The organism is Nostoc mirabile CHAB5784, assembly GCF_020829645.1.
Taxonomy (GTDB): Bacteria; Cyanobacteriota; Cyanobacteriia; order Cyanobacteriales; family Nostocaceae; genus Nostoc; species Nostoc mirabile.
The window spans coordinates 1-110,892 of sequence record NZ_JAIVFS010000022.1 but is presented as its reverse complement, the minus strand read 5'-3'; the positions used below and the strand labels follow the sequence as shown (position 1 = coordinate 110,892).

Here is a 110,892-nt window from a genome sequence, read left to right as displayed (position 1 = left end):
GAGTTCACTGGCTTCGCTTTTCTTCAATCCATCTAACTCGATGGATTGGATCACCATAAGAGCGGAAATCGTAACTGTAAGGTTTAGCCATAGTAAATCAGGCGAGAGTCGGTCATGATAATACTTATAGTCTATGTCCTAATGGGCTAGACGGTTGCTATACTACTCAAAAATCACTCAAAATGGCTCACCACAGCGATTACTGTACTTGCGTGGGGAAAGCACCAGGTTGCACAGCTATGTTAAGACTTTGCCCATTGCGACGTAATTCCATGCGTAAATCGCCCCCGACTTGGCTATTTTCTACTGCCTTTTGAACACTGCTAGCATCTGTGACTGCTTGTCCGCCAAGCTTTTGGATCACATCCCCAGCACGTATCCCTGCTTTAGCAGCTGGTGAATTTGGCACAACTTTCACAACTAATACACCTTTATCTTCATTCACACTCAAACCGCTATTGGGATCTGAGTTGATATTTTGTTTTAGCTGAGGCGTTAACCCTACCATCTGAATTCCCAGATAAGGATGTTCTACTTTGCCTGTAGCTATTAGTTGATTGGAAATACGTTGTGCTGTGTTGATAGGAATAGCAAAGCCTAATCCTTGTGCCCCTTGGATAATTGCTGTATTCATGGCAATCACCTCGCCACGGGAATTTAGCAGGGGGCCGCCGGAGTTACCAGGATTAATGGCTGCGTCAGTTTGAATATACTCTACTCGCTTATCGGGAGCGCCGATTTGATTGCTGCTGCGTCCGGTAGCACTGATGATTCCGGTAGTTACTGTATTATCTAGTCCAAGGGGGTTGCCGATCGCGATCGCCCATTCTCCCGGTTGCAGTTGATCTGAGTTACCCAAAGCTACTGAAGGTAGATTCTCTGCCTGAACCTTGATAACAGCAACATCGGTTAATTCATCTTTTCCTAACACCTTACCTTGCAAGGTGCGCCCATCCTTGAGTGTCACTGTCACTGTATCAGCACCATCTACCACATGGGCATTAGTGAGAATCCGACCATCGGCACTAATGATAAAACCTGAACCAGTACCCCGTTCTACCCTTTCTCCTGATTGTGGCAGTTGGGAACCAAAAAAGCGGCGAAAAAACGGATCGTTAAATTCATCTGGTATCTGAGTTCTTACCGTTCGGGAAGAGTTAATCCGCACTACTGCTGGCCCGACCTTTTGTACCACCCGTGTTACAAAGTTAGGATCTGTGGCAGCTGGTAATGGAGGAGCAGCATTTACTCGATTAACTGCCAAATTAGATGCACTCTCAGACACCTGCCGAGAATGTCCAGCCATATAGCCGCCTGCTAATGTCATACCTGATCCCAGAAGCACCAGCGATAGAGAGGCGGCAGCCTTTTTCCAGGGCGCTCGATTACGGTATTTGGCTTCAGCAGTGTTATGTGAAATGCTATTTGATGGGTGTTCTCTGTCGCGAGATTCGTTTTGCATTGCTGTCTGGAAGGATATTTAGATGTATTACTAATGTAGATATGATTTGTGACAGTTTTGTTGCGGAGGTATTGCGTTGTTGTGAAAGCTTTAGTATTTTACTGAACCGTATTGGAATATAGTCATTCGTAGAGGCGCACAGCACTGCGTGTTCTATACTATGCCTGAAGGAATAAAAATGGCACAGGGGAAAATTTTACTTAAACCTGGCACTTTATGGACAAGTGTTAAAGAACGAACTGAACATGCTTTGCAATGCGGGGCGCTACTGTCGATTCCGACAGAATTTGAATTTGTAGAACAGGAGGGCGTGCGGTTTTTAGTGCGGATTTTGTCTAACCTGAGTCGCAAAAATGCAGCCAAGGAGAAACAGGAAAAACAATCTGCTACTTCTGGTCAAGAGTTTAATCCTTTTTTGCCTTACGAAGAGGATTTATTTGTGGCGGATATCTCCGAGACTCATGTATGTATTTTAAATAAATTCAATGTTGTTGATTATCACTTGCTAATCATCACCCGTGCCTTCGAGGAACAGGAAAGCTTACTCACCCTGGAAGATTTTACAGGTATGTGGGCATGTTTAGCTGATTTCGATGGTTTAGCATTTTACAACAGTGGTAAAACCGCAGGTGCTAGTCAGCGACATAAACATTTGCAATTAGTGCCGCTACCACTTGCACCTTCGGGGCCGCAGATACCTATTGAACCTCTGCTAACAGCAGCACAATTTCAAGAATCGATACCTTCTGGTGCATCCGCTACGCCAACGGTAGGCTTTACCAACGCAATACCAAAACTTCCTTTTGTACACGCTTTCGCACCATTAAATCCCCATTGGGTGCGATCGCCATTCGCAGGAGCACAAGCAACTTTGGAAGTTTATCATACATTGCTACATTCTGTGGGATCTGGTGCTTACAATCTGCTAGCAACACGAGAATGGATGTTGATTGTACCGCGATCGCAGGAGCATTTCCAATCTATCTCTGTGAATTCATTAGGATTCGCTGGTGCTTTACTAGTGCGAAATCCAGTAGAAATGGAGATTCTCAAAGCCCAAGGCCCGATGACTATCCTCAAGAGTGTTGCTGTATGCTAACTTGGTGCGATGTCTACAAGGGGCAAACGCAGATTTATCCACAACAACTCGTGATTCTTCTCTTTGCGTCCTTTGCGTCCTTGGCGGTAGCCTGCGGCAAGCCGATGCAGCGTCTACGTTAAAAAAATTGACTTTGACAAAGAGTTTTAGGCTTAACTATGGTAGGACTTACGCAAAGGCAACGTATTTTCGTCATTGCAAGCGTTGCGAACGCGAGTGCGTCTCTTAGAGTTGCAATCTCGTCAAGAGCAGGATTGCAACGCTTGACTGCGTTCCGCTCGCAATGACTAATTATCGCTGCGTAAGTCCTATATGGCTTCGGCATCGGATCAGTGCAAAAAGCTAATCTGCGTAACCGTTTGAGCAACATCAAAACATTTATAGGACGGACGACAAAATCATCAGTATCACTGAAGTTGCTTAGATTTGCCTAAGTATAGATGAAAAAGCGGCTGGGAACAACGAGGAGAATAATAACTCAGTACTTTTAACTCAGCACTGCCCCAATTATAGCTATCCAGTAACAGCACTTAGCACTTATGAATGCGGTTATGATTAATAAAGCTAGTATCTAGGCTGGGAGAATAACTTTTTAGCCAAGATACCTTTTGGATTGTAAGCTACTTTTTCAAACCACTTTTCTAATGGAAATTACTGAATTCTTTGAATTTTCAATTGGACGATCGCGATCGCACCATAGCGATCATTATCTAGCATTCGCTCACCTTGAACAAGTGCTTTCTAACACTGACATTGAGCCTCTATCCGTCGATGAGTCGGCGGTGGTAGTAGAAATCTATTTGGATAAATCTAGATAAAGGTATGGATATTGAAAGCCACAAGCAAATATTGGGGCCAACCTTTGGCCCTTTGCAGTTTGAAAAACGAGAAAGTTTTGCTGATGATTTATGTGCGGTGAGCGCTTTATGTCGATTCAGCTTGAATCTGTTAAATCTAAAATGTTACCTCTACAAGCTGAAAAAAAGATGCGCTGCTGGATTCGCAGTCGCCACTTGATTTGTTCGGGCAACTTTTTTATTTTCGAGACAGTAGAATATACCACCATTGAAAGATTCTCTCAATGTGTCGCTTCTTTAGGAGGAACAGTAATATCCGTTGAACCGATTAATAAAATTTGGATGGGTGATCATCGCCAAGTAATTTTATATCAGGCAAAAGCTAGTTTGCATACGCCTCATCATACTTTGAAACAATACTGGATAAAATCTGGTAGTGCATACACTAAATTTGATGAGCGTGTTTGAGAGTTACTATCCTGCGGAAATATTTCTGACAGGCGTCTACACTCCAATTCAAAATTAAGTTTTGAATTTTAAATACTCCCTAAGGGGGTTGACGGCTAATTGTTAATGTTTAATTGCTAATTGTTTACTATAATTAGCTATTACTTATTAACAGTTAGCCGTCTAAGTTTGTTAGAAAATGTAACTAAAAAACTCCCCAAAACTTGATAAATTAATCCTGACTGTAAAGGGAATTAAAATTTGTTAGTGCTTATATCGATTACCTATGAGGTTGCTCCAGAACAATTTGCTCAAGCCCCAAGTCTTATCAAACTTGGTTTTGTGCAGTTTCACAAAGAATTGGTATTAGCTGTACCACATAACCACTAACAAATATTTAGCTCCCATTACCTTTAAAAATATAGATTTTTAGCAAACGTCCTCAAAGCCATTAGTCACTCCTACCCACACTAACCAAGTATGCAAATCTTCTTAGACGAAGAAACCAGACGACGCCAATATCAAGCATTTCCCCAAACAGAACCCATTGAACTGTGGACTAATGCTTCAGTTGAAGAGATTGAAATTGTAATTCGGGCAGTTTATCGGCAAGTATTGGGTAATGCTTACATTATGGAAAGTGAGCGGCTCATCGTTCCAGAATCCCAACTCAAGCAAGGTATAATTGATGTCCGTGAGTTTGTGCGTCAGGTTGCCAAATCAGAGTTGTATCGCTCCAGATTTTTTGATAAAGTTTACCGCTACCGGGCGATTGAACTGAACTTCAAGCACCTGCTAGGTCGCGCTCCCGATGACTACTCCGAGACGAAATATCACAGCAACATTCTAGATGAGAAGGGTTTTGAGGCGGATATTGATTCTTATCTTGATAGCGACGAGTATCTAGATGCCTTTGGGGATAACATAGTACCATATTACCGGGGTTATAAAACTCAAACGGGCAAAAAGATATTGGAATTTACCAATATGCTGCAACTGCTGCGGAGCAATTCTAGCAGTGACAAGAACGTAGCAACGAATAATGAACCTCAGCTGGTGCGATCGCTAATTAACAACACTCCTTATGGTAGAGTGAAACTCACAGATGTTAGTGCAATACTTGCTGAAGTATTCAAGCCAAAGCCAGAAACTGCTGCTCCAGTTAATCCGTTTATTGCAGCTCAGACAGCAGCTCAAGAAGGCTTGCAGCAAAAGATTAAAGAGCAAGAAAGCCAGATTGCAACTTTGCAACAACAACTAGCAGACTTACAACCCTTTGCCAGCATCGGGACAACAAAATTCAGTAGTAGTTTGCAGTCTTCCAGTTCCGTTAGCAGCACTAAGGAATATACATCTTTGCAACAGCAAGCTGACGCGCAAGCAAAACAGATTGCAGCTTTGCAAGAGCAAATTGCTGATGCTCAACGGTATGCCACAATTGGAGAAGCCCGGTTGAATAAGTGGCGCAGTCGTGTTTTTAATGGCTAATTTCTCTACTGTTTAGTTTTGTAGTGGCGTGGCAAGGCTAAAATGTTGCAAAAATAATGTAGGTTGGGTGGAGGCTTTGCGTAACCCAACATCCTGATATATGTTGGGTTGCGCTCCGCTCCACCCAACCTACGTCTACGTTTAATGCACTATTTTAAGCTTGCCACGCTAGTAGTAGCGTGACAAGCCTTAAATAGTGCATACAATTTAACTCTTGTGGGGTGGGCATCTTGCCCGCCCGGACGGGCTTCTAGCCCGTCCCACAAGAAAACCATAATGCAACATTTTAGCCTTGTCACGCCAGTAGTAGCGTGTCAAGGCTAAAATGTTGCAATAAATTAGCGCTAAAAACATTGAATTTAAAAGTTCAAAGCCCATTTTATAATGCACAACTTTAGCCTTGACACGCTAGTAGTAGCGTGTCAAGGCTAAAATGTTGCAATAAATTAGCGCTAAAAACATTGAATTTAAAAGTTCAAAGCCCATTTTATAATGCACAACTTTAGCCTTGACACGCTAGTAGGGTGCGTTACGCCAAAGACTAACGCACCGCTTTTGCAAAAATTAAAGAGGTAGCGTAGTTTACCGCCGTAGGCATCGCATGAAATAATTCTAGAAAGTCCGTAGAGGCTGACTCGGCTTGTGTAAGACCTTGCCTCAAAGTTTCACTAGACCAAGGCTGATTTGAATAGCTCTATCTACCTGTGCGATCGCTTCTGGACGCAGAATTCCCAAACGTTTAATCAGCCTTTGCTTGTCAATTGAGCGAATCTGATTGAGAAGTACAACCGAATCATCTTTCAAACCACCTTCTGGTAGTCTAATCAGCACTTCAGTAGGATACAAAGGTTCTGTAAACTTTGAAGTGATGGCAGCTACAACTGTGATTGGACTATGTTCGTTAGAAACATCATTTTGCAAGATTAAAGCTGGGCGTGTTTTTTTTATCTCTGCACCAATAGTTGGATCGAAATTGACTAAGTATAATTCACCGCATTTGGGGTAGTTTACTTTTCGTTTTTGTGCCACAATTCTTCTTCCAAGTCAAACCATTCTTCTACTAACCCCAAATCGCGTTCTGCCCGTTGGATGGCTCCCTCTTTTAACTGTTCTCTAAGATTGACTAAGGCTTTTTGAGCAATATAGTATTGCACAGCTTCGTTAATGAATCGACTGCGATCGCCTTTTTCAATGACTTGATCAATTAGTTCAATTGTCTCATCTGGCAAAGTGATGTTAATCTGGCGATGCATGATTTATTACTTTATCTTGCACGGTAATTTTATTGTACACATCTAAAAGTATTGGGCAAGTAGAATTCGCTACTAAGCTAAACCACATCTAGTTTGCATATCCAAAATTCATATAACTCTTGTGGGGTGGGCATCTTGCCCGCCCTAATTATGCAAGTTAAATGCGGAACAACTTACACAAACTTAGTCTGTCAAGGAATAATTGCCGAGAACATTCTCTGTAGAGACGGCGATTTATCGCGTCTCTCTAACGTGCCAATCTTTCAGATGCGATAAATCGCGTCTCTACATGAGGGCTTTTGCCAACCATCTACTTAATGTCATCGCACAGACGCTTGTCGCTCTCATTCAAATTTGGGTTATTCTGCAAATAATCATGCAGCCAATTGCAACCCCGCACCAGCAATTGGTCTAAATTCTCCACAGGCCACAACCGCGCTGTGTTGTCATAAGAAGCCGTGGCGATAGTTTTGCCGTCCGGGCTGAAACTCACACTCCTCACCCAATCTTGATGCCCTTTGAATTCTTGCAGCAGTTGCCCGTTGAGCGTCCACAACCGTGCTGTGTTGTCAGCTGATGCCGTGGCGATAGTTTTGCCGTCCGGGCTGAAACTCACACTCCTCACCCAATCTTGATGCCCTTTGAATTCTTGCAGCAGTTGCCCGTTGAGCGTCCACAACCGTGCTGTGTTGTCAGCTGATGCTGTGGCGATGGTTTTGCCGTCCGGGCTGAAACTCACACTATTGACTTCGCCTTGATGCCCTTTAAATTCTTGTCGCAGTTGCCCGTTGAGCGTCCACAACCGCGCTGTCCTGTCTTCTGATGCCGTGGCGATAGTTTTGCCGTCCGGGCTGAAACTCACACTCCTCACCCAATCTTGATGCCCTTTGAATTCTTGCAGCAGTTGCCCGTTGAGCGTCCACAACCGTACTGTGTTGTCAGCTGATGCCGTGGCGATGGTTTTGCCGTCCGGGCTGAAACTCACACTATGGACATTGCTATGATGCCCTTTGAATTCTTGCAGCAGTTGCCCGTTGAGCCTCCACAACCGCGCTGTCCTGTCTTGTGATGCCGTGGCGATGGTTTTGCCGTCCGGGCTGAAACTCACACTTGAGACTGTGCTTTGATGCCCTTGGAATTCTTGCAGCAGTTGCCCGTTGAGCGTCCACAACCGTGCTGTGTTGTCAGCTGATGCCGTGGCGATGGTTTTGCCGTCCGGGCTGAAACTCACACTTGAGACTGTGCTTTGATGCCCTTGGAATTCTTGTCGCAGTTGCCCGTTGAGCTTCCACAACCGCGCTGTCCTGTCTTGTGATGCCGTGGCGATGGTTTTGCCGTCCGGGCTGAAATTCACACCCCAGACAGCGGCTTGATGCCCTTGGAATTCTTGTCGCAGTTGCCCGTTGAGCGTCCACAACCGTGCTGTGTTGTCAGCTGATGCCGTGGCGATGGTTTTGCCGTCCGAGCTGAAACTCACACTTAAGACTTCGCCCTGATGCCCTTGGAATTCTTGTCGCAGTTGCCCGTTGAGCGTCCACAACCGCGCTGTCCCGTCTTTTGATGCCGTGGCGATGGTTTTGCCATCCGGGCTGAAACTCACACCCCAGACAGAGGCTTGATGCCCTTTGAATTCTTGTCGCAGTTGCCCGTTGAGCGTCCACAACCGTGCTGTCCTGTCTTCTGATGCCGTGGCGATGGTTTTGCCGTCCGAGCTGAAACTCACACTTAAGACATAGCCATGATGCCCTTTGAATTCTTGCAGCAGTTGCCCGTTGAGCGTCCACAACCGTGCTGTGTTGTCAGCTGATGCCGTGGCGATGGTTTTGCCGTCCGGGCTGAAACTCACACTTAAGACACTGCCTTGACGCCCTTTGAATTCTTGCAGCAGTTGCCCGTTGAGCGTCCACAACCGCGCTGTCCCGTCTAATGATGCCGTGGCGATGGTTTTGCCGTCCGGGCTGAAACTCACACTTAAGACACTGCCTTGATGCCCTTTGAATTCTTGTAGCAGTTGCCCGTTGAGCGTCCACAACCGCGCTGTCTTGTCATCTGATGCTGTGGCGATAGTTTTGCCGTCCGGGCTGAAACTCACACTATGGACATTGCTATGATGCCCTTGAAACTGGTTACGTTCTTTAATTTTATCGAGAATACTATCCAAAGCAAAAATAGGACTGATAGCTGGATATTTTTCTAAAGGGCGACCATCTTTTACCAAAGTTTTTAACTCTTTCCCACTCTGCACTGTTGCCACCAGCGATTCTAACTCGGCATACTCAAATTGTCTTAAGGCATTAACACCTGCCCGTTCTAATTCCGTTCCTTGTTGTGCTTCTTGACGTGCTGCTTCTGCTGCTTCTGTTGCTTTCTGTGCTTGTGCAAGTCGTGCTTGCGCTTGGTTGAGCGTGGTTTCGGCTTGTTTAGCTTGAGATTCTGCTTGCTGTTGTTTTGTCGCTGCTTGTTGTAATTTTACTTCAGCAGTTTTTATTTTTTCGCTTGCCGTTTTAATGCTTTCCTGTGCTTGGGCATTTTTCTCTTGTAATTCTGAGGCTTTCTGGTTTACCTCTTCCAAGTCTGCTTTAGCAGCCAGTAAGTTTTGGTTTGCCTGTTGAGTTTTCTGTTTTGCTAATTTTGATTCTCTTTCTGCGGCTTGCTGATTCTTCTGCGCTTCTTGAAACTTTTGCTCTGCATCTTTCTTTTTAGTTTCTAATTCCTGCGCTTTATTCTGTATTGCTGCCTGTTCTTTTTGCGTAGCTTGCAAGCTTTGAGTTACTAATTGGTATTTATCTTCAGCCGTTTTAACTTTATTTTCTGCCTCTTGCTTTTTACCATCAGCATCCTTAGCAAATTGAATTTGATTCAATGCATATAAAGATGATATACCTGCAAATAATAATAGACATCCCGCTAAACCAGAACTCACTCTTAACTGCATCCGCCCTTGGCGAATTTGCCGCTTGGCTTCTTTTTGAGCATCAACTAATATCTGCTTTGCATCTTGTTCAAGCTTCAACTTCTCTTCTACTTGCAGCCGTTGTTCTCGCTCTCTAGCTAGTTCTGCTAATATTTCATTACCCTGTTGCTCACGAATGAACGACACAAGATAATCATGCACCAGTTGATAACGGTCAGCAGGGGATTCTGGTAAGAGCAATACTAACCTTGATGCCACAAAAATCTCTAAGACCAAATCTAGTTTATCAACTTCTGCTGGCAAATCTGCGGCTAACTCAGCACGAGTCTTGAGGGGACGAGTACCATTTTCATCTGTGAGTAAATATAAAACCAGTCGTGCAACTTGTTCATTCTCCGCACCACAATCTGTAATTACTTCTTCTAAAAATCGCTCAACCAGTTTTTCTTTAGTACCAAACTGACGATACTTGTCTAAAGTTGTAATTTTATCAGTTTGTAATTGCGTCCCCACAATTTGTAACTCAATTGGGCGAACCTCCCCCAATTCGCCTGCTAAATCCCGCACTAATTCATCAATCAGTGCAGGCTCTAGATAAAAGTGAGAGCGTTCTGTTAAACTTTGCACAACTGCCATAGCATCGGCTGGCGAAAAGTTCCCCAAATAATAGCGAATATTTTTATCGAGAATATTATTATTAATTGCAGTCAAATTAAACAGACGGTCTAACTCTAATAAATAATGTAAATAATCTTCCCGCAAAGACAGAATTACCTTGATAAAAGGAATATCTAGACAAACTCGCAAAAACTCATAAAATGCTCGTCGTTGACTTTGGTCTGGATAAACGAAGAAAAACTCCTCAAACTGGTCAAACATTAAAACCGTCAATAAATTTCTGTCAGCATTTTTCCGCAATTGTCCTAAAATAGCGGCTGAAGAATCAAGATTAACAGATAATGGATTACCTCTGACTTCCTCAAAAGCCTTAGCCAAAGACCGCCCCAACATTCCCACCCAATCTGTATACACTCGCAACAAAACAGGTAAAGCATCTCGCTCACCAATTGCTTGCTGTTGCAATGCTGGGATTAATCCACCCTGCAAAATCGAGCTTTTACCCACTCCTGACTGACCATGAATTACAGTCAATTTATGCTCAGTGCCGCCAATTCTTTCTCGCAACCGCTTCACATCTTGTCCCCGACCAGAAGCGGCAATTTCTTGAGCAATGGTTTCAGGATTTTCAACTTGCAACTGTGCAGAATTAATTGCTTGTCGCTGCGGGTTGAGATAAGATGCACCAACAAAAGCGCGGAAACCATACTGCTGTTCAATTTGTAATTGCTCTTGTTTAATATAAAAAGCCTTAAGATATTCACCTTGCTCAAAGTAGAGTAAGCTTAACCTTTCTAATATAGATATATATAATTGTGGGTTGTACTGATGATTACTTTCAATTTTCGCAGTTTCTAAATTACTAATTGCTGCTTGAACTTGACCTAAACCCTGTTGCGATTTAGCTAAAAGAAACCGATATGATCCAAATTCATCTGGTTGTAAATTAGGTAAATGGGCTAATATTTGCAATGCTTGCCCTGCGAGTTGATTAGCTTCATCCCAGCGTGACTGCTCTAAAGCTACTTCTGCCAAAAAACCATAATCTTTAGCCAATTGCAACGGTGTGCCATAATTTTGATGTAGCGACAGAGATTTTTCCACAAGGCTTTGCAACTCTGACCATGCTTGTAAATGTCGCAGCACTTCACCCAGTTTAGTAATATGTTTTGCAACTAAATCTGAACGTTGTGCTTGTTCAAAAATCTCAATAGCTTGCTGAAGAGAATTTTTAGCTTCTTGCCAATATCTGATATTCTCTGCTTGATTTTTTTCAGCTTGGCGCTCATCCGCTAAAGCAATATTAACAAGTAATATACCTTGTCGTTCTAAATCATTACTTTGTTGCCAAAAACTCAAACTCTGTTGATAGTGTTCTGTAGCAGCATCTATCCGGTCATGTAGATAATCATTGAAGCCAAGCACAAATTCTAAACTTGCTTGAAGTGCTGGTTCTAATACTTCTCCTCGATTTTGCAAATCTTGACGAGCGGTTTCTAGTTCCCGGCACATTTGGGGATTGGGCGTGATATCACCTGCAAAAATTTCATCAGTTTTTTGCTGAAAGAAGTTGATTAACTCATCGGTAGGGTTTTCAAACTCAATGATAGTTGCCCAATTTTCTAAATCAGTTGCTAATCGAATAAATTTTTGCAGAACTGAATCATTAACCCACAACAATATCGGCAACAGGAAGTTCTTTCTAAACTCCTCCCGTACTTGGTTAGCTGAAGTCAGAACTGTATCAATATCTTTAACCGACTCCAAACCAAAAATCATCAATGCAGGTGGCTGTTCATCTAAGAGTTGTTCGCGTATATTTGTGTAAAGCGTTTTGACTGATGCAGGTAAGGTAATTTGGCAAATCTGTACAGCAGATAATTGGTGCAGACGTTCTACCATACACTGACGTAAAGCAGCATAGTTACAACGCAGCAAAATCAGCGAAAATCCTCCCTGAGAAAGGGTAATTGTTCGCACCAGAGTTTGCAATGATAGCTCATTGTCAGGGGCTAAATTCTCTGGCTCTTGCTGATTACTCATAACATAAATAATTTATTTTATACTACAATCCGCTTGGGTTAAGAAAAATAGAAACCCAACAAATGGTTAATAATGTTGGGTTTCACTTCGTTCAACCCAACCTACACCTAGAACCGCTTCCATTAAAGTTGGAACCGCTCCCGTTAGAGTTGGAACCGCTCCCGTTAGAGTTGGAACCGCTCTCGTTAAAGTTGGAACCGCTCCCGTTAGAGTTGGAACCGCTCCCGTTAGAGTTGGAACCGCTCCCGTTAAAGCTGGAACCGCTCCCGTTAAAGCTGGAACCGCTCCCGTTAGAGTTGGAACCGCTCCCGTTAGAGTTGGAACCGCTCCCGTTAAAGCTGGAACCGCTCCCGTTAGAGTTGGAACCGCTCCCGTTAGAGTTGGAACCGCTCCATTTTAATAATGATACAAATACGTTGGTAGAGGCACAGCAATGCTATGTCTTAACGTTAAAAGGGCGGTTAGAAACCAATACGCTTGGGTTAAGGATAATCGTAGGTTGGGTGGAACGTAGTGAAACCCAACAAACCCGCGAAAATGTTGGGTTTCGTTCCTCCACCCAACCTACGCAGTTTATGGTTTTTGCGCTAACTGAACTGTATTGGGTTAGATAATCGTAGGTTGGGTGGAACGTAGTGAAACCCAACAAACCCGCGAAAATGTTGGGTTTCGTTCCTCCACCCAACCTACGCAGTTTATGGTTTTTGGCGCTAACTGAACTGTATTGGGTTAGAAACCGCACGCCAGTTGCTTCAAGTCGGCAGAGCCGCCCAACACACTGGCTCGTCTACACAAGCAAAACCCACCTCCGTGGGTTTCAAACCCTCAATTTTTCTTTAGTCCGCGGAGGCGGACTTTGTTTGTGTAGCCGCGAATTCCATTCGCTCTGGCTCTAAGTTGACAAGCATAAGCATTACTACGTCTCTACATTGATTCATAACCTAAATTCTTTGGCTTCAGCCAAAATCGGATTGATATCAAACCAAGAACCATCTTCATTCCGGTATTCAAATACAAACATACTGCGGAGCAAAAGTTCGTATCTTTCATGACCTCTTAAGCTTTTCTCTTGCGCCACCTCACGCAGTAATTCCCATTCATCGGGCGTAATTGCCAAAGTTAGCTCATTGCGGCGTTGTTTAATCACTCTATTTACGCACTCTTGTGACAAAGGTGGGTCTTCTTGCTGAAGACAGCGAAATAATAACATTAACAAGTTACGCAAATGACCGCCGCTAACTAAGCACAGCCTTTCTAAACTATCAGGACTATCAAAAACTTCAGTAATTAAATTCTGACTTTGTTCCCAACTAACACCAGGAAAAGCCCTGGTCATAACCATCTGTTGCAGCAGCGTGATTCCTTGTGAAAATTGCGAACCATCTTGTAGTTGCACCGGAACCATTGGTAAAACCTTGGGGTCTGCGCCAAAGCGATTTGTTAACCTGCCTAAAGCGTTGGAAAAAATCAACACTAACGGAATTGTATAAACAACATGACAATTTAGCTGGTTTAACTGTTCACCCCGTTCAACAAAGAGATATTCTGGCTGGTAATGACCGGAAGGCTTTAAAGAATTATCCACTCGGTCGAGATTATCTATAATTACCACCAGTCCTTTTTTACCTTGCTGCTTCAGTTTTTCTCTAGCAGGCTTGAGCAATTCTTTGTTGATTGATTCTAAAATGCCATTGGTACGCGGTTCTAGATATTGCCGTAACTGTCCGCGAAGTTTAGGACTGTCTTTAGTTTTGGCGGTAATCTTGGCAATACCTACAGATAATTCAGCCTCAACCCCAATGTCTAGCGGCGTTTGCAAAAACTCTGAAATTTCCGTAAATAGATTTTTAAAGTATCCTGGTTTAAGATTAATTTTTATTGCTTCTAGACTTTGACTCACCTCACGAGCTACCGCCAGTAAAATATCTGTAACATCAATATCAGCCATATCTAGGCTTTGGCTAGACTCGAAATAAACCACATGAAATCCCTGCTGCTCTAACTCTGCCTTTAACCGCAGTAATTCAGTGGATTTGCCACAACCGATATGTCCGGTAAATAATTGACAAGTAGGTTGCTCTGGTGCAAGGCGGGTGATAGTTCGCCCAAGTTCTTCAATAATCTTGGCACCACGCACTTTAGAAAAATCAATATAATATTGTCTATCCTCCGGTTTGCTGACAACCAGAGTTTTACTGGGGTTGCAAGCTTGAAAAAACCTGACTAAATCTAGTTTCATCACAAATCACCCGAAATTAGGCTGACACTCTTGCTCATTTCAGTGATTATACAGACGATAAAGCCGCTATTTCGGAAAGACCTTTTTTAGATTGACTGATTATTTATGTCTGCTCAATTAACCAGAATTAAGAAGAACCCAACCCCGCAAGCGAGGCTACGGTGTACACACAAGTCGAAAAATTCTCTACCCACATTTTTGTCAGAGTGAAACTGTCACACTTACCGACATCCCGCCCAGAACTGAAGTTCAGGGCTGATAACTGAAGTCCACTCAAGTGGACTGAATTAATCATTTAGTCCACTTGAGTGGACTTTAGCTATGAGACTCGGAATTCATTCCGAGGCGGGATAGAAACGCAGTGCCAGATTTATTAATAAAGATATAACTGCGGCAAGACTTGTGTGTACACCGTAGCCAAGCGAGGAGGGGAGCAAAAACGTAGCTTCGACTCTTTGCTTTAAAATCAATGATAAGATGTCTACCCGACAAAAAATGTCTACAATTTCAACTTTTCACCGCGAATCGAATAATCTAACAACTCCATCGGGTGAATAACTGAAATCTTCTTACCTTGCAACTGCAAATGCTTCGTAATTTGCAAAGTACACCCCGGATTAGCAGAAGCAATTAACTCAGCACCAGTATTCAACAAATTCTGCACTTTTTGCCGACCTAATTCTTCAGAAACTTCTGGTTGCAGCATATTATAAACCCCAGCACTGCCACAACATAAAGCCGCATCTATTGGTTCTCTCAACTTCACCCCTGGAATTTGCCGCAATACCTGACGCGGTTGCACACTAATCTTTTGTCCATGCAATAAATGACAAGCATCTTGATAAACTAAATTCAAGGGTTTATCAGTCAGTGGGGAAAGTTTAGCTGTTAACCCAATAGTTGCCAAAAACTCTTGAGCATCTTTAACTTTAGCTGCAAAATCCTTTGCTTTTTCCCGATATTCTGGGTCACTTTCTAAAATGTGACCGTATTCTTTCAAAGTATGACCGCAACCAGCAGCATTGATAATTACAAAATCGACATCAGTCTTAGCAAAACTATCAATCATCTGCCTTGCTAAAGCTTTTGCTTGTTCTGTTTGTCCTTGGTGTTCGGGAAGCGCTGCACAACAACCTTGAGATTTCGGAATCACAACTTCACAACCATTCGCTGTTAAAACCCGCACTGTTGCTTCATTCACTGGGGAGAAAAACAGCCGTTGCACGCAACCCAAAATCATCCCAACTCGGTAGCGCTTCTCACCTTGGGCGCGAATAACAGTAGGCAAATTATCCTGAAAAGATTTGAGAGTAATTTCTGGCAGAATTGATTCCATTGCTGCCAAACGGGGCGATATTCTATTGAGTAAACCCGTAGCACGAAAGAATTTAGCAAATCCCAACTTTTGATAAACCAACAACGGAACTAATAAAACCCGTAAAAGGTTAGGATAAGGAAACAAAGAAAATATCAGTTGACGAAATAACTTGTCTGGTAAACTGCGAGGATAATTTCGTTCAACTTGATGACGAGTTGCAGAAATTAACTTGTCATACTGCACACCAGAAGGACAAGTACTCACACAAGCAAGACACCCCAAACAAGAATCAAAATGTTCTACAGTTGCCGTATTTAGAGCAATCTCACCCTCATTAATTGCATCCATTAAATAGATGCGTCCTCTAGGAGAATCCATCTCCTTACCCAGCACCCGATAACTCGGACAAGTCGAGAGACAAAATCCACAATGTACACAACTATCAATCAACTTTGGGTCAGGCGGATGATTAACATCAAACCCCTTCAAATTCTTTAAACTAGCCGTATTATTAACAGAATTTTCTGAAACTTGCATATTTCTTCCTTTCCCCTCTCTATCTCAGCGTTCTCTGTGTCTCTGCGGTTCGTTTTCTTAAAACTAAATTCCACCCACAAACCGCCCAGGACTTAAAATATTCTTACTATCAAACTGTTCCTTAATACGGCGCATCAACGGCAAAGCATTGCCCGTATAACCCCAAACATCTATTTGTTCTTTAACCGCCACTGGTGCTGACAGAATTGTTAAAAAACCACTACTCGCTTGAGTGCGTAGGCGCAGCCCGCCGTAGGCATCGCTCCCAGCAAAGCGTAGCTCATCGCGCACTTTCAAAACTTGATTTTTATCCTTTAATTGTAACAAACCCAAACCACTACTTATATGAATTAAACCCAACTCCACCTGATTTAAAATCTCCACGGCAGCAGTAGGTAACACTCCTATTTTGCAAGTAATTACAGATTCTGTGGCACTAGTATGGATTCGTTCTTGCAATCTCTGCCATAGATTAGCCTCATCACCCTCGGCAAAAATTGCCCCATCTAAACCTAACTTTTGCCCAACTTCCAAAACTCGGTTTGACTGTTCCTTAACACTCTCACTAATACTTTGAAAGCGGGCAATTAATCCCAGTCCTTGGCCCAAACCTAAGCTGGAAACCAGTTTAGTTGATAGCAAATCAGCCTGAACTGGTGTTAACGCCGAACCTCGAAGGATATCAGCCGCTTGAGATACAGCCTCTGCATTACCCGTTAGTACCACCGTCCCCGATGCCTCTGGTAGCGGATACACGCGGAAAGTTAGTTGACTAATAAAGGCTAATGTGCCATAAGACCCAGTAAGCAACTTCATCAAGTCATATCCGGCAACATTTTTGACTACTCTTCCCCCAGCTTTAGCGACTTGGCCATCAGCACGTACAAAGGTAATACCTAGTAGCTGGTCGCGCACACTACCATAACGTTGCCGCAGAGAACCTGTATCACCTGTGGCAACAATACCGCCAATGGTTGCTGACTCTGGTGTTGTGGGGTCAAGAGCGAGAAATTGCCGCGATTTTGCCAAAAGTGCTTGCAAATTAGAGAACTTCATCCCAGCTTCTACCGTGACAGTCAAATCACCAACAGCGTGTTCAATCAGTTGGTTCATGCGTTCTGTACTAACTACAACATCAACGCCCTTAGCTAAACCGCCCCAGCTAAGTTTACTGCCACTACCACAGGGGAGGACACGCCAGTTGTTAGTGTGAGCTGTAGCGATGACTGCGGCTAACTGTTGTTGAGTGCGGGGATAGACGATACAACTGGGAGAATTTCCAGAAGCGTAGACGCCTTGCGGTGAGCCAGCGCGGTCTTGGGGGTTTCCCCCATGAGCGACTGCGAACCCGAAGGGCTTCTCCTTAGAGATCGCCTGTTGGATAAGTTTTTGCTGCCCTAGTTCGATATTTTCCCAAAGGCAAACAGCATTTTCTTCACCGACAATAGATGCAAAATAAGAAGCGTAGACGCCTTGCGGCAAGTCGTTAGACATCGCTTTGATTCAGTTTATTTTTTTACGCCTTATATCTAAAATACTTGCTAAATTGACCAAAAAAGCGGATTGCCATCAATACACAATGGCTAATTCAGTAGCGGGTTCCGCTTCCATAGGTCTTTTTGATCGGTAGTTGGAAGTTTTACTACGCAAAACCTGTCCCTCTTTGACGGGCCAGAGAAACTTGAATGTAGGGAATCCCGTACTAGAGTTGATTGCCCACTTAACCGGAAAATAGAAAATAATAGATATATGGACAAACGGTATTTTTTACAGGCTAGTGCGGTAATAGTCGGCACAGCATTGTTATCAAGGTATATCAAATGGGGGCCAGAAGAGATGACAACTTCTAAAAGTGGATTTGAAATTACTAAACCTGAAGAGGAATGGCGCACGATTTTAACGCCAGAACAGTTTAATGTATTGCGTAAACACGGGACTGAACGCCCTCACACCAGCCCATTGGATAAAGAATACGACAATGGTACTTATTATTGTGCTGCGTGTGAACAGCCACTGTTTACCTCTGATACTAAATTTAACAGTGGTACTGGCTGGCCTAGCTTCTTTAACCCGATTGAAGGTGCGATCGCGGTTACTGTAGATCGGTCGTTGTTTATGACCAGAACTGAAGTGCATTGTAGTCGCTGTGGTGGTCATCTGGGTCATGTTTTTGATGACGGCCCTGCACCCACAGGCAAGCGCTACTGCATGAACGGTGTTTCGTTAAAGTTTACGCCTGCCTAATTAAGTTGCAATCGCACGCACTAACCTAAATTATTAGATTTTGAGGCTTGACCAAGGGTGAATAAATTTTTGACAATAACTTCTCCTATTCAATGCTAGTAGGCTAAGTATTGTCAATTTAAAGAAATGCAACTCTTGGTCTTAGCTAGAGCTATTTACCTAAATCGTCCTATTTATTTGGGTCGTTTTTCTCCTTTTTGTCTTTGGGATCTTTTTTAGGTTTTTTAACTTCTTTATTACTTTTTCTTTCTTTCGACATCAGCGTTCTCCAACTAGGTTAATCAGTCAAAGCTTCCATATTCTGCCGTCAGGAAATCAGAAGATGATTTACCTGATATTTTTTTAAGGCAAAAAAGAAAGCATCAGACATAGATGCTACTAACTACCATGATACGGTGTTGTTTGATTGAATGTAGCTTGAATCCATATTGCCAGAGATTGGCCAAATTCTATAAAGATGTAGGTTACAGCGTAGAGACGATAATTTCATTTACTCTCACCTGTAACCTATCCCCTTCCTAACTTCTAGCTCCCTTTCCTATTGTTCCAGCAATTTCATCCCCTGCCACCAACGATTTAGCGGATAATACACCACAGGTGCCCACAGACTACTAAGAATGGCAGAGGCTAAGGCGACACGCTGGTAATATGTCCAAATATCTGTTACCTTGCGCTCATTTCCCATCAAAGTTAATTGCAACCCAAAAATAGTTTCTGCCAAAACTGCCATAACAAAGACAATTACAGCAATCGAAATAAAATCTTCTTCGATAAAACGCTGCTTCTGGAGGAGACTAGTTAAAATTCCCACTATACCTAAACTAAGAGCATGAGTAGGGTTAGGTGATGTCATTGAATCTTGAAGTAGCCCCAGAACTATACCTGCCAATGCTCCGGCAAACACCGTGCGCTTCACACTCCAAGCTACTACCCAAATTAACAGCCAGTTAGGGGCAATTCCTAATAATTCCATACCCGGCAGGCGCGTTGGCAATAACAGTAAACATAACAGTACAGAACTAGCCGTCACTATCCAACTCAACAACTGACGTACACCGGGATGCCAACGAGAAAGTGGCTGGATTCGGAATTTCGATTTTCGCTCTGACAATTTTGGCTTTTTCGGCCTGCTACCACCAAATGCAGGAATCTTCATTTTTCTATGGATTTTTTTGAAGAATTTACTTAGACTTTTGGGTTTCCGACTCTTGGTTTTCTAGCTTTGGATAAACAGCTACCCAATCGAGAGAGCGAATTGGCGGAAAAAGCTCAATTTTCGCTACTGATGCGGGAAGTTTTTTTAAATCCAGCGACTTGATTCGTCCTACTGCCAAACCAGATGGAAATTTCTGACTATAAGTAGATGTGGAAACTAAATCTCCTACTTTGACATTTGGGACTTTTTCGTAAAATTCCAGCACAGCTTCTGCTGAAGAATCCCCACGCAAAACGCCTTTAGCTGCTGTGCGGCTAACTGATACACCCACTTGACTCTTAAGATCACTGATTAACAACACGCGGCTAGTATTGGGAGTTACACTTTCCACCAAACCCACCAATCCGCCTTCTGCTTTGACTATGAAGCCTTCCTGAATCCCTGCATTCGCACCGCGATTCAGGGTAACTTGTTGCCACCACTGGTCAGCACTACGTCCTACTACCCGTGCTGGAATTGGCCGTGATGCCAATGGCTCTTTTTCCACATAGCCTAATAAATCTTGTAGCTTTGTCTTTTGACTTTCCAAATCTACTATACGGGTTTGCAATTCTAATATCCGAGCATCTCTAAGACGTTCTTCTGGAGTTGGCCCTGACTGCAACATCTCTAACGGACGGGTAATTGCCTGGTATGTCTCAAGCACCAGTGCACCTTGAGTTTGTCGCAATATCCAAGCACTACCAACTACTAGAGCTATCAACCCGATTTGTAACCCTTTATGATCCCACCAACGTTGTATCGTAACCATATATACCTTTATATACTTAAACAATTAAGTTCTACTTGGATTCTATTTATATAAAACCCAAATAGAACTCAGATAGAACTCAAATCTGATATTTTTGCTACATATTGCGAGAGCTTTCGGTGACAACTCGTTCCAACTGTTTAAAGTTTTCTAACACACGACCTGTTCCCAGCACAACACAGCAGAGAGGATCGGCGGCAATGTGGGTCACAATCCCCGTTTCATGGCTAATTAAGCTATCTATGCCTTTGAGCAAAGCACCACCACCAGCTAACATAATACCTCTGTCAATAATGTCTGCTGCCAGTTCTGGAGGTGTACGTTCTAGTGTCCGCTTCACAGCTTCTATAATTACTGATAGCGGTTCCAACATACTTTCACGGATTTCTGCGCCTTTGATTGTTACAGTTCGCGGAAGACCAGAAAGCAGGTGTAAACCTCGGACTTCCATAATCGCGTCATTATCATCATTAGTAGGATAGGCAGAACCAATCCGAATCTTGATGTCCTCGGCAGTACGTTCACCAATGACTAAGTTATGAACTTTTTTAATATACTGAATGATCGATTCAGTCAGTTCATCCCCAGCAATGCGTACTGATTCGCTAATCACTGTACCCTGAAGACTCAGCACCGCAACTTCTGTTGTACCACCACCAATATCAATAATCATGTTGCCAGTGGGTTCGGCAACAGGTAATCCTGCACCAATGGCCGCAGCTACAGGTTCATCGATTAAATAAACTTTTCTTGCTCCTGCTTGATGAGCTGCATCCATTACAGCTCGCCTTTCTACTCCTGTGACACCACTGGGAATACCAATGACAATCCGGGGTAAAATCAAAGACCTACCTTCATTTACACGCCCAATAAAGCTTTTCAGCATCAGCTCGGCGATATCAAAGTCAGCAATTACACCATCCCGCAAAGGGCGGAGGGCAATCACATTTCCAGGTGTGCGACCGAGCATTTTTTTGGCTTCTTCTCCTACTGCTAGTGCAACCTTTTCGTTGACATCGATAGCAACTACAGAAGGCTCTTGCAGTACAATACCTTTACCAGATACATAAACTAGGGTGTTAGCGGTACCGAGGTCGATACCCATGTCCCATGATGTGCGAAAGTTCCTAAAAATACCCACGCGTCTCTAAGCCCCCTATGTGCGATACTTCTTGACTACAACGGTAAGAGTTGATTCGATTATGTTTATATCCTGAGTTCAATAAACTAGACTATATTTTTATATGATTCCCAGGAATATTTACTATGTCTCACGTCTCTATTTATTGATATTTTATGGTTAGCTTAAGTATATTCCTATACTTTTATGTGTTTCTCCAAGTAGTATGTATACTTTTTCAAGTCAACTATATTGTTAACTGTTTAACACATTATTTTCAAGTGTTTCACAATTCGCTATGATGAAAGTCTAAATTACTAAGTACGCATGTACTAAAAGGTAACGCACATGAGTATCAATATTGTCACTCTTGTTGGTCGTGTAGGTAGCGACCCTGATATAAAATATTTTGAATCTGGTAGTGTTAAGTGTAGATTGACACTAGCTGTAAAAAGACGATCGCGCAACAGCGATGAACCCGACTGGTTCACGCTGGAATTATGGGATAAGACGGCTGAGGTAGCAGGTAATTATGTGCGTAAGGGAAGCCTAATTGGCATAAAAGGTTCCTTAAAGTTTGACACATGGAGCGATCGCCAAACGGGGGCAAACCGTTCTACACCCATTATTAGAGTAGATCAACTGGATTTATTAGGCTCTAAGCGCGATGGAGAAGGCGGTACAGGAGATATGTCTTCAGAGCATTTTTAATTAGGCATTGAACATTGATTATTAGTCCTTTGCCCTCACAAATGACAAAGGACTAATGACTAATGACTAATGACTAATAACTAATTTGCAATGTCACCGATGCTTCTACTTGCTGTTCACCACCAACGATAGGGGTGGAAGCATCGGCGTTGGCTAACTTTGAAGCCTCAGCCCTTAAAAACATTGGTGGTGGAGGCGCACTGGCATTATTAACTTGAATGCTCACTACTTCTTTGGATTTGAAACCCAAGGCACTGAAAACAGCATCAGCTTGCTGCTGGGCATCTTGGGTAGCTTCTTTTAATGCTTGTTTTTGAGCAGCCGCGATCGCTTCATCATTAGCAACAAAACTAATACCGTTAATTTGTGTCGCACCCGCTTTCACTGCATTATCCAATAATGTACCAGCTTTTTCGGTAGGAATCCTAAAACTTACGGTGTTATTGGCAGCATAGCCTGTAATTCGCTGCACATTATTGGTGTAGCTGTAAACTGGATTAAGCTGGATACCAGTAGTTTGTAATTTTTCGACATTTTGGCTCTTGAGAAACGCAACTACAGCCGATGACCTCCGGGCGGCTTCTTGCTGTACCTCCTGAGCTGTTTTCCCCTGAATCTCCACTCCTAAACTTACTTGCGCCAGGGTTGTAGGAATTGTTTCAACTCCACGACCACTGACACTAAGGGTTCGCCACAATTTCTCTTTTTCTTGTGCCAAGGCAGGCAGTGTAATATTTAAACATAATAGCAAAGCTAAAGGCAGTATTTTCCACAATTTAGTATTGGGAAACTGAGAACCAGATAAAGCGGCTCTAGTCATAAGATTTGCACTCCTCAAAGTATCCACAGATGTTTTTAATCAACGTATGTAGCAATCTTCTGGTGGCTGTTAAGAGTCAACAGTAACCACAAGTTTTTCACAACTCAAGTGCGATGGCTAGATACGATTTGTATGTTCTTACTTTGACACTGCCATAGTCAAAAGCTGAAATGGTTACATTTTTGGAAACTAAAAAAATTACACTAACCTTTTTGGAGATTAGGAAGAGTACAGCAAACCGTCACACTAGCCCAAATAAAACATCCTCTTAACAATTCAAAAATAAATTCATAGACTATGACTTCCTAGACTTTCTGTAGTCCCGGTTTGAGAAGTTTTCTGGCAGCGCTTGATTGAGTTGACAAATGGCACAAATTAAGTTTTAGAAGTTGCCAATAACGTCTCCATAGATAGACGTTTTTCAGAAACGCGTCAAAATCAAAGAGAAGGATTTTCAGAGAACCCATGCATTTGTTAGATCCAATCAACTTCTCTTTTCCTCTGCTGGCTACCGCAACAGAAGCCGCAGACAGTTCAATGGTAGTAGCAGCAGTGTTACTAAGCTTAGTAGTCGTTTATCTCGCCAGCAAAGTTGGTGGAGAGTTGTCAAACCAAGTGGGTTTACCGCCTGTCTTAGGCGAACTCGTAGGTGGTGTGGTAGTTGGCATCTCTGTTTTTCACCTTTTGGTATTTCCAGAAGGCGGCACAGGCAGTTCTAACTCTTTGATCATGTCCTTCCTTCAAATCACTGCTGGTTTAACGCCTGAAGCTACTCCAGCCGTGTTTGCAGCGCAGTCTGAGGTCATTTCGGTTTTGGCAGAATTGGGTGTGATCATCCTACTGTTTGAAATCGGCTTGGAATCGAACTTAAAAGACTTAATGGCAGTTGGTATCCAAGCCACCGTCGTAGCAGTAGTGGGGGTAGTAGTACCCTTTGCAGCTGGTACTGTCGGACTGATGACTTTGTTTGGTATTGCTGCTATACCCGCAATTTTTGCAGGGGCGGCTTTGACTGCCACTAGTATTGGGATTACTTCTAAGGTGCTGTCAGAATTGGGGCGACTCAATTCTAAAGAAGGGCAAATTATTTTGGGTGCTGCCGTAATTGACGACGTTTTGGGAATCATCGTTTTAGCAGTAGTTGCTAGCCTAGCTAAAGATGGCGTGGTGGATGTAAGCAAAGTCATTTATTTGATTATCAGCGCCACTGGTTTTATTTTGGGAGCAATCCTACTAGGCAATGTTTTCAACAAGTCCTTTGTAGCGATCGCTGATAGACTCAAAACACGCGGTGGATTGGTAATACCAGCATTCATCTTCGCTTTTGCTATGGCATACCTTGCGGCCGTCATCCACTTAGAAGCAATTCTAGGAGCTTTTGCGGCGGGTTTAGTTCTAGAAGAGACAGAGAAGCGCAAAGAACTGCAAACGCAAGTCTGTCCGATTGCCGATATGTTAGTGCCAATTTTCTTTGTGACTGTTGGGGCAAAAACCGATTTGGGAGTTTTAAACCCAGCAATTCCCGATAATCGGGAAGGTCTAATTATGGCAACTTTCCTGATCACAGTAGCCATTCTCGGTAAAGTAATCACAGGCTTAAGCGTGTTTGGTCAACCGGAAATCAACCGTTTAGCGATCGGTGTGGGGATGATTCCCAGAGGGGAAGTTGGATTAGTGTTTGCTGGTGTCGGCGCAGCCAGTGGCGCTCTCTCGAAACCGTTAGGGGCAGCAATCATCATGATGGTTATCTTGACAACCTTTTTAGCTCCTCCTTTGTTACGATTTGTATTTCCAGATCCAAAAACTGTGGATTCAGGCTCAGACCAACTGATTTTAGATGGTTCCTCTGGAACTTCGTTGGTAATTGAACCACCTCAGTCAAGAGTGCCAGCATCAAATGACAGTGGCAATTTGGAAGTAACCCCAGAATCTAGCGATCGCTAATCTTTGGGAATGGGGAATGGGGAATGGGAAGAAACTTGTTCAATAACTCTCCCTCATCTCCCTCATCCCCCTCATCTCCCAATTATGCAGTGGAAACTTCTCTCCTTAAATTTCCGTCCCGTGTGATTGTAGAATAATCCTCTGTTTATAATTTCTACCAGCATTCGGAATGTTATTTATTTCCAATCTTCCTTGGCTTGTGAGCCTTTATTTGAATATTTTCCAAGTAATTGGGGAGCAACACCCATAAATTTTGCTAGATCATCTGACAGGAATGGGAACTATCTATTTAGTACATTGATGGCGAAAAACAAAAAACAGTTATCAGTGAACGGTTATCAGTTATTAGTTTTCTAGCTTCCTTGGGAGTCAAAGTTCCTACCTCTAAAGGTGGAAAACTTCACATGGGGATTTAGTCCCAATATGAAACCTGATAACTGATCTAAGCACGTCTTTATACCAGCTTAAAAAATCAAAAAAGGCATCAGAGGTCAAGTTTAGGTGGTGACGGTGTGATGATTTACCAATGAGTTGAGATATTGAACAAGAGGCAAGGGAGCAGGGAGCAGGGAGCAAGGGAGATGGAAAAGAAGAATTGGGGCAGGGTACAGCTTTGCTGGGGGAAGAGGAATTGGGGACAAGGGGGAAGACTTGTTGCAAGTTCTCACCTCTTGTCACCTTGTCACCTTGTCTCCCCTGCTCCCTGCCCCCTTCCCCCTGCCTCTTCGTTGACGGCTCCCATGAACCTGAATTAGGAGAAACGACTGTGAAATTACACTGGTTACTACCCAGCACTATTGGAACTATCTTCATGCTATCGTCGCCGGCAATGGCCGCGAGACTTGAATCTTGGCGCTTTGATGCCAATCAAAATAGGTTGGAAATTAATACTCTGGGAGCAGTTCAGCCCCAAGCACAACTAATTTTCAACCCGACTCGGCTGGTAATTGATTTGCCAGGAACTACATTTGGGCGTCCGCAGCTAACCCAACAGGTGGGCGGTGGAATTCGCTCGATCCGGGTTGGGCAGTTTGATACAGAAACAACTCGTATAGTTGTCGAACTGACTCCTGGCTATACTTTAGACCCCAAACGAGTGCAATTTGTTGGTACAACTGGCGATCGCTGGACGGTGCAATTACCTAGACCAGAAGTGGATAGAGTAGCCTCATCTCCTACTTTATCTCCCAGAAGTGCCTACACTGTTGTTACCCCAGACTCTGAGCCACAACCTAGTATTTCAAGGGTTGCCACTACTACACGAGGGGCGACTCAAATTGAGAGCTTACAAGTAACAGGCGATGGGTTGTTCATTCGCACCAGTGGTGGTAATCCTCCGATTCAGGTAATTCGGAGCCGCGATCGCGCTACCATCTTCATGGACATCTCTGACGCATCTTTATCACCACGTCTGACGCAACAGAATAATATCCCCGTTAACAAACATGGTATTAGCCGCGTCGAATTCATCCGGCTACAAACCCAACCTCCTGGCGTTCGCCTGACTTTACGGGTAGACAAAAATAGCCCCGACTGGGGAGCAAGTAATAGTAACGGTGCTGGATTAGTAGTTCTTCCAAGTCGTATTGTCAGATTGCCTGGAAATAATAATTCTGACAATCAGTCACAACCACCCTCCTTTCCCAGCAGACCATCTGCTAACAACTCCCCAGCAACAATAGAGTCTGTACAACTGGCTGATAATGGCACACAACTGCTAATTAGAGGCGACCAAACTTTATCTGCCACCGGAACCTGGGATAGATCCTCAGGTCTGTTCCGTGTCACAATTACCAATGCCAAGTTAGCTCCCAGAGTCACAGGCCCTACTTTTGTTGCCAATAGCCCCATTCTCCGGGTACGTCTGCAACCCCAAGAACCCAACACAGTCGTTGTTTTAGTTCAACCAGCAGCCGGAGTCCAACTTGGGCAACCCAGACAAATTGGTGACCAGCTTTTGGTACCAATACAAGGCTCTCGGCGAATTGTCGCCCTCCCCGGAAGACCCGCCTTTGCTTTACCTGGGCTACCACCGCCAAACCGGGGGTCATTCCCAGACCCAAACAATCCCAATCCCCAGCCCCTAATACAACCACAACGCCCGCTTACCAATGGACGAGTAGTAGTCCTCATTGACCCAGGACATGGCGGTAAAGACCCTGGAGCAGTAGGTCTTGGGGGATTACGCGAAAAGGATATTATTTTGTCTATTGGCAAAAGAATAGCTCAGGTTTTGCAGCAAAATGGCGTACAAGTAGTTATGACGCGGGATTCTGACTATTTCGTTACCCTTCCGGGACGGGTGCAATTAGCAGAACGAGCGAATGCTGATGTCTTTGTTAGCATTCATGCTAATGCAGTTGGGCCAGGTCGTTCCGATGTCAGTGGCTTAGAAACGTATTATTACGGCAGTGGTTTGGGTCTAGCTCGCACTGTCCATAACAGTATTCTTCAAAATGTAAATGTCAGAGATAGGGGAGTGCGGCGAGCCAGATTTTTTGTCCTCAGAAAAAGTTCCATGCCTTCTATTCTTGTAGAAACAGGTTATTTGACTGGTCGAGATGATAACGCTAAACTCAGAACCTCAGCTTATCAAAATCAAATGGCAGATGCGATCGCTCGTGGCATCCTTCAGTATCTAAAGAGACAATAAGTAATTTAGTCGAAATTATTGAGTAAATATATCTAATCTTTACCATTTTTATCCAAATTTAGTAGTAAAACAATTTAAGTATTCTTGCGGCGCGACAGGAGTAGCTTCTTTGTTATTGTCATCTGATGCTTTCCCAGTCAAATTTATATGGACTAATGGATGGCATGGCAAAATCAGAGGAGCATGCTATATTTTACGCCATTAGCTGTGTCTTAATACCAGCGCAAAACTCAAGTGTGCGCGGTGACGGTGTGAGGATTTGCCAATATGTTGAGATGTTGACGGCTCCCATGAATGTGAATTAGGAGAAACGACTGTGAAATTACACTGGTTACTATCCAGTACTATTGGAACTATCTTCATGCTGTCGTCGCCGGCAATGGCCGCGAGACTCCAATCTTGGCGTTTTGATACCAACCAAAATCGTCTGGAAATTAATACTTTGGGGGATGTGCAACCCCAAGCACAATTAATTTTTAACCCCACTCGTTTAGTAATTGATTTGCCAGGAACCACATTTGGGCGTCCGCAGTTAACCCAACAGGTGGGCGGAGGAATTCGTGCTATCCGTGTTGGGCAGTTTGACGAACAAACAACGCGCATAGTCGTGGAATTGACTCCTGGTTATACTCTTGACCCCAAGGCAGTACAATTTGTTGGCAGAACTGGCGAATCCCCTGCGGGGACACTTCGTGAACGCTGGATGGTGCAATTACCTACGCCAGTAGCTGAAAATGTACCCTCAAATACTGGGGGGCAACAAGAACAAGCTATAGCAACAGAGACTTCACCGAGAACATCTCCAACAGTGTTCCCCCCAAGAAATATTTACAACGTGGTGACGGCAAGCCCTGTCAATCCGCCTAAAAACGGAATGCTTGCCGCCAGAGTTACTCAAATTGAGAATTTACAAGTCACAGGCGATGGTTTTTTCATCCGTACCAATGGTGGTAATCCTCAGATTCAGGTAAATCGTAGTAACGATCAGAGGGCAATTAACATTGATATTGCTGGCGCTACTTTATCACCAAATCTAGGGCAGCGCGATTTACCGATTAATCGCTATGGTGTCAGCCGCATTCAGTTCAGCCAACTACAAACAAGCCCATCTGTTGTTCGCATGACTTTAGAGGTGGATGAAAATAGTCAAAATTGGCGAACAACCACTAGCAGTGTTGGTGGTTTTGTGGTTCTGCCCAGTCGTGGCGTTGCCCAATTGCCTGGAGGTAATAGTCCACCCCCTATACCATCTACTAACACCTCACCTGCTACAATTGAGTCTGTGCAATTGGCTGGTAATGGTACACAACTACTGATTAGAGGCGACCAAGCTTTATCTGCTACAGGAGGCTGGGATAGAACTTCTGGTCTGTTCCGCATCACCATCAACAATGCTCGGTTAGCTCCCAAGGTTACAGGCCCGACTTTTGATGCTAATAGTCCTATCCTGCGAATCCGCCTGCAACCACAAGAATCCAATACTGTCGTCGTCTTGGTTCAACCAGCAGCCGGAGTACAAATTGGGGAACTCAATCAAGTTGGCGACCAGCTTTTGGCTTTAGAATTACAACGTTCTGGTAGCGTCACACCCCCTATTACTTTACCTCCTCTGCCATCGCCAAACCAAAGTCAATTCCCAAACCCCACAGATAATCCCCGTCCTATCTCCCAGCCACAGCCGCGCCCCTCGGTCAAGAAAGGGAAATTACTAGTAGTGATTGACCCAGGACATGGTGGAAAAGACTCAGGTGCCCCAGGTCTGGGCGGACTTTTAGAAAAGGATGTAATACTGCCTATTGGTAAAAGGGTAGCAGCAATTTTAGAGCAAAATGGTGTACAAGCGGTGCTAACGCGGGATGCTGACTTTTTCGTAGAACTTCAGGGACGGGTAGAAATTGCCGAGCGAGTTAATGCGACTGCGTTTGTCAGCATTCACGCTAATTCGGTTGATAATCGTCCTAATGTCAATGGGTTAGAAGTATATTATTATGATAGTGGTTATGCTTTAGCTGAAGTAGTTCGCAATTCCATTCTCCAAAACATCCCTACCATTAAAGACCGAGGAACCCGCAAAGCTAGATTCTACGTTCTCAGGAAAAGCTCTATGCCCTCGATTTTAGTGGAAACAGGCTATATGACTGGTTACGAAGATAACCCTAGATTGGGAACACCAGAGTATCAAAATCAGATGGCAGAAGCGATCGCTCAAGGCATCCTAAAATACTTACAGCGCTAATTGATATAGTACAAATTACTCATTAAAAGGTGGTATTTAGACTTTTTTGGCATCCAGAATTTAGTAGTCAAATTGTAGATTGTCTGCTAAATTCTGTATTTTAAATCCCAAAACCTAAATTAATATCTGCCTGTGTATTCATCTTCGATCTTTGAAGCGAATCTTGACAATTTTTCTGCTCAAGAACCCCAACGTGCCCCAATTGGCATCTTTGACAGTGGTGTAGGTGGACTGACGGTACTGCGACAACTATATCGGCAACTCCCCAATGAATCAATTATTTACTTTGGGGATACAGCTCGACTTCCTTACGGAATTCGTTCACAAGCAGAAATTTTACAATTTACGCGCGAAATTCTTACCTGGCTACAACAGCAACAGGTAAAAATGGTAATTATGGCTTGCAACACCAGTTCTGCCCTGGCCCTTGAAACTGTGCGTCAAGAATTCAACATACCCATTTTGGGAGTAATTCTACCAGGTGCAAAAGCTGCCGTGCAGCAAGGAAAGCGGATTGGTGTAATTGCCACTCCAGCTACGGCTAAAAGTAATGCTTATAAGCACGCCATACTCGAAATTGCCCCCGATGTCCAAGTCTGGCAAGTTGGATGTCCAGAGTTTGTGCCACTCATCGAGCAAAACCGGATTCACGACCCCTACACTGCTGAAGTAGCACGAGCCTACCTAGAGCCTTTATTAGAGCAGGAAATTGACACCTTAGTTCACGGCTGTACCCACTATCCCCACCTTACACCAGTATTGCGATCGCTCCTCCCCGCTCAAGTCCAACTGGTTGACCCAGCTGTTCATGTTGTGGCAGCTTGTGCCCAAGAGCTAGACTTACTAGGCTTAAAAAATACCCACCTACCACTGCCAACTCGCTTCGCCGTTAGCGGTTGTCCGAAACAGTTTTCCCAGTCAGGAGTGCAGTGGCTAGGCTATACCCCAATGGTTGAAGAGGTTTGCTTCACTGATACCGCTATTTCCCAACTCCAATAAAGCTAATTTGTCCTTAGTCATTGGTCATTGGTCATTTGCCAATGCCCAATGCCTATTGACTATTGACTGCTTCAGTCACCTTTGCCCTTACTGATATCTCCTGCTTGTGTTTTCCTTCGGTAGATGAAGGGAAACTTGTCGGAACAGTCTTTGTACCCGTTCGCTTCGCTAGTGCTAATAACAGGTAGACTGTGAACAAATATCCAGACGCTAAAATAAAAATCATCATAGGTATACTTCCGTAAATCATTGTTCTACTAGCACTTTTCTAAACGAATATAAAATTCCATAAAATTAGTAGAACCTCAGCCAAGCAAGTACTTTCTTGATGGCTGTAGTTTCCTATGGTAAAATTACCTATAGATATAAAACTCTCTACAGACAAATAATTTATTGTCTAATACCACTTCTTGCAGACCATAGATCCCACAGCAGTTAGGTTGCTAAAAGGCAATCTAAAACTATGATTCTTTGCGGTCTACTTGATCTGCTTTATTTTGGCTCACATTGCTGTGAAAGGAGCAATGCTTGCGCTCAACGTGCGCTGAAGACGTGTAGCGGCTTCCCATAGGGATATCGCATAGCTCCAAACCAGCAGTTTCGCGGATCGTAGGAAAAATAAAAGGAATTATTTCCTTAATTTTAAGCTACGACTAATTATTTGAGACTTACATCACCGATCCAGTAAAATCAACTACTAGGTGACTTACTTTTGGGGTGTAAATATCTGAAAAATTTAAAATTCCTATATTTTAGCGTAACACAACGACCTGAAATTTTGAGCTTACTCGACTACTAAATTTCAAATTTTTTGAATAGCTACACTCCCAATACTGCTCGGTTAAGAGTCGATCCCCCCAACCCCCCGATAAATTGGGGGGCTTATTTTCCCCCTTTTTAAGGGGGACTAAGGGGGATCTTCAATGACTATGCACCAAAACCCGAGCAGTATTGGCTACACTCCAGTCCTGAAGAAATTTAGTCTTACTCGTTGGCGACCTATTTAAATCACATCTATTATGTCAATAGGCAATATTGCTTAAATTATCCTTGGAACTGTGGCGGGAAACGTGTACAGGAAACTACTTAATATAATTTTATCTGAGATTCATTGTCATATACTTATAACTCAGGTTTTAAAGTAACTTAAAACATGAGTTACCAGCAATTAAGTATAATTATCTATTGACAAACACATCAGTAACTTTAATTATCTCCGATAGACTCATGAAAATGGGATTACCTTATGAAAACTTTGCGCCGGCACAGGGTTATCTTAAAATGAGTGTAGGATATGTAAACTTTCGTAACCTAAGTCAGAGTCCGCCCATCCATGACCCCAGCCACCTCCCTGTTTACCCCTGTGGAAGCAGACCTGCGACTACTAGCAGATAACCTAAAACAGCTAGTTGGAAATCGCCACCCCATTCTGTTTGCAGCAGCCGAACATTTATTCGGTGCTGGGGGAAAGCGTATCAGACCAGCAATTGTCCTGCTAATATCGCGGGCAACAATGTTAGATCAAGACATTACACCGCGTCATCGCCGCCTAGCTGAGATTACAGAAATGATTCACACAGCTAGCTTGGTACATGACGATGTGGTTGATGAATCAGACGTGCGGCGAGGCGTTCCTACCGTTCATAGTTTGTTCGGTAATCGCATTGCCATATTAGCAGGAGATTTTCTTTTTGCCCAATCGTCCTGGTATTTAGCAAACTTGGACAATTTGGAGGTGGTGAAACTCCTCTCAGAAGTCATTATGGATCTGGCTACTGGGGAGATCCAGCAGGGACTGAATCGTTTTGATGCTGGTATCTCTATTGAAACTTACCTCCAGAAGAGTTATTACAAAACAGCTTCGTTAATCGCCAACAGTTCTAAAGCTGCTGGGTTACTCAGTCAAGTTTCGCGAGAAACTGTTGAGCATCTATATAGCTACGGTCGTCATTTTGGTATAGCATTTCAAATTGTTGACGACATTCTAGATTTCACCAGTACAACAGATACCTTGGGTAAACCAGTGGGGTCGGATCTTAAAAGTGGTAATCTGACTGCACCTGTTTTATTTGCTTTAGCCCAAAAACCATCCTTAGAAGTGCTGATTGAGCGAGAGTTTGCTCAAGAAGGGGATTTAGAGCAAGCACTAGCACTAATTCAAGATAGTCAAGGCATACAGCAGGCGCGAGAGTTAGCTGCTCACCATGCTAAGTTAGCAATTGAACATCTTGAAGTTCTCCCACCCTCAGAATCCCACCAGGCATTGATTAACATAGCTGAGTACACACTGAGCCGCCTTTATTAAATCATTTACCAGTTAACAGGTACTTTAGGGGACTTTAGACCCCAAGCGAAGCCTTCCACCTGTTCTTAGGTGGGGAAATTTTGCTTAATGGTCAGCTAAATTTGGAAAAATGTTCACTGAAAACTGTTTGTTAACCAATTTTAGATTAGGCGGAAAATTAAGCGATCGCTTGGTTCTTTAAAGAACTAGAAGGTTAGTAACTGGCATTAATTTATTTTCATCAAAAACTTTTTCAAACAAATTTGAGATTTAAAATTTTGGATGTGGGATTGTATCTAAAAAATCCCACATCCAAGTTTTTTCTATGCAATATCAGGGGGTATCTGTTTAGGCGATCGCTGTTGTCGTAGCTGTTTCTGCATGAGTTTTTCTAGATCAGTTCGTCTAACTTCAACGGTATGAGTGGTCTTACCCGGCGTCTCCAAAAAAATGATGCTATCTACGGGTTCTAATGCCACCAATTGGAACAAAATATGGGTGACAGGGATAATTTTAGCTAGCATTTGAGGGTCAAGCCCAGCAGGGGAAATTAGAGAGACATCCTGTATGGTAGGGAAAGCGTAAACAACACGCTTTTCCAATCCTGGATTAGTAAGATTGCTCAATGTAGTTAAAACCCAGCTTTCTTCCGAATTTTGGAGAATATAGTATTGGGAGTAACGTAATTTTTGAGCGATCGCTCTAAGGGCAGGAGCAATTGCTGCAATCAGATTTGGTGTCATACCATCGCGGGGTGCATTGTTAATCAGCAATTGAATTTGTGCTTCTAAATCCATAATGACTTGTATACGGCTCCTGGGTAATGGCAATAACATCTATCAAAGTGTGAACAATCCCATCGAAGTTGGGAATAATAAAATCAGCCACATTCTGAATGTAGGATTGGTCTGCGTTTAGCTTATACGTAAAATCAAAAAAGCCAATACCCACAGTCGTACAGGTTGTATTTAAATACTTAGGGTCTTTTGAAAACTGAGACTATGAATTCAGCCGCAACCGCAACTATTCCATCTGTAAATATTCTGGGAGAAAATTCTAAAGGCGTGGAGGTGATCTTTCAACTCCTGTCCAGGGAGTTTCAACAATCAACCAAAGCTTCGGAGCAGAATTGCCACGATGTAGCAAGACGTATTACCACCGAAGTATATCGGATTTGCCATGAAAGCAAACGTATTCAAGCTTCTGGGTCTGTAGAAAGCTCGGCGATGACCCTAGCTCGGCATCGGCTACAACAATGTCTCAGGTACTATCAGTTGGGTTCAAATCGGGGCAGGGTAGAATTACACAGTACTCTGAGTGCAATTATTTATCGATACATTAATCCGCCTCAGAAGCAATTGAGTTATCAAGGGCGACTGACTATAATTGAAGATTTTTTACAGAGTTTTTATCTAGAGGCATTAAACGCTTTCCGACGAGAAAATCAACTTGGTGCTACTTATCGGCCTCAGACGCTTCTAGAATTGTCCGAGTACATGGCATTTACCGAGCGCTACGGCAAGCGACGCATTCCCTTACCAGGCCGTCAGCAGCAGCTAATTATTTTGCGGGCGCAAACTTTTTCTCAACAGCAGCCCCCAGAAACCAGTGTAGATATAGAACAAGCCGCAGAAGGCAGCAATAGTGAAGCCGATGGTTGTTGGGAAGAACCAGCAGTGCATCAATTACGCTCCACAATGGCAACGCAAGCCGAACCTGAACCCGAAGAAGATACTTTGCGTTCCGTTGTGGTTACAGAATTAATGAATTATCTCGAAGAACGGCAACAATCTGACTGTGCTGATTACTTTTCCCTCCGCCTCCAGGATTTATCAGCACAAGAAATTGAGTCGATTTTAGGTTTAACCCCTCGTCAGAGAGATTACTTACAGCAGCGCTTCAAGTATCATTTGATTCGGTTTGCCTTGTTACATCGTTGGGAATTAGTTCACGAATGGCTGGAAGCTTCTTTGCACACCAATTTGGGCTTAACTCCCCAGCAATGGCAAGTATACACAGCACAACTGGACAATAAGCAACGGTCTTTACTAGAGTTGAAGCAACAAGGACAACCCGATGAAAAAATCGCAAAAACTTTAGGGCTGTCAATGGCACAACTTCAAAAACGATGGTTTAAGATTCTTGAGCAAGCTTGGGAAATTCGTAACTCATTAGTGTCCGGATCAGGTGCATCTACTCATGAATAGTGACTCAGAATCCTTACAATCTCAGTGTCTCGGTTGGTTATTGACAGATGATGTCAAAAATAACGACCAATCTGTAGAATGTAAGGAAAATGACGGGGTAAAAAACCTCTACAATGAAGCCACTGCTTCAAAAAGCAGTGAGCCAAAATTGGGAGGAACGCCCCAGACCTTTCAATTGGGAGAAATTCCTACTGTGCTAGATCGTTTCCAATCCGTCCTTAAGCATCGCTTACAAATCGAAGCCCAAGACCACCCACCTTTATTTCCTTGGGAAACACAATTAATCGACTATCCCGATTTTGTTGATGAGCCGTCAATGACGCTCGTTCCTACCTGGGGGTGGATGGTACAACAGTCGAAGCTGAACCTGCCGCGTCCCTTACCAGAGAGAGTTTTCCAGCAATTGCTGGAACAATGTCAGGCGTTGGTGACATCTTCAATGCCTCTGGGAGCAAAATTAGTTCAAGTGGTGGAGAACTTTTTTCCCAACGAGTCTCAAGCACTAAACGATATTGCAGGATTGGTGCTAAGAAGCACCTATCGGTCTGTAAGTACTCTGGATACAATGCCCAATATTCAGAGCGATTATTCAGATTTACAACCGCGTCAACAAATGGCTTTGTCATTGCTGGCGGCTAAACAACTGCTGGAAAATCTGACTCTACCACTTTCAGCAACTAGTCCAGTGGTAGAAAGACAATGGCTAACCACTGTTGGTAATTTGAACATCAGAGTAGAGTATCAGTCTGTAGGTATTACGAAGTTACTTGTTCAGGCTGAGTTACCCGTTAAAGGAACTTTGACACTTCGCGGAAGTGGAACTTTAGCAATGGCAACATCTTCGACTCCGGGATACTTAAGTGTAGAGTTAGGTTGCGAGCAACTTAACCCAACTTATACTCTGGAAGTTGAGTTTCCAGAAATAGACGAACAGCCGCTTTTGTTTGTCATTAATCCCACTGTGTAACCTTAATTGCCACCGCTAGTACGTAATGCCGAATATCTTAAGGTAACTATTGCCTTGGGGCTTTTTCTGTCTCTAGATACTACTAGCAACAGGGTGCTTACTTATACGTAAAGCGTGGTTACAGTTAACCAGTGGGTGTAGAGTCAGCCTCCACCCCATAATTGATTTTTTGTAGGTACTCGTCAGTCTACTGGGTTATTAGTAAAGCCTGGGGAACGAGTTAGTTTGTTGTGTTGTGCTGATTTCGCCTTTATTTTACCAAGCCACCAATTTTTCACAACGAATTTATTAGGTTGTGTTGCTTTTTTTATACAAAATTATGTTCACGCTTGGCGTTACAGTTCGCGGTAACGTTATATCATTGCTTGATTACTTATTAAATCCTAAGAACCCCACCCCCAACCCCCTCCCCGCAAGCGAGGAGGGGGCTATGATGGTATCTTATGAACCTATCCCACTAATAATATTTGTGCTATAAAGCTTAAGCTTATTGAGAACTGAAAACGAAAAATTAAGGTTTTCAAGCACATTTTACGAAAAGAAGTAGGGATTTTGAGAATAGTGGGATAGGTTCATGTAATTAGGAAACGCTATAAAGTCAATTTTTTTAACATTTGAAACTCCTGCCAGGATTGGATTTTAACTTTTAAAATACGCGCTAAACGTTCATAGATGCGTGAAGGCAGGATAAGAAAGCTTCTTCTAAGGGGAATACTTTAAAGTAGGGCGAACAGTTTTGTCCTCAGCATTGTTTCCGTGGAATTTTCACTTAGACTCGAAATGCTTAACTTATCCAGGATGAATCGGTTTTGGCGTGTAGGTAATTTCTGGCGGCAAAATCCGCAGCGATCGCCTTTGATAGAGGTGGAAGATTCAATTTCCTTGCGGGTGCTGGTGCTAGCGTTGGTTGTTTTGGGAATTGTGGCGACGGATATCGCTGCCGAAACTTCATTCAGTTTTTGGGCGTTACCCTTGAGTGTATTAGGTGCGATTTGGAGTTACTATCGTCGCCGCGATCGCAATGTTGCAGTTAAGTTTTGTATCGCTATCGGAATGTTAGTGGCACTGGGTGCTTTCTTTGGGCGGTTAGTGGGAGAGTTGAATGATACACGGTTGGGTTTGGCGGAGTTATTAATTCAACTCCAGGTGTTGCATAGCTTTGATACACCCCGCCGGAAAAATTTGGGCTATTCGATTGTTATAGGACTGATTTTATTGGGTGTGGCGGCAACGTTAAGTCAGACTTTAGCATTTGCACCTGTGTTGCTGTTATTTTTAGCGATCGCTCTCCCAACTTTAGTATTAGATTATCGTTCACGCTTGGGTTTGCAGCCATTAAAAATAAAAAATGAAAAATTAAATCAGAAGAATTCCTCAACTCTTAATTTTAAATTTTTAATTCTGAATTTTTTCTTAATTGTCGGTCTGGGACTGGCAATTTTTGCTGTTTTACCCAGATTTCCTGGCTATCAATTACGCAATTTTCCTGTAAGTTCTGCTATTCCAGTAAAAGGTAATTTCACCGGACGTAGTATCATTAATCCCGGTTATGTCCGCCAAGGTAAAGGTGATAATCAAGGCAGTGGTACGGGACAAAATCAAACTGGTCAACCAGGTAAAGTAGATAATAACTTTTATTACGGTTTTAATAGCCAAATTAACCAAAATCTGCGGGGCGAGATGAAACCGAAAGTTGTGATGCGGGTGCGATCGCAAGCTGAGGGTTTTTGGCGAGTTCTAGGATTTGACCGTTATACGGGTAAGGGATGGGAAGTTTCCCGTAATGAAGATGTTACAACCATCAAGCGATCGCCTTGGTCTTACCAAATCTTCTTAAACCGACCTCTGATTACTGGTAAAACTCAAGAGATAGTACAAACTTATACAGTGTTGGCGGATTTGCCTAACCTAATTCCGGCGATGGCTTATCCCAAAGAGATTTACTTTCCAACACCAATGATCGCGGTTGATAAAGAAAATGGATTGCGATCGCCTGTGGAATTATCAGAAGGACTCACCTACACAGTAATTTCTGAAGTGCCATACCGCGATCGCACTAAATTAGGTGAAGCTTCTACTAAATATCCACGAGATATTAAACAGCATTATCTGCAAATTCCTCCCGAAATTGCCGAAAAAGTCCGGCAACGTACCGAAGAAATTCTTGCTAACTACAATCAAGAACGAGTTGCAAAGTCTTCTAAAAGTCTAGATTCACCCTATGAAAAAGCTCTCTACTTAGCTCAATATTTAAAACAACGTTACTCTCTTCCCCAAAATCCCTTAGATTTGCCTTATTTGGGAGAAAAAGATGACTTAGTAGAAGCTTTTTTATTCAAATATAAAGGCGGTTATCCAGACCACTTCTCAACAGTTCTCACGGTAATGCTACGTTCCATTGGTATCCCAGCCCGGTTGGTAGCAGGGTTTAGTGCAGGAGAATTTAATCCCTTTACAGGGCTATATGTTGTCCGTAATACTGATGCTTATGCGATGACGGAAGTATATTTTCCTAAATATGGCTGGTTTGCCTTTGACCCGATTCCCAATCATCCCCTCATACCTCCATCAGTGGAAGATACTCAGACTTTTAGTGTGTTGCGCCAGTTGTGGCATTGGGTTGCTGGATGGCTACCATCTCCAGTGACAGGTTTGTTGAATAATGTATTTGAGACAATATTTAAGTGGGTGATTAGAGCGATCGCTTGGTTTTTAGCTTTATTCTCTCAAGGTTGGTTTGGCGTATTGACTGGCTTAATCTTGGCAACTACAGCAGCTTTCTTTGGTTGGCTGGGTTGGGGACAATGGCGAGAGTGGCGCAATCGTCGATGGTTAAAGAAATTGCCAGCAATGGAGAGCCTTTATCAACAAATGCTGCAATGGACAACTCAAAAAGGTTTAGGTAAGCATCCAGCACAAACACCTTTAGAGTATGCCAGAGGATCATACCAGCATCATGCCCCGGCAACTGCTGAGGTAATAGATGAGATTAGCCAAGCTTATGTTAGTTGGCGTTATGGTGGTCATGCTCCTAACTTGAAGCGACTGCGAGAAAGCTGGCAAGGTATCAAAAAGACTGCTAGGTAGATTAGACTTCGCATAAATTACTGGCGTTGCTGAATCTAGGAATGAATCTTGTGGGGTGGGTATCTTACCTGCCCCAAAATACAAAGGACGGACGAGACGCCCATCCCATAAAACCATTAAAATCATTCGGCAAATATGCAACGCAAAATTACTTACTACATCCGTTATGAGGTAAGAATACCTAAATTTTTTACCTCTATATTTTCTGGACTTTTGCGTGAGTGACACTTTGAGGCTCTTTAGAACATTCAATTTATTGGTGCTTTACCTGCCAATGTATTTAGACGAACAGTAGGAGTATTCAACAGGTAAAATACTAGTTGAGGATCATCTACAATAAGGGCACATAACTCTTTATCATATAGCAAGTATTTACTACTCTCAGGACACCTTTGATACAATATTTTAATGTAATCATTCGCTATAAATTGATTAATTCCTTGGCTTATTTCAGGTCTAGAATCTCTTATGTGTTTAAGCGATAGAAATCCGTCTGAACTACGAGCTAGCTCTTTTAAAAGCTCAATGCAAGTTCTTTCATTGTAGTCATCTAAAGAGGCAAAGCATCTTACAGCATCTTCAAACTTTAAAGATAGCTCATTACTCATAATTTCCGAAATTACAATTTCAAGGTTGTTAGTGATGATCTCAGTACTGTGTTGAGTCTCAGCAATACCTTTTCCTGCTGCTAGGTGATAACACAAAAATTGAGCTATATTCAGACTTCCATTTGCGGAACGAGCAATATCCGTTCTATGGTCAAAAACTATATTTAAGGCTGCTTCTCCTCTTCTGATCATTTTAAGGATCATTTCATCTGCCACTCTTCCAAGTTTAAAGAATTTGACTCTTGTTGCGACATCAAAAGACAAATTTACAAGACGCTTACCCGTACTTGGTATGCCAACAATAACCAATTTTTTAGGAAGTTCATTGTCAGCAAGATACTTGAGATAGTCAACTAATTTCTCTTGCAAGCTCGCTTCTAATCGATGAAAGTCATCTATAATAGCTATTCCGTTGTGCCACTGTTGTATTGTTCCAATATTAGATAAATCTTGCGGTTTACGGGCGTTCAAAGTTCTAACCTGAAGTCCTTTATCTTCTGGATTAACTTCTTCAAGAGCTTTTCTCAGAGCTGTTGTCTTTCCAATACCAGAAGGTCCTTCAATAACAACACCAACTCCAGGCTGCATCAAGGCAAGTTTAATCAAATGAAAGTTCTGGGGTTCCACAAAAGTTACTGTTGGAACTCCAGAAGTTTTAAATACTTCAAATATTTGGAATGACTTTTTGAGAAATTCAGAGTTTTGTACAGTTAATTCCGGAGCGACCATTCCTGTTTCTCGAATGGCTTCTATAACTTGTTTTTCTCTGAGTAGTTCCTCGCAAACTAAACGGATACCTTTAACAACATTTGCAAATGCTAAATCCCGGTTTTCCCAAATAGTTATAGGTTTTGCATTATTAGGTAATGCTTGTAACTTTCCAAATGGCGCATCAAGCCAATCAACTGGTCGTAAAATAACTGGAATAACACGAGCTTCCCCTGATTCATGTCGTTCCATTGCTCGTGACAACTCAATGTCATAACAATAGTCAGAGGCGATAAAATCAGGGCTGATTAGCAGCAGAATTACCTTAGCTGTTTCAAAGTGTTTACTGATTTGACCAGCCCATTCTGTGCCTGCACTAATATCTCGGTCATGCCAAGCAGAAATTACTTGCTGTTTTTCTAGCAACTTGAGATGTTTAGCTAGTTCATCTCTCAATATTTCATCTCTGTGTGAATATGAGATAAAAAGTTCTATTTTCTGATTTCTACGTTGCTGTTCCGATTGAGGTGTTGTATTAGACATAAAAGGCTTTATGCTATTAGTCTTTTGTATCAAAACTGGTGTTAAATTTTTCGGAATTCCTGCCAATGCGATTGCGCTACAGCCAAGTTTATAAGCAAAATCAACTGGACGACCTGCTCCTAAAGCATCATAAAAGCCTACTGAAAATTCAATTGAAGCTTCATCTCCAATTGCTTGTGTCATACCGATGACACTTTTAATGTATTGAGCAATTGATCGTGCTTGCACCTCGGAATAGCAACCATTCAGGACAACACACTCTACTCTGTCAGAAAACAGATCAAATAGCCTAGCCAAAGCTTGCCCTTCAACCAATTTTGGTTGTCCAGTTTCATCCTCGAATACTAAACCTTCGTCTCCGGCACCATGTCCAGAAAAATGCACGATGTGCGGACTAATATCCAACATCGCTCGTTGAATATCTCTTGGTCGTACCGCCCACTTTTGAGTCAATACAAACTGATCACGATTTTTGGAGCGTTGCAGCCCTGCCTCAATATCTCGAACTTCTTCATCCAATCGCAATCTTGAAGTGTCTTTTGGATTCGCTGCTAAAACCAAAATTCTTTTGACCGAACTTGTATCGTTCATAATGAATCTGCAACAGAAGTATTCTCAGCCATTAGTATAACTTTGCTCTTACTGTCGCTGAAAAATACAAACCAATTTATTTTACCAACGACAACTTCTTGGAATGTTGAAGGTTTGCCAACATTCAACCTAACCTCACATCTGCATCAAATTTTCTGAGGAGTAGCGACGCAAACCGTGGTAGAACACACCTGCACCAACCAATAGCACGGTAGTTGACCCAGCCACTGCTAGCACAGCATGAATCAAAGATAGTGATCGCAATTAGTGGACTGAAATTTTCTCTTTCACAGAATCTAGTCGTCTACATCGCTTAAAATCTTGTATTTAGTCCTCTTGAGAGGACTTTAGCTATTAACTTTGGAATTTCTTCCCAAGCGGCATAGGAACGAAGCAAGTAATTGAAAAGATGTTCGCAATAACAACCCTTAAAAAGAGGGAATTAAGGATTAGCTATTATTTTGGATTTCGTCTAACTTGGCACGCACTGCTTGGATATCCTGCCACATCAACCATTTAGGCGCACCTCTTTCTTTAGAAGGGTTACGCAGCAAGTAGGAAGGATGAAAAATTGGCATACATAAACGCCCTTCCCACTCTAGCCACTGTCCGCGAATTTTCGTAATCCCCCGCTTATCGCCTGTGATGCCTTTGACAGCAGTTGCACCTGTTAACAGAATTATTTTAGGGTCAACTAGGCGAATTTGTTCCAATAAGTAGGGTAGACAAGCCGCCACTTCTACAGGTGTAGGAACTCTATTATCTGGTGGACGACATTTATTTATATTGGCAATATATACATCTTGCTCTGTAGTGAGATTTACGGATGCCAAAATTTTCTCTAGCAACTGCCCTGATCTGCCTACAAATGGTAAGCCGGTTTCGTCTTCATTTTGACCAGGCGCTTCTCCTATAACCATAATTGGGGCTTTGAGATTACCGCGTCCGACAACAGCATGAGTTCGAGTGTCTCCCAATGGACAACGATGGCAGCGATCGCAATGCTGTGCCAACTCCGTCATGTCAGAATAAGTTCCCGGAGCGATCGCAATTTTAGCGTCTGTGGGAATCAGTTCTCGTTGGTTAAGGGTTGAGTCGTCGAAGAGGCTGAGTTGGGTTTCGCTGCTCATGAAAATTAGGATTTTGGCATCAGCACCATCTGTCTTATCTGAGTTAAATACTGCTTTGGTTGGAGATTTATCAGAATAAATAGACTTTTGCTGAATACTTAATTATTTATACAAATCTTATTGTATCAGTTAATTTGAGACAAAATTCAGTCATCATAAAAGCAGTACCGTCCTAAAATGCTGGGGGAAACCATGTCACATACCCCGCTTTTCGCCGATCGCACCCATGCGGGTGAGTTATTGGCGCGAGTGATTCATGATGTTTTGACTCAGCAAACTATTGATTCTGGGGTTAAGCCTGTACCAATTGTTTATGCTTTGCCAAGAGGAGGTGTACCAGTAGCAGCACCAATAGCACGTCTTTTGGATTGTCCGTTGACAATTGTTGTGGCGAAAAAGATTAGCCATCCAGAAAACCCAGAGTTAGCAATTGGTGCAGTCACGACTTTTGGAAATGTTCTTTGGACGGATCAAAAGCTATTTCGCCTTAAACATGATGCGCGGTGGCGGGAAGTAGTTTTAAATAAAGCGATAAACCTTGCTAAGTCTCTTGAGGCTTTATTAATTCCTGCTTGTGGGCAGGTGAATGCAGAGGATGCGACGCTCATCTTAGTTGATGATGGCATTGCTACAGGTATGACAATAGCGGTAGCAGCAACTGCTCTGAAAACGCTTTCTCCAGCAGCAGTTTGGCTATGTACTCCAGTAGCACCACCAAAATTGCTATCTTGGTTAGAACAGTGGGGCGATCGCACCATTGTCTTGGAAACACCGGAACCCTTTCGGAGTGTGAGTAATTTTTATGCCCAATTTCCCCAAGTAGATACATTAGAAGTTCTCGCATATCTCCAGCAACAAAAGACAATGGAAGAAATTGACCTATGCGAGTAATTTTAAATTATTAACTAATTATTAACTCTTAATTATTCCTTTCCCTCTCTTGCTTTTTAACGATTTTTGGGCGTTTTTGTCAAGAGAGCTAATGGCATCAGCAAGTTTTGTGACTCTTGTCTTTATCCCCATTACAAAACTGAATTACGAATTACGAATTACGAATTACGAATTATTTGAAGATGTTCCTTGCTGGTATTGCATAGCTTTGGCATAATCACCCAAGGCGTAGCAAGCAGCTTTGAGACGATCAAGAGCTTCTTCTTCACTGCGCCGATCTTTGATACTTCTAGCTAACAGCAAACGTTCTTCATAATACTTAATGGCTTTGTTATAGTCACCCAAAGCTTCACAAGCAACTCCTAAATTACCTAAAGACTGTTCCTCGCTACGCTTGTCTTGAATTTCTCTAGCTAATTGCAGGCGTTCTTCATAATACTTAATGGCTTTAGCATAATCACCTAAGGCATAACAAGCATTCCCTAGATTCTTTAGCACCTGAGAGGCACTGCGAACATGTTTTAAGGAGCGTGCTAGTACTACACACTGCTCATAATAGGCGATCGCTTTTGGGTAATTGTCCAAAGCATACCAAGCATTACCCAAATTTTTGAGTACCTGTTCCTCGCCCCAGTTATCTTTGAGTTCCCGGACAATTTCTAGGCTTTGCTGCTGATACTCGATTGCCTGCGTAAAGTTTCCCGAAGCTTTATACACCAATCCCAAATTATTCAGTGCTGCTACTTGACTACGTTTGTCTTGCAGCTGTTGCGTTATTTTTAAGCATTTTTCCAAAAATTCAATAGCCTTGTTATGGTCATTTAGATGACGGTATGCATTCCCTACATGGGAAAGTGCTTGCATCTGCAATGCTAAATCTGAGTTCTTATTCAGCAAAGACAAACACTGTTGGGAGTAAGAGATAGCACCTTTGTAGTCTCCAGCGCTGTAAGTTACCAATCCTAAAAAAGAAAGTGCCTGTGCCTGTTTTTGCAAATCCCCAACGGACTGAAACAACCCCAAGGATTGTTGTAAGGACTTCAAAGCCGCTATTAATTCACCAGCTTGCTGCTGTTGAATTCCTTGCTTTAGTAGCTTGGATGCTTCCGATAAATTGTTGTCACTTTCCTGTATAGGTAGTATTTCTGCTTGTGAACCAGAGTCAAATTCATGGGTAATTGTATTACGCTTCACTGATTTTAAGTATGTTATGGGTAATTGTAGGGGAACTGTATTTTTCGATCTGTTATTCCATTCGCCTTTAGACATCAGCCCTTTCCTGTTCAGTCTGGTGCTAAATCTAGTGTTCCCAAAACCACAAGGTATCTTTCATCAGGTTGGTTTGGTTTAGCACAGCGTAGGTTAAGTAGGCGTGATACCATTTCACTTTAATAATAAAATGATACAAATACGCTGGTAGGGGCTTGTCTTTGCCATGCCCTACGAGAAATCTATATGTATCAAGATTTTTGCGAATTGGTATGAGAGTCTATCAATGAAGCGATCGCTTCGCTATTGAATCGTTGATCGAGGCTTTCAGATTACCACTCATGAAGAGTAATAACTATAGTTGTTACTTAGGCAATAGGAAACTTTAAAATATAAATACGTTTTTAGAGCGTAGAGTGTCAATCCTGTGAAGAATTGCTGCTTTTAAGCTACTCAACAAGAATGTAAATTTCAGAAGTTTAGGCGAGTGTGTCTTTAGTGTCTGTAAAACTATAAAATATAAAAATATTTTTTCAAGGTAATGTATTACTAGAAGTTTGAGTCTAGTAATCTTAGTTTCACGCCTTTAATTGCCTATCTGTCCTTCAATTTCGATTATAAAAGTTCATATTGGAGCAAACATTCATAGCAAGAATGTTATTTAACATTTCTATTATCAACATCTGCGCTGTATGTATGTTGCAGGATCTCTCGCACCTGCATTAAAATTTTTCCTAGCATGTTTTTACCACTACCATCGGCTCCGCAGCCCCAGTAAAAATCGATGGGCGAGTTTTCAACAATTTCTGCATTGCCTGTGGAAAGTAAGATATTCCTGATATCTGTATGAGTTTGAAATTTAGATAGCACACCTTGCCGCATGATGTGGGAGCATCCCAAATGTGTAAAAACATATTTTGTCATTGCGAGCGTAATGAAATGAAGCGTTCGCGGAGCGTCTCTTAGAGTTGCAATCGTAAAGTCTAGATGCTGCGATTGCTTCATTCCGCTTCGCTCCATTCGCAATGACTACCTGCTAACTTGAAAGTAGTGTTCGCTAGTTGACCAATAGAATCCATCTAATTCAAAGCCGTAGGGCGAAAAGTTAGAGAAACAGCCATATTCTTCACGAGTGTTATAAAAGTAGATTGTCATAGATGTCACACAGAATTAAATTCTGAATTCTGGCTCCTGACTCCTGAATTCTGTTTTGTTAATAATAAATCCCCCCTTTCCTCGTGAAAATGCGGGGCTATGTCCGCTATTTCTAAGAGTACTTGGGAGGAGATTCAAGAAATAAATGTCACTAATCTACAAATATTAATTATTGGCTCAATTTAAACGCACCTGGTAAAAGTTAGGTGTTGATTCAACCAACAGCTACAGACATATTTGCCACAGAGCCATTATTTAGGATAGGCTGGCGGGTTTTTAAGTCAAATTTGAAGCCATGTGGCAAAATATGAAGCTTTGCTCCGCAAATCGCCAAAGACTCATCCTTCAAAATTTCGTCCATATTGTTGTACGTAGCCTCTGATTCATCAACAATCGTAACCGCACCTGCACCAATAATTTCAATTTGGTTATCTGTCACGACCATAGCGGTATTCTCGTCAATACCGAATCCCAAAACAGCAGGCTGTAGTATCAAAGCTGAAATTAAGCGTCCCAAGCGTCCGCGTTGGGAAAAATGCTGGTCAATTACCACTCCTGGTAGAAAACCAAGACCGGGGCCCATTTCAACAGTTTCAATCCGAGGATGTGTTTCTGAGTCGCCTTCTACAATCATTACGTCTGGCATCACGGCAGCTCCGGCACTTGTGCCTGCGATAACTACACCTTCAGAGAACCGTTGATGAATCGCCGTATCTATTTCGGTGCCCTTGAGAATGTTAGTTATGCGAGCTTGATCTCCTCCGGTAAAAAAGACCCCAGTTGCTTTATGAATTGCTTCTAATGCAGTAGATGAAGATGCATCTTCGCGGGTTTCTGTATCAATAATGCGAGCATTTTCGGCTCCCAGTCGCTCAAATACTCTAATATAGTTTTCTCCCACTTCTCTTGGTAATTCTGTCGCCGCTGTCAGAATTACAATATACGCCTTCGTACCCCCAGCGCGTCGCACAAAGTCCCGCAGAATTTGGCAATCTCCTTCCTTGTCTTCGGCTCCCCCTATAATTACCAACTGCCGTTTGGGATTACTTTCTACCATGATGCCCCCTGATTTGAGTTAATAAATTTTACTAAACCATGACAATTCCAACTATCAAATCATCCCTTTGGTAGATCACTTGATAGAAGGTAGTATTACAGTTTGCGTAGACGCATTCGCAAAGCGTTTCCAAGAGTTGCCGTTTGTCGTTAGACATCGCAGCGAAACCAAAAGATTTTTCCAAAAAATAAAATTACATAAAAAATAACTATCCTTATTAACGTTTGTTGACTTAATAAAACCCACAGCAGCAACTGCCTCTAGAGTGATTTTCTAGAGGCATTGCTAATTGCCGATTGAAAATTTCTTGGGCAATTATTAAATAATTGGTATTAACTCTCGCTGGGTGCAATTAGATATCTGATGGTAAGTCCTAATGAATGCGACTTCTGTAAAGCAAGTTAGTTAAGAAAAAACGTGCTTGTTCTAGTGGGAGATGCCTGGGTTTGCCTTGGTAGACAATTTGATACTCATTCATATCCGGGCCATCACCATGCCCAGAGATCAGCTTTTGGTGAAAAGCTTCCTCAGCAAGTTCTCGAATTTCGTCTCTTAGAGCAGCTTGTGTGCTATTCATACTTTGCTGTCTTTTGAATACCGCATACTTATTTATACAAGTTATTGGCTGGGTTTGCACCTTTCAAAGGTTATATATTTGACTATTCATGAGGATGAATTGACTGTACTTTTTTCTTTACTGAGGTTGGGAGGTTTAATTATGCCTTGAGATAGTTGAAAATGCTTACTAATAGGTTTAATGTGGGTTCTGATTAGATCAATGGCTTTGCCATCACTCTCCACAATTAATGTGAATCAATTTACAATCAATAAGTCTGAGTAACCAGAACTCAGCATCTAAATTTCAGGGTGTTTAGCCAAAGGTTCGTAATCAATGGTTCTACAAAAAAGCAGTGATTTAGTCCGCATTAATGCTAGAAGAACGGATGTATTCGATATTTTCAACTTCAAGCATTATATTGGGCCCAACCTCTATTTAGATATAGGGGCGCTAGTATTTGACTTTGCTCTAGTTGAGTCTAGAGAGCCTTTGCCCATTGAAGATTATATTGCAAAGATTGGCGATCGCTATCCAAATCTGGGCAGCCAAAGCTACGAATCTTATGCTCATCTATTTGCCCAAGTTGTGTCCGAAGTCGGAAAACTGGACATGGATTTGCACCTTAACCGTTGGAGTGTCAAGCCATATCCAGGTTTCGTGCGGATTAGCATTCAATCATTACATGAACGCACAACTAGAGAGGTAGCTTATTTTGTTTGGGATTGGTTTGAAGCTATTACCCAAGACGAAGACTTTACCTTTGACGAACAATTGGTGAGGCTGCAAAATAAATTCCGCGCCTCTGTCTATGGTGGCCCCACGGTTTACGCCTTATTGCGAACAGCCTACGAAAAAGGTATTCCCGCCTTTTATTTGTGGGAAGAAGGATTAATGCAATACGGCTTTGGAAAAAAACATGTCCGGGGGGTAGCAACAACATTTAACTGTGATAGCCATCTAGATTCGGAATTCACCACCCGCAAAGATGACTGTAAGGCATTTTTAAAAACGTTAGGTTTCCCAGTCCCTGAAGGCGATATTGTCTTTACTGAAAAGGAAGCCTTAGCGGCAGCAAGACAAATTGGTTACCCAGTGGCAGTTAAGCCAGTGGTAGGCCACAAAGGAATTGGCGTTACGGCTGACGTGCAGGACTCAAAAGAACTTGCAGCTGCTTATAATAGGGCACTGGCAGCGATTCCCGAAGATCAGCTAACTCGGATAATTGTTGAGAAAAGTATTTCCGGCTCAGATTTTCGTTTGTTGTGTGTCAATGGCAGATTTGTCGCCGCCACAGAACGCCGTCCAGCATCGGTTGTTGGTGATGGCTATTTAACGCTTGCAGAGTTAATTCGCCAAGAGAACCGCAAACCTGCACGTTTAGACTCACCCACCTCGCCGATGAGTAAAATTCAGATAGATGAAGCGATGGAACTCTACCTAGAGGAACAGCGCTTATCATTGGACAGTGTTATTGAGAAGGGACGCACTGTTTACCTGCGTAAAGTCGCCAATCTTTCAGCTGGAGGTATGAGCATCGATGCAACCCAGACAGTTCATGATGACAATATTATCTTGGCGCAAGATATTGCCCAACACTTCCAGTTGACTTGCCTTGGTATTGATGTCATTACCAAAAGTCTCTCGGAATCTTGGAAATCTAGTAACTTTGCTATCTTGGAAATCAACGCTGCACCAGGTGTTTTAATGCATCTTAAACCTTCTGTTGGTGAAAGCGTTGATGTGCCTTCTCATATCTTAGAAACCTTTTTTGAGTCGGGTACAGATTCTAGGATACCGATTATTACCTTTAATAAAATCTCAGTTGAAGAACTGCAAGCAACGATTGACCATATCCTTTTGCAAAATCCCAACTGGACAATAGGCGCTGTTTGTCGTGATGCAGTTTTTGTGAATCGCTCCAAAAAAGTATTAAGCAAAAATTACAACAGCAACGTCCAAACTTTGCTGCGTCATCCAAAACTTGATTTGCTGATTGCCGAGTATGCCGAAGACATTCTAGATGAAGAGGGGATGTTTTACCCCAGTAGTAATATGGTCGTTTTGGATAATCCCACCGAAACTGAGATGATATTAGTGCGGGATGTATTCGATGGTTCGACTGTGGTGATTAGAAAAGGCAACGATATTTCTATTCGTCGCAAAGGGTTGATTGAAGATTATTCTTTGGGTGAAGATGAACCATTTACGCGGGTTTATTTGAAAGAGACTGGAGCAATTTTGTGAGCTAAGTAAATAGGCGCTTAACCCAATTTTGCTTAATCCAACGGTAAATTGGGGTATAGCAGTTTTAAATCATTCGTGAAAGGTTATAGCGGTTCTCGGTTGAGTAGGTACAGAACCCCACCCCCAACCCCCTCCTCGCTTGCGGGGAGGGGGCTATGATGTACCTGATCTGATTAGGAAACGGTATATATCCCGGATAACTTTTACGAAGTGGGGGATGTGGACAGAGAGAATTTTCATAAATGAGATAGGATACTATATGAGTTGAGGGTAGCTGAAAGTTGCTATTTATCCGAAATCATCGATTTTCTAGAAGTTTAAAATATCTAATGATTCTTCTATTTCTAAATCTAATATTCTTTCTCGTGTATCTTTGAGTGCTTCTAGCTTACCTTCTTGACGATAGATATCTGCCGCTTTTTGAAAATCTTCAATTGCTGCTTGTTTCTCTGCTATTTCTAAACGGATATTGCCACGATTGTAATAAGCATCTGCATAATTTGAATTAATCTGGATTGCTTGAGTATAATCTTCAATTGCTCTTTCAAAATCTCCTAAATCTGAACGAGCATTACCACGGTTGTAATAAGCATCTGCATAATTAGGATTAATCTGTATTGCGTGAGTATAATCTTCAATCGCTCCTTCAAAATCTCCTAAATCTGAACGAGCATTACCACGTTTTTTATAAGCTATGGCATCTTTAGGATTAATTTTAATTGCTTGGGGAAATCCCGGTTGAGAGCCTAATAAATAACGAGCAATTCCACGGTTTTTATAAGCATCAGCATAATGGGGGTTAATTTTAATAGCCTGTGTATAATCCTCAATTGCTCCTTGGTTATCTCCTACATGAGAACGAGCTTCAGCCCGGTTTTTATAAGCTACGGCAACATTAGGATTAATTCTGATAGCTTGGGTATAATCATTAATTGCTTCTTCTAATCTTCCTAGTTGAGACAGAGCTAGACCTCGTTTATTATAAGATTTAGCATCATGAAGATTTATCTGAATTGCCTGAGAATAATCTGCGATCGCAGCTTCATAATCTCCTATTTGATAATAAGCTAAACCTCGTTTATAATATAAATCAACATCACTAGATTTAACTTGTAAGGCTTGATTATAGTTGGCGATCGCATTTGAATATTCTCCTTTCTCAAAACATTCATCACCTAATCTTACATAAAGTATATTTAAATCTTCATCACTATATTCTGGGTGAAAATAAGATTTGCTCAACTGATTAATAGTTGGCTTAGATGCAATTTCTTGCTTCGGGATATATTTGTAAATTGGTGGCTTTTGCCTAGAATTATTTATAGAAGATTCTAACTGTTCTAGATAACACCATAAACCACCGCCATACAGTAATTGTTCTATCCCAAATGAAATTTTACCAGTTTTCAACTTAATCATCCGGGTTGGGAGAAAGCCAGCTAAGAAAAGGTGATACTCAGATTGTGCTTCACTTACATCTTCTTGAATCAAAATGCAAACTACAACTGCATTTTTTTCAACCTCTTCAGAACTAATCGACCATCTAACTCTATCAATACTACCGTGACGAGATTTAACCTCAATACCAATAGATGGGTCAGAAGTCAAGGTAAAATCTATATTGCCATCGCCGCCAAATCGCTTTTCATAATCGACTTCGGTAATAAAATCAGCTAAACGTTCTTTGACAACTTCCTCACCCAACTTTCCTTTGAGATAGCTAATAAAAACGTCACGAACTGGCGAAACACGTTTATATTTCTCAGCCATCAACCAGCAAAATTCCCGTAATGCCCTTAACCTTTCTCCAGAGATTATAGTTAATTCACTATATTGACCTTCTGTTTCACAATGAAGCAGAGAACCAGATGTTAACCTTTTAATAAAATCAGACTGTAGCGATCGCAGTAGTGTAATCCAGTCCATTTATATTTCTGCGAATCTTTTGATGAGATTATTCTATTAAAATATCCAGTTGGCGTAAAGCTTTAAATTAGCCTGGGTGATATTACCAAAAATTGTTTACTATTTTGCAAGCATTCTTAACTTAAATTAATATATTAAAAATAGCAGAGGGTGAGATAGGGTTAAAGGGAGTGTATTAAGACATAGCAGGCTGTCTCAGACATTGCTGTTTGTTACAGTCGAGTATGAGTGGTGATTTATTGATAGATTTGCCGGAGTTCTTCTAGAGTATTCACAGTTTTGATACTGGTGAGAATAGCCCTTAATATCTCTACGTTCTGTATTTGGACAATCTCTGGTAATATTGTTAACCCTTCGCTGCCAAATTTTAGTTCCAAAGCAATTTCAATACCTTGAAGTAACCCTTCCCTTATACCCCTTTTTTCTACGCTGGTAATATACGGCATTTTCTTTTCCTCCTCATATTGAGTTACTTCTTGCCAAAAACTGTTCTCTAATTCTTCAGGTAATCTCATCACCCAATCGATAAATCCCTAGTTCCGCATCTCGAACGACTTGCTGTAACTCTTTGTCCAAAAAAGTATAGCCTCGCTTCCAGTCTATTCCTTCCGCAGCTACAGGAAAGAAAAATTCAATGCACTCTTGAAAGTAGGTTTCTATAGCTTCTTTCCACGGACTGTCATATTCATCGTTAGACATTGACGTGATTTACATTACTTTTTTAGGTGCGGCCATGTTTGATTATGCCAGAGTTTTGAGGAGTTTGGAGAGTGCGATCGCTGGGAATAATACATGAAATATTAGCTAACCACCAACATCGCAAATGACCGAAAATCACAACCCCAACCCAAAGCCTCTCACCAACTCCAGTCCCCCCTCCTCGATTGCGGGGAGGGGGTTAGGGGGTGGGGTTCCGGGATACCCTTGGCAAACACCATACGAACTTTGGAAAAAACTTAAGCCATTGGCGCGACAGATGCGGCGTGAACCAACTCCAGCAGAAAAGCTACTTTGGGAGAAGTTGAGACACAAGCAACTTTTGGGTTTCAAGTTCCGCCGTCAGCAAACAATTGACCGTTTTATCGTCGATTTTTACTGTAATGAAGCGCGGTTAGTGGTGGAAGTGGATGGCGAAATTCACGACTATACCCAACAGGAAGATGCGATACGTCAAGAATTTTTGGAGAGTTTGGGGTTGCAGGTTGTGCGATTTAGAAATGAGGATGTTCTGGAGAGGATGGAGGGTGTGTTAGAGGATATTGCTAGTTGGTTGCAGAGATAGAACCCCACCCCCAACCCCCTCCCCGCAAGCGAGGAGGGGGCTAATTATGTGGGTTTTGGTGGTGTGTGCGATCGCTTTTGCTAAGGAAGTGCGATCTTATCATAGTAGTACAGATGTTTTATAGCTTTCTAACTTTGGCTTTTGAATGTAGTCAATAACTAAGATCATGGTGTCCTAGTTAGCGGTAGTGACTTCCTAGGAGTAAATTACTACCTTTAGTAATTAAAGAAATCAAGGTTATGCAGTTTTATTTTTATTGAATAGTTTTACTGACAAAATTTAGCTTCAAAATAAAACATATGTCAACCACCAACCCGCGAAAAAACAAAGACGGATTTTTAGATTTCTTGCGTACTCTTTCAACCAAATTGGAAGAAATTATGTCTCAACTGAGTAAGGCTCAATCAGATAATCGACCTATTCAACAAGCTATGGAAAATATCACCAGTCTCAAATCTCAGATAGATTTAAAAATAAAAGAACGTCAAGACCAAAAAGCAGGAAAACCAGATTTTGATATAGATAGACCTTGGTGGCGTAAGTGGTAACGTCAGTAAAGTGATGTATTAACTCAAAAGGTTATCAAGTCTCAAGACAACTTAAAAATAATAATTTGATAATTATATGAGGTAAATTTCAAAAAGATATGAATGAGGTTTTTTCAAAGCTAATTTTATTGATTCAAACCAGAATCATATAGATTTTTTAAAATATCAATAAATTCTTCAACAACTCCTGTGCCATTGTCCAATTCTTTTAATTTGTCTTTCTGTTTAATCAAGTCGAGAGCTTGTTTATATAACTCTAATCCATCCTGAATATCTTCGTTCATCGCTGAAGTGTGTTTCTCTTTAATCCACTCAGCACTTTTCAAATCATCTTCAAAACTTTTCTGCAACCAGTTTAAGCAACTACGAATATCCCAGTAAAAAGCATCTCTCTGCTTTTTAGTCAAATTCTGTTTTGGTAATACATTTTCAACAACACTCTTTGCTAGATATCTTCTATTTTTTTCCACATTTAACCATTTTAGAACTTCTTTAGCTGCATTATACTGTTCCATCCATCCGTTATAATTTGTCTTGATTTCATTTATTCTTCTTAGACAGTCGGTAAGAACATCGCCCCTGATATTTAGGCCTTTTAATTGAATTTCAATGTTATCTAACTCTTTAGAGAATTTATTTGCATAGTTACTTATTCTCTGCTTTGCTTCTTCCTTAGCTGTTTTATTTGCTTTATCGTCTGCTTGTACCTCAACTGAAGCATTAATAACTGCCGAAATCACACTCCAAGAAATCACACCCAACAAAGTAGTATAAAGAAACTTTTCTTGATCTGTTTGTGGCTTATGCTGGTTATTCAAACCATAACCAAAGAAGAAAGCCAAAACAACAAAACCAAAAGCAATAGCTGAACTAATTGTTGGCTTAATAAGTATATTCAAAGTCATTTAGCCACCTCCGTATATATTATATTTATGCAAATTATACTCGAAGCAAAATTGTATTAATCTTGACATTGTAAAAACTTACAGAGTTACAAAAACATAAGTATATCAGCAGTATTGTAACTCTGCTAAATTGATATCACTGCTCCAAAATCTTAGTTACCATTTAAAACTCATTAGTATTTATAAGCTTTTCTAGTATTTCTCTTTCCTCCTTAATTGCTTTATGGATACGCTCAATCATATAACTAGCAGTATTCTTATTAACCTCAATCTCTTTGGCAAGCTGACGCACACTAATACCCCCTGGTAAATTTAGCACAAGGTGAATCGCTACAAACCACTTTTGTAATTCTACATGAGTCTTGTGAAAAAGTGTACCTACTGTAACACTGTATGAAGTAAAGCATTCATTACAGTGATATCTATGCTCATTCTTGTATGCAGTAGCGTTGGTTGATTCACAGTATGGACACTTTGGCTTTCCACCCCAGCGAATTTGCTCAAGTAGGGCAAGGCATTCTTCGTGATTTCGTGACATGGTTATTCTCAGAACTCTGAGAATAACCATGTCAAAAATTACTCTTTAATTTTCTAGCAATATGTATCAATCGTTAAGGAAAAACCAAGTTAATATTGCGATCGCATAAGTATATACTTAGAATTCACAGTATTTTGAGTTACCGTAAACCCTTGTGCTGCAACAGTGCATCCGCCCAAGCTGCATCTGCTTCTGACAACGCTGGTACTGGCTGTTGACTATAATCTACTACCAAATCATAGCCGTAGATATCATATACCTCATTTAATAATGTCTGCAAATCTATAACTGGTTCCGTATCTCCAGAACGCAAAGGCAGGGGAAAAGGTGGAATTATATGTGGTAAATTAAAAGCATATAAGTCAGCATAAGGACGGCGATCGCCACGACAAACTAAAATTCTATAATGACTCTGAATATCATTACCCATCATTGGCATTGGTTCACCTTTACGCAGTAAATCAATTTCAACTAAATTACTACGACTGGCTAATACTTGTTCGCGTTTCTCTTGATATGTCTGCCGTCCTCTCCCTGTACGTTTATTTGTAGGAGATAAAATTTCAATAGTAGTAACTAATGCCTCTGTTCCTACTTCTCGTACTTCTAAATATCCTTCCCTGATGGAAACAGGCATAGGAATCTTTACTTTTATAGGTTCAGGCGTTGGTGCGGCTACTGCTACATTTGTATTTGTAGAATCATTTACAGTCTGCCGATTTTTCACAATTACATCAGGAATGCCAACAAGTAGTGAATTTTCATCAGTGGTTTCATACATCCGCACCTGTAGAGCAACTCGATATTTAGGACGCAGTTGGGGAGATAAAAACCTGGCAATTTCACTAATTAGCAAGTGATATAATCCTGGAAATAATTCAGGATGTTCTAAATAGGGATTCATTCCAGGAAATATGGAAGGCATTGATTTAACTCCTATTTTCTTCTTTAACTAGTTCCGTGGGTTAAAGTCCCCGGGTTCAATAAAAATTTTGTTTTGTGTTGGGGTTAAATCCCCATTACAAAACAAAATTTACGAATTACGTTAGCGCAGCGGGGCGTAGCCCATTACGAATGACGAATTATTTAACGCAGTCCTTTCTCCCGTAACAATGCGTTTGGTCAAACTGCATTCTCTTATGAAAATTTGGACACTGGCTCTTTGCTGTAATCTATTACTAAGTCATAACTTGCGCGGTCATAAATCCCAGCTAATAAACTCTGCAAATCTACCAAAGGTTCATTATCACCAGTTCGCAAAGGCAAGGGAAATGAAGGAATTACATCTTGCAAATTAAAGGCATATAAATCAGATTGGGGACGATTTTCTGCCCGACTTACCAAAATCCGATAATCATTTTGCGTACCATCCCCAAAAACTAACATTGGTTCCCCAATACGTAATAAATCAATTTCCAGCAAATGTGTTGAACTTCCCAATACTCGCTGTCGCTTAATTTCGTATGCGTTGCGTCCTTCTCCTGTACGTTTATTTTTAGGTGATAAAATTTCAATTACTGTTACTACTTCTTTTGTTCCTACCTTTCGCACCTCTAAATATCTTTCCTTTACTATCTCAGGTACGGGAACAGTCACCGTTTTAGGTTGAACGGCAGGTGTAGCTACAGCTATATTCGGTATTTTAGGATTTATTGCTGTCTGTGAATTTTGTACTATTACATCAGGAATACCAACCAAAAGTTTGTCATCGCCAGTGGTTTGATAAATTCGTTCTTCAATGGCGACAAAATATTTAGGACGTAGTTGAGGAGATAGATAATCTGCGATCGCAACTATTAGTCTCCCATGTACTCCTGGCCATAATTCAGGATCTTCTAAATACGGATTCATCCCTGGAAATGGATAAGCCATAACAAATATCCCAAAACCAAAATTCTAGAAATAATTCTCATAGCCCCTCCTCGCTTGCGGGGAGGGGTTGGGGGTGGGGTTCTAAGAACAACTAGTAAGGGCTGCACCACATTGATCTTCCCTTGTCAACCAACCCTTAACACCTTGATATTCCACCTGCGCCCAATCTCCCTGACAGCCTAACAATTTGACAGCCGTATTAGCAGGAATTCTCCCCACTTTCTGGCTTTCTTGACTGTTACTAGTATATAAATCCACGCCATTAGTACCGTAGCCCTGAGTTGATAAACCTAACTTTGTCACAAACACCCATCCAGTTCTTTTAAAACCATCACTAGCATTAGTAATCTGCACCCAATCTTTAGCAGCAGCAACAACTTGAACTGTTTCATTAATGGGTATTTGCCCTAAAATTCTCTTTTTCGTACTTCTACCACTCCGTACATTTAAAGCTTGCGGATCTGTATCAGTAACATAGGCAAAAATATCACACTTTTGTATTTTTCTTGATTCCGCTAAAGCTATTTGATTAGCTATACCACTATTGAGCATTACACTAATACAACTGAATACCAATCCAATCGCTAACTTGTTCGCCGAATTTTTGACTTTTTTGGTCATAATTTCTTCAATGTGCTGCCATCATTACTCTTGCTTTTCTCACTCGTAAACCAGCTTTTGCGACATTGAAACCAGCTTTTGCGACATTGAAACCAGCTTTTGCGACATTGAAACCAGCTTTTGCAACATTAAAACCAGCTTTTGCGACATTGAAACCAGCTTTTGCGACATTGAAACCAGCTTTTGCGACATTGAAACCAGCTTTTGCAACATTGAAACCAGCTTTTGCGACTCTGCTGATTGCCTATCAAGTACGATAGCAACGAAGCGGGAAATTTACCAGTTAAAAATAGGACTTACGCAAAAGTACACGCTGTAGGGGCAATTCATGAATTGCCCCTACGTCAAATAAGGGTTTCGGCTATTGTTTGCGTAAGTCCTGAAAAAATTCAAATGTTACGACTTACGCACTTCCCCCAACCCCCTTAAAAAAGGGGCTTTAAAAGTTCCCCCCAATTTATCGGGCGGCTAGGGGAGATTTAGGTTTCAGGATTGAGTGCGTAAGTCACAGCGTAACGCACGGCGATACAAAATACTACTTCATATCGTAGCCAAATAAATTCGGGTCTACTTCTCCTAACTGCAACTCTGCCAAACCATACTCCGCCCATCGTCTCTCTACCATCGCCGCCACATCTGGATCTGATTCTAAAGGCGAACCCCATTCATGGTCTGTTTCCGGCGGAATTTTAGTAGTCGCATCAATTCCCATGCGTCCACCTAAGCCAATCTTCTCACTAGCAAAATCCAACGTATCAAAAGGTGTATTCGGCAAAATAAAGACATCCCGCACTGGGTCAACTTTGGAACTAATCGCCCACACAACTTGACGCGGATCGCGAATATTTATATCTTTATCCACAACAATTACAAATTTTGTGTATGTAAATTGTGGTAAAGCACTCCAAAACGCTAAAGCTGCTCGTCGCGCTTGTCCCGGATATGCCTTATCAATGGAAATAATCGCCGCTTTGTAACTCAAAGCTTCCATTGGTAGGAAGAAATCGACAATTTCTGATACTTGTTGCCGCAGTATGGGAGTATAAATGCGATTTAGTGCGATCGCCATCATCGCTTCTTCTTTAGGTGGACGACCGCTAAATGTTGTTAAGTAAATCGGATTTTTCCGGTGCGTCATACACTCAAAGCGGATTAACGGCGAATCCTCTACACCGCCGTAATAACCCATGTGGTCGCCAAAAGGCCCATCTGGTAAAACTTCCCCTGGTGTAATCGTCCCTTCCAAGACAAATTCGGAATCTGCGGGAACTTCCAAATCGACAGTTTTACACTTCGCCAACTGCACACCAGAACCGCCGTAAAGCCCTGCAAACAGCCATTCTGATAAATCTACAGGGATGGGTGTAGCTGCTGCCATAATAATTAGAGGATCTACACCAAGTGCGATCGCAACTTCTAATTTTTTCCCACGTTCGGCTGCTTTTCGCAAATGTCTCGCCCCACCCCGCACCGATAACCAGTGAACCGTCATCGTATTCTTGGATTGCAGTTGCAAGCGATACACGCCCACATTTGGAGTACCAGTCTCACAATCCTTGGTAATTACTAGTCCCAGCGTGATAATCTTGCCAGCATCACCAATATAAGGACGTATCAAGGGCAACTTATTTAAATCTAAATCATTACCTTGAACCACAACTTGCTGACAAGCAGGGAAAAAATCCCGTCCTGGTTTTGCCTTCACCACATCAAACAGTACTTTCCCAAAATCTATCGCTTGGGAAATCTTCTTCGGCGGTTTTGGCTGTTGCAGCATACTTAGTTTTTTCCCCAGAGTTTCCAACTCCTCTGGATACTGCATATTCATCGCCCAGCAAATCCTTTCCACAGTTCCCATCAAATTCACCGCCACAGGGAAGGAAGCGCCTTTGACGTTTTCAAACAACAACCCTGGGCCACCTTTTTGCAGCATCCGGTTGGAAATCTCGGCAATTTCTAAATCTGGGTCAACTAAAGCTGAAATTCGCCGTAATTGTCCCTTATCTTCCAAAATTTTAATGAATCCCCGCAAGTCTCTTGCCATTGTTCTAATAAAGCTGATTATTTAAGAAGTGTGAAGCGCTTTCTTATATTATGGAGCATGGGGCACTTGTACTGAGCGGAGCCGTAAAGCCTGCGGCATAGCTACGCTTAGGGCGCAGCCTAAGAAGAGAAGTATTGGGCACTGGAGATTGGGAAATATTTTTCTGTGTCCCCGTATTCCCATCTCCCCATGTGGGGAATTGTTGATTTTAATTAGAAATTAACCTATTTAGTAACTTTTCTTAACTGTGTTTTCCAAAGGATTTAGTTATTGTATCTAGGGATACGCAATTATTTTTTATAAATAAGCGCTAACCTGATCAAACATGGCCAGAATATACTATACCTTCCTGGCGGGCGGCCTTGTTATATGGCCCCTGCCGGGTTTATTTGTTACAAGCTTCGACTGTGCCTTGCTTTTGAGTTTTTCTGAATTTTTGTGAGTTTGCGTTAGCGTAGACCAACCCAGGTATCGCCGCCCCTACCAATTTACGCAAACTCTACGATTCTAGGACTTACGCACTGTACAAATGCGTCGTGATGTGCATTACCTATCTTGAGGAAGTTTTCAGGCTTTTCTTAATTATCCTGCGATCGTAAATAGACCATGCTGTAGGGGCTAAGCTTTGCTCATTGGTGTCAACTTAACGTAAAAGTCATGTCTCGCAAGGAACTGAAGTTCCTTGCTAATAGCGAAAGTCTTCTGTTGATGACTAAAATATACCCAAAAATCTGTAGTCTACTTCAGTAGACTTTAGCTAAAAGCCAAAGAAATTTATTTCTGGGCGGGTGAGGAAGCTAACAGTTAAGCTATTTCTAGCTTAAGTTGACACGTATGAGCAATGCTGTGCCCTTACGAAAGATATGGTTTTTAACCTTAATCCATATTTGGTATTTCTTGTCAATGCGTAAGTCCTAGATTCTTCTCTACGAGACGCTACGCGTTGGCGTTCTTCTCTAACTAGACGTTGCGCGTTGGCGGAAGCCTCTCGTAGAGATGGCGGTTCGATAAATTAAGCTTTTTAGCACTTTTTGCGTAAGTCCTATATGTAACAAATACTTTGTTAAATGGTATAAGGAATATTTTTTGAAGTTGAGCAATGAATTTGATTAATTTTCAAGATTATCAATAAAAAATCTTTTATAACTAAGAATTTTTTGCAACATCATTAAACTAAAAATCTTACACCTTTTAGGCATAGAATTTTCAAGTAATAATGTTGACTTTACCAGTGTCAATATCGTAACAAGCGCCGACAATTTTTAGTTTGCCTTCACGGATCAATTTGTCTAAAATTGTTGAGCTTTCCTGCAATTTTTCAGCCTGGTACTGGATATTGGCTATAACTGCATTCTGCATATTATCACCCGTTCTTAACTTTACCCTTTCTACAGATGGTTTGATACCCTCAATAATCAAACCAATTCTGCCAGGAAGTGGTTCGTTTTTGATTGCTTCTGCTACTGCACCGCATCTTTTATGACCCAAAATCACAATCAACTGCGAACCTAATACTGCTGTAGAATATTCCAAACTACCTATAACCGTGTCACTGACGACATTACCAGCAACTCGAACGACAAATAAATCTCCAACTCCTTGATCGAACACGATTTCTGCAGGGACTCTGGAATCTGCACAGCCCAATATGGCGGCAAAAGGATACTGAGCTTTAGCAACTAATCGCAGGCGTTCTAGTGATTGATCGGGATATTTACGTTTTTGATGGATAAATCTTTGATTACCATCCAGTAAGCGTCTGATAGCTTCATTAGGGCTAACTGGATTAGGGTTGTCTGGATGAATATCAGCAACAGCAGTTTGCTCTGTATTCCAAAAACTATCACCAAAAGCACTAGCTGCAAGACCTAGTACACTGGCAAATTTTAATAAATCACGTCGCCCTACAAATCCATTAATTCGACTCATCAATCTACCTGAAAACAACAAAGCTGTTCTCAGGAATATATCAGACTTAAGCAAGATACAAGAGTACGTTTTTACACGATTTAAGAGTCATTTAATCTTTAGATTACACTATGATTTAGAACTTAAGTAGGTAGGCATAATCAAATAATTCGTAATTCGTAATTCGTAATGACGCTCTCTACGAGACGCTGCGCGAACGCGGACTCGCTAACGCTGCGCTAACGTAATTAAGTTTTGTAATGGAGATTTAACCCCAACACAAAACTTGCTGTTTATAGAACCGGGGAACTTAAACCCACGGAAGTAGTTAAACATACAAGAAAATCTTAGTTTGTAGTAAGCTATTCATCGCACATAGCAAGTTTCATTATGTATGTATTTGCTATATTTTTGGGAATATTTAACACAGGACTAACTATATTTATGGCTTTTTTAGACAAAATAAACTGGAATTTTCTAGGTAAAAATTCTCAAAATAGTTCTGGAATAGATCCGTCTGCCCCTGTCCAACAATCTATAACACCATCAACCCCTAAAAACCTTGCTGAATTGCATATTACAAGCTACATATAATCTAATCATTAGCTCTATGGTAAGCGATCGCCAGAAAGCATCTGCCAGATAAAATGCTGGGACGTTAGTGCTTGGTCAGGGTAGCAATAAAGAGAATGCCCTTTTTTCGCTATCCTAAATAAAGTGAATCATTAAGAGATCGCGCCGATGGTTGCTTTACCCGATCGCATTTTGATGAGTGCAGAGGAATATCTGGTTTGGGAACCCACCCAAGAGGAACGCTACGAGTATTGGGATGGCGAAGTTGTGATGATGAGTGGTGCTACACGCAACCATAATCGGATTTCTGCAAATTTCTTTAAGCTTCTAGATGATGCCCTAGCCGATCGCTCCTGTGAAGTATACATTGTAGATGTGAAGGTGCAGGTAGAACCTGGGCAAAAGTATTTTTATCCAGATGTGGTCGTAACTTGCGATGAGCGCGATGATGATCCACAATTGGTACAATTTCCCTGCTTAATTATCGAAGTGCTATCACCTTCAACAGAAGCAGCCGATAGGGGGAAAAAGTTTGCCAAATATCGCCAATCTCCAACCTTGCAAGAATATGTGTTAGTACAAGTAGCTCAACCAGGTGTGGAAGTGTTTCGGCGCAACGAACAGGGAAAATGGGTGCTGTCGGAGTATAATTTGCATGAAATATTGCGACTGGAATCAGTGGATGTGGAAATAGCGATCGCCCATGTGTACCGACAAGTGCAGTTTGAAACCGAAGCAACTGAAAATTGAATAGATGATCGATGAGGATTTTATACGTAAAAAGTCTGTATAAATATGTATGGCAATTCGGTTGGAGCGGACTGCCGAAAACCTTTGGTGTGGATGCCCAGGTTATTTGTAGCCGCTTAACCGCACATAGGTTGGACTTGAGGGGGCGATCGCCAGAAAGCGCGAGATAAAATGCTAGAGCATTAGTGCTTGGTTAGGATAGAATTTCGATGGATATGGAAAGTTTCAGTATAATGATAGTCCGTAAAAATACGATTAGTAATGTACTGAATTACAAAAGGCGCTCTCTTTTCATAGAATAGAGTCTTTTGTTACTATGAGTTGCATAAGTAGTCAGACAGAATTAATTACAAAATGTCATTGCGAATGGAGTGAAGCGGAGTGAAGCAATTCGCTTGCGGCTGGGATTGCTTTGCTCCGCTCGCAATGACTGTAAATATTTTTGTCCGACTACTTAGCAGATGGCATCCCAACGAGAAGCTGTTATTTTTGTTCATGGTTTTTATCTTGGCAGAGATAGAAATCAGCAAATCAAAACCATCCTCGCAGAGTTTTATGTACCTGCGCCAGATACCACATATAATCATCAATTTTGTAATTATCAGCAGCTTTAACTATATATTCCTGAGCTAAATCAAGATTAGTTTGAGCTTCGTAATATAATCCCAAGTAAAGATGACTGTAAAAATTTCCCTTTATTCCTTCTGATTGACCAACAGTTAAAACATCATCTGGTGTACAATCTCCCGCATACAAATCATATACGCGCTGCATAACACGTCGAGGGTCATTTTTCACAGTTAATAAAGAATTACGCGCCTCTTCAACACCTAACGAACGAGCTATGCAGAGATATCGCCATACTGTTTCTTCTACATCTTGAGCATTCACTGTCAAATCTATTTCAAATTGTTCAGCGCCCTCAGCAAATCTTTCTGCATAATAATACGATAATCCCCGTTGCCAGAGGTAAGGTTTAATACTGGCATCTAATTGCTCTGCCATGTCAAAATCTTCAATAGATTTATCAATCTTGGCTAGTTGAAAGTTAACCATGCCTCGGCGAATGTAAGCATTAGGATTTTTCGGCTGATTGCGAATGGTTTCGTTCCAACGCTGGAGTTGGTTTTCCAGAGAATTTGAAAAAAACATGAGTTTGCCTAGCTAATATGCATTAAATAGAATATTTTCAGGCTTGGGGAGAACTCGTCAACCCCTAAAATGAGTCAAGTTTTGTCATACTAAATTCTTGACGTTATATTTCCACTTTTCCATGACCAGCGTGATAGAGTTTCCTTGGCAGCAAGAGGCAATTATTCTCCATAGTCAATATCTAATAAATAGTTTTCAGCATTGGACGGGAAATTCTTTGCTGGATACCAATGGTTCACCACTTGAAACAGCACAGGCGCTATTTGAAGCACCATTTGCTTTAGTTTCTCACGGCACGGAGTCAGACCCAATTTTTAACTATGGTAATTGCAAAGCGTTGGAACTATGGGAGCTTTCTTGGGAGGAATTTACTATAATGCCTTCGCGGAAATCGGCTGAAGAAGTAGTGCACGAAGAACGCGATCGCCTCTTAGCAGAAGCAACAACGAAAGGCTTTATCACCAACTATTCCGGTATCCGCACTTCTAGTAATGGTAAACGTTTTTACATAGAAGATACTATTTTATGGAACGTTTTAGATGAGCAAAATCATCACTACGGTCAAGCTGCTTTCTTCTCTAGGTGGAAATTTATTACATAACTACTGCTTGACAGACTTTTTGGATTAATTGCTCTTGCTTGCAATTTTGCTAATCAATCTTGATATCGCTATTCAAGGAGTGCAGTTTCCTTCGCCTAAGTCCTACTATCAATCTTAAGTCTCAAAGCGAGATCCATCCACGAGGTAGAAGAAACTACTTGCATTATTCAGTATTGTGTAACTGGTGTCTTAAAATCAGGAAAAAACGCCCGTGGTACCCATTAGAGATAATAATCCGACAACAATCACGCCTTATGTAACTTATGGACTGATTGCTGCTAATGTCCTCGCTTTTCTTTATGAAGCAAATCTTCCCCCTCAAGCATTAAATGGGTTTCTACACCTTGCGGCTGTAGTTCCACGAGAACTGACTTTAAGCTTTGGTGGTGTCTCTTTACATCAACCAGTGCCAGAGTGGGCAACTTTAATTACCTCACAATTTTTACACGGTGGTTTTTTGCACTTAGCAGGTAATATGTTGTTTCTCTGGATTTTTGGTAACAACGTTGAAGATAAGTTAGGTCATGCCAAATATTTACTGTTTTATTTATCTTGTGGTGTTTTGGCATCCTTGACACAGTGGTTCTTCGCTCAAGATTCTAGCATTCCTTCTTTGGGTGCAAGTGGTGCGATCGCAGGCGTTTTGGGAGCGTATATTCTCCGCTTTCCCAACGCCGAAGTTCTTGGCATAGTGCCTTTAGGGTTTTTCTTCCCGACTTTCCGCGTCCCGGCATATTTCTTTTTGGGATTTTGGTTTCTCGAACAAGCCTTCTACGGGCTTGCTAGTCTGCAAACACGTACCAACATCGGCATGGAAAGCGGCGGTATTGCCTACTGGGCCCACGCAGGCGGTTTTATTTTTGGGGCAATTCTCGGCCCACTGTTGGGTTTGTTTAACGATAAATCACAGGAAGAATCTTGGTACAAGTAATTCTTCAGGTTATCATCAGGGCTTTGAATCAAGCTAATTAATTAAATAGGTGAAATTGTTTAAGCTTCGCAACTGCTAGCCTTACAAGCTATATTGCAGTTAGTGAATAAATTAGGAAAAACATTTGTGTTTCCCCTCTACGACGAAAATCCGACGCGAACCACCCCGTATTTCACCTACGGGTTAATTGGCATGAATATTTTAGTTTTTCTTCACGAGGTGAGGCTGTTAAATGCATCGTCAAATGTACAATTGAATCAGTTTTTAAGTCAGTATGCAGTAATCCCTCAAGAGTTAACCACCAATTGGAGTGGAGAGTGGATAACATTATTTACATCGCAATTTTTACACGGTGGTTGGTGGCACTTAATCTCGAATATGGTGTTTCTCTGGATTTTTGGCAACAATATTGAAGATCGATTGGGTCATGTCAAATATCTGATTTTTTATTTGGCGTGTGGCGCTTTAGCTGCCTTGTGTCAATGGTTTATTGGCATGAATTCGGAGATTCCTTCTTTGGGAGCAAGTGGTGCAATTTCTGGGGTTTTAGGTGCGTACATTATCCGCTTTCCCCAGACTAGAGTCAGAACTCTAGTATTTTTGGGGTTTTTCGTCACCACAATCAGAGTGCCAGCACTAGTAATAATTGGACTTTTCTTTGTGCAGAATGTAATCTCCGGTCTTGCTACCCTGCAAACAGCCGCTAACATGACCGTGCAAACTGGTGGAGTTGCGTATTGGGCGCACATCGGTGGTTTTGTTTTTGGGGTAATTCTCGCTCCCTTATTTGGATTGTTTAGGCAGGACTAAGTACAAAATTTCCGAAACTCCTAACGAAATAATTGCTACCTCTCAATCCTCTGCGTTGAAATCTCCCCCTCAATTGATCACAGTTTTACCCAAAGCTGTACTAAGCAATTCAAAATTAGGAGATGCTATCTTAGCAATCCCCTATTTGGGAAACTATTAGTTTTTGCTGGCACCTGCTGAAAGTTCTTCTGATTCTTCTGCCCTAGATATAAATGTTGATGATTCTACAACTTGTTCAGGTAGAGAAACAATGATGTCAGCGCCATTGATAATTGCTCCCAATAATCCCAGTTCCGATTCAACTAATTGATCAATAGCTTCACCTAACATGTTCTCTTGTGTATAGTGTGGTCGCGCCACAAGTACCATGCCATCGCTGTAGGGTTGAATTAACAAAGGGTCATTGGATATGCTGAGTGGGCTAGTATCTAAAATAACTAAATCAAAACGTTCGCGGACATCCTCCATCAGCCGTCGCATTTCGCTAGATTCAAGAATAGCAGCTGATTGCCGCACAGGGCCAGGGCTGGGTAGGATGTATAAATTTTCTACATCAGGAACTAAACGAATACATTCACTTAAGTTAGCGTAATAACGCAAGGGTTCAATAGTGGCGTCGGGGTCAGGAATTACATTCAGGGATGTACAACGAGAAGGCGATCGCAAATCTGTTTCGATAATCAAAGTTCTTTTACCAGCACGGGCTGAAGCTATACCCAAGTTATAAGCACTTGCCGTTTTACCCTCTAGGCTACTGGTGCTAGTAATCAACACCACCTTTAAGGCTTTACCACCAACCCGGCGCAGATTACTACGGAATTTCTCATAAAATTCTAAATAAGGAGAATCCGCAGAAAGTACCACTGGCACTGCTTCTTGAGGCAAATCATCAACTGGCATTAAAGGCAATTCTCCCAACAGTGCCACTTCCCGTTGCTTGAGGCTCTCGCGGATATCCTCCCTGGTTTTGAAAGTACCTTCCAGCGCTCCCAACAAAAATACCACTCCGCCACCAATCAAGACACCTAAGAAACCACCCACAGCGAGGGTAATAGGTACACTCTTGGGGGGTTTGAGGTCCGCAGCCGCTGTGGGGCGTCTGGCAACGCTGAGGCTGCTGGTAGTTTCTGCCTCTGCGGTTTTAGCATCGGTTAGCTTCACCTGCATTTGGTCATAGATGGCTTTTTTAAGTCCAACCTCTTGTTCTAAACGCGATCGCTCTAATTGCTTATTGGGTATCAGAGAATACTCTCGCCGTAGTCGCGCTTCTTGTTGGATCTCTTGAGTTAGTTGTTGTTCCAGCGTCTCCCGTTGAGTTTGCAAAGACACCATTTGGTTTGCCAACTGCTGGCGGGCTGGATCTAAGCTACTTTGGGCGCGAATCCCGGCAACGCTACCCTGAAGCGGAGCCGCCGTTCCATCGCCACCTAATACCTCCGCAGCCCGTTGTTGCAGCAATTCCTCAGCAGATTCTTTCTGACGCTGCAACTGAACCATCGTTGGGTGTTCCGGTCGCAAATCTTTTCTGAGTAAGGCGATTTGCGACTCACTTTGATAAATTTGCGATCGCAAGTTACCAATAATTGGATCGGCACTCAAAGCAGAAGAAATATAAGCCTGCCCGACTGTTAAGCCTAACTTATTTTGTAAACTGCGAACTTGACCATCAACCCCAGAAATAGTCAATTGCATTTGCCGTTGTAGATTTTGGCTGGCAGTAATAGCGCTTAACAAGCTGCCATTCTCCGCTGCTAATATTGCCGTTCGCTCTATGCGATCGTACTGTTCCAGCTTCTTTTCGGCAATTTGCAATTCCCGTTTAGCTTGTGGTAAGCGCTCGTTAATCTTTTGAATAATTGCTTGTAATCGCCCAGTATTAATGTCACTGCTCAACTTAATCATTGATTGCATCAATGCCGTCAAAACCTCTATGGCTCGTTTGGGGTCTGTATCTACATATTTAAGTTCAAAAGTACTCGTTTCTAAATCTCCAGTCCTGGGATTTTTTTTAGGTAAAGAAAGGACAATACTTGAACCGAGTTGTTTCGGTTTGATATTTACTTTCTCTGCCACAGTCGCAATTATCTGGTTTGATAATAAAACATCCTCATTTAGTTCCTTTCCTTGCTGTTGGATTTGACTACCAGTGGCTGAGAAAGAAACTGGTGGGCCAGCATAGGTAAGTGCCGCAGATGCTATGTAGTTAGTAGGTGGCTCTGGCTGCATAGCCACTACCGTTGACCCCACTACAACTAAACCAAAACTAGCTAGTCCAATCCACTTATATTTTTCAAAAGCAATAAGATAGCGTTTAACAATTGGTGGAGTCATGGCAGGGGCAGATAGAATCAGTTATCAGTTATCAGTTATCAGTTATCAGTTATCAGCTTTATATTTGTCACCCTCATCTCCCCCTCTCTCACATCTGGTAACAATCGGTGAAGAGGTGAGAGTCACTAATTTCACCTACCACCGAAGTCGTCAAAAAATCGGAGAAAGGACTGGACATTGAAGAAGGGTTGGGTAATGGTAGTCAAGAAATTAGTAATTCTACCGATGAGGTTCCGACCAACAACAAGAACATCATTATCTTGAAGGGCCACATTTTGAGATGCATCGCCACCTAGAGCTTTTTTAGCATCAAGTTTCTGGGTAACAGCTTGACCTCGTTCAGGATCAAAGCGAACCAGAGCGATATCTCGGAGATTAGCAGTGTCGAGATTTACTCCTCCCAAAGCATCTACAAATGTACTCCCGTTAGGTAGTGCTTGAATGGCAAGACCTCCGGCAGCGTAGTTTAAAACCCGGACTCTAATCTGTGGTGTGGACAAGGATGAACGTGCTACCAAATTGCGGTCATAACCGTCATTATTACCAACTTCACGACGGGGGACGAGTATCGCATCTCCGTCTTGTAAGCGTAAATTAGGGATTGAACCACCATTTTGCAGTGTTGCATATAAATCAATAGTTTGTGAAATCACAGAACCATCGATTAACTTCCGGCGTACTTGCACTTGTCGCAGGTCTGCATTTAAAGTTGAACCACCAGATATTAGCAAGGCATCAGCAACACGGGGTGTTGGTGAATTAATCGGGTAAATTCCTGGTCGAAAAATTTCCCCGCTAACGGTAACTTGAACTGGTCGCGTCCCTGCCAACGATACTACTACGATTGGATCTGGGAAAATGCTGCTTAAACCCAAGCGAATTTTTTCTTGAGCTTCTTCCAAAGTTAAGCCTTGTAATGACACCGTTCCCACTTGTGGCACTACGATGTTGCCTTCTGGACTAATTACAGCTTGAAAACTTAAGTCTTGACGCTGCGTTGCTAAGGCTAAAACTATTACTGGATCAACTACATAACGATTTAAACCCAAGCGAATTTTTTCTTGAGCTTCTTCCAAAGTCAAACCTTGTAAGGAAACTTTTCCCAGTAGCGGCACCACAATGTTACCTTCTGGGTTGATTAAAGCTTGAAAGCTCAAATCTGGAAAGCGTTGCACCGAAACGCTAATTCCATCTCCTATTCCTAAGCGGTACGGCCCAGGAGGACGCTGAAGCACAACACCAATTGCATCTCCTGGCCCCAAGAGATAGCGGCTGAGTTGGGGAGAAATTTCCTCATTTGCACCTAGAGGTACAACCTCAGTACCTGGCACAGGCGCAGGGGGTTGCCTTGGTGATTGTCCTTTATGTGGAAAAGGCTGGGCAACAACAAGCTGGATAGGTGTTGTTAAGAAAACTCCTATTTGAAGACTGACAAAACACAGGGCGCTGAATGCACGCATATAAGAACTTGTATCTATGAACATCGGTGCAGGAAAACTGAGATAAAAATTAGTCGCGCCGAGTGGTGATTATACTCTAAAAATGTCCTAAATGTATCTTTTATCTGCAAGTATTTTACCAACAAAAAGTAGAAAAATTTTGCCAATTTTAATTTATAACATCATATTTTTAACCTGAACGCGATTATAGAGATACAACTGAAGAATCTCTGCACAAATGCATCTGTAACAGACTCTATAAAGAGTCTGCCATCAATTTAGCTTGTACTGTTTCTCCAATAGACTGTGCTAAAGGCCAAGATGTTTCTACCTGCCCCAAAGGTTCCATTGGAATCAGAATACTCACCCCTACCCAAGGAGTGCGTTGCTTACGCCACTGGGCCAATTGATCCGCCAAGAACCAGTGGAAAGGTGATGGATTTCCGCCGTCTGGCATAGCGTACCATTGCAAGACAGCGAAGGTTTGCTGTGGTGTGGCGGCGCGAAAGAACCTAGCTTCTATTTTAGTTTCAACCTTAGATGTCAACTTTGCAGGCGGTTTCACAGTAAATTCAGCAGAACGATATTGAGCTATATCCCACTTTCCCCAGCGTGACTTTCCCCAGCCGTTAACGTCTGTCCACTCTACTTCTGGTTGATCCATAGGCCCATTTTGCGGCAGCAAAAGCAGGATTGCCTGGGATTCGGAACCTTCTTTTTTAATTACCTGCAAAGACCATTTATGTTCGCCAATTTGCTGTTCTGCTTGTTCAATAGTTTGCCAACCAGGAAGGGCTAACCCAGTCTTGCGGATCTGTCTTAACTCCTTGAGGGTGGTAACAGGTGGCGGCTGTTTCCATTGCCAGTGTCCTGTCAGGTATCCGGGAACCCCGCCTATTGCCAACAAGAGTAGCAATAACAAAAGTGCTGCCACCTGACTCAATTGGTTTTCCTTAAAAAACTTGGAGAAAGAAATCATCAGTAAAATTTATAATACTTAGGCAAAATTTTACTTCATAAAATCACACCATGAGTTCAGTAATATTTATCAGTACAGAAAAAGCAGGGGAAGCAAGAATGACTAATGACTAATGACAAATGACTAATGACTAATGACTTTCCCCTTCTTGCTGAGTTTCTGATGCTGAAAAATAGCTATTAATCCAATTCAGTAAGGGCACTAATGACACCAGCATACAAGCTGAATAGAGATCACCACCCCAACCCTCATGCAGCCATTTAAAAGCCGCTTCTTGACCTGTGCCGTGAAAGAAAGTCAGTAATGTATTACGAATGATATTGGCACAAATACTAATGATCACAGCAAAAGATAAAAACGATATAACTGTACGGCGTGAAGACAAAGCGTCTGTCCAAAAAAGCAGCATCAAGCCGACGTAGAGAGTAGTAAACAACATTTTCAGCCCTGCACAATAGGGGGCAACTTCTACAATCCGTCCTCCCACGTAGAGATTGATTTCATCTACGGTTACGTCCATACCAAATTGATTCAGTATAAAGCCTGCTGTGCCAGCGATGAAGCTTTGAAGAGGTAGTGTATAGGGAGCAATGAGATAGGGTACTGCCGTTGGGGTTGCCAAAAATACTAGTAGCAGGGGGAATCCTTGCGATCGCAAACCTGCTATTCCCTTAAACCACAAGCATAATCCTGCTAGTATAACGGGCAAGGAAAGGTTAACCCACTCTGTAACACCGCTAAGATAAAACACTGTCCCGAATAACAACAAAACAGGGCCCAAAGGATGGATGGTATCTGGTAAACGTTTCCACTTTTTCCGGTTCATCCAGCCCAGATAAGCCGCAAATGGTAAGCCAATAATCCCGTGGCTGAAATATTCGTGTTCTGTACTGATATTTTTGTTCAGCCAACCATCTAACCAGTGAAGCAATATAGGTGCATAAAGCAGCAGCAAAACGCCTAAAATAGCTAGATTTAATAAGTCTGATGCGTTTCTGTTTTTAACCTGTTGCTGGAGTGCCATGATTTTCAGTAATTCAAAAACTCTCAGTATTTAAGGGGAGTGGGGAGTGGGGAATGGGGAATGGGGAACCCCATGAATAAATTCAGTTGCTCTGTATTAAGTCAGAATATTCCTCATTCCCGTATTACCCTACTCCCCACTCCCTACTACCCACTCCCTCTTTGAGTTTATCTGTTTTAGAAGTTGAGACTGCATGAGCGATCGCTGCTACAACTTCTTTAACTTGGCTACTACTCAAACCAGGATACATCGGTAATGATAATATTTCTTTTGAGAGTTTTTCTGCTTGGGGAAAATCTCCAGGCTGATAGCCTAAGTTGGTGAATGCCGGCTGGAGATGACAAGGAATTGGGTAGTGAATGCCAGTTTGAATTCCTACTGCTGTAAGTTTTTCCTGGAGTTGCTGGCGTTCTATGGGGCAAGAATCATCAACTCTAATGACGTAAAGATGATACACATGACCTGTATCACTTTGGTTTTCCATAGGAATAATACCAGCAGTTGCCAAGGGTGCTAGTTCATTATCATACTGCTGGGCAATAGTCAAGCGATCGCGATTCCACTGTGACAAATATGGTAGTTTTTGGTGTAAGACTGCTGCTTGTAAAGTATCCAAACGGCTATTTGTACCTGGTTCAGTATGAAAATACTTTTGCGATGCACCATAATTTCGCAAGCGCATCATCTTCTGGGCTACATCTGAATCTTGTGTCAGCAGCATTCCTCCATCCCCAAATGCTCCCAAATTTTTGCTGGGATAGAAACTAAAAGCTGCTGCTATTCCGACTGAACCAGCGTGATATCCGTCTCTTTCGGCGAGGTGTGCTTGTGCGGCATCTTCAAAAATTAGTAGTTTGTATGTATCGGCAAAATTCAATAGTTCATGTGGTGATACCATTTGACCATAGAGATGCACAGGAATAATTGCTTTGGTATGAGGCGTAATTGCATTTGCTGCTTTTCTTAAGTCAATTAAAGCTGTTTGGCGATCGCAATCTACCAGAATTGGCTTCGCGCCAGCCCGTTCTACCCCAATCAAGGTTGCTATAAAAGTGTTTGCTGGTAAAATCACTTCATCACCAGCCCCAATATTACACGCTTGCAAACCGAGAGCGATCGCATCTGTTCCTGATGCAACACCAACTCCATAAGTTGCCCCAGACGCTGCCGCAAATGCTGCTTCAAAATCTGAGACTGCTTGCCCTAAAATAAAATCTCCCTGTTCCAATACAGATTGGATTGCATGTTGCAATTGCATTTGAATTGGTTCATGTTGTAACTTAAGGTCTACAAAAGGAACTCTAATGGTCATTTTATTCATTACCAATTGTCCTCAAAAAAATATTTCCTCGGATGGGAAAAATAAAAAAGCCTGTACAATTTTCAGCATGAAATTGTAATAAGTTTAATCTATTGGATCGAGACTTATATAAACTATCTAGGATTGTCAGTCATTAATGCTAGCTGTTCTAAGTAATAATTACATTACAATAATTACATTGTAATACTTATTGTAAGTAAATTTACTTTGAATATGGAAGTAAGAATTTTTGCTTCTGTACATAAATAATTACAGCCCTTTTGTATTGTATCCTTAGCATTAGCTTACCCTGGCTGAATCCAAATCTAACGCAGTCTGCCTGTAAAATCCCAAGCAATAAAGGCTACACCAGCGCTAACTAAAGAAGATTCAGCAGCAGTAAATAGTAACTTGTGGATACCGCGTGGCCGACTTAATGTAAGCGATAAAAAATTTTTGCCCCAAATTTGTTTGTCAGAGGCAAAATTAGGGAATGCTTAAAATAGCAATTGATAACCCAGAAATAGGGATTATATCAATTACAGTATCGAGAAATTATTAAGGTAGCAGTGGCAATGATGGAGCCTGAAAATAAATTATTTGCCCTAAAGGATGGTTGGGACTCTCATGAATCAAGAGAACAACAACGCCTCAAAGCTTTGTCAGATTTAGGTTTGCGGCAACCAGAGACGATTCCAGTTTTTGAAGAGGCTACACAAACTGCTGCCCACTTTTTGGAAGCACCAATTTCCATATTGGGATTTGTGGATCAAGAACGCCACTGGTTCAAGTCGGCGGTGGGCTTATCTAGGCTGGGACTAATGAATCATTTGGCACAAAGCCGCCAACTGTCACGCCGGGAATCCTTTTGCACTCAAGTAGTAGAGACTTTTCAAGTATTTGTAATTAATGATACACATAACCTTACAGACCCAGTACTTGTTAACAGCAAGTTGGTGCAGGATTATGGGATTCGTGCTTACTTAGGAGCGCCACTGATTGATGCTGAGGGACATTGTTTGGGTGCATTGGCGGTGATGGATTTAGTACCGCGCAATTTTACAAACCGAGACATTGAGTTTTTACAAATAATAGCTCGTTGGAGCATGAGTGAATTTGAACGTAACCGACTCCTGCAACGGAGACTCGAATCAAGCACTCCTGCGATCGCTCCAATATTTTCACTCAATGACGAACGTAATACTGAGATTAAAATCACCCCAGCCATTAAAGATAGCGGCTCTGTTTCTACCAAGCAACTGAAACTGGAACTTTTGGATCAGCTAACTCAGGAGTTACGCACGCCCTTAACATCTGTACTCGGTATGGCTAGTGTTTTAGGACGTGAGATTTATGGGCCTTTGACGACTAAGCAGAGAGAATATTTGGAAATTATCCAACACAGTGGTCGGTACTTACTTTCCTTAGTAAACGAAATTACCGAACTAGGAGCTATGGATGAAAATTCAACTGTGCTAAATATAGCTCCTGTGGATATCGAAATGCTGTGTCAACAAGCTATCAATACCCTTGAAGAAGCAGCTAATCGCCGTGAACAAGATATTCGCCTCTCTATAGAACCAGGACGCAATCGCATTTGGCCTTTAGATAAAGACAAGGTGCGGCAAATCCTCTATCACCTGGTTTTCAGTGTGATTCAACTTTCGGCTACAGGTAGCATTGTTCGTATTCATGTTTCTTACAAGGAAGATACGCTCAACATTACTATTTGGGTTTCCCATCCTTGGCTAGGGGACGGTATTACTGAAGTTGATCCCTACTTCCGTCTCAATTCTTTGTCGCTGCTGGAGCTAACAGGTGAAATAGCAAGTTACAATACTCATGCACAAAGCCAGGAGCAAAGAGATATTTCCTCAGTAGCAGTGGACAATTCAAAAAACTTGAGTGGGAATCACTCAAATTTCTTTGCTGCTAGTTCAGGTATAAATTTAGCTAAATCACATGGAAATATCTCTCGTGAAAGTTTGGGTCTGTTGCTAAGTTGTCAACTGGCAGAATTGCATAGTGGACAAATTTTGATTCAAGGTTCACCAGAATCAGGATATCGTTATGTGCTTTCTTTGCCACTGCAATTAGCAACTCCTTCGCAAGCAATTAGCGATGTTTGATTACAGCTAGTAGGGAACATACAGGTTACAGATAATAGGGAAATACAAATTAATGCTTTCTTATGTACTAACTAGGTGAAGGGTTAATCTACGGCTATCTTCACTTAGTATTAGCTGAAGTGCTTTAGATTACAGGTGGTGCCTGATCGTTATGAGTCAGAGCATTATCACTAAACTGCAATTTACGTTATTACCTTTTTATAGCCATAGGCATTATGATCAATTCCAAGTTCTGCGTCGGCAGGCTAATTGATTGCAATGTTTTTTATGAATTTAGTCTGGCAACGATTTACTTTATCATCTTTACCGCTCAAAGAATACCTTGCTACCAGTTACGTACATAGTTCTCTGGTGGGACTGTTAAGTTCTTGGCGGCAAACCAGCGTCTTGATTCAGTGGGGAGATGCGACAGCAGCTGCTTTACTCTGTTTATTATATGCGCTTGCACCTTTTGCTTCGAGTACATTGGTGGGCTTGTTGCTGGTGGCTTGTGTAGCGTTTTGGCTGTTGTTGACTTTATCTGATGAAGTAACACCAGCAAATGTCTCCTCAGTCACTCCCATTCACCTGCTGGTATTGCTCTACTGGGTAATTGCCGCAGTCGCAACGGCATTGTCACCGGTGAAAAAGGCGGCACTTAACGACTTGGGAACGTTAACCTTGTATTTGCTGCTATTTGCCCTTTGTGCCAGGATACTGAGGTCGCCTCGCCTCCGATCTTGGATTATCATCCTTTACCTGCACGTATCGTTAATTGTCAGTGTATATGGGTTGCGACAATGGTTTTTTGGAGCCACAGCACTAGCAACTTGGGTTGATCCAGAATCCCCTCTGTCTAAAACTACCAGAGTCTACAGTTATTTAGGCAATCCCAACTTATTGGCTGGATACCTCTTACCAGCAGTAATTTTTAGCTTAGTGGCAATTTTTGCATGGCAAGGCTGGATCAAAAAAGTATTAGCATTAACGATGTTAATTGTCAATACTGCCTGCCTGATCCTCACTTTTAGTCGTGGGGGTTGGATTGGATTAGTGGTGGCAATTTTGGCTGTGATGGCATTGCTAGTTTATTGGAAAAGCGTAGAAATGTCTCGTTTTTGGCAAACTTGGTCGCTACCGATTGTCTTAGGAGGTTTGATCGGCATATTGGTGCTAGCAGTGATATTTGTAGAGCCAGTGCGCCTACGAGTATTCAGTATTTTTGCTGACCGTCAGGATAGCAGTAATAATTTTCGCCGAAATGTGTGGGATGCTGTTTTCGAGATGATTCGCGATCGCCCGATTTTCGGCATTGGCCCTGGTCACAACTCTTTTAATAAAGTTTATCCTCTCTACCAACGCCCTCGTTATACTGCTTTGAGTGCCTATTCGATTTTGTTTGAAGTGACTGTAGAAACTGGCTTTGTTGGTTTAGCCTGCTTTCTCTGGCTAATAATTGTCACATTTAATACGGCATTTCTACAAATGCGACGACTGCGACAATTCCGAAGTGTAGAGGGATTTTGGTTAATTGGAGCGATCGCTATTTTGTTGGGGATGCTAGCTCATGGAACCGTAGATACTGTCTGGTATCGTCCTGAAGTTAATACCCTGTGGTGGCTCATAGTTGCCTTAATTGCTAGCTATTGGACACCTTTAGCTCAAAATCAGACAAATTCATCTAACTTAGAACCAACAGTAAATTAATATAATTAAGTTGTCAGTTGTTTTTCTACTGAACAACTGACAATTTTTAAATTTTGAATCGTCTAGTAACAGGTCGGCGGAAATAAACCTACCATTTCATTACAGTCAGAAAGCGCAAAATTAAAGCCTTTTAACTTTTGACTTTTGAGAGCCAGTTGCTAAAGAGCGGGAACGCTAAGAGCGTAGCAAGATCCCCGTAGGGGTACAAGTCGGCACCGACGCCTGTCGGTCATGGGGAAAACTCCCTTCTCTACGAGACGCTCCCAATGTGAGAAGACCGCGCTGGCTCCCCAACGCACTGGCCCCTTTTGACTTCCGCCTTGCGGTACTAGTCCCTATAGGTAGTGGTTCCTGGAGCATTAGGGTCGCGGTAAGCGCTGGATTGGTTCTCACTCTTTTTACCACCCAAACCAGCCAAACCAGCTAGACCAATTAATCCTAGCCAACCCCAATCAAAACCGTTGCGATCGTCGGAAGTGGTTGTTGTGGTCGTTCCTGAAGTAGTATTTGCTCCGGGGTCAGTTGTTGTCTGAGCTTGTGCGGATAGAGTTAAGGGTAAAACTCCTATACTCAAGCTGAGAACGCTAGCACTAACAGCTGTAATGAAATTACTTTTCATAAGTTGTGACAATTCCTTATGCCATCCGAAGTTACTCACCACTTTATCGATTCCCAACTTTAAGAAAATCAATCTGCGGCTATAAACTAGGAATTTTCACAACTCACGCTGTGGACATACAACATACTTCTTACACCAATGGGTTTCTCACTCTTGTGTGGTAGTTTAGCGGCACTGACGCTCAATAGTTTTTCATTGCCCGTTGAATGTCACGCTGGTCTTGGCGTCGTTTCAGGTCTTCTCGCTTATCGTGGAGCTTTTTACCTTTGCCAAGGGCTATACTCACTTTTACCCAGCCGCGTTTGAGATACATTTTCAAAGGGATTAAAGTTAAACCCTGCTGTTCTACTGTGCCAATTAGCTTGCGAAGTTCTTTGCGATGCAACAGCAGCTTGCGTGTACGCCGTGGTTCATGATTAAAATATTGTCCACTAGCGTTATAAGGCGAGATATGCACATTGATCAACCATGCTTCACCATTGCGAAGCAAAGCATAGCCATCTTGGAGATTGACTTTACCCGCACGAATCGACTTAACCTCGGTTCCTGTCAACTCAATTCCAGCTTCGTAAGTTTCTAGAATTTCATACAAATAACGGGCTTGGCGGTTGTCGCTAATAACTTTGTAACTGTCGCTCTTGTCGCTCTTGTCGCTCATTGATAATTTTGTGTGCTTTAAATGTACCTAAAAAATTATTTGGATTGGCTTGTTAATTATAGGCTGTATCTTAGAACCGCTATAAATTATGAACTGTATATCACTAATTTAGCTTTTATCAGTTCACAATTAAGAGTTTTCTAGCAACTTTAAGTTATATGATACCGATTACCTGTGAGCTAGGTAAGACTTGAGGCTTAAGCCCCAAGTCTTACCTAGTTTGATTTTGTGTAGTTTCACAAAGTATTGATATGATGCCAATAATCATTAGTGATTAGCTAAAAATTAATTACAAAGGGCAAAAAATAAAAGATATTTATCCCTACTTAGCTTTTAGTAAATTATTTATTAAGTTAATATTAATTTACACTATGGTAGTAATTACTGTGTTTTGATTGATGAGTTGTTACAAACTACAAAGCTCTCTATGCCTCCCAAAGAGAGCGAGTCAAAGGTGAGTTACACTTCTTTAACCTTTTCTAAGGATTTAAGATTTTCTTTATAAATCATCCCTAAAGACATCATTAGCTGGTAATCCTGTCATAGTATGAAACATAAGAACATTATTCTTGCCTGTGTTCACTGATCAAGCGCGTAGAAGCAAATTTCTGAGTAAAAAAATGCTAGGGGTGTATTGTCCATGCCCTTGACGATCCTTGTAGTGGATGATGATTTGGGAACTCGCCTGTCTGTAAGTGACTATCTTGAACTGTCTGGCTACTCGGTGATCACAGCCAATGACGGTCAAGAGGCTTTGGTTATGGTGGATGAGCATCATCCAGATTTGATTGTCACGGATATCGTGATGCCGCAGATGAATGGCTACGAACTAGTGCGCCGGGTGCGTCAACAACCAGTGTTTCGGTTATTACCTGTAATTTTATTAACAGCCCGAACTAAGACCCAGGAAAGAATTTTGGGCTACCAGTCAGGGTGCGATTTATTCTTACCCAAGCCTTTTGAACTGGAAGAGTTAGCAGCAGCAATCCGCAATCTTTTGGAGCGATCGCAAATTATTCAATCGGAGTATCGGTTTTCTCATAAAGAGAGTTTGGGCATTTCCGCCTCGACAAAAGCGGTGGATGCTTATAATTCTTTGTCCACTCAAATTCAGAAATCCCACTTGCACTCATCCCTAACTCATAGAGAACAGGAAGTCTTAGAGTTATTGACTCATGGTCTTTCTAATGCCGAAATGGGTCATCAGCTACACCTGAGTCCTCGCACAGTGGAAAAGTACGTTAGCAGTTTATTGAGAAAAACCTCAACCAGCAACCGAGCGGAATTGGTGCGTTTTGCGATGAAGCATGGTTTGGTGGAATAAAAAAAGTTATGAGGAGAGACGCGATTAATCGCGTCTGTACAGGAGTGAGGAATTAAAACTCCTTACTCCTAACTTTTGTCAGCAGACCTTCACAAGCATCGATCAGTAAATCAATAACCCGATTAAATCCTTCTTGACCACCGTAATAGGGATCTGGAACTTCCTTCAGGGTGTGTCGAGAGCAAAACTCGCACATCAAATGCACTTTATGCTGATACTGCTTAGTTTGATCAAGAGTGAGGATGTTCTCATAATTTTCTTGATCCATCGCTAAAATTAAATCAAAGTCTTGAAAGTCTGACTTTTGAAACTGGCGTGCTCGACCACGCAGTTTAATTCCCAACTTTGTGGCAGCCGCAGCACTCATGCGTCTGTCAGGTGGGCTACCAACGTGATAACTAGATGTACCAGCAGAGTCACAGAGTATGTGTTCGCTCAAGCCAGCCTGCTCAATTAGATGATTCATAATGTTTTCTGCCGATGGCGATCGGCAGATGTTACCTAAGCAGACAAATAGCAACTTGTAAGGCATAGATATTATTTGTCAATAGTCAATAGTCATTTGTCTTTTGTCCAATGACTAATGACCAATGACCCTTACGGGTGACGCTCCTTCGTCGCTAACGCTGCGCTAACGCCAGTCACTCATGGGGGAAACCCCCAAGACCGCGCTGGCTTACTAATGACCAATGACTAAAATCCAGGTAACTCCAACCCACTAGTCAATTCTTCCATACGTTCCCGCATTGTTGCTGTGGATTTGTTGTAGGCTTCTTTCATTGCCACTGTCACCAGATCAGAAAGTACTTCTGCACCTTCCCCTAGAGCATCTGGAGAAATTTCTACTCGCTTGGGTTCTTGGTTCCCACTGACAATCACCTTCACCAGACCACCGCCAGATTCTCCTAGAATCTCCATTTGCTCCAATTCTTCTTGGAGTCGCTTTGCGCCTTCTTGAACTTGCTGCGCTTTCTTAAAAGCGTCAGCCAATTCTTTCATTTTTCCTAAGCCAAAGCCAAATCCCTGTCCTTTTCCTGTCATAATTATTTGTACGCCTGTGCGCTGAATAACAAATCAAATTCAATTATAGATGCGGTAAGTAATTTGCCTGCTACACAAAACTTGACTAAACTTTTTAAAAGCTAGTTATTCAACTAAAGTTTCCAATAGATGGGTCTGCTTCTTGCTTCAACCAAGGGAGTCGGCTCCAACAGTCCACAAGCGTAAATTTGGGTGTAGCCCACCCTATCTTTGTTTTACTAAGCAACTTGTTGAAACTTTTAGCCATTGGACACCCATTATTTTTAGCAAATTTAACCTCCGGGGTACTCCCGTTTGACCTTTTTACAGGCTCGCTAGTTTTGACTCGACCGTGGTTTACAAACCAGATATTTAAAGCCTTGGTTTTCAGCTTTAATTATATTTAACCACTAATTTTACCAATAATTAATGTGTCACAGAATGGGGAGTAGGGAGTAGGGAGTAGGGAGTAGGGAATAGGGCATTGGGCATTGGGCATTGCACATTGGTTATTAATTCTTCTTCCTCATCTTCCTCATCTCCCTCATCTTTCCCACTCCCCACTCCCCACTACTTCGGCTTCGCTCAGTACAAGTCCCCACTCCCCATTTTTTATCCACAAGCACCTTGAAACTCTCCAAGCATTTTGACTTCTGGCTCTAAATTAATAGACCAACGTTCTTGTACTTGATGTTGGATGTGGCGAATGAGACAGAAGATATCACTAGCTTTTGCTCCACCACGGTTAACGATGAAATTAGCATGGAGTTGTGCTACTTGCGCTCCACCAATTTGGTAGCCTTTCAGACCAGTTTGTTCAATTAACCAGCCAGCGCTGTAAGGTTTGGGATTGCGGAAAACACTCCCACAACTGGGAAAGTTGTATGGTTGAGTGCTTAACCGATGCTTTTTGTGTTCTCTGGTAATTGCCACAACTTTTGCTGGGTCTGCACCTGGCGCGAGTTGTAAGGTGGCTTGGGTGACTATGCGATCGCCACCTTGCAATAATGAAGTTCGGTAACTATAACCTAACTGATCGGGGGTAAGAGTTTCCAATGTGCCATCGGGTGAAAGTACCTGGGCACTAACTAACATATCTGCGATACAGCTATTATGTGCCCCTGCATTCATCACCACGGCACCTCCGGCTGTTCCAGGGATACCAACAGCCCACTCCAATCCTTGCCATCCTAATTCTGCTGCCGCCAATGCCAAGCTAGGAATTGATTCTCCAGCAGCAACGGTTAATTGACCTGTGTGGTGGTCAAAGTTGCTGAAGCGGAGATGACGAGTAGCAATGACTAAACCTGATATACCCTCATCGCTCACCAGCAAGTTAGAACCTGCTCCTAGTGTTGTCACGTTTAAATTACGTTCTTTTGCGTATTTAAGACTTGCTTGCAGTGCTTCTAAGTTTTGGGGGGCAACGTACAAATCAGCTGCTCCCCCAACTCTATAGGAAGTGAATGCTGACAAAGAAGCCTGGGACTTAATCGCACAATCAGTATTGGGTAAGTAAATTACTTCACCGTCCACCGAATTAGTTGTTTGGGGTTTCTTTGTATTCAAAGCAGAAACTGTGCAGACGTTTCCAGCTGCCTGGGAAATGGTCATTTTTACTTTTTTTGGTAAAATTTTTACATTTATTTACCGTAAAAAATACGGTAATAGAGTTAACCTATGGAACCGTTGCTAGACGGGTGCTTTGCTCAGAAATAAAACTTCGCAAAGTTTCCACTTAAGATGTGGCTTTAGCAGGCTCACAAAGTGTCGTAATTATTTCAGGAATCACCTGATTCAAGTTCCCAGCCCCCAAAAACAGCGCCAAGTCTCCTGGGCGTAGTGTTTGTAGCAAGTATTCACACACTGAGGGTAAAGTTGGTTGATAAACTACAGGAGAATGCTGTTTAGCAATTTCCGCCGCTAGATGTTCACCACTAATTTGCCCTAAATTGGGTTCGCCTGCACTGTAAATATCAGTCAGCACAACCAAATCAGCATGGGTAAAGGAATCGGCAAATTCTTCTAAAAAGGTGAGTGTACGGCTATAGCGATGGGGTTGGAAGATGGCAACCACTCTTTGTCCTGGTCTTGCTTGTAAGCGTGCTGCGGCAAGAGTAGCGCGAATCTCGCTAGGATGATGAGCATAGTCATCGATGAAGGTAATACCATCGACTTCACCCCGGAACTCAAAGCGGCGTCTTGCTCCCTCAAAGGTGGCGATACCTTTGGCAATTTCTCCAAATTCTAAGCCCAAGAGACGACCAACAGCTACTGCTGCTAAGGCATTACTGAGATTGTGCCGACTGAGCAGGCGTAACTTCAACACGCCCAAAGCTTTGCCTCTTTCCCAAACTAGAGCCGTGGTGCCATCAGCACGATAATCAATATTAGTAACGCTGTAATCAGCGTCGGTATCTGAGTATAAGCTGTAGCTGATTGTGGGTTGCAAGCGATCGCGCACTGTGGCACAGTCAATGCTACCTATTAATGTTTTACAACCCTTAGCAAATGTCTGGAAGATGTCAATGACTTCTTCTAATGTATCGTAATGGTCTGGATGATCGAGTTCAATATTGGTGATGATGCCAATCTCTGGAGCGTGTTTTACCAAGGAACCATCAGATTCATCTGCTTCGGCTACCAAATATTGGCTTTGTCCCAATCGAGCATTACCTTCCCAAGCATTGACTTCGCCACCTACTAAAATCGTTGGGTCTAGACCTGCTTCTAGAAGCATATAGCCAATCATGCTACTGGTTGTAGTTTTGCCGTGTGTTCCTGCAACTGCAATACTGTGGTAATCGGCAATTAAAGCTGCTAGTACATCTGAACGATGTAAAATTGGGCAACCTAATTTTAGCGCTGCTTTGTATTCTAAATTATTCGTGTTAATTGCTGTTGAACAAATGACTTGAGGCAGTATTGAGTTAGTAGCAGTAGGTAATTCTTCTTGTGAATTTAATACTACTGCATTCGCTAATACCTGAGGGCGAAAGAATTCGAGATTGCTTGCCTCTTGTCTACCAAAAATATGAGCGCCGATAGATTCCAACTTGTGCGTAATGTGGTTAGCACGAAGATCCGAACCTGATACTGGAAATTGGCGCTTGGCGAGAACGTATGCCAGAGCAGACATACCTATACCACCAATGCCAATGAAATGAAATGGTCTACCACTAAAATCTACAGAATTAGTCATTTCTTGCTCCTTTTACACCACACCACACCATAATCACAAATGACACGCGTATCATAACAGGAATTTGATTTTTACCGTAACTGTCCCTTAATCATGTTTATGTTTGATGCCCAGATGATATTTCTGCTCTGGTTTTGCTTGTTCAGAATGATTTTACCTTGGTTGGAGGTTTTTACTATTTCTGAACTGTTTTTAAGATTATTCTGAAAAATTTGGTCGCATCGGGAAAGAAATTCTTGTAATGTCAAATACATCTTTTTGGCTACCTTACTGGAATTGGCTACATCATACATTGTTAGTAAAGCTGATTTTAAATTGCATCCAGTCTAGGCATGAATTGACTACAATAGTACATTGGTAATGAAACTATTTTTCAATTGCATAAAATCCACGCATAACTGGATGCAGCAACTAGCAATTTTTGGTGGCACATTTGATCCAATTCATTGCGGACACCTGCTCGTAGCCGAGAGAGCTTTGCATCAAGTATCCCTTGAAAAGGTAATTTGGGTGCCATCCCTAAATCCTCCTCATAAACAAGCAGCTTTGTTTGAGCATCGTGTGGGAATGCTGCAATTAGCCATAGAAGATAACCCAGCGTTTACTGTCTCACTAGTGGAGGCAAATCGCTCTGGGACTTCCTATGCTATTAACACCCTGATAGACTTATCTGCTTCTTACCCAAATACTCACTGGTACTGGATCGTAGGCTTGGATACTTTCCAAACTTTACCCCGTTGGTACCGTGGACACGAACTAGCACAAATGTGTGATTGGTTAATAGCACCCCGACTGCTAGGTGGTGAGACTATAACTCAAAGCAAATTAATCTGCAAGCAAGTGGAGCAACAACTTAAAGAGCAGTCACATACCATTCACTGGCAACTCTTAGATATACCTTTAGTAGGAGTTTCGTCAAGTCTAATTCGCAAATTCTGCCGCGATAACTTCGTCAACGCCAAGGGCGAACGCCAGTCAATTCGTTATTTAGTCCCGGAATCGGTTAGATCATATATCACTAACAACAATCTCTACTCGAACAAATCTGAATAAATTATGTGTTTTTTTGTTGATCTAACACTTTATGGTTAAAAGTGCCCCCCCCCTTTGCGATATGATTGGGGTCAACGATATCAACATATAAGCATAAATACAGAGGGCAAGACACTGTGATTAGAGTTGCAATCAACGGTTTCGGGCGGATTGGACGTAACTTTGCACGATGCTGGGTGGGTAGAGAGAATAGTCAAATTGACCTTGTGGCTATTAATGACACATCAGACCCTAGAACCAATGCTCATCTGCTGAAGTATGACTCGATGCTAGGGAAGATCAAGGGTGCTGAGATTAGTGCCGATGATAACTCTATCATCGTTAACGATAAGACCATTAAGTGCGTATCTGATCGCAACCCAGAAAAGCTGCCCTGGAAAGATTGGGGAATTGACTTAATTATCGAAGCAACCGGAGTGTTTACTAGCAAAGAAGGAGCGCTCAAGCATGTAAATGCTGGAGCCAAGAAAGTTCTGATTACCGCTCCTGGTAAAAACGAGGATGGTACTTTTGTGGTTGGTGTGAATCATCACGACTATGACCACAACAAACACCACATTATCAGTAACGCTAGCTGTACTACCAACTGCTTGGCACCGATTGCCAAGGTGTTGAACGATAAGTTTGGCATCATCAAAGGCACTATGACCACTACCCATAGCTATACAGGTGACCAACGCTTGCTAGACGCTTCTCACCGGGATTTGCGACGGGCGAGGGCAGCAGCGATAAACATTGTACCCACCTCTACTGGTGCAGCAAAAGCAGTGGCGCTGGTTATCCCAGACCTCAGAGGCAAGCTAAATGGTGTTGCCTTGCGCGTACCTACCCCGAACGTCTCAATGGTAGATTTCGTAGTTCAGGTTGAGAAGCGTACTATTACTGAAGAAGTTAACCAAGCTCTTAAAGATGCTGCTGAAGGCCCACTCAAAGGTATTTTGGCCTACAGCGAACTAGAACTAGTATCGTCTGATTATCAAGGTCATGATGCTTCTTCGATTGTTGATGCGAACTTGACTTTGGTCTTGGGTAATGACCTCGTGAAAGTTATGGCGTGGTATGACAATGAGTGGGGTTACAGCCAACGAGTTTTGGATTTGGCAGAATTAGTAGCCGAGAAGTGGCAATAATTTGTTATTAGTCATTAGTCATTAGTCATTAGTCATTGGTTTTTCACAAATGACAAAAGACAAAGGACAAATGACTATTGACTATTGACTATTGACTAAAATGTTGAAATCCCTGGCTAAGACTCAGAACTTGGTCAGGGAATTTTTTTTGTTCATCGTGCAATAGTACTGTTGATCCAGATGTAATGCTGCCTATGATCGCAGCATCTTGACCAAGATGTTGCACTAAGGCTGATGCTGACTCTTGTGGTAAGCACAGCACTAATTCAAAGTCTTCGCCACCGTATAGAGCATATTCTAGGGCTTGCTCTTGTGTCAGCCAATGGTCAAAAGCTGCTGGAATGGAAATTTTTCTGCGTTCTAAGACCGCGCCAACGCCACTGGCGCGGCAAATTTGAATAATCGCATCTGCCAAACCATCGCTGCTATCCATACCAGCAATGGGGAGTTGGGAGTTAGGAGTACAGACGCGATTAATCGCGTCTGTACAGGAGTTAGGAGTTAAAATTTTCTGGAGGATTGGTAAGACATCTAATCGTGGCTGTGGGCGTTGGTGTGCCCGGATTAGAGCCGTCTTTTCCACGTCGTTGAGGTCTTGTCCTAATTCGGGATGCAAGAGCAGTTCTAAGCCAGCTCTTGAGGCTCCATGAACGCCTGTAACGACGATCGCATCTCCTACGACAGCAGCAGAACGGCGGATAATTCGATGAGGGGAAACTTGACCAAAAGCAGTAATTGCCAGAGTAGTCACAGGCGATCGCACAATATCACCCCCAACAATTGAGGTATTGTATTTTTGCAGGCATTCTGTCATTCCCTGGTACAATAGCTCAACCCAACTCACCCTAACTTCACCGGGGAGTCCCAACCCGACGGTAATTCCCAATGGGGAAGCGCCCATTGCTGCTAAATCTGATAAATTGGCAGCAGCAGCCCGCCAACCAGCATCTTCTGGGGAAGTGGTAACATTACTAAAATGCACGCCATCAATCAGCACATCTGTTGTTACGACCAAAGATTGCTCTGGTGCAGTCTCAATCACTGCTGCATCATCGCCGATAATTTCTGGAGGACAGAAGCGCTGCAATCTTTCTAAAAGACCTTGTTCACCAATATCTTTTACTTGTTGAGAAGATAACTCATTATTCACAATCGGTTTTCCGTGTTGCAAAATTACGAAGAAATAGGAGTTAGGAGTTAGTAATTATTCTCCCTGATCTCCCTCACTTTACGATTTACAGCAGAAATCATGTATTTGAACCACATCTGTCGTAGGGGTTTAGCATTGCGCTCATTGGTGTCAACTTAACGTTAAAAGGGCGGTTAGAAACCGCGTCTACACGAGGCTTTACCCACCGACCTGGGTTACAAAAAGCTTAATTTTCTCTTAGCCCACGGAGGTGGGCTTTGTTTGTGTAGCCGCGAATTCCATTCGTCGGGGCTTAAGTTGACACGTATGAGCATTGCGCTTTACCCCTACCGCATGGTCTATTTACCTGAAAATAGCTGTAAATACTCGTTAACGGAGATAAAAGGTGGATTCATTCAGTTCAAATACTCGTTCACGGAGATAAAAGGTGGATTCATTCAGTTCAAATACTCGTTCACGGAGATAAAAGGTGGATTCATTCAGTTCAAATACTCGTTCACGGAGATAAAAGGTGGATTCATCCAGTTTAAAGACTCGTTCACGGAGATAAAAGGTGGATTCATCCAGTTTAAAGACTCGTTCACGGAGATAAAAGGTGGATTCATCCAGTTCAAACACTCGTTAACGGAGATAAAAGGTGGATTCATCCAGTTCAAACACTCGTTAACGGAGATAAAAGGTGGATTCATCCAGTTCAAATACTCATTCACGAGTATCAAAGACTCATTACAGCAATTTTCATGTATTTGAACCATATCTGTCGTAGGGGTTTAGCAATGCGCTTTACCCTTACCGTGTGGTCTATTTACCTGAAAATAGCTGTAAGATATGGGTATCGCTTAGGAGACAGTTGGGATGGTTAGTACACCAGTAACCAGGATCACCTTTGAGGAGTACTTAACCTATGATGATGGCAACGATTTCCATTATGAACTGGTGGATGGCAAGCTAGAGCTGATGAACCCACCTACTATTGAACATTTCCTGATTGCCAAATTTCTTGAGCAATTACTAGATTCAGAAATCAAGCGTTGTAGTTCTCCTTGGCTGTGTTTTCAAGAAAGTGGGGTGAGAACTGGTAGAAATAAATCTAGGTTGACTGATCTGTGTGTAGTGACACTGGAGCAAGCTAGAGAATTGTTGAATGCCTCAGCAGTATTTCAATCACCGCCGTTACTAATTGTCGAGGTGGTCAGTCCAGAATCGATCAAACGGGACTATCGTTATAAACGCTCCGAATATGCGGCCTTAGAGGTTCCTGAATATTGGATTGTAGACCCACTCAAAGCAAAAATTTCGGTGTTACTACTGGAAGATGGATTTTACGAAGAAACAGTTTTTATAGCTACTGGGCAAATTCTATCACGAACTTTTCCAGAATTGAATATTGCAGTTGAACAGGTGTTGAATGCAGGTAATCTTGGTTAGTAGACCATAGATAAGTAGATGGACAAAAATATTTACAGTCATTGTGAGCGTTCGCAATGACATTGTGTAATTAATTCTGTCTGACTACTTAGTAGTCGTCTTTTAATCGTGATTAAACTAAAAATTCCTCAACGATGCTGATCTGAAAAATATTGAAGATAAATTCATGCTAAATTCCCAATCACTTCAAGGAAATTTTTCAAAATTATAGATAGATGATCACTTCGCCAAACAGCAACGATTTCTAATACTGGTGATTGTCCTTGTATAGAACGATAGACTACACCACTTCGTTGAAGATTTTGTACGTTTGCCGGAAGTAGTGAAATCCCCATTCCACCTGCAACCAAACTCAGAACAGTTGATATCCATGCTGCTTCTTGTCTGACTTTTGGCTGAAAACCTGCATCCACGCAAAGCCTATTAATTTGATCGCGTAAGTTATATAACAAGTTATGTGGTGGTAAGATAAATTGCTCATTTGCCAGTGCTGCAAGTGAAATGCTAGTTCGCCTTACGAAACGATGGTTTTCCGGTAAAACAATGACTAGCGATTCTTGAAGAATGGGCATAAAAGTTAAGACATCATCATTATTACTCTTGATATTTTGCAAATTATGCAGATGAAAGAAACCTAAATCCAGTTGTTGGTTTCGCAACTTCTCAATTTGGTCATAGGAAGCTATTTCCTGTAACACCAATTCTACTTCTGGAAACTTCTCATGAAATGCTCGGAGGATATCGGGTAGTTTGCTGTTGGCGATGGAGGTATTGATTCCTATAGTTAATCGTCCTTTCTCACCACGACTTAACCGTTGACCTAATTCAATTGCTCGTTCAACCTGACTGAGAATTTGACAGGCTTCTTGCAAAAACTCATTTCCCGCATCTGTTAATTTTAACGGGCGCTGGTTGCGATCAAATAGCTGAAATCCAATTTTTTTCTCCAGCCACTTGATTTGCCTACTCAGAAATCCCTGATCGATTTCCAGATACGCAGCAGCGTTGGTAAATCCTTGCTTCTGGGTTACAGCGATCGCATACTTCAGGTGACGCAGTTCTAGTTCATCCCAATTGACCATTTGTGAGAGGCTAAAGATTCTTGTTTTTTCAGCATTATGACGTTTTAGTCATGGAATGTTGCATAAACCAGATGATTGTATCATGGTTTTCCAAGATATCTTCAGAGCAATACAATCAGTTGCAATTGGGGAACCAGAAATGAAACTTAAGAGCCAAATCAATCGAGTATTGATTGGAGGTGGAACTCATGGGAACGAGTTTACTGGAGCATACTTGATCAAACTTTTTGAGCAATTTCCTGAGCTAATTCGTAAATCCAATTTTGAAACACTGACGTTGTTGGCTAATCCTAAAGCATTTGCAGCAGCAAGACGATACATTGACAAAGATTTAAATCGGTGCTTTCTGCGTCAAAATTTAGAGGATTCAACACTTTCTGGTTATGAGGATTTACTAGCTCAAGAGATTGACCATCTGTTTGGTCAAAATGGTAAAACCCCTGTTGATTTTATCTTGGATTTACATAGTACAACTGCCAACATGGGCGTAACCATTATTGTCGATAATGATGAACCCTTCAATCTGCAATTAGCCGCCTATCTCAGTTATGTTAATCCTTCAGTCAAGGTTTATAGTTCTGGAAACTCTGGTAGAGGTGATAATTCGCTGCGATCGCTTGGCAAATTTAGCGTTGCTATTGAGGTTGGCTCTGTTCCTCAAGGTGTTTTGAATGCAGATATTTTTCTGAAAACTGAAGCCATAATTTACACAATTTTAGATTATTTAGAACTGTACAACCAGGGAAAAGTACCACCGTTCCCAAATACCCTTATCTTCTACAAATATATAGAAGCAATTGATTATCCCAGAAACGAACACGGAGAAATTCAAGCCATGATCCATCCTCAGCTTCAGTTTAAAGATTATGAGCCTTTAAATCCTGGTGATCCTATGTTCTTAACATTTGATGGTCAAACAATTCCCTACAAAGCCAACTCAACTACCTATCCTATTTTTATCAATGAAGCAGCTTATTACGAGAAAGGTATTGCAATGTGTTTAACCCAAAAGCATCAAATCACAATCTAGAAAGAGGTTGAAAAGAGGAATTAAGGAGTTAACACATATGTCTCAGTCCTCGTCTAAATATCCAGGCTGTTCTGGATGCTGCGGACTTCTTCTATTTATTTGTTACATCATCTGGATATTTCCAATCAGCATTACCGATACTATCACTTGTCAACGACTAAAACAGGGATATGTAATCTGTCAGCTAAAACACACTACTTTGCCTGTATTTTGGTCTAATTCAATTACCAAATTTCAACTTTTAGGTACTGAGGTTGAGACACCATATAATTCAGAAGGATGTCAGATATCAACGCTATACCTAAAAACTGACAAAGAACGCATCAAGTTTTATTACAATTGTAACACTAGCCAAATATATATTGATGCTAAAAAGCTAGATACTTTCTTGGATGATAATGGCAGGTCATACTTACAAATTAATCGAGACCAGAAACCATTTTTTGAGGGAATTATTAATTTAATTGTTTCTATTACTCTATTGTGGTTTTTATCTATTCCGGTCTTTGTCTGGAATTGGTTTATAAAAAATATTAACGAGAGAAGAATAATAGTAAGAAGAAGTTTAAAAATTAACAAAAATAGCGAACACTACAAAAAGGTCAAAAAAGCTAATGAAGAATTAAACAAAAGAATAGAAGAAACTTAAAATTTGGGGAACCCAACAAAATTAATGATTAAGTTCCATCTTTAAAAAGAATATTAATATATTTTAGATTTTGGATTCAATCCAAAATCTAAAATATATTATGCCGCTTGCGGCTCAACCAGATTTTCTATTCCCTGAATCACAGTTGCCGATTCAATTTTGTCACCAGCCGTCAGTTTATCCAAAACTTCTTTACCTTCAGTGAGATAGCCAAAAACGGCATAACGTCCATCTAATAGGTTGCGTCCGGCGGGGGTGAGTTCTGGTTCAAAGAGAAAGAAGAAGAATTGCGAAGAACCTCCATTTACTTCACTTTCAGGACGAGCCATCACCACTGCTCCAAAAGCAGAAAAAGGTAGAACTGGCATATCAACGTAACGACCAGCTTCTTCTAGAGTAATGCCATAAGTAGGTGCTTTATCACCCTGAACTAAGACTTCTAAGGGAATAGCGCGATATTTGCCCGTGTTTGGATCAATAAAACCCACGTCTTTGCCGGCGGGATCTCCAGTTTGCAGAAAGTAAGATTCTTCAGAACGGGTAAATTCTAAGCCATTATAAAAACCCCTCTGCACCAAATCTACAAAATTACCAGCAGTGACAGGGGCGCTATAACCATCTACTACAAGGGTCAAATCGCCTTTGTTAGTTTTGAATTCTACAGTAGCACGACCTTTAAGTTGTGGCAGGTTACTGTACTCAGTAGGTACTTCAAAGGGGAATTGTTTCACCATTGACTCTTCTAACTGAGTAACGAGATTCAGAAGTTTGCCTCTCTGTTCCAGAATTTGTTCTTTATCTTTACTCTTCGCCAATTCTTCTAATTTACCCACCCCAGATTTCAACTCGGTAATCCAAGCTTCGGCTTGGGGTTGGCGTTCTTCGGGAACGCTTGTTAAGATTTGGGAGGGTTTATCGAGAATGCGGGATGCTTTGCTGATGTCCTTGGAAATAGCACCCCACCGCCGATTTGCCCGGAGTTGGGCAGAGATGTCCTCTAAACTGGCTTGTAATTGCCGTACAGGTTTGTTATCTATCGGGAGTGCATACCGCAACAAAGCCTTACCGTCGGTAATTGCATTGCCGGATGGCAGTGCGGCGCTACTGGAGGGAGTCCACCCAGCTGTAGTTATGCCTAAAAATATTGTTACCAGCAGTATTGCCATTAGGCTGTTCTTCAGCCAGGATTTTAATAAGTTAAGCATGGGATAACTCAAATGCAGCATTAGATTGTTGACTGGACGTAACCCATCAATAATCTTCCCACGTTAAGGGCGGAGGATAAATGACTAATGACTAATGACAAATGACTAATGACTAATGAGAAATGCCCAATGACGACCCTAGAAGGGTACAATAAATGCCGATTGTCTTCCAAAATTTGAAAGTTTCATGATCTCCAGTAACGACTTTCGACCCGGTGTTTCAATTGTATTAGATGGGTCTGTATGGCGAGTGCTAGAATTCCTGCACGTCAAGCCAGGTAAAGGTTCTGCCTTTGTCCGAACTAAGTTAAAAAATGTCCAGAGTGGCAGCGTGATGGAAAAAACGTTCCGAGCCGGGGAAACAGTTCCGCAAGCCACTCTAGAAAAAAGTACGATGCAGCATACCTATAAAGAGGGCGATGAGTACGTCTTTATGGATATGGAAACCTACGAAGAAGGCAGATTAACCCGCGCACAAATTGGCGATCGCGTCAAATACCTCAAGGAAGGTATGGAAGCTGAAGTTATTCGGTGGGGCGACCAAGTGCTGGGAGTAGAATTGCCTAAGTCTGTGGTTCTGGAAATTGTACAAACAGATCCAGGTTTAAAAGGTGACACTGCAACCGGTGGCTCAAAACCAGCAACTCTGGAAACTGGTGCAGTTGTGATGGTTCCTTTGTTTATTTCCCAAGGAGAACGCATCAAAGTTGATACCCAGGAAGATAAGTATATCAGCAGGGAATAACTTTCATCTCTATGGAGATGCTTGTTCCCGATTTAAATCCCTACATAGGGATTAAATCCCTGCCACACTTAAGATGCTCATTTACGGATAGGTCGAGGTAATAAAAACTGTGCCATTGGACTTTAATGAAATCCGCCAACTACTGGCAACTATTGCACAAACAGATATTGCAGAAGTGACGCTCAAAAGCGATGATTTTGAACTAACAGTCCGTAAGGCTGTGAGCGTCAGCAATCAGATGTTGTCGGTAGGTCAAGCAACCTTCGGCGGTGTGGTGGGTTCGGGCTTGACATCGGGTTCATCTGGGGGAAACCAGGTGAACACGAATCAGGTAACGGAGGTGTCCACATCTCGTGTGTTTGAGAATACTGGTACTAGCACACAATTGCAGTTGTCAGTAAATCCCTCCTCAACCCTTGACCAGAGATTAGTAGAAGTGCCTTCCCCAATGGTGGGAACGTTTTATCGCGCTCCGGCGCCGGGGGAAGCGGCATTTGTGGAAGTGGGCGATCGCATCCGCAAGGGTCAAACTGTCTGTATCATTGAAGCCATGAAGCTGATGAATGAAATCGAAGCCGAAGTCTCTGGACAGGTGATGGAAATTCTTCTCCAAAATGGCGACGCTGTAGAATATGGTCAACCTTTGATGCGAATTAACCCTGATTAAGTATTAATCTATATATGAAATGAATCATCCCAAATGAGTCATCGTTAAAACTTCAGTCCTTGCGGGTTAATCCTGATGAAACAAACGTTGCCTTTACCGCCAGAAGTGGTGCAACAAGTAGCTGAATACTTCAGTCTGTTAAGTGAGCCGATGCGCCTGCGGCTGCTCCACTTATTACGGGATGAAGAAAAATGCGTGCAAGAGTTGGTAGAGGCAACACAGACTTCTCAGGCAAATGTGTCAAAACACCTGAAGGTAATGTGGCAAGCAGGTATCCTTAGCCGCCGCAGTGAAGGAACTTGCGCCTATTACCGGGTGGAAGATGAAATGATTTTTGATTTGTGTAATCGGGTTTGCGATCGCCTTGCCACAAGGTTAGAACAGCAAGCCCGTAACTTTCGTGTGTTAAATAGTAAACGTTAGGTCAGTTGTCATTTGTCCTTTGTCCTTTGTCCTTTGCTAATGACCAATGACTAATGACCAATGACTAATGACTAATGACCAATGACCAATGACTAATGACTAAAGCGGATAATTATTCTGAAAGCTTTCACGAGTTAGTGGCTGTTGTAACTCTACACCCTCACCGCCTAAAACATCCAACGGTTTGCCGTTCACGTCAATGTACACTTTGGCTTTGGGATTTAAAGTTGTCGCAGTGTAAACAACTTGTCCGACGCGACCCATCATTGATGTGCTTCCACCACCACGGGTAAAATCTTCAGATAAATTAACGTGAACTTCGTCATTTTCCGCTTTCAGCCCCAAAAGTTTGGTTCCTTTGGGGATAGTTGTGGAATCTGTCCCTTCTGTTGGGCCTGCTAACAAACTTTGGAAAGCTGCTTCTAATGGCTGGTTGGGGCGTATAGAAGCGACTCTAACAGGCTGGGGGACTAAAGTAACATTTTTGTCCGTTGGTTTTAGCCAATAAACGTTAGGGGTTTGCTCATTAGCTGGCTGCCTAGTTGATGGCTGTGCTGGCTGTTCGATGCGCCCAGAGGGGTTTGATGGTGTGGGAGTATTGCTGGATTGGGAAGTAAACCAAGCCACACCGCCACCCACCGCTACAACCACTGCTGAAACGGCTGCAATTGCGCCTGAAGAAATACGATTAGATCCTTGTTGGCCTTTCATGTTCAAAACCTTCCTGACTGAGGGCTGATATGGTAGTTATGTGAGGAGCAGCCTGGTTAAGGACGATACTTATAACTGAAGAGTTTCCCGCTACCTGGAGGAGGCGATTATTTTTAATTCTGCAAGTCCCTGATTTAATTTTAGAATTTCTATTTCTAATTCGTCACCTACCAAATTATGTAAATCTCTTTCTTTTTGGAGATGATTGAAGATTAAATTTACAACGCAGAGGAACGCTGAGTAAAACGCAGAGGAACGCTAAGGAAAGTATTTATTCCTCTGCGTAAATGTAAGTGTTTAATTTTTTACCTGAATGGCGGCGGTAATCCACTGTTTAAGTGTGGTTGTAACTTCCTCAATGACTATTTCTTGAGAGTTGCGGGTGGCTCTTTCTACAACTTCGACTTTGCCATTAGCGATCGCTCGTCCGGTTACGATTCTATAAGGTATGCCTATCAAGTCAGCATCTTTAAATTTCACTCCAGCCCGTTCGTCGCGGTCATCTAGTAGGGTTTCAATTCCCGCTTGATTAAGTTCTGTGTAAAGTTTTTGGGCGATTTCGATTTGTTGAGCATCCTTTATGTTTGGAATTGTGACGATCGCGTGGTAGGGTGCGATCGCAACTGGCCAAATAATCCCATCTTTATCGTAAGATTGTTCTACGGCAGCTTGCGCTAATCGTGATACGCCTACGCCAAAACAACCCATAAATAGGGGCTTTTCTTCACCCTGTTCATTAGTATAAGTTGCTCCCATCGCTTGGGAATATTTAGTGCCTAATTGGAAGATGTGACCTGCTTCAATTCCACGGGCGCTGAAGAGAGTTTGTTCTGGGTTATGAATGGCGCGATCGCCTGGTCTTGCCTTTCGTATATCTACTACAGCGTTTGGTAACTTAAATTGCTCACCCCAATTAACACCGACTACGTGATAGCCAGCTTCATTCGCACCTGTAACAAAGTTTTTTAAATCAACGGCTGTTTGATCCACTAAGCGCAAAAACTTGGGATGGATCTGGTTATTGGCGTTAATATACTCATCTGCGATGTCTGGCGCAATGTAGCCTAAAGGTAGAGATTTCGCTGTCCATGCTTGCTGCGCTTCGACATTTGGTACATTCAGACTAATAATAGTTTTAGCACCATACTCAGCAGCTAATTTGGTCAATTCATTTTGCAACTTGACTTCATTAACTTCCTGATCGCCTCGGATGCTCACCAGAACTAACACCGTTATCCCATTATCATAAACTGTCTGATAAAGGACATTTTTCACCAATTGAGTGGGAGAACAGTTGAGAAGTTGACAAACCTTTTCAATTGTCTCTGTTCCAGGTGTATCGCGTTTCTCGTAGGTTGTAAACCGTGAGGTTTCAGCGTCAATTGGTAAAGAAACAGCCTTTTCTACGTTAGCGGCGTATTTACCATCCTCAGTGTAGAGAACTTCATCTTCACCAGCTTCTGCCAAAACCATAAATTCTGTGGAACCAGAACCACCAATTGCACCAGAATCAGCTTCCACTGCCCGAAAAGCTAAACCAGAACGCCGCAGCATATTGCTGTACGCTTTATACATATCCTGGTAAGTTTCTTTGAGGCTGGCTTCATCGGCATGGAAAGAGTAGCCGTCCTTCATGATAAATTCTCGTCCGCGCATTAAACCAAAGCGGGGGCGAATTTCATCGCGGAATTTGGTTTGAATTTGGTAGAGATGTAGTGGTAGCTGGCGATAAGAGCCAATCATATCACGAGCGATCGCTGTGATTACTTCTTCATGAGTTGGGCCTAATCCTAATTGTTGCTCACGGCGGTCAATTAGGGAAAACATGATCCCCTCAGCTTTGGTGTAAGTGTCCCAGCGTCCCGATTCCTTCCATAAATCAGCTGGTTGTAGTTGTGGTAAGAGACATTCTTGTGCGCCTGTGGCATTCATTTCTTCGCGCACAATCTGGGAAACTTTTTGTAATACCCGCCACATCAAAGGTAAATAAGCATAGATACCACTACCGATGCGACGAATATAACCTGCACGGAGTAATAATTTATGGCTAGGAATCTCAGCATCAGCTGGATCATCCCGGAGTGTAACAAATAACATTTGTGAAAGTCGCATCGTTTAATCCCTTTCCATAATCACTAATTTGTTTATAAACCACTTGGCGATTAGAAATCGCGGCCACACAAACTCTCGTCTGCCTGGGCGGACTAAGAAGGTATCTTAGTTTTTGAACTTGCGTGGTGTCTGATCGGCATCTTACAGCCGTTAAGATGTGGCATGATATAATCTTTGCAACTATTTAATCTAGGTCTAGGTTATGAGTGCTTTGACATTAAAACTAGACACCGTTCACCTGAGTGACGAACAATTTTATCACTTATGTCAAAATAACCGCGAATTGAAATTTGAACGCACTGCCAAGGGAGAATTAATCATCATGTCCCCCGTTGGAGGTGAAAGCGGCAATCGAGAAGCAGATTTAATTATTGATCTGGGAATCTGGAATCGGCAAACTGGCCTCGGTTACACTTTCAGTTCTTCTACTATATTCAAATTACCCAATGGTGCTGACCGTTCCCCAGATGCCGCTTGGATTCAACGAGAACGTTGGCAAACACTCACACCTGAACAAAGACGCAAATTTCCCCCCATTGCACCCGATTTTGTCATTGAATTAAGGTCAGCAACAGATGATTTGGAAATGTTGCGTTCCAAAATGCAAGAGTATATGGATGCGGGGGTGCAATTGGGATGGTTGATAAATCCCCAACAACAGCAAGTGGAAATTTATCACCAAAAACAAGATGTGGAAGTGCAAAATCTGCCTACACAATTATCCGGTGAAAATGTATTGCCAGGATTTAGCTTGAGTCTATCCTGTTATTAAGATTTGCCAGTGCCGCTAAACCTGTATTATCTGCCCACATTTTCCATCGCAGCAGAAAATCAGGGCTATTTCATTCTCATCTAGTCCGCCTCAGAATGAATTCTGAGTCTAATAGCGAAAGTCGTCTAAAGACGACTGAGAAAAGGTTATAGTCCGTTTTAACGGACTTTAGCTAAAAGCCTGTGAACTTCAGTTCTGGGCGGTTTCTGTCTAGAACGAAATAGCCCTGGCAGAAAATACTCTATAGGAGGATGTTTGAAAAGTCTTTAGCGATCTATCAAATACTTTTAGATCCTCCTAAATGCACCCACGTACAACAAGAGTAGCTTGCGGTCTAACGAAGTGGCTTTGCAATAAATTGGGGGACTTTGATTCTGGTTCCCACTTTTTAAGGCTACGGTATATACACAAGTTTCTTGACCTGCAATGGCATTGCATCGACTAACAATGGCATTGCATCGACTAACAATAGCATTGCATTGACTAACAATAGCATTGCATTGACTAACAATAGCATTGCATCGACTAACAATAGCATTGCATTGACTAACAATAGCATTGCATCGACTAAGGGATTTCCAAAAAATAAATTATCCAAATAAACAAACCACTTCAGACGCAGAGAATACAGAGAGAAAAGAAGTAGAGAGGATTTTTGCGTCAGGTTTGTCTGTATAGCTGTGACTTCAATTGTCAGGGCATTTTACAGCCGTTAAGATAGCTTAAAAGAAATAACCCCACCAGGCGATTATAAATCGTGGCATCTTTAGGAGAAACTACTTTGGCAGATGTAATTTATCAAGCACAGCCACCCTTAGAATTTATTCCTCCGGCGTTTAACCCCTTATTTCTACGAGTTGTCCATCTGTTGCTACCCAGTTGGATAAACTGGCAAACAGCTATTACCCAAATTGAAGCAGACAACGTAGAGGTTATGGTGGATCTCTATCGCCAATTTCAGGAGGGTAAGATGCGTTTTATGCTGGCATTTCGCCATCCGAAAACAGACGATCCACTTTGTTTAGGTTACTTGCTGTCTCAACTCGTGCCAAAGGTAGCACGATCGCAAGACACAACACTACAATTTCCAATTCACGCTCATTTTATCTACGATCGCGGCATTCCTCTATGGGCAGGTTCCTACGTTGGCTGGATTGCTTCTCGTTTAGGTGGGACTCCGATTCAGCGAGGTAAGGCTGACTGGACGGGGTTACGTTCGGCGCGTGACTTGTTCGCCAATGGGAAATTTCCGATGGCGGCTGCGCCAGAGGGTGCAACCAATGGTTTATCGGAGAATATTAGCCCCTTAGAACCCGGTATCGCCCAATTAGGCTTTTGGTGTGCTGAAGATTTGCACAAAGCTGGACGCGACCAACAGGTTCTAATTGTACCAGTTGGGATTAAATATAGTTACGTTGATGCTCCTTGGGATGCGATCGCCAATCTTTTAAGTGAATTGGAAGCGGCTAGTGGTTTACCTGTGAATGCAGCAGAACATGCTTCTATAGAGTCGCTTTATCCCCGGTTATTAACTTTGGCAGAACATTTACTTTCGCTGATGGAAAAATTTTACACCCGGTTTTATCATCTAAAGCTGTCAGATATCAAAACAGTAGTAGGAGAAATTGAAGATAGAAATGAAGCTTTAGCAGTTCGGTTACAAGCTTTATTGAATGCGGCGCTATTAATATCAGAACAGTATTTTGATTTGCATTCAAAAGGTACTTTAAGTGACCGATGTCGGCGGGTAGAACAAGCTGGGTGGAATTATATATTTAGAGAAGATTTTAAGGATGTGAAAGGAGTCTCTGCTGTAGAAAGAGCTTTAGGCGATCGCGTTGCAGAAGAAGCGAATGCGCGGATGTGGCACATGCGTTTAGTAGAAAGTTTTGTGGCTGTTTCTGGTAATTATATTCGTGAAAATCCCACAGCAGAAAGGTTTGCTGAGACGACTTTAATTTTATGGCAAATGATTGCTAAAATTAAAGGCGATAAAGGTGTACAGCGTCCACAATTGGGTAAGCAAAAGGTAAAAATTACTGTGGGTGAACCCATATCTATTTCTGAGCATTACCCGGCGTATAAGCAAAATCGTTTGGGTGCGAGGCAAGCTGTTGCTGATGTTACAAATGATTTACAACACGCATTGGAAAGTTTGATTTAAAAAGTAATATGAGGAATTGATTATGAACAGTGTTACTATATCTAATCTTGATGATAACATCAAATCTCGTCTACAGAAACGAGCCGAAAAACATGGTCGTTATCTCGAAGAAGAAGCTAAAGAAATTCTTTGTCTGGCTCTAACAGAAAATTACGACCATCCCTTAAACTTAGCTAATATACTTGAGGAACGTTTTGCGAATTTGGGGGACTTTGAATTACCGGAAATTCCTAGAGAACTTATTCGCACCCTATCAACATTTGAAGAATGATTATTCTTGATACAAACGTTTTCTCAGAATTAATGAAGCCTAACAAGTCTGAAATAGTTCGTAGTTGGGCTGCTCAACAATCGTTAATGAGTCTGTTTACCAGAACAATCACTCAAGCGGAAATTAATTAAAAAGCTTGCAGTTGCAGAGGTTAATTATGGAAACTACAACTAAAAGACAAGAGTTGTTAAAAGCAATCAATCAAAGACTAGAACAAGCTTATAAAGATACTTTAGAAGATGTTATAGAACTGTTATAGGAATCATATTTGATTTCTGAAAAAATCTCGGTAGTCTTGTAATGGACTGTCTAGGCTTTAATGATTGCAAAAAAATTGTAGGTTGGGTGGAGGCTAAGCCATTGCTAACATCCTGATATATGTTGGGTTGCGCTCCGCTCCACCCAACCTACGTCTAATGCACTATTTTGCGTAGACAGTCCACTACGTGCATTTCAAAAATCAAATACTAGTCCTATAGATATTAGGAAAGCAGAGGATCAAGAGGATATTAAAGCTTTTGAAGAAGCTAAAAATGAACCTACTATTACTTGGGAACAGTACAAACAATAATTAGAATCGTGACTTATCAAATAGAAATTTCAAACAGGGCTGTAAAACAATTAAAAAAATTATCTACTGAATGAGGGTTGTAATCCAGCTTGAACAAGACTACAGAAAATTTTTATAAGTTCTGTTTGTATTCCGTATTACTAGCAGTGCAGTAGTTAGAACTTAGCCGATCGCAGTTTGACAAGGGTGCTATATAGATGATACTTACAACAAATAGGGGTAAAAATTTTACCCCTAAAAAGTTGCGTATTATTTTAAGAATAGCTAGAGAAGTTTATTACTCTGTTAAGTGACTTTCTAGCAAAGATGCGATCGCTTCAGGATGAATATTCTTGTATTTCTTTTTACCAAGCTGTAAAACACAGTTGGGGGCGCTGCTACAGCATTTTTGGCAACTAGTATGTTCAATGGTAACTTTGTCTAACAAACCGCGATCGCACAAAGTTTTTTCTAATTCTGATAATAACCCTTTACCACCACGCTTGAGGCAACCGCCCTTTTGACATACCATAATCCTCGCTTTGGTTTGAGGCGGTAAATCTTGCTTTGGACACGCATCAATTGGTGTCACCCGATAGGCTTTAATTTTTATTTTACTTGTGCGCGAATCTACCTTACTATGGCCACAAACGCGAATTTGCTGGCCAGGAACTAAGGATGAACTTAGTAAACGGCGTAACTCTTTAGGCAGTTTAATTTCCACATTTCCAGATGGAACTGCCAATTGTAAGTATTTATATTTTCCTGGTTCACCACCAAGAAAACCTAGTAACTGTCCCTCAAGATTCAATTCTGATAACGTCAAATACTTGTCACCCATGATTGATAAAAAGTTAGTAATTAGTCATTAGTCATTGGTCATTAGTCATTAGTCATTAGTTAAGAGTTATAAGTTAGGAGTTAAAATTTATAACTCATAACTCATAAATCCCCACTCCTCAAATCTTTCTTGCACCTGCTCCATCTCCCGCCAATAAATAAATTTATTGGCTAATAGCTTAACTCCACTAAAGTGGACTAAAAACCTTACTTAGTCTTCTTTAGAAGACTTTAGCTATTAGCCTCAGAATGAATTCTGAGGCGGTTGTGGGAACAGGTGCAATATTTGAAAAACATACTCCCCATTTTTTACGCGAGGCGTTTCGCTTCTACTGTTTGAGGTAAATTTGCTGTGTCTGGCAAATCACGAAATTCCAATTCCCAACCATTTGCTAGGGTGAGAACCTTGCCATCATTTCCATCGGTTTGTTTGACGACTTCTTCTTCAAGGTCTTTTTTAGCAACGTAAACTACTAAAGTACCGGCGTCATTCATGCGTAGCATTACTTTCATGAGATTCCTCAACAGATTCTAGTTCTTTTTTCTTACAGCCGACGACGAACCCTGTTTCTAAGAAATGCACAGCATATATATAGGAAGTCTGCAAATATGTGCCTATACTCGCTATGTAGCCGATATCTCCTTTGTTCACTAAAACTTGCCCAACTTCTTTACCAGGAAAAGTACCATCGTTCTTAAGCAGTTTCCGAACTCTGACTTTTTCACCAATTTCAAAAGCAGGTGGCAAGTTTAGCTCTAATTCATCACGTTGCATGAGAGTACCTCTGTTCTCTGACCAAATTCAATAGTTCTTCTGTCGTCAAACTGCGTTTTTTCTGTACCGATTGGTGGCGCACTGCATCTAAAACAGATTGGGTTTCTTGGGAGTTCAAGAAAATTCCATGCTGTTCTAGCAAGTTTGCAACCAAATGCCGTCCAGAATGTTTTCCTACTACTAAACGTCGTTCCCAACCCACTTCTTCGGGAGCAAATGGTTCGTAGGTGATGGGGTTTTGCATTACTCCGTGAGCATGGATGCCAGATTCGTGAGCAAAGGTATTTTCGCCAACGATCGCTTTCCAGGGTGGTACACTAGCACCTGATGCGGCTGCAACTAGTTGTGACAGTTCCAGCAAACTAGGAGTGTCGATGCCCAAATCAACGCCGTAGATGCGTTTGATCGCCATCACAACTTCTTCTAAAGCTGCATTTCCCGCCCTTTCACCTAATCCGTTTACTGTGGTATTCACTGATAAAGCTCCGGCTTTGATACCCGCAAGGGCGTTGGCAGTTGCCAGACCAAAATCATTGTGGGTGTGGATTTCTAGAGGAATCATCAAAGCTGAAACCAGGCGTTTTACCTTGGTGTAGGTGCTGAAAGGATCGAGAACTCCTACGGTGTCGCAGAAGCGAAACCGGGATGCACCCCATTCTTGGGCATAAAGCGCTACATCTAAAAGGAAGTTTTCATCAGCCCTGGAAGAATCTTCTCCGCCGACTGCTACCCAAAGACCTTGATCGACGGCGAAGCTGATACAGTCTTTGAGTTTTTGCAAACTTACTCGCCATTGACCGTGGAATTTGGCGGCGATTTGGATACCAGAGACGGGAATGGCAATATGCACCCGGTTCAGACCGCAAGCTATAGAAGCCTTAATATCTGAGATGACGGCGCGGTTCCAGCCGAGGAGTTTTGCTTGTAAACCCAAGTCAGAAATTGCGGCGATCGCTCGTGTTTCTTCGTCACCCATTGCCGGTATACCGACTTCTAATTCGGGAATACCAATAGCATCAAGAAATTTAGCGATCGCAACTTTTTCTTCTAGGGTAAAAGCAACACCTGCTGCTTGTTCGCCATCACGTAATGTAGTGTCATTAATTATGATTTGATTCATTGCAAATATCCCTCTCTTGGAAGTATTCTTAATAACCTTTCTCTCTACAATTCCCAGCGATGGTAAATGCTAAAAATATCACAATTCATAATCTAGGATACATGATCCTTAATTATTGACCGATTAGTAGCATCACATCTGTATGGCAGGGAACTAAAACCATGTATAATTTACTATTCGTTTTTACCGATGTCAGTTGAAATTTCTTCGATTAGCAATGAACTGATATAGCTATTAGCAAATCCTGAACAAAGTAAAACACAGAATCCAGCAATTAAGGATGTAATCATCTTAGTAACCTCAGATTTTTTAGAGCATTGGTGTGTAATTTCGGCAGGTAATGGTACTCAAAGCTAAAGGGTTCAAATGAGCTAACTTTGTTCTGCTAGCCAGTCAAAAATCTTTCCTAGCTGCTCCAAGTCAACTAAACCATACTGCCAGAGGAGCATCGGTAGTGGCCCATTTTCTAATTCACGGTGTCGCAGAGCTACAGCAATATCCGCATTTGAAAGTTCAAGTTCATTGTGCAAAAAATTCAGAAGTTTTATATCTCTGTTACGAGTCGCCATAATTGATTGAACTTTCAATTTCTTAATTTGGAAAAGAATTAAAAATCAGAAATTCCCAGTCTAGTTTGCTAATTTCACCTTTGTAATTGTCGCTAGATGTCAGGAAAATTTCAGATTTAGGAGACTGGATAAAATCTAAAACTCGGTTAATCTCCCTCAGTCTGCAACAAATTCTGCTAGCGCACAGTAGCTTCAACTTCTAAACCTATTCAAGCTTTGTGCATCTATGAACAAAGAGGGGAGTGGGGAGTAGGGAGTGGGGAGTGGGGTATGAAAAACTTTTCATTTGTATTCAGGACTCATCACTGTAATGCCAGCAACGCTCTAGCCACTCTAATAATTCGTGACGAGAAGCAAGAAATTGCATAACTGTACTGCGAATTAGAATTACTTCGAGCAAATTGTTCACTTGCACTCGTAAAGAACCATCGGGGGGACAAGAACTCTTAATTTTTAACTCTTGCAAACGATGGTAGATTCGCCAGCGATCGCTCAAAGGAATCTGCAAAACGTGATTTGTCATTTGTCTTTTGTCCTTTGTCCTTTGTCAGTTGTCAGTTGTCCTTTGTCCTTTGTCGCTTGTCATTTGTCCTCTGTCATTTATCCTTTGCGAATGACCAATGACCAATGACTAATGACTAATGACTCTTAACGCCTAAAGTTTGCAGTTGTTTTTCGAGTTCTTCAATGCGCGAGAGCAAAGAACGAATCACGGTTGCTTCCACATCGGGTAGCTTTCCATGTTCTAAAGGAGAAAGGCTGGCGCTTTCGTTCCGAGAAATAATTCGACCGGGAACTCCCACAACTGTGCGATCGCTGGGGACATTCTGTAAGACAACGGAACCTGCACCAATACGGACGCGATCGCCAATTTGCAGATTACCCAAAACTTTCGCACCCGCTCCGATTACTGCATTTTTACCCACTGTGGGATGACGCTTACCAGTTTCTTTACCAGTTCCGCCAAGGGTGACGCCTTGGTAAATCAGTGTATAGTCGCCGACGATCGCAGTTTCGCCAATGACAACACCCATTCCGTGGTCGATAAACACGCCCTGACCAATCTCTGCACCTGGGTGAATTTCAATTCCCGTCAAAAATCGCCCCAAATGAGAAATTAAGCGGGGGATAAAACTCACTCCTCGACAATGTAACCAGTGAGCAAGACGATGCAAACATAGCGCGTGCAATCCTGGATAGCAAAACACCACTTCTAGCCAATTACGTGCTGCTGGGTCGCGCTCAAAAATAATGCGAAAATCACTCAATAATGGCTCAAAAAAAACGCCAGAGAGGAGATTTTTCAGCATGGATGTATGGGCAGAATTCTGCGTTTTGGTAGTCTGATGATCGCTAATACTGTCTAAAGACTGTTGCATCGGTAATGTCTATCTGGTAAAAAGATCCATCTGCTATTTTTATGCTTATATCAGGCGACTTCCAACTGGATAGAAAACTCGATGCTGATTGGATTTATTGGATTGATTAAGGTTGTACTCAAACGCCAAAACCCCGACTCAAGATAAACTTAAAATTTCTCTTGGGGTAGGGGCGCTGGTATTTAATGATAGGGGTACTAGTATTTTTGGGGTAGGGTTTAAGAATTTCTTTGCTCGCTACAAGAAACTTTACCTGTAAGCTTTCGCAAACATTTCATCAAGATATTTTGCAATATATTAAGCTGTACTCAGATGCACTCAAATATAATTTTTATGAGGCTACAAATCAAGATTTTGTATCTCCTATTACTATTAGTATCTTATTATTTGGATAGGCGAAAGACAGGTTTCTTTATTTTCTTTTAGGATTTGCTGTCTGTATGTATATATACGTTTCAAAATATAGTTATCGCTCATAGTGAATATCTTATTATATAGATGTGTTGAAGAAAAGCATTTCAATAAGTGCAAATATACCTGCTTGCCGAATTGATAATTATTGAAGAAGAAGTCAGAAGTCAGAATTCAGGAGTCAGCAATCTTGACGCGACTCGAAAATACTCGCTAACGCTGCGCTATCGATGACTCGCTCTAAGCGAAGCTGTGCCGAAGGCTTTACGCTACGCTATCCGCTTTTTCGTTCAAAATTCATTCTGAATTGTGGCGACTGACGCATGTATTCTGTTTTGATAAACTGTTCTCTCTTACAGCGCTTTTCAAGTAATTGAACTACACCACTCCCTACTCCCTACTCCCCACTCCCCGTCTCATCTGTGGTCTAAATACTTGAAAAATGCTGTAATAATGACTCATTACTAACTTTGGCTACTTTCATTATTTTTTCAATTGTTCTAAATAAACAGCAACCATTATCATAATGCTGTTACATCTTTGTTAAGAATAGTTACAACTTCTTAACACAAGGAAATTTTTCTTATGGCAGTCTCACTTGAGAATAATGCATCACATCAGGTTGTTATCGTTGGTGGTGGTTTTGGTGGACTGTATGCAGCAAAGGCTTTGAATGCAGCGAATGTAAATGTTACTCTCATTGATAAACGTAACTTTCACCTATTTCAGCCGCTTTTATATCAAGTTGCCACAGGTACGCTATCACCTTCTGATATTTCCGCACCATTGCGATCTGTATTTAGCAAAAGCAAGAATACAAAGGTGTTGTTGGGAGAAGTAAATAATATTGATCCAAAAGCGCAACAAGTTATTTTGGGTGATGAAGTAGTACCTTATGATACATTAATTGTCGCTACAGGTGCTAACCATTCCTATTTTGGTAAAGATAACTGGGAAAAAGTTGCTCCTGGCTTGAAAACTGTGGAAGATGCGATTGAAATGCGTCGCCGGATATTTGGCGCATTTGAAGCAGCAGAAAAAGAAACTGATCCAGAAATTCGCCGTGCTTGGTTGAGTTTTGTGATTGTAGGGGGTGGCCCGACTGGTGTAGAATTAGCAGGTGCGATCGCCGAGTTGGCATATAAAACTCTCAAAGAAGATTTCCGCAGCATCAACACTTCAGAAACGAAAATTTTACTATTACAAGGGGGCCCTCGCATCCTCCCACACATTGCGCCAGAGTTATCGGCATCAGCAGCAGTATCTTTGCAAAAGTTGGGTGTGGAACTCCACACTCACACCAGGGTGACAAATATTGAAGGTGATATCGTTACTTTCAAGCAAGGCAATGAATTTACAGAAATTGCCTCAAACACTATATTGTGGGCAGCAGGTGTCCAAGGTTCGCCAATGGGGAAAGTCTTAGCAGAAAGTACAGGTGTAGAGTGCGATTACTCTGGGCGTGTAGTTGTAGAACCTGACTTGTCTATCGAGGGTTATGACAACATTTTCGTAATTGGAGATTTAGCCAACTTCTCCCACCAAGAAGGTAAACTCTTACCTGGTGTTGCACCCGTAGCTAAACAACAAGGAGAGTATGTAGGTAAACTAATTCAACGACGGCTTAAAGGTCAGACTTTGCCACAATTTCATTACAACGATGTGGGTAGTTTGGCGATGATTGGGCAAAATTTAGCTGTTGTAGATTTAGGCTTCCTCAAACTCACAGGTTTCCTTGCTTGGGCATTTTGGCTATTAGTTCACATCTACTTCTTAATCGAGTTTGACACTAAATTACTAGTTGTATTTCAGTGGGCGTGGAATTACATCACTCGTAATCGTCGCTCTAGATTGATTACAGGTCGAGAAGCTATTGTAGAACCAAAAACTGTTAACAATAGCGTGCAACAGCCTTCTGCGACACCTCTGTAACTTCAGCTATCACAGCATTACTCAACGATGGTACAAGGGGCTATTGGAGTGATGAGTGGCGTGTGGTGGGAAATCTTAGGCGAAGATTAGCTGTTCTAGGAAAAGAATATGGGGATGATATCATGTCCTGTCAATCATAGGACTTACGCACAGGTAACGGAAAATCGAACCACAGAGACACAGAGAACACGGAGAAATAAGAGTTTGAAAGGTATTTTGCGTAAGTCCTGAATCAGTTACGGTATGTCATTGCGAATATAACTAAGTGAAATGAAGCAATCGCAAGGTTTTGAGATTGCCACGCTCCGCTCGCAATGACAAGCATTTAAATGGACATGATATGAGATACCGCCCTCAGCAATTTTGGCAATTTGGCATTTCATGACTTCGAGTTGCAGTTTTAATGGAGATATCAACACAATGGGACAGTGAAGAAGTTGTACGAGGGATAGAGCAAAACTTCCCGCTTCTGGTGTCCCAGCTATGCCAGTTGTCAAATGAGTGCTGTAGAATAGCTCTATATAATTGATACAGCGCTCACCAGAGTTCAGTTCCCGCTCTGCAACTGGCTAGAAATCAACAAAACCAAATATAGCCCAGATGGCAAAACCCTTGTCAGTGGTAGCCTTGACAACACAATCAAAATTTGGCGGCTACCATAGGGACTGCACCATTAAATAATTCGTAATTCGTAATTCGTAATTCGTAATTCGTAATTCGTAAATTTTGTTTTGTAATGGGGATTTAACCCAAACACAAAACTTGCGTGATTTTTGAACCGGGGGACTTAAACCCACGGAACTAGTTAACTTTGATTATTTCTCTCTTGCTGGATTCTTTGAGCGATCGCTTCTGCAATTATCTGATTATTCTCTTCTATAGGTTTACCATCTTCAGTAAACATTGAGGGATATATAATTGCTTCTGAGTCGGGAGTGCGGCGATTAAATAGGGTTTCCAACGCTTCTATATCTTCCCGATTAGCAAGCACATACGCCCTCAATTCTTTTGTGGACATTTGGGCAAAATTAGGTTTCATTTACAAATCTCCAAGTTCCATCACGAAATACAAGGATGTTATAGCGGTTCTCGTTTACGTGAGGTACACCCGTAGGGGCACGGCATGCCGTGCCCCTACACCTTGCAATATAATATTATACCGCGTCTGGCTGGGAACCGCTATAACCCAGTTCAGAGGTGGATTCATCCAGTTCAAATACTCGTTAACCCAGTTCAGAGGTGGATTCATCCAGTTCAAAGACTCGTTAACCCAGTTCAGAGGTGGATTCATCCAGTTCAAATACTCGTTAACCCAGTTCAAAGGTGGATTCATCCAGTTCAAATACTCGTTAACCCAGTTCAGAGGTGGATTCATCCAGTTCAAATACTCGTTAACCCAGTTCAGAGGTGGATTCATCCAGTTCAAATACTCGTTAACCCAGTTCAAAGGTGGATAAACAGAATAGGGGCGTACAAATGTACGCCCCTACAGTTAGCCGATGAGTACTAAATTATCAAGAGACGGGAGTTTTAGCAGATTTGCCCTTACCCATAGCCTTAAAGCGTTCGCCCAACTGTTCCGCAACAGTTTTTAAGCCTGGAGTCTTTTTTGATGCAGTCTTCACGTAATCATAAACAGTCAAACTGCTAGTCATAGCTTCACTACCGACTGCCATTAGGGTATCATCTACCTGTTCGGTGAGTTGCTGCATTGAGATTAAAAGTTCGGTAAGCGCAGCAGCTAATTGATAATCTTGAACCAGTTCCTCAACGTCAAAAGTGGCTGGAAGAATTTCGCGGTTAGACTGAGCAGCAGTAATGCTATTGTTCACAAAGGCTAGGCTTTTATCGCCCATTTTTACTAACTTACGCCGTTCTTCAGTGCTAAGAGTAATCAGAAAGGGCATCTTTTGTTGGACTGTCTGTAGCGCGGCTTTGATTTCTTGGATATCTTGTAGCGAAAGGGAGCCTGTGATATTTTGATAGGACATCGTATATTTACCTTGGGAATTCTAATTGTGAAGTAGCAATAGTTGCTAAATATAGAATTCCCATTGGTGGATGCGATCGCACATTTTCTGATAATTTTTAGTTTAGTAGGGTGTGAAAGCGTTGCGTTACGCACCGCAATACAACTAGCTAATTGATTATCCCGAACAAATTCTTCAAGCGATGTCTACGACGGGCTACGCCTACGCACATCATAACCTATTTATCTGTTTTAGCGCCGATGCTGAGGGATACTGACCAGATGCAATCAAAGCTTGTCGCTCTATCTGACTTTTCCCGTTAAGTCTGTTTTGCAAGCTGCCAACCTTCACAGAGGTCGTGTAATTTTAACCAACCTCGCCACAGTACCTGGATACCAATTGGTGTTTTGCTTCGATGTTCTAGGTAGCCGCC

The 110,892-nt window shown here is 42.0% G+C and carries 99 protein-coding genes and 3 pseudogenes; 42 read left to right on the top strand and 60 right to left on the bottom strand.

The genetic code is table 11. From position 1 onward, the window contains the following. Positions 1–199 precede the first annotated feature (199 nt). A complete protein-coding gene (locus tag LC653_RS16500; protein WP_229495493.1) occupies positions 200–1,462 on the bottom strand; it encodes an HhoA/HhoB/HtrA family serine endopeptidase in 1,263 nt (420 codons plus the stop codon). A gap of 178 nt (positions 1,463–1,640) precedes the next feature. Between LC653_RS16500 and LC653_RS16495 the strand changes: the two genes are divergently transcribed. The 4 genes from LC653_RS16495 to LC653_RS16480 all read left to right on the top strand — a co-directional run bounded on the left by LC653_RS16495 (position 1,641) and on the right by LC653_RS16480 (position 5,293). Beyond that, on the top strand, positions 1,641–2,561 hold the full coding sequence (locus LC653_RS16495) for an ATP adenylyltransferase family protein (protein WP_229495492.1): 921 nt from the start codon (positions 1,641–1,643) through the stop codon (positions 2,559–2,561). 644 nt (positions 2,562–3,205) lie between these two features. Next, positions 3,206–3,379 carry a phycobiliprotein lyase gene (locus LC653_RS16490; protein WP_229495491.1) on the top strand — a complete coding sequence of 58 codons (174 nt, stop codon included), beginning with the start codon at positions 3,206–3,208 and terminating at the stop codon, positions 3,377–3,379. Positions 3,380–3,487: 108 nt separating this feature from the next. Next, on the top strand, positions 3,488–3,826 hold the full coding sequence (locus tag LC653_RS16485; RefSeq protein WP_229457109.1) for a CpeR family transcriptional regulator: 339 nt from the start codon (positions 3,488–3,490) through the stop codon (positions 3,824–3,826). 459 nt (positions 3,827–4,285) lie between these two features. Next, positions 4,286–5,293: a phycobilisome rod-core linker polypeptide gene (locus tag LC653_RS16480; RefSeq protein WP_229495490.1), complete on the top strand. Its 1,008-nt coding sequence runs from the start codon at positions 4,286–4,288 to the stop codon at positions 5,291–5,293. A 657-nt stretch (positions 5,294–5,950) separates the two neighbouring features. Here LC653_RS16480 and LC653_RS16475 read toward each other — a convergent pair. The 3 genes from LC653_RS16475 to LC653_RS16465 form a co-directional block, all read right to left on the bottom strand. Then, positions 5,951–6,322 carry a type II toxin-antitoxin system PemK/MazF family toxin gene (locus LC653_RS16475; RefSeq protein ID WP_229495489.1) on the bottom strand — a complete coding sequence of 124 codons (372 nt, stop codon included), beginning with the start codon at positions 6,320–6,322 and terminating at the stop codon, positions 5,951–5,953. Continuing rightward, a complete protein-coding gene (locus LC653_RS16470) occupies positions 6,301–6,546 on the bottom strand; it encodes a ribbon-helix-helix domain-containing protein (protein ID WP_229495488.1) in 246 nt (81 codons plus the stop codon). Before LC653_RS16470 ends, LC653_RS16475 begins: the two co-directional genes overlap by 22 nt. Positions 6,547–6,856: 310 nt before the next feature. Further along, a complete protein-coding gene (locus LC653_RS16465) occupies positions 6,857–12,121 on the bottom strand; it encodes a WD40 domain-containing protein (RefSeq protein WP_229495487.1) in 5,265 nt (1,754 codons plus the stop codon). A 62-nt stretch (positions 12,122–12,183) separates the two neighbouring features. On the opposite strand from LC653_RS16465, the gene LC653_RS16460 reads away from it, so the two are divergent. Next, entirely contained in the window at positions 12,184–12,735 is a 552-nt protein-coding gene (locus tag LC653_RS16460; RefSeq protein ID WP_229495486.1) for a hypothetical protein, read from the top strand. Positions 12,736–13,055: 320 nt separating this feature from the next. Here LC653_RS16460 and LC653_RS16455 read toward each other — a convergent pair whose 3' ends face one another. The 3 genes from LC653_RS16455 to LC653_RS16445 form a co-directional block, all read right to left on the bottom strand. Further along, entirely contained in the window at positions 13,056–14,360 is a 1,305-nt protein-coding gene (locus LC653_RS16455; protein WP_229495485.1) for a P-loop NTPase fold protein, read from the bottom strand. Positions 14,361–14,859: 499 nt separating this feature from the next. Continuing rightward, positions 14,860–16,215, bottom strand: coding sequence for a (Fe-S)-binding protein (locus LC653_RS16450; RefSeq protein ID WP_229495484.1), 1,356 nt, complete (start codon positions 16,213–16,215; stop codon positions 14,860–14,862). Between the two features lie 63 nt (positions 16,216–16,278). Beyond that, entirely contained in the window at positions 16,279–17,709 is a 1,431-nt protein-coding gene (locus LC653_RS16445; RefSeq protein WP_229495483.1) for an FAD-binding oxidoreductase, read from the bottom strand. Between the two features lie 255 nt (positions 17,710–17,964). Here LC653_RS16445 and msrB point away from each other — a divergent pair, with 255 nt between their 5' ends. Further along, positions 17,965–18,459 carry a peptide-methionine (R)-S-oxide reductase MsrB gene (msrB, locus tag LC653_RS16440; protein WP_229495482.1) on the top strand — a complete coding sequence of 165 codons (495 nt, stop codon included), beginning with the start codon at positions 17,965–17,967 and terminating at the stop codon, positions 18,457–18,459. A gap of 538 nt (positions 18,460–18,997) precedes the next feature. On the opposite strand, the gene mreD is transcribed toward msrB, so the two are convergent. The 3 genes from mreD to LC653_RS16425 form a co-directional block, all read right to left on the bottom strand. After that, a complete protein-coding gene (gene mreD, locus LC653_RS16435; RefSeq protein WP_229495481.1) occupies positions 18,998–19,615 on the bottom strand; it encodes a rod shape-determining protein MreD in 618 nt (205 codons plus the stop codon). Between the two features lie 25 nt (positions 19,616–19,640). After that, positions 19,641–20,426, bottom strand: coding sequence for a rod shape-determining protein MreC (gene mreC / locus LC653_RS16430; protein ID WP_229495480.1), 786 nt, complete (start codon positions 20,424–20,426; stop codon positions 19,641–19,643). A 97-nt stretch (positions 20,427–20,523) separates the two neighbouring features. After that, positions 20,524–21,531, bottom strand: a complete 1,008-nt coding sequence (locus LC653_RS16425) for a rod shape-determining protein (RefSeq protein ID WP_229495479.1) — start codon at positions 21,529–21,531, stop codon at positions 20,524–20,526. Positions 21,532–21,894: 363 nt separating this feature from the next. Here LC653_RS16425 and LC653_RS16420 point away from each other — a divergent pair, with 363 nt between their 5' ends. Then, positions 21,895–22,257 (top strand): single-stranded DNA-binding protein, encoded by a 363-nt coding sequence (locus LC653_RS16420; protein ID WP_100900435.1) that lies wholly within the window; start codon positions 21,895–21,897, stop codon positions 22,255–22,257. A gap of 73 nt (positions 22,258–22,330) precedes the next feature. Here the strand turns inward: LC653_RS16420 and LC653_RS16415 are convergent, their stop codons facing one another. Then, positions 22,331–23,077, bottom strand: coding sequence for an SIMPL domain-containing protein (locus LC653_RS16415; protein ID WP_229495478.1), 747 nt, complete (start codon positions 23,075–23,077; stop codon positions 22,331–22,333). A 465-nt stretch (positions 23,078–23,542) separates the two neighbouring features. On the opposite strand from LC653_RS16415, the gene LC653_RS16410 reads away from it, so the two are divergent. From LC653_RS16410 to murI, 4 genes are all read left to right on the top strand, one after another. Continuing rightward, a complete protein-coding gene (locus tag LC653_RS16410; protein WP_229495477.1) occupies positions 23,543–25,021 on the top strand; it encodes a cation:proton antiporter in 1,479 nt (492 codons plus the stop codon). A 766-nt stretch (positions 25,022–25,787) separates the two neighbouring features. Further along, positions 25,788–27,674, top strand: a complete 1,887-nt coding sequence (locus tag LC653_RS16405) for an N-acetylmuramoyl-L-alanine amidase (RefSeq protein WP_229495476.1) — start codon at positions 25,788–25,790, stop codon at positions 27,672–27,674. Between the two features lie 316 nt (positions 27,675–27,990). Then, positions 27,991–29,910, top strand: a complete 1,920-nt coding sequence (locus tag LC653_RS16400; protein ID WP_229495475.1) for an N-acetylmuramoyl-L-alanine amidase — start codon at positions 27,991–27,993, stop codon at positions 29,908–29,910. Positions 29,911–30,042: 132 nt separating this feature from the next. Beyond that, complete coding sequence (murI, locus tag LC653_RS16395; RefSeq protein ID WP_229495474.1) at positions 30,043–30,909, top strand: glutamate racemase; 867 nt, start codon at positions 30,043–30,045, stop codon at positions 30,907–30,909. Between the two features lie 52 nt (positions 30,910–30,961). Here the strand turns inward: murI and LC653_RS16390 are convergent, their stop codons facing one another. Further along, positions 30,962–31,159: a hypothetical protein gene (locus tag LC653_RS16390; RefSeq protein ID WP_229483934.1), complete on the bottom strand. Its 198-nt coding sequence runs from the start codon at positions 31,157–31,159 to the stop codon at positions 30,962–30,964. 1,083 nt (positions 31,160–32,242) lie between these two features. Between LC653_RS16390 and sds the strand changes: the two genes are divergently transcribed. Next, positions 32,243–33,214 carry a solanesyl diphosphate synthase gene (sds, locus tag LC653_RS16385; protein ID WP_229495473.1) on the top strand — a complete coding sequence of 324 codons (972 nt, stop codon included), beginning with the start codon at positions 32,243–32,245 and terminating at the stop codon, positions 33,212–33,214. Between the two features lie 302 nt (positions 33,215–33,516). Here the strand turns inward: sds and LC653_RS16380 are convergent, their stop codons facing one another. Continuing rightward, the gene (locus tag LC653_RS16380; protein ID WP_229495472.1) at positions 33,517–33,990 is read right to left on the bottom strand and encodes a hypothetical protein; all 474 of its coding nucleotides are present in this window, start codon (positions 33,988–33,990) and stop codon (positions 33,517–33,519) included. A gap of 204 nt (positions 33,991–34,194) precedes the next feature. Between LC653_RS16380 and hetZ the strand changes: the two genes are divergently transcribed. From hetZ to LC653_RS16365, 3 genes are all read left to right on the top strand, one after another. Continuing rightward, entirely contained in the window at positions 34,195–35,400 is a 1,206-nt protein-coding gene (gene hetZ / locus LC653_RS16375; protein WP_229495471.1) for a heterocyst differentiation protein HetZ, read from the top strand. Continuing rightward, on the top strand, positions 35,393–36,367 hold the full coding sequence (locus LC653_RS16370; RefSeq protein ID WP_229495470.1) for a PatU: 975 nt from the start codon (positions 35,393–35,395) through the stop codon (positions 36,365–36,367). The genes hetZ and LC653_RS16370 overlap by 8 nt, the downstream gene beginning before the upstream one ends. Positions 36,368–37,147: 780 nt before the next feature. Next, a complete protein-coding gene (locus LC653_RS16365; protein WP_372478181.1) occupies positions 37,148–39,454 on the top strand; it encodes a transglutaminase TgpA family protein in 2,307 nt (768 codons plus the stop codon). A gap of 248 nt (positions 39,455–39,702) precedes the next feature. Here the strand turns inward: LC653_RS16365 and LC653_RS16360 are convergent, their stop codons facing one another. The 3 genes from LC653_RS16360 to LC653_RS16355 all read right to left on the bottom strand — a co-directional run bounded on the left by LC653_RS16360 (position 39,703) and on the right by LC653_RS16355 (position 43,034). Beyond that, entirely contained in the window at positions 39,703–41,904 is a 2,202-nt protein-coding gene (locus tag LC653_RS16360) for a TIR domain-containing protein (RefSeq protein WP_229495468.1), read from the bottom strand. 135 nt (positions 41,905–42,039) lie between these two features. Further along, the gene (locus tag LC653_RS46240) at positions 42,040–42,168 is read right to left on the bottom strand and encodes a hypothetical protein (RefSeq protein WP_267923082.1); all 129 of its coding nucleotides are present in this window, start codon (positions 42,166–42,168) and stop codon (positions 42,040–42,042) included. 185 nt (positions 42,169–42,353) lie between these two features. After that, entirely contained in the window at positions 42,354–43,034 is a 681-nt protein-coding gene (locus LC653_RS16355; protein ID WP_229495467.1) for a uracil-DNA glycosylase, read from the bottom strand. Between the two features lie 192 nt (positions 43,035–43,226). Between LC653_RS16355 and LC653_RS16350 the strand changes: the two genes are divergently transcribed. Next, positions 43,227–43,925, top strand: coding sequence for a phosphoribosyltransferase (locus tag LC653_RS16350; protein WP_229495466.1), 699 nt, complete (start codon positions 43,227–43,229; stop codon positions 43,923–43,925). Between the two features lie 165 nt (positions 43,926–44,090). Here the strand turns inward: LC653_RS16350 and LC653_RS16345 are convergent, their stop codons facing one another. The 5 genes and pseudogenes from LC653_RS16345 to LC653_RS16330 form a co-directional block, all read right to left on the bottom strand. Continuing rightward, positions 44,091–45,194 (bottom strand): tetratricopeptide repeat protein, encoded by a 1,104-nt coding sequence (locus LC653_RS16345; protein ID WP_229495465.1) that lies wholly within the window; start codon positions 45,192–45,194, stop codon positions 44,091–44,093. Between the two features lie 597 nt (positions 45,195–45,791). After that, positions 45,792–46,022, bottom strand: a pseudogene (gene ybiA, locus LC653_RS16340) (riboflavin biosynthesis intermediates N-glycosidase); the annotation flags it as partial. A 149-nt stretch (positions 46,023–46,171) separates the two neighbouring features. Beyond that, positions 46,172–46,289, bottom strand: a pseudogene (locus tag LC653_RS47340) (Swarming motility protein ybiA); the annotation flags it as partial. Positions 46,290–46,503: 214 nt separating this feature from the next. Beyond that, positions 46,504–47,346: a cyanophycinase gene (locus LC653_RS16335; protein ID WP_229495464.1), complete on the bottom strand. Its 843-nt coding sequence runs from the start codon at positions 47,344–47,346 to the stop codon at positions 46,504–46,506. Between the two features lie 373 nt (positions 47,347–47,719). Next, the gene (locus LC653_RS16330) at positions 47,720–47,923 is read right to left on the bottom strand and encodes a hypothetical protein (RefSeq protein WP_229483945.1); all 204 of its coding nucleotides are present in this window, start codon (positions 47,921–47,923) and stop codon (positions 47,720–47,722) included. 315 nt (positions 47,924–48,238) lie between these two features. Between LC653_RS16330 and LC653_RS16325 the strand changes: the two genes are divergently transcribed. Continuing rightward, positions 48,239–50,149 (top strand): acetate--CoA ligase family protein, encoded by a 1,911-nt coding sequence (locus tag LC653_RS16325; protein WP_229495463.1) that lies wholly within the window; start codon positions 48,239–48,241, stop codon positions 50,147–50,149. Positions 50,150–50,458: 309 nt separating this feature from the next. Here the strand turns inward: LC653_RS16325 and LC653_RS16320 are convergent, their stop codons facing one another. The 3 genes from LC653_RS16320 to LC653_RS16310 all read right to left on the bottom strand — a co-directional run bounded on the left by LC653_RS16320 (position 50,459) and on the right by LC653_RS16310 (position 52,774). Then, on the bottom strand, positions 50,459–52,075 hold the full coding sequence (locus LC653_RS16320) for a tetratricopeptide repeat protein (protein ID WP_229495462.1): 1,617 nt from the start codon (positions 52,073–52,075) through the stop codon (positions 50,459–50,461). 236 nt (positions 52,076–52,311) lie between these two features. Then, the gene (locus LC653_RS16315; protein WP_229495461.1) at positions 52,312–52,590 is read right to left on the bottom strand and encodes a hypothetical protein; all 279 of its coding nucleotides are present in this window, start codon (positions 52,588–52,590) and stop codon (positions 52,312–52,314) included. Continuing rightward, positions 52,577–52,774 carry a hypothetical protein gene (locus LC653_RS16310; RefSeq protein WP_229495460.1) on the bottom strand — a complete coding sequence of 66 codons (198 nt, stop codon included), beginning with the start codon at positions 52,772–52,774 and terminating at the stop codon, positions 52,577–52,579. The genes LC653_RS16315 and LC653_RS16310 overlap by 14 nt, the downstream gene beginning before the upstream one ends. 124 nt (positions 52,775–52,898) lie before the next feature. On the opposite strand from LC653_RS16310, the gene LC653_RS16305 reads away from it, so the two are divergent. Together LC653_RS16305 and LC653_RS16300 are read left to right on the top strand one after the other, a co-directional pair. Then, a complete protein-coding gene (locus LC653_RS16305) occupies positions 52,899–53,357 on the top strand; it encodes an endonuclease domain-containing protein (RefSeq protein ID WP_229495459.1) in 459 nt (152 codons plus the stop codon). 380 nt (positions 53,358–53,737) lie between these two features. Next, positions 53,738–53,905: a hypothetical protein gene (locus LC653_RS16300; RefSeq protein WP_229495458.1), complete on the top strand. Its 168-nt coding sequence runs from the start codon at positions 53,738–53,740 to the stop codon at positions 53,903–53,905. Positions 53,906–54,030: 125 nt separating this feature from the next. Here LC653_RS16300 and LC653_RS16295 read toward each other — a convergent pair whose 3' ends face one another. The 5 genes from LC653_RS16295 to LC653_RS16275 form a co-directional block, all read right to left on the bottom strand. Then, positions 54,031–54,810 (bottom strand): hypothetical protein, encoded by a 780-nt coding sequence (locus tag LC653_RS16295; RefSeq protein WP_229495457.1) that lies wholly within the window; start codon positions 54,808–54,810, stop codon positions 54,031–54,033. 163 nt (positions 54,811–54,973) lie between these two features. Beyond that, positions 54,974–55,348, bottom strand: coding sequence for a transposase (locus LC653_RS16290; RefSeq protein ID WP_229495456.1), 375 nt, complete (start codon positions 55,346–55,348; stop codon positions 54,974–54,976). A gap of 139 nt (positions 55,349–55,487) precedes the next feature. Continuing rightward, a complete protein-coding gene (locus LC653_RS16285; protein ID WP_229495455.1) occupies positions 55,488–56,273 on the bottom strand; it encodes a DUF4058 family protein in 786 nt (261 codons plus the stop codon). A 212-nt stretch (positions 56,274–56,485) separates the two neighbouring features. Further along, positions 56,486–57,220, bottom strand: coding sequence for a DUF4058 family protein (locus tag LC653_RS16280; RefSeq protein WP_229495454.1), 735 nt, complete (start codon positions 57,218–57,220; stop codon positions 56,486–56,488). 81 nt (positions 57,221–57,301) lie between these two features. Then, positions 57,302–57,841: an SH3 domain-containing protein gene (locus tag LC653_RS16275; RefSeq protein ID WP_229495453.1), complete on the bottom strand. Its 540-nt coding sequence runs from the start codon at positions 57,839–57,841 to the stop codon at positions 57,302–57,304. Positions 57,842–57,906: 65 nt separating this feature from the next. Between LC653_RS16275 and LC653_RS16270 the strand changes: the two genes are divergently transcribed. Continuing rightward, entirely contained in the window at positions 57,907–58,101 is a 195-nt protein-coding gene (locus LC653_RS16270) for a hypothetical protein (protein WP_229495452.1), read from the top strand. 275 nt (positions 58,102–58,376) lie between these two features. Here LC653_RS16270 and LC653_RS16265 read toward each other — a convergent pair whose 3' ends face one another. Next, a complete protein-coding gene (locus LC653_RS16265; RefSeq protein WP_229495451.1) occupies positions 58,377–59,885 on the bottom strand; it encodes a UbiD family decarboxylase in 1,509 nt (502 codons plus the stop codon). A gap of 1,206 nt (positions 59,886–61,091) precedes the next feature. Continuing rightward, the gene (locus LC653_RS16260; protein WP_229495450.1) at positions 61,092–61,814 is read right to left on the bottom strand and encodes a carbonic anhydrase; all 723 of its coding nucleotides are present in this window, start codon (positions 61,812–61,814) and stop codon (positions 61,092–61,094) included. A gap of 720 nt (positions 61,815–62,534) precedes the next feature. Here LC653_RS16260 and LC653_RS16255 point away from each other — a divergent pair. Beyond that, positions 62,535–63,116, top strand: a complete 582-nt coding sequence (locus tag LC653_RS16255) for a Uma2 family endonuclease (RefSeq protein ID WP_229495449.1) — start codon at positions 62,535–62,537, stop codon at positions 63,114–63,116. 531 nt (positions 63,117–63,647) lie between these two features. On the opposite strand, the gene LC653_RS16250 is transcribed toward LC653_RS16255, so the two are convergent. Continuing rightward, on the bottom strand, positions 63,648–64,268 hold the full coding sequence (locus LC653_RS16250) for a tetratricopeptide repeat protein (protein WP_229495448.1): 621 nt from the start codon (positions 64,266–64,268) through the stop codon (positions 63,648–63,650). Between the two features lie 121 nt (positions 64,269–64,389). On the opposite strand from LC653_RS16250, the gene LC653_RS16245 reads away from it, so the two are divergent. The 3 genes from LC653_RS16245 (at position 64,390) to LC653_RS16235 (ending at position 66,610) form a co-directional block, all read left to right on the top strand. Beyond that, entirely contained in the window at positions 64,390–64,869 is a 480-nt protein-coding gene (locus LC653_RS16245) for an MEKHLA domain-containing protein (RefSeq protein ID WP_229495447.1), read from the top strand. A gap of 211 nt (positions 64,870–65,080) precedes the next feature. Then, a complete protein-coding gene (locus LC653_RS16240; RefSeq protein WP_229495446.1) occupies positions 65,081–65,800 on the top strand; it encodes a rhomboid family intramembrane serine protease in 720 nt (239 codons plus the stop codon). Between the two features lie 126 nt (positions 65,801–65,926). Then, positions 65,927–66,610, top strand: coding sequence for a rhomboid family intramembrane serine protease (locus LC653_RS16235; RefSeq protein WP_229495445.1), 684 nt, complete (start codon positions 65,927–65,929; stop codon positions 66,608–66,610). Positions 66,611–66,766: 156 nt separating this feature from the next. On the opposite strand, the gene LC653_RS16230 is transcribed toward LC653_RS16235, so the two are convergent. The 5 genes from LC653_RS16230 to LC653_RS16210 all read right to left on the bottom strand — a co-directional run bounded on the left by LC653_RS16230 (position 66,767) and on the right by LC653_RS16210 (position 73,704). Then, entirely contained in the window at positions 66,767–68,941 is a 2,175-nt protein-coding gene (locus LC653_RS16230; protein ID WP_229495444.1) for a GumC family protein, read from the bottom strand. A gap of 131 nt (positions 68,942–69,072) precedes the next feature. Then, entirely contained in the window at positions 69,073–70,425 is a 1,353-nt protein-coding gene (locus tag LC653_RS16225; protein WP_229495443.1) for a polysaccharide biosynthesis/export family protein, read from the bottom strand. A gap of 211 nt (positions 70,426–70,636) precedes the next feature. Then, on the bottom strand, positions 70,637–71,359 hold the full coding sequence (locus LC653_RS16220) for a cyanoexosortase B system-associated protein (protein ID WP_229495442.1): 723 nt from the start codon (positions 71,357–71,359) through the stop codon (positions 70,637–70,639). A 130-nt stretch (positions 71,360–71,489) separates the two neighbouring features. Beyond that, positions 71,490–72,383, bottom strand: coding sequence for a cyanoexosortase B (gene crtB, locus LC653_RS16215; protein ID WP_229495441.1), 894 nt, complete (start codon positions 72,381–72,383; stop codon positions 71,490–71,492). Positions 72,384–72,507: 124 nt separating this feature from the next. Further along, positions 72,508–73,704: a DegT/DnrJ/EryC1/StrS family aminotransferase gene (locus tag LC653_RS16210; protein ID WP_229495440.1), complete on the bottom strand. Its 1,197-nt coding sequence runs from the start codon at positions 73,702–73,704 to the stop codon at positions 72,508–72,510. Between the two features lie 554 nt (positions 73,705–74,258). Here LC653_RS16210 and LC653_RS16205 point away from each other — a divergent pair. Both LC653_RS16205 and LC653_RS16200 read left to right on the top strand, forming a co-directional pair. Next, positions 74,259–75,812: a GAF domain-containing sensor histidine kinase gene (locus LC653_RS16205; protein ID WP_229495439.1), complete on the top strand. Its 1,554-nt coding sequence runs from the start codon at positions 74,259–74,261 to the stop codon at positions 75,810–75,812. A gap of 267 nt (positions 75,813–76,079) precedes the next feature. Beyond that, positions 76,080–77,498: an IctB family putative bicarbonate transporter gene (locus LC653_RS16200; RefSeq protein WP_229495438.1), complete on the top strand. Its 1,419-nt coding sequence runs from the start codon at positions 76,080–76,082 to the stop codon at positions 77,496–77,498. A 328-nt stretch (positions 77,499–77,826) separates the two neighbouring features. Here the strand turns inward: LC653_RS16200 and LC653_RS16195 are convergent, their stop codons facing one another. Together LC653_RS16195 and smpB are read right to left on the bottom strand one after the other, a co-directional pair. Next, positions 77,827–78,117 carry a WGxxGxxG family protein gene (locus tag LC653_RS16195; protein ID WP_229495437.1) on the bottom strand — a complete coding sequence of 97 codons (291 nt, stop codon included), beginning with the start codon at positions 78,115–78,117 and terminating at the stop codon, positions 77,827–77,829. Positions 78,118–78,298: 181 nt separating this feature from the next. Continuing rightward, entirely contained in the window at positions 78,299–78,775 is a 477-nt protein-coding gene (gene smpB / locus LC653_RS16190; RefSeq protein ID WP_118164003.1) for an SsrA-binding protein SmpB, read from the bottom strand. Positions 78,776–79,415: 640 nt separating this feature from the next. Here smpB and LC653_RS16185 point away from each other — a divergent pair. Continuing rightward, complete coding sequence (locus LC653_RS16185; RefSeq protein ID WP_229495436.1) at positions 79,416–80,099, top strand: response regulator transcription factor; 684 nt, start codon at positions 79,416–79,418, stop codon at positions 80,097–80,099. A gap of 52 nt (positions 80,100–80,151) precedes the next feature. On the opposite strand, the gene LC653_RS16180 is transcribed toward LC653_RS16185, so the two are convergent. The 5 genes from LC653_RS16180 to murC all read right to left on the bottom strand — a co-directional run bounded on the left by LC653_RS16180 (position 80,152) and on the right by murC (position 84,321). Beyond that, positions 80,152–80,631, bottom strand: coding sequence for a low molecular weight protein-tyrosine-phosphatase (locus tag LC653_RS16180; protein ID WP_229495435.1), 480 nt, complete (start codon positions 80,629–80,631; stop codon positions 80,152–80,154). Positions 80,632–80,792: 161 nt separating this feature from the next. Beyond that, on the bottom strand, positions 80,793–81,140 hold the full coding sequence (locus tag LC653_RS16175) for a YbaB/EbfC family nucleoid-associated protein (RefSeq protein WP_100900466.1): 348 nt from the start codon (positions 81,138–81,140) through the stop codon (positions 80,793–80,795). A 405-nt stretch (positions 81,141–81,545) separates the two neighbouring features. After that, positions 81,546–81,683 (bottom strand): histidine kinase, encoded by a 138-nt coding sequence (locus tag LC653_RS16170; protein WP_229495434.1) that lies wholly within the window; start codon positions 81,681–81,683, stop codon positions 81,546–81,548. A gap of 48 nt (positions 81,684–81,731) precedes the next feature. Next, the gene (gene murB / locus LC653_RS16165) at positions 81,732–82,733 is read right to left on the bottom strand and encodes a UDP-N-acetylmuramate dehydrogenase (protein WP_229495433.1); all 1,002 of its coding nucleotides are present in this window, start codon (positions 82,731–82,733) and stop codon (positions 81,732–81,734) included. 124 nt (positions 82,734–82,857) lie between these two features. Next, the gene (murC, locus tag LC653_RS16160) at positions 82,858–84,321 is read right to left on the bottom strand and encodes a UDP-N-acetylmuramate--L-alanine ligase (protein WP_229495432.1); all 1,464 of its coding nucleotides are present in this window, start codon (positions 84,319–84,321) and stop codon (positions 82,858–82,860) included. A 402-nt stretch (positions 84,322–84,723) separates the two neighbouring features. Here murC and nadD point away from each other — a divergent pair, with 402 nt between their 5' ends. Both nadD and LC653_RS16150 read left to right on the top strand, forming a co-directional pair. Beyond that, a complete protein-coding gene (nadD, locus tag LC653_RS16155) occupies positions 84,724–85,374 on the top strand; it encodes a nicotinate (nicotinamide) nucleotide adenylyltransferase (protein ID WP_229495431.1) in 651 nt (216 codons plus the stop codon). 116 nt (positions 85,375–85,490) lie between these two features. Beyond that, positions 85,491–86,504, top strand: coding sequence for a type I glyceraldehyde-3-phosphate dehydrogenase (locus LC653_RS16150; RefSeq protein WP_229495430.1), 1,014 nt, complete (start codon positions 85,491–85,493; stop codon positions 86,502–86,504). Positions 86,505–86,592: 88 nt separating this feature from the next. Here LC653_RS16150 and thiL read toward each other — a convergent pair whose 3' ends face one another. Further along, a complete protein-coding gene (gene thiL, locus LC653_RS16145) occupies positions 86,593–87,654 on the bottom strand; it encodes a thiamine-phosphate kinase (RefSeq protein ID WP_229495429.1) in 1,062 nt (353 codons plus the stop codon). A 369-nt stretch (positions 87,655–88,023) separates the two neighbouring features. Next, the gene (locus LC653_RS16140; protein WP_229495428.1) at positions 88,024–88,272 is read right to left on the bottom strand and encodes a hypothetical protein; all 249 of its coding nucleotides are present in this window, start codon (positions 88,270–88,272) and stop codon (positions 88,024–88,026) included. A gap of 237 nt (positions 88,273–88,509) precedes the next feature. Here LC653_RS16140 and LC653_RS16135 point away from each other — a divergent pair, with 237 nt between their 5' ends. Then, positions 88,510–89,082 carry a Uma2 family endonuclease gene (locus LC653_RS16135; RefSeq protein ID WP_229495427.1) on the top strand — a complete coding sequence of 191 codons (573 nt, stop codon included), beginning with the start codon at positions 88,510–88,512 and terminating at the stop codon, positions 89,080–89,082. A gap of 164 nt (positions 89,083–89,246) precedes the next feature. On the opposite strand, the gene LC653_RS16130 is transcribed toward LC653_RS16135, so the two are convergent. Next, positions 89,247–90,164 carry a LysR family transcriptional regulator gene (locus tag LC653_RS16130; protein WP_229495426.1) on the bottom strand — a complete coding sequence of 306 codons (918 nt, stop codon included), beginning with the start codon at positions 90,162–90,164 and terminating at the stop codon, positions 89,247–89,249. A 139-nt stretch (positions 90,165–90,303) separates the two neighbouring features. On the opposite strand from LC653_RS16130, the gene LC653_RS16125 reads away from it, so the two are divergent. Then, positions 90,304–91,194 (top strand): aspartoacylase, encoded by an 891-nt coding sequence (locus LC653_RS16125; RefSeq protein WP_229495425.1) that lies wholly within the window; start codon positions 90,304–90,306, stop codon positions 91,192–91,194. A 37-nt stretch (positions 91,195–91,231) separates the two neighbouring features. Beyond that, positions 91,232–91,843 (top strand): hypothetical protein, encoded by a 612-nt coding sequence (locus LC653_RS16120; protein WP_229495424.1) that lies wholly within the window; start codon positions 91,232–91,234, stop codon positions 91,841–91,843. 98 nt (positions 91,844–91,941) lie between these two features. Here LC653_RS16120 and LC653_RS16115 read toward each other — a convergent pair whose 3' ends face one another. Continuing rightward, the gene (locus LC653_RS16115; protein WP_229495423.1) at positions 91,942–93,048 is read right to left on the bottom strand and encodes a peptidylprolyl isomerase; all 1,107 of its coding nucleotides are present in this window, start codon (positions 93,046–93,048) and stop codon (positions 91,942–91,944) included. A 187-nt stretch (positions 93,049–93,235) separates the two neighbouring features. Between LC653_RS16115 and efp the strand changes: the two genes are divergently transcribed. The 3 genes from efp to LC653_RS16100 all read left to right on the top strand — a co-directional run bounded on the left by efp (position 93,236) and on the right by LC653_RS16100 (position 94,883). Beyond that, positions 93,236–93,793 carry an elongation factor P gene (gene efp / locus LC653_RS16110; RefSeq protein WP_229495422.1) on the top strand — a complete coding sequence of 186 codons (558 nt, stop codon included), beginning with the start codon at positions 93,236–93,238 and terminating at the stop codon, positions 93,791–93,793. A gap of 109 nt (positions 93,794–93,902) precedes the next feature. Then, positions 93,903–94,460, top strand: coding sequence for an acetyl-CoA carboxylase biotin carboxyl carrier protein (gene accB, locus LC653_RS16105; RefSeq protein ID WP_229495421.1), 558 nt, complete (start codon positions 93,903–93,905; stop codon positions 94,458–94,460). Between the two features lie 75 nt (positions 94,461–94,535). Next, entirely contained in the window at positions 94,536–94,883 is a 348-nt protein-coding gene (locus LC653_RS16100) for an ArsR/SmtB family transcription factor (protein ID WP_100900476.1), read from the top strand. Between the two features lie 99 nt (positions 94,884–94,982). On the opposite strand, the gene LC653_RS16095 is transcribed toward LC653_RS16100, so the two are convergent. Together LC653_RS16095 and LC653_RS16090 are read right to left on the bottom strand one after the other, a co-directional pair. Further along, a complete protein-coding gene (locus LC653_RS16095) occupies positions 94,983–95,594 on the bottom strand; it encodes a GerMN domain-containing protein (protein ID WP_229495420.1) in 612 nt (203 codons plus the stop codon). Between the two features lie 297 nt (positions 95,595–95,891). Continuing rightward, the gene (locus LC653_RS16090; protein WP_229495419.1) at positions 95,892–97,706 is read right to left on the bottom strand and encodes a proline--tRNA ligase; all 1,815 of its coding nucleotides are present in this window, start codon (positions 97,704–97,706) and stop codon (positions 95,892–95,894) included. Between the two features lie 202 nt (positions 97,707–97,908). On the opposite strand from LC653_RS16090, the gene LC653_RS16085 reads away from it, so the two are divergent. Then, on the top strand, positions 97,909–98,478 hold the full coding sequence (locus LC653_RS16085) for a Uma2 family endonuclease (protein WP_229495418.1): 570 nt from the start codon (positions 97,909–97,911) through the stop codon (positions 98,476–98,478). A 394-nt stretch (positions 98,479–98,872) separates the two neighbouring features. On the opposite strand, the gene LC653_RS16080 is transcribed toward LC653_RS16085, so the two are convergent. Next, positions 98,873–99,037 carry a hypothetical protein gene (locus tag LC653_RS16080; RefSeq protein WP_229495417.1) on the bottom strand — a complete coding sequence of 55 codons (165 nt, stop codon included), beginning with the start codon at positions 99,035–99,037 and terminating at the stop codon, positions 98,873–98,875. Between the two features lie 222 nt (positions 99,038–99,259). Between LC653_RS16080 and LC653_RS16075 the strand changes: the two genes are divergently transcribed. The 3 genes and pseudogenes from LC653_RS16075 to LC653_RS16065 form a co-directional block, all read left to right on the top strand. Beyond that, positions 99,260–100,642, top strand: a complete 1,383-nt coding sequence (locus LC653_RS16075) for a lysophospholipid acyltransferase family protein (protein ID WP_229495494.1) — start codon at positions 99,260–99,262, stop codon at positions 100,640–100,642. 22 nt (positions 100,643–100,664) lie between these two features. Continuing rightward, positions 100,665–100,913 carry a FitA-like ribbon-helix-helix domain-containing protein gene (locus LC653_RS16070; protein WP_229495416.1) on the top strand — a complete coding sequence of 83 codons (249 nt, stop codon included), beginning with the start codon at positions 100,665–100,667 and terminating at the stop codon, positions 100,911–100,913. Further along, a pseudogene (locus LC653_RS16065) lies at positions 100,910–101,038 on the top strand (VapC toxin family PIN domain ribonuclease); the annotation flags it as partial. The gene LC653_RS16070 and the pseudogene LC653_RS16065, both read left to right, overlap by 4 nt. A gap of 723 nt (positions 101,039–101,761) precedes the next feature. On the opposite strand, the gene LC653_RS16060 reads toward LC653_RS16065, so the two are convergent. The 7 genes from LC653_RS16060 to cysE form a co-directional block, all read right to left on the bottom strand. After that, entirely contained in the window at positions 101,762–102,304 is a 543-nt protein-coding gene (locus tag LC653_RS16060; protein WP_229495415.1) for a (2Fe-2S) ferredoxin domain-containing protein, read from the bottom strand. A gap of 308 nt (positions 102,305–102,612) precedes the next feature. After that, positions 102,613–102,816 carry a putative nitrogen fixation protein NifT gene (nifT, locus tag LC653_RS16055; RefSeq protein WP_100900485.1) on the bottom strand — a complete coding sequence of 68 codons (204 nt, stop codon included), beginning with the start codon at positions 102,814–102,816 and terminating at the stop codon, positions 102,613–102,615. Next, positions 102,791–103,078: a nitrogen fixation protein NifZ gene (locus LC653_RS16050; protein WP_012407236.1), complete on the bottom strand. Its 288-nt coding sequence runs from the start codon at positions 103,076–103,078 to the stop codon at positions 102,791–102,793. The genes nifT and LC653_RS16050 overlap by 26 nt, the downstream gene beginning before the upstream one ends. After that, entirely contained in the window at positions 103,068–104,198 is a 1,131-nt protein-coding gene (gene nifV, locus LC653_RS16045; RefSeq protein WP_229495414.1) for a homocitrate synthase, read from the bottom strand. Before nifV ends, LC653_RS16050 begins: the two co-directional genes overlap by 11 nt. 371 nt (positions 104,199–104,569) lie before the next feature. After that, positions 104,570–104,767 (bottom strand): DUF2949 domain-containing protein, encoded by a 198-nt coding sequence (locus tag LC653_RS16040; RefSeq protein WP_109012176.1) that lies wholly within the window; start codon positions 104,765–104,767, stop codon positions 104,570–104,572. 292 nt (positions 104,768–105,059) lie between these two features. After that, positions 105,060–105,290, bottom strand: coding sequence for an Asr1405/Asl0597 family protein (locus tag LC653_RS16035; protein ID WP_229495413.1), 231 nt, complete (start codon positions 105,288–105,290; stop codon positions 105,060–105,062). 115 nt (positions 105,291–105,405) lie between these two features. Then, on the bottom strand, positions 105,406–106,146 hold the full coding sequence (gene cysE / locus LC653_RS16030; protein ID WP_229495412.1) for a serine O-acetyltransferase: 741 nt from the start codon (positions 106,144–106,146) through the stop codon (positions 105,406–105,408). Between the two features lie 996 nt (positions 106,147–107,142). On the opposite strand from cysE, the gene LC653_RS16025 reads away from it, so the two are divergent. Continuing rightward, positions 107,143–108,489, top strand: a complete 1,347-nt coding sequence (locus tag LC653_RS16025) for an NAD(P)/FAD-dependent oxidoreductase (protein WP_229495411.1) — start codon at positions 107,143–107,145, stop codon at positions 108,487–108,489. Positions 108,490–109,010: 521 nt separating this feature from the next. Beyond that, positions 109,011–109,151 (top strand): hypothetical protein, encoded by a 141-nt coding sequence (locus tag LC653_RS47335; protein ID WP_372478182.1) that lies wholly within the window; start codon positions 109,011–109,013, stop codon positions 109,149–109,151. Between the two features lie 143 nt (positions 109,152–109,294). Here LC653_RS47335 and LC653_RS16020 read toward each other — a convergent pair whose 3' ends face one another. Further along, positions 109,295–109,528, bottom strand: a complete 234-nt coding sequence (locus LC653_RS16020) for a DUF6887 family protein (RefSeq protein ID WP_229495410.1) — start codon at positions 109,526–109,528, stop codon at positions 109,295–109,297. An 84-nt stretch (positions 109,529–109,612) separates the two neighbouring features. Between LC653_RS16020 and LC653_RS16015 the strand changes: the two genes are divergently transcribed. Then, positions 109,613–109,999, top strand: coding sequence for a hypothetical protein (locus LC653_RS16015; RefSeq protein ID WP_229495409.1), 387 nt, complete (start codon positions 109,613–109,615; stop codon positions 109,997–109,999). Positions 110,000–110,003: 4 nt separating this feature from the next. Here LC653_RS16015 and LC653_RS16010 read toward each other — a convergent pair whose 3' ends face one another. Further along, on the bottom strand, positions 110,004–110,480 hold the full coding sequence (locus tag LC653_RS16010) for a hypothetical protein (RefSeq protein ID WP_229495408.1): 477 nt from the start codon (positions 110,478–110,480) through the stop codon (positions 110,004–110,006). Between the last annotated feature and the right edge of the window lie 412 nt (positions 110,481–110,892).

Excerpts from the sequence above, each read along its gene's own strand:
- LC653_RS16500 (WP_229495493.1), bottom strand. The coding sequence starts at position 1,462 with ATGCAAAACGAATCTCGCGACAGAGAACACCCATCAAATAGCATTTCA.
- LC653_RS16495 (WP_229495492.1), top strand. The coding sequence starts at position 1,641 with ATGGCACAGGGGAAAATTTTACTTAAACCTGGCACTTTATGGACAAGT.
- LC653_RS16490 (WP_229495491.1), top strand. The coding sequence starts at position 3,206 with ATGGAAATTACTGAATTCTTTGAATTTTCAATTGGACGATCGCGATCG.
- LC653_RS16485 (WP_229457109.1), top strand. The coding sequence starts at position 3,488 with ATGTCGATTCAGCTTGAATCTGTTAAATCTAAAATGTTACCTCTACAA.
- LC653_RS16480 (WP_229495490.1), top strand. The coding sequence starts at position 4,286 with ATGCAAATCTTCTTAGACGAAGAAACCAGACGACGCCAATATCAAGCA.
- LC653_RS16470 (WP_229495488.1), bottom strand. The coding sequence starts at position 6,546 with ATGCATCGCCAGATTAACATCACTTTGCCAGATGAGACAATTGAACTA.
- LC653_RS16465 (WP_229495487.1), bottom strand. The coding sequence starts at position 12,121 with ATGAGTAATCAGCAAGAGCCAGAGAATTTAGCCCCTGACAATGAGCTA.
- LC653_RS16460 (WP_229495486.1), top strand. The coding sequence starts at position 12,184 with ATGGTTAATAATGTTGGGTTTCACTTCGTTCAACCCAACCTACACCTA.
- LC653_RS16455 (WP_229495485.1), bottom strand. The coding sequence starts at position 14,360 with ATGAAACTAGATTTAGTCAGGTTTTTTCAAGCTTGCAACCCCAGTAAA.
- LC653_RS16450 (WP_229495484.1), bottom strand. The coding sequence starts at position 16,215 with ATGCAAGTTTCAGAAAATTCTGTTAATAATACGGCTAGTTTAAAGAAT.
- LC653_RS16445 (WP_229495483.1), bottom strand. The coding sequence starts at position 17,709 with ATGTCTAACGACTTGCCGCAAGGCGTCTACGCTTCTTATTTTGCATCT.
- msrB (WP_229495482.1), top strand. The coding sequence starts at position 17,965 with ATGGACAAACGGTATTTTTTACAGGCTAGTGCGGTAATAGTCGGCACA.
- mreD (WP_229495481.1), bottom strand. The coding sequence starts at position 19,615 with ATGAAGATTCCTGCATTTGGTGGTAGCAGGCCGAAAAAGCCAAAATTG.
- mreC (WP_229495480.1), bottom strand. The coding sequence starts at position 20,426 with ATGGTTACGATACAACGTTGGTGGGATCATAAAGGGTTACAAATCGGG.
- LC653_RS16425 (WP_229495479.1), bottom strand. The coding sequence starts at position 21,531 with ATGGGTATCGACCTCGGTACCGCTAACACCCTAGTTTATGTATCTGGT.
- LC653_RS16420 (WP_100900435.1), top strand. The coding sequence starts at position 21,895 with ATGAGTATCAATATTGTCACTCTTGTTGGTCGTGTAGGTAGCGACCCT.
- LC653_RS16415 (WP_229495478.1), bottom strand. The coding sequence starts at position 23,077 with ATGACTAGAGCCGCTTTATCTGGTTCTCAGTTTCCCAATACTAAATTG.
- LC653_RS16410 (WP_229495477.1), top strand. The coding sequence starts at position 23,543 with ATGCATTTGTTAGATCCAATCAACTTCTCTTTTCCTCTGCTGGCTACC.
- LC653_RS16390 (WP_229483934.1), bottom strand. The coding sequence starts at position 31,159 with ATGATTTACGGAAGTATACCTATGATGATTTTTATTTTAGCGTCTGGA.
- sds (WP_229495473.1), top strand. The coding sequence starts at position 32,243 with ATGACCCCAGCCACCTCCCTGTTTACCCCTGTGGAAGCAGACCTGCGA.
- LC653_RS16380 (WP_229495472.1), bottom strand. The coding sequence starts at position 33,990 with ATGGATTTAGAAGCACAAATTCAATTGCTGATTAACAATGCACCCCGC.
- hetZ (WP_229495471.1), top strand. The coding sequence starts at position 34,195 with ATGAATTCAGCCGCAACCGCAACTATTCCATCTGTAAATATTCTGGGA.
- LC653_RS16370 (WP_229495470.1), top strand. The coding sequence starts at position 35,393 with ATGAATAGTGACTCAGAATCCTTACAATCTCAGTGTCTCGGTTGGTTA.
- LC653_RS16365 (WP_372478181.1), top strand. The coding sequence starts at position 37,148 with ATGCTTAACTTATCCAGGATGAATCGGTTTTGGCGTGTAGGTAATTTC.
- LC653_RS16360 (WP_229495468.1), bottom strand. The coding sequence starts at position 41,904 with ATGAACGATACAAGTTCGGTCAAAAGAATTTTGGTTTTAGCAGCGAAT.
- LC653_RS16355 (WP_229495467.1), bottom strand. The coding sequence starts at position 43,034 with ATGAGCAGCGAAACCCAACTCAGCCTCTTCGACGACTCAACCCTTAAC.
- LC653_RS16350 (WP_229495466.1), top strand. The coding sequence starts at position 43,227 with ATGTCACATACCCCGCTTTTCGCCGATCGCACCCATGCGGGTGAGTTA.
- LC653_RS16345 (WP_229495465.1), bottom strand. The coding sequence starts at position 45,194 with ATGTCTAAAGGCGAATGGAATAACAGATCGAAAAATACAGTTCCCCTA.
- LC653_RS16335 (WP_229495464.1), bottom strand. The coding sequence starts at position 47,346 with ATGGTAGAAAGTAATCCCAAACGGCAGTTGGTAATTATAGGGGGAGCC.
- LC653_RS16330 (WP_229483945.1), bottom strand. The coding sequence starts at position 47,923 with ATGAATAGCACACAAGCTGCTCTAAGAGACGAAATTCGAGAACTTGCT.
- LC653_RS16325 (WP_229495463.1), top strand. The coding sequence starts at position 48,239 with ATGGTTCTACAAAAAAGCAGTGATTTAGTCCGCATTAATGCTAGAAGA.
- LC653_RS16320 (WP_229495462.1), bottom strand. The coding sequence starts at position 52,075 with ATGGACTGGATTACACTACTGCGATCGCTACAGTCTGATTTTATTAAA.
- LC653_RS16315 (WP_229495461.1), bottom strand. The coding sequence starts at position 52,590 with ATGAGATTACCTGAAGAATTAGAGAACAGTTTTTGGCAAGAAGTAACT.
- LC653_RS16310 (WP_229495460.1), bottom strand. The coding sequence starts at position 52,774 with ATGTCTAACGATGAATATGACAGTCCGTGGAAAGAAGCTATAGAAACC.
- LC653_RS16305 (WP_229495459.1), top strand. The coding sequence starts at position 52,899 with ATGACCGAAAATCACAACCCCAACCCAAAGCCTCTCACCAACTCCAGT.
- LC653_RS16300 (WP_229495458.1), top strand. The coding sequence starts at position 53,738 with ATGTCTCAACTGAGTAAGGCTCAATCAGATAATCGACCTATTCAACAA.
- LC653_RS16295 (WP_229495457.1), bottom strand. The coding sequence starts at position 54,810 with ATGACTTTGAATATACTTATTAAGCCAACAATTAGTTCAGCTATTGCT.
- LC653_RS16290 (WP_229495456.1), bottom strand. The coding sequence starts at position 55,348 with ATGTCACGAAATCACGAAGAATGCCTTGCCCTACTTGAGCAAATTCGC.
- LC653_RS16285 (WP_229495455.1), bottom strand. The coding sequence starts at position 56,273 with ATGCCTTCCATATTTCCTGGAATGAATCCCTATTTAGAACATCCTGAA.
- LC653_RS16280 (WP_229495454.1), bottom strand. The coding sequence starts at position 57,220 with ATGGCTTATCCATTTCCAGGGATGAATCCGTATTTAGAAGATCCTGAA.
- LC653_RS16275 (WP_229495453.1), bottom strand. The coding sequence starts at position 57,841 with ATGACCAAAAAAGTCAAAAATTCGGCGAACAAGTTAGCGATTGGATTG.
- LC653_RS16265 (WP_229495451.1), bottom strand. The coding sequence starts at position 59,885 with ATGGCAAGAGACTTGCGGGGATTCATTAAAATTTTGGAAGATAAGGGA.
- LC653_RS16260 (WP_229495450.1), bottom strand. The coding sequence starts at position 61,814 with ATGAGTCGAATTAATGGATTTGTAGGGCGACGTGATTTATTAAAATTT.
- LC653_RS16255 (WP_229495449.1), top strand. The coding sequence starts at position 62,535 with ATGGTTGCTTTACCCGATCGCATTTTGATGAGTGCAGAGGAATATCTG.
- LC653_RS16250 (WP_229495448.1), bottom strand. The coding sequence starts at position 64,268 with ATGTTTTTTTCAAATTCTCTGGAAAACCAACTCCAGCGTTGGAACGAA.
- LC653_RS16245 (WP_229495447.1), top strand. The coding sequence starts at position 64,390 with ATGACCAGCGTGATAGAGTTTCCTTGGCAGCAAGAGGCAATTATTCTC.
- LC653_RS16230 (WP_229495444.1), bottom strand. The coding sequence starts at position 68,941 with ATGACTCCACCAATTGTTAAACGCTATCTTATTGCTTTTGAAAAATAT.
- LC653_RS16225 (WP_229495443.1), bottom strand. The coding sequence starts at position 70,425 with ATGTTCATAGATACAAGTTCTTATATGCGTGCATTCAGCGCCCTGTGT.
- LC653_RS16220 (WP_229495442.1), bottom strand. The coding sequence starts at position 71,359 with ATGATTTCTTTCTCCAAGTTTTTTAAGGAAAACCAATTGAGTCAGGTG.
- crtB (WP_229495441.1), bottom strand. The coding sequence starts at position 72,383 with ATGGCACTCCAGCAACAGGTTAAAAACAGAAACGCATCAGACTTATTA.
- LC653_RS16210 (WP_229495440.1), bottom strand. The coding sequence starts at position 73,704 with ATGAATAAAATGACCATTAGAGTTCCTTTTGTAGACCTTAAGTTACAA.
- LC653_RS16205 (WP_229495439.1), top strand. The coding sequence starts at position 74,259 with ATGATGGAGCCTGAAAATAAATTATTTGCCCTAAAGGATGGTTGGGAC.
- LC653_RS16200 (WP_229495438.1), top strand. The coding sequence starts at position 76,080 with ATGAATTTAGTCTGGCAACGATTTACTTTATCATCTTTACCGCTCAAA.
- LC653_RS16195 (WP_229495437.1), bottom strand. The coding sequence starts at position 78,117 with ATGAAAAGTAATTTCATTACAGCTGTTAGTGCTAGCGTTCTCAGCTTG.
- smpB (WP_118164003.1), bottom strand. The coding sequence starts at position 78,775 with ATGAGCGACAAGAGCGACAAGAGCGACAGTTACAAAGTTATTAGCGAC.
- LC653_RS16185 (WP_229495436.1), top strand. The coding sequence starts at position 79,416 with ATGCCCTTGACGATCCTTGTAGTGGATGATGATTTGGGAACTCGCCTG.
- LC653_RS16180 (WP_229495435.1), bottom strand. The coding sequence starts at position 80,631 with ATGCCTTACAAGTTGCTATTTGTCTGCTTAGGTAACATCTGCCGATCG.
- LC653_RS16175 (WP_100900466.1), bottom strand. The coding sequence starts at position 81,140 with ATGACAGGAAAAGGACAGGGATTTGGCTTTGGCTTAGGAAAAATGAAA.
- murB (WP_229495433.1), bottom strand. The coding sequence starts at position 82,733 with ATGACCATTTCCCAGGCAGCTGGAAACGTCTGCACAGTTTCTGCTTTG.
- murC (WP_229495432.1), bottom strand. The coding sequence starts at position 84,321 with ATGACTAATTCTGTAGATTTTAGTGGTAGACCATTTCATTTCATTGGC.
- nadD (WP_229495431.1), top strand. The coding sequence starts at position 84,724 with ATGCAGCAACTAGCAATTTTTGGTGGCACATTTGATCCAATTCATTGC.
- LC653_RS16135 (WP_229495427.1), top strand. The coding sequence starts at position 88,510 with ATGGTTAGTACACCAGTAACCAGGATCACCTTTGAGGAGTACTTAACC.
- LC653_RS16130 (WP_229495426.1), bottom strand. The coding sequence starts at position 90,164 with ATGGTCAATTGGGATGAACTAGAACTGCGTCACCTGAAGTATGCGATC.
- LC653_RS16125 (WP_229495425.1), top strand. The coding sequence starts at position 90,304 with ATGAAACTTAAGAGCCAAATCAATCGAGTATTGATTGGAGGTGGAACT.
- LC653_RS16120 (WP_229495424.1), top strand. The coding sequence starts at position 91,232 with ATGTCTCAGTCCTCGTCTAAATATCCAGGCTGTTCTGGATGCTGCGGA.
- LC653_RS16115 (WP_229495423.1), bottom strand. The coding sequence starts at position 93,048 with ATGCTTAACTTATTAAAATCCTGGCTGAAGAACAGCCTAATGGCAATA.
- efp (WP_229495422.1), top strand. The coding sequence starts at position 93,236 with ATGATCTCCAGTAACGACTTTCGACCCGGTGTTTCAATTGTATTAGAT.
- LC653_RS16100 (WP_100900476.1), top strand. The coding sequence starts at position 94,536 with ATGAAACAAACGTTGCCTTTACCGCCAGAAGTGGTGCAACAAGTAGCT.
- LC653_RS16095 (WP_229495420.1), bottom strand. The coding sequence starts at position 95,594 with ATGAAAGGCCAACAAGGATCTAATCGTATTTCTTCAGGCGCAATTGCA.
- LC653_RS16090 (WP_229495419.1), bottom strand. The coding sequence starts at position 97,706 with ATGCGACTTTCACAAATGTTATTTGTTACACTCCGGGATGATCCAGCT.
- LC653_RS16085 (WP_229495418.1), top strand. The coding sequence starts at position 97,909 with ATGAGTGCTTTGACATTAAAACTAGACACCGTTCACCTGAGTGACGAA.
- LC653_RS16080 (WP_229495417.1), bottom strand. The coding sequence starts at position 99,037 with ATGCTATTGTTAGTCAATGCAATGCTATTGTTAGTCGATGCAATGCTA.
- LC653_RS16070 (WP_229495416.1), top strand. The coding sequence starts at position 100,665 with ATGAACAGTGTTACTATATCTAATCTTGATGATAACATCAAATCTCGT.
- LC653_RS16060 (WP_229495415.1), bottom strand. The coding sequence starts at position 102,304 with ATGGGTGACAAGTATTTGACGTTATCAGAATTGAATCTTGAGGGACAG.
- nifT (WP_100900485.1), bottom strand. The coding sequence starts at position 102,816 with ATGAAAGTAATGCTACGCATGAATGACGCCGGTACTTTAGTAGTTTAC.
- LC653_RS16050 (WP_012407236.1), bottom strand. The coding sequence starts at position 103,078 with ATGCAACGTGATGAATTAGAGCTAAACTTGCCACCTGCTTTTGAAATT.
- nifV (WP_229495414.1), bottom strand. The coding sequence starts at position 104,198 with ATGAATCAAATCATAATTAATGACACTACATTACGTGATGGCGAACAA.
- LC653_RS16040 (WP_109012176.1), bottom strand. The coding sequence starts at position 104,767 with ATGGCGACTCGTAACAGAGATATAAAACTTCTGAATTTTTTGCACAAT.
- LC653_RS16035 (WP_229495413.1), bottom strand. The coding sequence starts at position 105,290 with ATGACAAATCACGTTTTGCAGATTCCTTTGAGCGATCGCTGGCGAATC.
- cysE (WP_229495412.1), bottom strand. The coding sequence starts at position 106,146 with ATGCAACAGTCTTTAGACAGTATTAGCGATCATCAGACTACCAAAACG.
- LC653_RS16025 (WP_229495411.1), top strand. The coding sequence starts at position 107,143 with ATGGCAGTCTCACTTGAGAATAATGCATCACATCAGGTTGTTATCGTT.
- LC653_RS16020 (WP_229495410.1), bottom strand. The coding sequence starts at position 109,528 with ATGAAACCTAATTTTGCCCAAATGTCCACAAAAGAATTGAGGGCGTAT.
- LC653_RS16015 (WP_229495409.1), top strand. The coding sequence starts at position 109,613 with ATGCCGTGCCCCTACACCTTGCAATATAATATTATACCGCGTCTGGCT.
- LC653_RS16010 (WP_229495408.1), bottom strand. The coding sequence starts at position 110,480 with ATGTCCTATCAAAATATCACAGGCTCCCTTTCGCTACAAGATATCCAA.